The 110,673-nt window shown below is 62.2% G+C and carries 109 protein-coding genes, 1 tRNA gene, 1 rRNA gene and 1 pseudogene (2 of these 112 cut by a window edge); 77 read left to right on the top strand and 35 right to left on the bottom strand.

Annotated features, from left to right (window positions below):
• Positions 1 to 414: the end of a lipopolysaccharide biosynthesis protein gene (locus ACVJ5M_RS39770; protein WP_063985367.1), read on the top strand. The gene continues 1,023 nt to the left of window position 1, outside the view; only the last 414 of its 1,437 coding nucleotides appear in the window; its start codon lies beyond the left edge, outside the window; it ends in the stop codon at positions 412 to 414.
• 8 nt (positions 415 to 422) lie between these two features.
• Here ACVJ5M_RS39770 and ACVJ5M_RS39765 read toward each other — a convergent pair whose 3' ends face one another.
• Both ACVJ5M_RS39765 and ACVJ5M_RS39760 read right to left on the bottom strand, forming a co-directional pair.
• A complete protein-coding gene (locus ACVJ5M_RS39765; protein ID WP_063985366.1) occupies positions 423 to 1,157 on the bottom strand; it encodes an SDR family NAD(P)-dependent oxidoreductase in 735 nt (244 codons plus the stop codon).
• Between the two features lie 10 nt (positions 1,158 to 1,167).
• Positions 1,168 to 2,208 (bottom strand): LacI family DNA-binding transcriptional regulator, encoded by a 1,041-nt coding sequence (locus ACVJ5M_RS39760; RefSeq protein WP_063985365.1) that lies wholly within the window; start codon positions 2,206 to 2,208, stop codon positions 1,168 to 1,170.
• Positions 2,209 to 2,400: 192 nt separating this feature from the next.
• Here ACVJ5M_RS39760 and ACVJ5M_RS39755 point away from each other — a divergent pair, with 192 nt between their 5' ends.
• From ACVJ5M_RS39755 to ACVJ5M_RS39675, 17 genes are all read left to right on the top strand, one after another.
• Entirely contained in the window at positions 2,401 to 3,702 is a 1,302-nt protein-coding gene (locus tag ACVJ5M_RS39755) for an ABC transporter substrate-binding protein (RefSeq protein ID WP_063986669.1), read from the top strand.
• 61 nt (positions 3,703 to 3,763) lie between these two features.
• Positions 3,764 to 4,651, top strand: a complete 888-nt coding sequence (locus ACVJ5M_RS39750; protein WP_063986668.1) for a carbohydrate ABC transporter permease — start codon at positions 3,764 to 3,766, stop codon at positions 4,649 to 4,651.
• 4 nt (positions 4,652 to 4,655) lie between these two features.
• Positions 4,656 to 5,483 (top strand): carbohydrate ABC transporter permease, encoded by an 828-nt coding sequence (locus ACVJ5M_RS39745; protein ID WP_063985364.1) that lies wholly within the window; start codon positions 4,656 to 4,658, stop codon positions 5,481 to 5,483.
• Positions 5,484 to 5,491: 8 nt separating this feature from the next.
• A complete protein-coding gene (locus ACVJ5M_RS39740) occupies positions 5,492 to 6,496 on the top strand; it encodes a zinc-dependent alcohol dehydrogenase family protein (RefSeq protein WP_063985363.1) in 1,005 nt (334 codons plus the stop codon).
• A gap of 6 nt (positions 6,497 to 6,502) precedes the next feature.
• Positions 6,503 to 7,576 carry an ABC transporter ATP-binding protein gene (locus ACVJ5M_RS39735; protein ID WP_456679608.1) on the top strand — a complete coding sequence of 358 codons (1,074 nt, stop codon included), beginning with the start codon at positions 6,503 to 6,505 and terminating at the stop codon, positions 7,574 to 7,576.
• Positions 7,573 to 8,523, top strand: coding sequence for a sugar kinase (locus ACVJ5M_RS39730; protein ID WP_063985361.1), 951 nt, complete (start codon positions 7,573 to 7,575; stop codon positions 8,521 to 8,523). The genes ACVJ5M_RS39735 and ACVJ5M_RS39730 overlap by 4 nt, the downstream gene beginning before the upstream one ends.
• Entirely contained in the window at positions 8,520 to 9,557 is a 1,038-nt protein-coding gene (locus ACVJ5M_RS39725) for a tagatose 1,6-diphosphate aldolase (protein WP_063985360.1), read from the top strand. The genes ACVJ5M_RS39730 and ACVJ5M_RS39725 overlap by 4 nt, the downstream gene beginning before the upstream one ends.
• Before the next feature lie 48 nt (positions 9,558 to 9,605).
• Positions 9,606 to 10,733 (top strand): mandelate racemase/muconate lactonizing enzyme family protein, encoded by a 1,128-nt coding sequence (locus ACVJ5M_RS39720; protein WP_063985359.1) that lies wholly within the window; start codon positions 9,606 to 9,608, stop codon positions 10,731 to 10,733.
• Positions 10,734 to 10,978: 245 nt separating this feature from the next.
• Positions 10,979 to 12,211 carry a branched-chain amino acid ABC transporter substrate-binding protein gene (locus ACVJ5M_RS39715; RefSeq protein ID WP_063985358.1) on the top strand — a complete coding sequence of 411 codons (1,233 nt, stop codon included), beginning with the start codon at positions 10,979 to 10,981 and terminating at the stop codon, positions 12,209 to 12,211.
• Between the two features lie 119 nt (positions 12,212 to 12,330).
• A complete protein-coding gene (locus ACVJ5M_RS39710) occupies positions 12,331 to 13,278 on the top strand; it encodes a branched-chain amino acid ABC transporter permease (protein ID WP_028158956.1) in 948 nt (315 codons plus the stop codon).
• A complete protein-coding gene (locus tag ACVJ5M_RS39705) occupies positions 13,275 to 14,555 on the top strand; it encodes a branched-chain amino acid ABC transporter permease (protein ID WP_354099881.1) in 1,281 nt (426 codons plus the stop codon). The genes ACVJ5M_RS39710 and ACVJ5M_RS39705 overlap by 4 nt, the downstream gene beginning before the upstream one ends.
• A complete protein-coding gene (locus ACVJ5M_RS39700; protein ID WP_283018469.1) occupies positions 14,552 to 15,322 on the top strand; it encodes an ABC transporter ATP-binding protein in 771 nt (256 codons plus the stop codon). Before ACVJ5M_RS39705 ends, ACVJ5M_RS39700 begins: the two co-directional genes overlap by 4 nt.
• Entirely contained in the window at positions 15,322 to 16,017 is a 696-nt protein-coding gene (locus tag ACVJ5M_RS39695; RefSeq protein WP_063985355.1) for an ABC transporter ATP-binding protein, read from the top strand. The genes ACVJ5M_RS39700 and ACVJ5M_RS39695 overlap by 1 nt, the downstream gene beginning before the upstream one ends.
• 215 nt (positions 16,018 to 16,232) lie before the next feature.
• The gene (locus tag ACVJ5M_RS39690) at positions 16,233 to 17,447 is read left to right on the top strand and encodes an ABC transporter substrate-binding protein (protein WP_371496415.1); all 1,215 of its coding nucleotides are present in this window, start codon (positions 16,233 to 16,235) and stop codon (positions 17,445 to 17,447) included.
• 84 nt (positions 17,448 to 17,531) lie between these two features.
• Positions 17,532 to 18,725: a CaiB/BaiF CoA transferase family protein gene (locus tag ACVJ5M_RS39685; RefSeq protein WP_063985353.1), complete on the top strand. Its 1,194-nt coding sequence runs from the start codon at positions 17,532 to 17,534 to the stop codon at positions 18,723 to 18,725.
• A gap of 100 nt (positions 18,726 to 18,825) precedes the next feature.
• Complete coding sequence (locus ACVJ5M_RS39680) at positions 18,826 to 19,044, top strand: hypothetical protein (RefSeq protein WP_063985352.1); 219 nt, start codon at positions 18,826 to 18,828, stop codon at positions 19,042 to 19,044.
• A gap of 220 nt (positions 19,045 to 19,264) precedes the next feature.
• The gene (locus ACVJ5M_RS39675) at positions 19,265 to 20,827 is read left to right on the top strand and encodes a L,D-transpeptidase (RefSeq protein ID WP_063985351.1); all 1,563 of its coding nucleotides are present in this window, start codon (positions 19,265 to 19,267) and stop codon (positions 20,825 to 20,827) included.
• 93 nt (positions 20,828 to 20,920) lie between these two features.
• Here the strand turns inward: ACVJ5M_RS39675 and ACVJ5M_RS39670 are convergent, their stop codons facing one another.
• On the bottom strand, positions 20,921 to 21,325 hold the full coding sequence (locus ACVJ5M_RS39670; protein ID WP_063985350.1) for a hypothetical protein: 405 nt from the start codon (positions 21,323 to 21,325) through the stop codon (positions 20,921 to 20,923).
• A gap of 153 nt (positions 21,326 to 21,478) precedes the next feature.
• Positions 21,479 to 21,772, bottom strand: coding sequence for a hypothetical protein (locus ACVJ5M_RS39665; RefSeq protein WP_028158963.1), 294 nt, complete (start codon positions 21,770 to 21,772; stop codon positions 21,479 to 21,481).
• A 265-nt stretch (positions 21,773 to 22,037) separates the two neighbouring features.
• Between ACVJ5M_RS39665 and ACVJ5M_RS39660 the strand changes: the two genes are divergently transcribed.
• Positions 22,038 to 23,003 (top strand): GlxA family transcriptional regulator, encoded by a 966-nt coding sequence (locus tag ACVJ5M_RS39660; RefSeq protein ID WP_354099879.1) that lies wholly within the window; start codon positions 22,038 to 22,040, stop codon positions 23,001 to 23,003.
• A 10-nt stretch (positions 23,004 to 23,013) separates the two neighbouring features.
• Here the strand turns inward: ACVJ5M_RS39660 and ACVJ5M_RS39655 are convergent, their stop codons facing one another.
• The 5 genes from ACVJ5M_RS39655 to ACVJ5M_RS39635 all read right to left on the bottom strand — a co-directional run bounded on the left by ACVJ5M_RS39655 (position 23,014) and on the right by ACVJ5M_RS39635 (position 27,587).
• Positions 23,014 to 23,826, bottom strand: coding sequence for a class I SAM-dependent methyltransferase (locus ACVJ5M_RS39655; RefSeq protein ID WP_063985348.1), 813 nt, complete (start codon positions 23,824 to 23,826; stop codon positions 23,014 to 23,016).
• 100 nt (positions 23,827 to 23,926) lie between these two features.
• Positions 23,927 to 24,466, bottom strand: a complete 540-nt coding sequence (locus ACVJ5M_RS39650; RefSeq protein WP_063985347.1) for a VOC family protein — start codon at positions 24,464 to 24,466, stop codon at positions 23,927 to 23,929.
• A 31-nt stretch (positions 24,467 to 24,497) separates the two neighbouring features.
• Positions 24,498 to 25,466, bottom strand: coding sequence for a Bug family tripartite tricarboxylate transporter substrate binding protein (locus ACVJ5M_RS39645; RefSeq protein WP_063985346.1), 969 nt, complete (start codon positions 25,464 to 25,466; stop codon positions 24,498 to 24,500).
• A gap of 11 nt (positions 25,467 to 25,477) precedes the next feature.
• On the bottom strand, positions 25,478 to 26,371 hold the full coding sequence (locus ACVJ5M_RS39640; RefSeq protein WP_063985345.1) for an MBL fold metallo-hydrolase: 894 nt from the start codon (positions 26,369 to 26,371) through the stop codon (positions 25,478 to 25,480).
• Positions 26,372 to 26,375: 4 nt separating this feature from the next.
• Positions 26,376 to 27,587 carry an ABC transporter substrate-binding protein gene (locus ACVJ5M_RS39635; RefSeq protein ID WP_063985344.1) on the bottom strand — a complete coding sequence of 404 codons (1,212 nt, stop codon included), beginning with the start codon at positions 27,585 to 27,587 and terminating at the stop codon, positions 26,376 to 26,378.
• Between the two features lie 167 nt (positions 27,588 to 27,754).
• Between ACVJ5M_RS39635 and ACVJ5M_RS39630 the strand changes: the two genes are divergently transcribed.
• The 3 genes from ACVJ5M_RS39630 to ACVJ5M_RS39620 are packed head-to-tail and all read left to right on the top strand — an operon-like array spanning position 27,755 to position 29,838.
• Positions 27,755 to 28,453: a TetR/AcrR family transcriptional regulator gene (locus tag ACVJ5M_RS39630; RefSeq protein ID WP_063985343.1), complete on the top strand. Its 699-nt coding sequence runs from the start codon at positions 27,755 to 27,757 to the stop codon at positions 28,451 to 28,453.
• Entirely contained in the window at positions 28,431 to 28,982 is a 552-nt protein-coding gene (locus tag ACVJ5M_RS39625; protein WP_063985342.1) for a carboxymuconolactone decarboxylase family protein, read from the top strand. The genes ACVJ5M_RS39630 and ACVJ5M_RS39625 overlap by 23 nt, the downstream gene beginning before the upstream one ends.
• A 10-nt stretch (positions 28,983 to 28,992) precedes the next feature.
• Positions 28,993 to 29,838, top strand: coding sequence for an SDR family NAD(P)-dependent oxidoreductase (locus tag ACVJ5M_RS39620; protein WP_354099878.1), 846 nt, complete (start codon positions 28,993 to 28,995; stop codon positions 29,836 to 29,838).
• Positions 29,839 to 29,895: 57 nt separating this feature from the next.
• Here ACVJ5M_RS39620 and ACVJ5M_RS39615 read toward each other — a convergent pair whose 3' ends face one another.
• Complete coding sequence (locus ACVJ5M_RS39615) at positions 29,896 to 30,192, bottom strand: hypothetical protein (protein WP_028153826.1); 297 nt, start codon at positions 30,190 to 30,192, stop codon at positions 29,896 to 29,898.
• Between the two features lie 798 nt (positions 30,193 to 30,990).
• Between ACVJ5M_RS39615 and ACVJ5M_RS39610 the strand changes: the two genes are divergently transcribed.
• From ACVJ5M_RS39610 to ACVJ5M_RS39585, 6 genes are all read left to right on the top strand, one after another.
• The gene (locus tag ACVJ5M_RS39610) at positions 30,991 to 31,521 is read left to right on the top strand and encodes a hypothetical protein (protein WP_063985339.1); all 531 of its coding nucleotides are present in this window, start codon (positions 30,991 to 30,993) and stop codon (positions 31,519 to 31,521) included.
• A 101-nt stretch (positions 31,522 to 31,622) separates the two neighbouring features.
• Positions 31,623 to 32,207 carry a HutD/Ves family protein gene (locus ACVJ5M_RS39605; RefSeq protein WP_063985338.1) on the top strand — a complete coding sequence of 195 codons (585 nt, stop codon included), beginning with the start codon at positions 31,623 to 31,625 and terminating at the stop codon, positions 32,205 to 32,207.
• 126 nt (positions 32,208 to 32,333) lie between these two features.
• Complete coding sequence (locus ACVJ5M_RS39600) at positions 32,334 to 33,527, top strand: adenylate/guanylate cyclase domain-containing protein (RefSeq protein WP_063986667.1); 1,194 nt, start codon at positions 32,334 to 32,336, stop codon at positions 33,525 to 33,527.
• A 704-nt stretch (positions 33,528 to 34,231) separates the two neighbouring features.
• Entirely contained in the window at positions 34,232 to 34,444 is a 213-nt protein-coding gene (locus ACVJ5M_RS39595; protein WP_354099877.1) for a hypothetical protein, read from the top strand.
• A gap of 266 nt (positions 34,445 to 34,710) precedes the next feature.
• A complete protein-coding gene (locus tag ACVJ5M_RS39590) occupies positions 34,711 to 34,923 on the top strand; it encodes a hypothetical protein (protein ID WP_014497603.1) in 213 nt (70 codons plus the stop codon).
• Between the two features lie 87 nt (positions 34,924 to 35,010).
• Positions 35,011 to 35,808 carry an adenylate/guanylate cyclase domain-containing protein gene (locus ACVJ5M_RS39585; RefSeq protein WP_063985336.1) on the top strand — a complete coding sequence of 266 codons (798 nt, stop codon included), beginning with the start codon at positions 35,011 to 35,013 and terminating at the stop codon, positions 35,806 to 35,808.
• Positions 35,809 to 35,861: 53 nt separating this feature from the next.
• Here the strand turns inward: ACVJ5M_RS39585 and ACVJ5M_RS39580 are convergent, their stop codons facing one another.
• From ACVJ5M_RS39580 to ACVJ5M_RS39555, 6 genes are all read right to left on the bottom strand, one after another.
• Positions 35,862 to 36,620, bottom strand: coding sequence for an amino acid ABC transporter ATP-binding protein (locus ACVJ5M_RS39580; protein ID WP_063986666.1), 759 nt, complete (start codon positions 36,618 to 36,620; stop codon positions 35,862 to 35,864).
• A 26-nt stretch (positions 36,621 to 36,646) separates the two neighbouring features.
• Positions 36,647 to 37,489, bottom strand: a complete 843-nt coding sequence (locus tag ACVJ5M_RS39575) for a transporter substrate-binding domain-containing protein (protein ID WP_428841292.1) — start codon at positions 37,487 to 37,489, stop codon at positions 36,647 to 36,649.
• Between the two features lie 22 nt (positions 37,490 to 37,511).
• Positions 37,512 to 38,153, bottom strand: a complete 642-nt coding sequence (locus ACVJ5M_RS39570; RefSeq protein ID WP_063985335.1) for an amino acid ABC transporter permease — start codon at positions 38,151 to 38,153, stop codon at positions 37,512 to 37,514.
• A gap of 9 nt (positions 38,154 to 38,162) precedes the next feature.
• Positions 38,163 to 38,831, bottom strand: coding sequence for an amino acid ABC transporter permease (locus ACVJ5M_RS39565; protein WP_063985334.1), 669 nt, complete (start codon positions 38,829 to 38,831; stop codon positions 38,163 to 38,165).
• A gap of 100 nt (positions 38,832 to 38,931) precedes the next feature.
• Positions 38,932 to 40,011 (bottom strand): Gfo/Idh/MocA family protein, encoded by a 1,080-nt coding sequence (locus tag ACVJ5M_RS39560; protein WP_063986665.1) that lies wholly within the window; start codon positions 40,009 to 40,011, stop codon positions 38,932 to 38,934.
• Between the two features lie 19 nt (positions 40,012 to 40,030).
• Positions 40,031 to 40,864, bottom strand: a complete 834-nt coding sequence (locus ACVJ5M_RS39555; protein ID WP_063985333.1) for a sugar phosphate isomerase/epimerase family protein — start codon at positions 40,862 to 40,864, stop codon at positions 40,031 to 40,033.
• A gap of 213 nt (positions 40,865 to 41,077) precedes the next feature.
• Here ACVJ5M_RS39555 and ACVJ5M_RS39550 point away from each other — a divergent pair, with 213 nt between their 5' ends.
• Positions 41,078 to 41,746, top strand: a complete 669-nt coding sequence (locus ACVJ5M_RS39550) for a TetR/AcrR family transcriptional regulator (RefSeq protein WP_063985332.1) — start codon at positions 41,078 to 41,080, stop codon at positions 41,744 to 41,746.
• A 58-nt stretch (positions 41,747 to 41,804) separates the two neighbouring features.
• Here ACVJ5M_RS39550 and ACVJ5M_RS39545 read toward each other — a convergent pair whose 3' ends face one another.
• The 3 genes from ACVJ5M_RS39545 to ACVJ5M_RS39535 form a co-directional block, all read right to left on the bottom strand.
• Positions 41,805 to 42,302, bottom strand: a complete 498-nt coding sequence (locus ACVJ5M_RS39545) for a DoxX family protein (protein WP_063986664.1) — start codon at positions 42,300 to 42,302, stop codon at positions 41,805 to 41,807.
• 26 nt (positions 42,303 to 42,328) lie between these two features.
• Positions 42,329 to 43,066 (bottom strand): SDR family oxidoreductase, encoded by a 738-nt coding sequence (locus ACVJ5M_RS39540; protein WP_063985331.1) that lies wholly within the window; start codon positions 43,064 to 43,066, stop codon positions 42,329 to 42,331.
• Between the two features lie 126 nt (positions 43,067 to 43,192).
• Entirely contained in the window at positions 43,193 to 44,599 is a 1,407-nt protein-coding gene (locus tag ACVJ5M_RS39535; RefSeq protein WP_063985330.1) for a DHA2 family efflux MFS transporter permease subunit, read from the bottom strand.
• Positions 44,600 to 44,863: 264 nt separating this feature from the next.
• On the opposite strand from ACVJ5M_RS39535, the gene ACVJ5M_RS39530 reads away from it, so the two are divergent.
• The 6 genes from ACVJ5M_RS39530 (at position 44,864) to ACVJ5M_RS39505 (ending at position 48,681) form a co-directional block, all read left to right on the top strand.
• Complete coding sequence (locus ACVJ5M_RS39530) at positions 44,864 to 45,172, top strand: hypothetical protein (RefSeq protein ID WP_063986663.1); 309 nt, start codon at positions 44,864 to 44,866, stop codon at positions 45,170 to 45,172.
• 20 nt (positions 45,173 to 45,192) lie between these two features.
• On the top strand, positions 45,193 to 46,083 hold the full coding sequence (locus ACVJ5M_RS39525; protein ID WP_063985329.1) for a sigma-70 family RNA polymerase sigma factor: 891 nt from the start codon (positions 45,193 to 45,195) through the stop codon (positions 46,081 to 46,083).
• 320 nt (positions 46,084 to 46,403) lie between these two features.
• Entirely contained in the window at positions 46,404 to 46,913 is a 510-nt protein-coding gene (locus ACVJ5M_RS39520) for a DUF2867 domain-containing protein (protein ID WP_063985328.1), read from the top strand.
• 249 nt (positions 46,914 to 47,162) lie between these two features.
• Entirely contained in the window at positions 47,163 to 47,429 is a 267-nt protein-coding gene (locus ACVJ5M_RS39515; protein WP_063985327.1) for a DUF3551 domain-containing protein, read from the top strand.
• 242 nt (positions 47,430 to 47,671) lie between these two features.
• Positions 47,672 to 47,944 carry a hypothetical protein gene (locus ACVJ5M_RS39510; RefSeq protein ID WP_063986662.1) on the top strand — a complete coding sequence of 91 codons (273 nt, stop codon included), beginning with the start codon at positions 47,672 to 47,674 and terminating at the stop codon, positions 47,942 to 47,944.
• 170 nt (positions 47,945 to 48,114) lie between these two features.
• A complete protein-coding gene (locus tag ACVJ5M_RS39505) occupies positions 48,115 to 48,681 on the top strand; it encodes a DUF1697 domain-containing protein (protein WP_063985326.1) in 567 nt (188 codons plus the stop codon).
• 66 nt (positions 48,682 to 48,747) lie between these two features.
• Here ACVJ5M_RS39505 and ACVJ5M_RS39500 read toward each other — a convergent pair whose 3' ends face one another.
• The gene (locus tag ACVJ5M_RS39500; RefSeq protein WP_256376431.1) at positions 48,748 to 48,876 is read right to left on the bottom strand and encodes a hypothetical protein; all 129 of its coding nucleotides are present in this window, start codon (positions 48,874 to 48,876) and stop codon (positions 48,748 to 48,750) included.
• 95 nt (positions 48,877 to 48,971) lie between these two features.
• Complete coding sequence (locus ACVJ5M_RS39495) at positions 48,972 to 49,433, bottom strand: universal stress protein (protein ID WP_063985325.1); 462 nt, start codon at positions 49,431 to 49,433, stop codon at positions 48,972 to 48,974.
• Positions 49,434 to 49,772: 339 nt separating this feature from the next.
• Between ACVJ5M_RS39495 and ACVJ5M_RS39490 the strand changes: the two genes are divergently transcribed.
• Entirely contained in the window at positions 49,773 to 50,036 is a 264-nt protein-coding gene (locus tag ACVJ5M_RS39490; protein WP_063985324.1) for a hypothetical protein, read from the top strand.
• Positions 50,037 to 50,196: 160 nt separating this feature from the next.
• Here the strand turns inward: ACVJ5M_RS39490 and ACVJ5M_RS39485 are convergent, their stop codons facing one another.
• Positions 50,197 to 53,301, bottom strand: coding sequence for an ATP-binding protein (locus ACVJ5M_RS39485; RefSeq protein ID WP_063985323.1), 3,105 nt, complete (start codon positions 53,299 to 53,301; stop codon positions 50,197 to 50,199).
• Positions 53,302 to 53,765: 464 nt separating this feature from the next.
• Between ACVJ5M_RS39485 and ACVJ5M_RS39480 the strand changes: the two genes are divergently transcribed.
• The 7 genes from ACVJ5M_RS39480 (at position 53,766) to ACVJ5M_RS39450 (ending at position 60,425) form a co-directional block, all read left to right on the top strand.
• The gene (locus tag ACVJ5M_RS39480; RefSeq protein ID WP_187387810.1) at positions 53,766 to 53,954 is read left to right on the top strand and encodes a hypothetical protein; all 189 of its coding nucleotides are present in this window, start codon (positions 53,766 to 53,768) and stop codon (positions 53,952 to 53,954) included.
• Positions 53,955 to 54,001: 47 nt separating this feature from the next.
• On the top strand, positions 54,002 to 54,730 hold the full coding sequence (locus ACVJ5M_RS39475) for a sulfite exporter TauE/SafE family protein (RefSeq protein WP_063985321.1): 729 nt from the start codon (positions 54,002 to 54,004) through the stop codon (positions 54,728 to 54,730).
• Positions 54,731 to 55,121: 391 nt separating this feature from the next.
• Complete coding sequence (locus tag ACVJ5M_RS39470) at positions 55,122 to 56,237, top strand: DUF2336 domain-containing protein (protein WP_063985320.1); 1,116 nt, start codon at positions 55,122 to 55,124, stop codon at positions 56,235 to 56,237.
• Positions 56,238 to 56,806: 569 nt separating this feature from the next.
• On the top strand, positions 56,807 to 57,649 hold the full coding sequence (locus ACVJ5M_RS39465; RefSeq protein WP_231144269.1) for an enoyl-CoA hydratase-related protein: 843 nt from the start codon (positions 56,807 to 56,809) through the stop codon (positions 57,647 to 57,649).
• A gap of 582 nt (positions 57,650 to 58,231) precedes the next feature.
• Positions 58,232 to 58,642: a type 1 periplasmic-binding domain-containing protein gene (locus ACVJ5M_RS39460; RefSeq protein WP_231144270.1), complete on the top strand. Its 411-nt coding sequence runs from the start codon at positions 58,232 to 58,234 to the stop codon at positions 58,640 to 58,642.
• Positions 58,639 to 59,244 carry an ABC transporter substrate-binding protein gene (locus tag ACVJ5M_RS39455; protein WP_231144271.1) on the top strand — a complete coding sequence of 202 codons (606 nt, stop codon included), beginning with the start codon at positions 58,639 to 58,641 and terminating at the stop codon, positions 59,242 to 59,244. The genes ACVJ5M_RS39460 and ACVJ5M_RS39455 overlap by 4 nt, the downstream gene beginning before the upstream one ends.
• Positions 59,245 to 59,477: 233 nt before the next feature.
• Positions 59,478 to 60,425, top strand: coding sequence for an ABC transporter substrate-binding protein (locus ACVJ5M_RS39450; RefSeq protein WP_063985317.1), 948 nt, complete (start codon positions 59,478 to 59,480; stop codon positions 60,423 to 60,425).
• A gap of 154 nt (positions 60,426 to 60,579) precedes the next feature.
• On the opposite strand, the gene ACVJ5M_RS39445 is transcribed toward ACVJ5M_RS39450, so the two are convergent.
• Positions 60,580 to 62,349: an amidohydrolase gene (locus tag ACVJ5M_RS39445; RefSeq protein WP_231144272.1), complete on the bottom strand. Its 1,770-nt coding sequence runs from the start codon at positions 62,347 to 62,349 to the stop codon at positions 60,580 to 60,582.
• Positions 62,350 to 62,832: 483 nt separating this feature from the next.
• On the opposite strand from ACVJ5M_RS39445, the gene ACVJ5M_RS39440 reads away from it, so the two are divergent.
• The 3 genes from ACVJ5M_RS39440 to ACVJ5M_RS39430 all read left to right on the top strand — a co-directional run bounded on the left by ACVJ5M_RS39440 (position 62,833) and on the right by ACVJ5M_RS39430 (position 64,132).
• Positions 62,833 to 62,917 (top strand) — tRNA-Glu (locus ACVJ5M_RS39440).
• 212 nt (positions 62,918 to 63,129) lie between these two features.
• On the top strand, positions 63,130 to 63,600 hold the full coding sequence (locus tag ACVJ5M_RS39435) for a hypothetical protein (RefSeq protein WP_167768314.1): 471 nt from the start codon (positions 63,130 to 63,132) through the stop codon (positions 63,598 to 63,600).
• 160 nt (positions 63,601 to 63,760) lie between these two features.
• On the top strand, positions 63,761 to 64,132 hold the full coding sequence (locus tag ACVJ5M_RS39430; protein ID WP_084795292.1) for an ABC transporter substrate binding protein: 372 nt from the start codon (positions 63,761 to 63,763) through the stop codon (positions 64,130 to 64,132).
• A 790-nt stretch (positions 64,133 to 64,922) separates the two neighbouring features.
• Here ACVJ5M_RS39430 and ACVJ5M_RS39425 read toward each other — a convergent pair.
• The gene (locus tag ACVJ5M_RS39425; protein ID WP_231144273.1) at positions 64,923 to 66,200 is read right to left on the bottom strand and encodes a complex I NDUFA9 subunit family protein; all 1,278 of its coding nucleotides are present in this window, start codon (positions 66,198 to 66,200) and stop codon (positions 64,923 to 64,925) included.
• A gap of 805 nt (positions 66,201 to 67,005) precedes the next feature.
• Between ACVJ5M_RS39425 and ACVJ5M_RS39420 the strand changes: the two genes are divergently transcribed.
• The 3 genes from ACVJ5M_RS39420 (at position 67,006) to ACVJ5M_RS39410 (ending at position 69,835) form a co-directional block, all read left to right on the top strand.
• Positions 67,006 to 68,199, top strand: a complete 1,194-nt coding sequence (locus tag ACVJ5M_RS39420) for an aspartate kinase (protein ID WP_063985315.1) — start codon at positions 67,006 to 67,008, stop codon at positions 68,197 to 68,199.
• A gap of 162 nt (positions 68,200 to 68,361) precedes the next feature.
• Entirely contained in the window at positions 68,362 to 69,198 is an 837-nt protein-coding gene (locus tag ACVJ5M_RS39415; RefSeq protein ID WP_063986658.1) for a glycosyltransferase family 2 protein, read from the top strand.
• 421 nt (positions 69,199 to 69,619) lie between these two features.
• Positions 69,620 to 69,835, top strand: a complete 216-nt coding sequence (locus ACVJ5M_RS39410) for a hypothetical protein (protein ID WP_085403297.1) — start codon at positions 69,620 to 69,622, stop codon at positions 69,833 to 69,835.
• A gap of 195 nt (positions 69,836 to 70,030) precedes the next feature.
• On the opposite strand, the gene ACVJ5M_RS39405 is transcribed toward ACVJ5M_RS39410, so the two are convergent.
• Complete coding sequence (locus ACVJ5M_RS39405; protein ID WP_063985314.1) at positions 70,031 to 70,270, bottom strand: hypothetical protein; 240 nt, start codon at positions 70,268 to 70,270, stop codon at positions 70,031 to 70,033.
• Between the two features lie 213 nt (positions 70,271 to 70,483).
• Here ACVJ5M_RS39405 and ACVJ5M_RS39400 point away from each other — a divergent pair, with 213 nt between their 5' ends.
• Complete coding sequence (locus ACVJ5M_RS39400) at positions 70,484 to 71,782, top strand: c-type cytochrome (RefSeq protein WP_063985313.1); 1,299 nt, start codon at positions 70,484 to 70,486, stop codon at positions 71,780 to 71,782.
• Here ACVJ5M_RS39400 and ACVJ5M_RS39395 read toward each other — a convergent pair whose 3' ends face one another.
• The gene (locus tag ACVJ5M_RS39395; RefSeq protein WP_063986657.1) at positions 71,783 to 73,753 is read right to left on the bottom strand and encodes a 4Fe-4S binding protein; all 1,971 of its coding nucleotides are present in this window, start codon (positions 73,751 to 73,753) and stop codon (positions 71,783 to 71,785) included.
• Positions 73,754 to 73,964: 211 nt separating this feature from the next.
• On the opposite strand from ACVJ5M_RS39395, the gene ACVJ5M_RS39390 reads away from it, so the two are divergent.
• The 10 genes from ACVJ5M_RS39390 to ACVJ5M_RS39345 all read left to right on the top strand — a co-directional run bounded on the left by ACVJ5M_RS39390 (position 73,965) and on the right by ACVJ5M_RS39345 (position 83,128).
• The gene (locus ACVJ5M_RS39390) at positions 73,965 to 74,672 is read left to right on the top strand and encodes a biotin/lipoate--protein ligase family protein (RefSeq protein ID WP_063986656.1); all 708 of its coding nucleotides are present in this window, start codon (positions 73,965 to 73,967) and stop codon (positions 74,670 to 74,672) included.
• On the top strand, positions 74,669 to 75,208 hold the full coding sequence (locus ACVJ5M_RS39385; RefSeq protein WP_063985312.1) for a DUF6505 family protein: 540 nt from the start codon (positions 74,669 to 74,671) through the stop codon (positions 75,206 to 75,208). The genes ACVJ5M_RS39390 and ACVJ5M_RS39385 overlap by 4 nt, the downstream gene beginning before the upstream one ends.
• Positions 75,205 to 76,212, top strand: a complete 1,008-nt coding sequence (locus ACVJ5M_RS39380) for a DUF6352 family protein (protein WP_456679607.1) — start codon at positions 75,205 to 75,207, stop codon at positions 76,210 to 76,212. Before ACVJ5M_RS39385 ends, ACVJ5M_RS39380 begins: the two co-directional genes overlap by 4 nt.
• Entirely contained in the window at positions 76,209 to 76,724 is a 516-nt protein-coding gene (locus ACVJ5M_RS39375; protein WP_063985310.1) for a DUF3305 domain-containing protein, read from the top strand. The genes ACVJ5M_RS39380 and ACVJ5M_RS39375 overlap by 4 nt, the downstream gene beginning before the upstream one ends.
• Positions 76,721 to 77,374, top strand: coding sequence for a DUF3306 domain-containing protein (locus tag ACVJ5M_RS39370; protein WP_063985309.1), 654 nt, complete (start codon positions 76,721 to 76,723; stop codon positions 77,372 to 77,374). The genes ACVJ5M_RS39375 and ACVJ5M_RS39370 overlap by 4 nt, the downstream gene beginning before the upstream one ends.
• A 119-nt stretch (positions 77,375 to 77,493) precedes the next feature.
• Positions 77,494 to 78,273 (top strand): molecular chaperone TorD family protein, encoded by a 780-nt coding sequence (locus tag ACVJ5M_RS39365; protein WP_063985308.1) that lies wholly within the window; start codon positions 77,494 to 77,496, stop codon positions 78,271 to 78,273.
• A gap of 28 nt (positions 78,274 to 78,301) precedes the next feature.
• Entirely contained in the window at positions 78,302 to 78,511 is a 210-nt protein-coding gene (locus tag ACVJ5M_RS39360) for a twin-arginine translocation signal domain-containing protein (RefSeq protein ID WP_063985307.1), read from the top strand.
• Between the two features lie 12 nt (positions 78,512 to 78,523).
• Positions 78,524 to 81,472: a formate dehydrogenase subunit alpha gene (locus tag ACVJ5M_RS39355; protein ID WP_063985306.1), complete on the top strand. Its 2,949-nt coding sequence runs from the start codon at positions 78,524 to 78,526 to the stop codon at positions 81,470 to 81,472.
• 12 nt (positions 81,473 to 81,484) lie between these two features.
• Complete coding sequence (gene fdh3B, locus ACVJ5M_RS39350) at positions 81,485 to 82,081, top strand: formate dehydrogenase FDH3 subunit beta (protein WP_063985305.1); 597 nt, start codon at positions 81,485 to 81,487, stop codon at positions 82,079 to 82,081.
• Between the two features lie 42 nt (positions 82,082 to 82,123).
• On the top strand, positions 82,124 to 83,128 hold the full coding sequence (locus tag ACVJ5M_RS39345) for a formate dehydrogenase subunit gamma (protein WP_063985304.1): 1,005 nt from the start codon (positions 82,124 to 82,126) through the stop codon (positions 83,126 to 83,128).
• A gap of 35 nt (positions 83,129 to 83,163) precedes the next feature.
• On the opposite strand, the gene ACVJ5M_RS39340 is transcribed toward ACVJ5M_RS39345, so the two are convergent.
• The gene (locus tag ACVJ5M_RS39340) at positions 83,164 to 83,286 is read right to left on the bottom strand and encodes a hypothetical protein (protein WP_256376430.1); all 123 of its coding nucleotides are present in this window, start codon (positions 83,284 to 83,286) and stop codon (positions 83,164 to 83,166) included.
• A gap of 321 nt (positions 83,287 to 83,607) precedes the next feature.
• Here ACVJ5M_RS39340 and ACVJ5M_RS39335 point away from each other — a divergent pair.
• Both ACVJ5M_RS39335 and ACVJ5M_RS39330 read left to right on the top strand, forming a co-directional pair.
• A pseudogene (locus ACVJ5M_RS39335) lies at positions 83,608 to 83,736 on the top strand (formylglycine-generating enzyme family protein); the annotation flags it as partial.
• Positions 83,737 to 83,866: 130 nt separating this feature from the next.
• Positions 83,867 to 86,650 (top strand): UPF0182 family membrane protein, encoded by a 2,784-nt coding sequence (locus ACVJ5M_RS39330; RefSeq protein ID WP_063985302.1) that lies wholly within the window; start codon positions 83,867 to 83,869, stop codon positions 86,648 to 86,650.
• 203 nt (positions 86,651 to 86,853) lie between these two features.
• Here the strand turns inward: ACVJ5M_RS39330 and ACVJ5M_RS39325 are convergent, their stop codons facing one another.
• On the bottom strand, positions 86,854 to 87,066 hold the full coding sequence (locus ACVJ5M_RS39325) for a hypothetical protein (RefSeq protein ID WP_063985301.1): 213 nt from the start codon (positions 87,064 to 87,066) through the stop codon (positions 86,854 to 86,856).
• Between the two features lie 311 nt (positions 87,067 to 87,377).
• Between ACVJ5M_RS39325 and ACVJ5M_RS39320 the strand changes: the two genes are divergently transcribed.
• A complete protein-coding gene (locus ACVJ5M_RS39320) occupies positions 87,378 to 87,587 on the top strand; it encodes a cold-shock protein (RefSeq protein ID WP_038945713.1) in 210 nt (69 codons plus the stop codon).
• An 837-nt stretch (positions 87,588 to 88,424) separates the two neighbouring features.
• Here the strand turns inward: ACVJ5M_RS39320 and ACVJ5M_RS39315 are convergent.
• From ACVJ5M_RS39315 to ACVJ5M_RS39305, 3 genes are all read right to left on the bottom strand, one after another.
• Positions 88,425 to 89,156, bottom strand: a complete 732-nt coding sequence (locus ACVJ5M_RS39315; protein ID WP_084795290.1) for a protein-L-isoaspartate(D-aspartate) O-methyltransferase — start codon at positions 89,154 to 89,156, stop codon at positions 88,425 to 88,427.
• 96 nt (positions 89,157 to 89,252) lie between these two features.
• On the bottom strand, positions 89,253 to 90,440 hold the full coding sequence (locus tag ACVJ5M_RS39310; RefSeq protein WP_063985300.1) for a 6-phosphofructokinase: 1,188 nt from the start codon (positions 90,438 to 90,440) through the stop codon (positions 89,253 to 89,255).
• A gap of 50 nt (positions 90,441 to 90,490) precedes the next feature.
• Positions 90,491 to 91,636 (bottom strand): fructose-1,6-bisphosphatase, encoded by a 1,146-nt coding sequence (locus tag ACVJ5M_RS39305; protein ID WP_063985299.1) that lies wholly within the window; start codon positions 91,634 to 91,636, stop codon positions 90,491 to 90,493.
• Positions 91,637 to 92,349: 713 nt separating this feature from the next.
• Between ACVJ5M_RS39305 and ACVJ5M_RS39300 the strand changes: the two genes are divergently transcribed.
• Positions 92,350 to 92,823 (top strand): Arm DNA-binding domain-containing protein, encoded by a 474-nt coding sequence (locus ACVJ5M_RS39300; protein ID WP_346283416.1) that lies wholly within the window; start codon positions 92,350 to 92,352, stop codon positions 92,821 to 92,823.
• Positions 92,824 to 93,063: 240 nt separating this feature from the next.
• On the opposite strand, the gene ACVJ5M_RS39295 is transcribed toward ACVJ5M_RS39300, so the two are convergent.
• On the bottom strand, positions 93,064 to 93,567 hold the full coding sequence (locus ACVJ5M_RS39295) for a MarR family transcriptional regulator (protein ID WP_063985298.1): 504 nt from the start codon (positions 93,565 to 93,567) through the stop codon (positions 93,064 to 93,066).
• Between the two features lie 144 nt (positions 93,568 to 93,711).
• On the opposite strand from ACVJ5M_RS39295, the gene ACVJ5M_RS39290 reads away from it, so the two are divergent.
• From ACVJ5M_RS39290 to ACVJ5M_RS39265, 6 genes are read left to right on the top strand one after another with little or no spacing between them, the layout of a single operon-like run.
• The gene (locus ACVJ5M_RS39290; protein WP_063985297.1) at positions 93,712 to 94,842 is read left to right on the top strand and encodes an amidohydrolase family protein; all 1,131 of its coding nucleotides are present in this window, start codon (positions 93,712 to 93,714) and stop codon (positions 94,840 to 94,842) included.
• A complete protein-coding gene (locus tag ACVJ5M_RS39285; RefSeq protein WP_063985296.1) occupies positions 94,839 to 95,942 on the top strand; it encodes an amidohydrolase family protein in 1,104 nt (367 codons plus the stop codon). The genes ACVJ5M_RS39290 and ACVJ5M_RS39285 overlap by 4 nt, the downstream gene beginning before the upstream one ends.
• On the top strand, positions 95,942 to 96,355 hold the full coding sequence (locus tag ACVJ5M_RS39280) for a Rieske (2Fe-2S) protein (RefSeq protein ID WP_063985295.1): 414 nt from the start codon (positions 95,942 to 95,944) through the stop codon (positions 96,353 to 96,355). Before ACVJ5M_RS39285 ends, ACVJ5M_RS39280 begins: the two co-directional genes overlap by 1 nt.
• Positions 96,356 to 96,400: 45 nt before the next feature.
• Positions 96,401 to 97,417: an ABC transporter substrate-binding protein gene (locus ACVJ5M_RS39275; protein ID WP_231144277.1), complete on the top strand. Its 1,017-nt coding sequence runs from the start codon at positions 96,401 to 96,403 to the stop codon at positions 97,415 to 97,417.
• A 7-nt stretch (positions 97,418 to 97,424) separates the two neighbouring features.
• The gene (locus tag ACVJ5M_RS39270; RefSeq protein ID WP_231144278.1) at positions 97,425 to 99,188 is read left to right on the top strand and encodes an ABC transporter permease; all 1,764 of its coding nucleotides are present in this window, start codon (positions 97,425 to 97,427) and stop codon (positions 99,186 to 99,188) included.
• Positions 99,189 to 99,206: 18 nt separating this feature from the next.
• A complete protein-coding gene (locus tag ACVJ5M_RS39265) occupies positions 99,207 to 100,325 on the top strand; it encodes an ABC transporter ATP-binding protein (protein WP_063985292.1) in 1,119 nt (372 codons plus the stop codon).
• A gap of 14 nt (positions 100,326 to 100,339) precedes the next feature.
• Here the strand turns inward: ACVJ5M_RS39265 and ACVJ5M_RS39260 are convergent, their stop codons facing one another.
• A complete protein-coding gene (locus tag ACVJ5M_RS39260; RefSeq protein WP_231144279.1) occupies positions 100,340 to 101,392 on the bottom strand; it encodes an ABC transporter substrate-binding protein in 1,053 nt (350 codons plus the stop codon).
• 5 nt (positions 101,393 to 101,397) lie between these two features.
• Positions 101,398 to 102,726 (bottom strand): Rieske 2Fe-2S domain-containing protein, encoded by a 1,329-nt coding sequence (locus tag ACVJ5M_RS39255; protein WP_063985290.1) that lies wholly within the window; start codon positions 102,724 to 102,726, stop codon positions 101,398 to 101,400.
• Between the two features lie 156 nt (positions 102,727 to 102,882).
• Between ACVJ5M_RS39255 and ACVJ5M_RS39250 the strand changes: the two genes are divergently transcribed.
• A complete protein-coding gene (locus tag ACVJ5M_RS39250; protein WP_063985289.1) occupies positions 102,883 to 103,362 on the top strand; it encodes a MarR family winged helix-turn-helix transcriptional regulator in 480 nt (159 codons plus the stop codon).
• Between the two features lie 48 nt (positions 103,363 to 103,410).
• Entirely contained in the window at positions 103,411 to 103,788 is a 378-nt protein-coding gene (locus ACVJ5M_RS39245; protein ID WP_283018477.1) for a YybH family protein, read from the top strand.
• 287 nt (positions 103,789 to 104,075) lie between these two features.
• On the opposite strand, the gene ACVJ5M_RS39240 is transcribed toward ACVJ5M_RS39245, so the two are convergent.
• Complete coding sequence (locus ACVJ5M_RS39240; RefSeq protein ID WP_063985288.1) at positions 104,076 to 104,417, bottom strand: hypothetical protein; 342 nt, start codon at positions 104,415 to 104,417, stop codon at positions 104,076 to 104,078.
• Between the two features lie 432 nt (positions 104,418 to 104,849).
• Between ACVJ5M_RS39240 and ACVJ5M_RS39235 the strand changes: the two genes are divergently transcribed.
• From ACVJ5M_RS39235 to ACVJ5M_RS39215, 5 genes are all read left to right on the top strand, one after another.
• Positions 104,850 to 105,980 (top strand): ABC transporter substrate-binding protein, encoded by a 1,131-nt coding sequence (locus tag ACVJ5M_RS39235; RefSeq protein ID WP_081369351.1) that lies wholly within the window; start codon positions 104,850 to 104,852, stop codon positions 105,978 to 105,980.
• Between the two features lie 101 nt (positions 105,981 to 106,081).
• A complete protein-coding gene (locus ACVJ5M_RS39230; protein WP_224517721.1) occupies positions 106,082 to 107,020 on the top strand; it encodes an ABC transporter permease in 939 nt (312 codons plus the stop codon).
• On the top strand, positions 107,014 to 107,802 hold the full coding sequence (locus ACVJ5M_RS39225; RefSeq protein ID WP_063985287.1) for an ABC transporter ATP-binding protein: 789 nt from the start codon (positions 107,014 to 107,016) through the stop codon (positions 107,800 to 107,802). Before ACVJ5M_RS39230 ends, ACVJ5M_RS39225 begins: the two co-directional genes overlap by 7 nt.
• Positions 107,803 to 107,955: 153 nt before the next feature.
• Positions 107,956 to 108,756: a class I SAM-dependent methyltransferase gene (locus ACVJ5M_RS39220; protein ID WP_063985286.1), complete on the top strand. Its 801-nt coding sequence runs from the start codon at positions 107,956 to 107,958 to the stop codon at positions 108,754 to 108,756.
• A 617-nt stretch (positions 108,757 to 109,373) separates the two neighbouring features.
• Positions 109,374 to 110,673 (top strand): 16S ribosomal RNA (locus tag ACVJ5M_RS39215); it runs 189 nt beyond the window's last position.

Here is a 110,673-nt window from a genome sequence, read left to right as displayed (position 1 = left end):
CTCGCCGAGCGGCCGTTCATGCTGGCGGCGCAGTCGTTCCTCACGCTCGTTTTGAGCGTGGCACTGATGTTTGCGCTGGTCGCCGGCTACGGCCTTTACGGCGCAGCGCTCGCCACCCTCGCCACCGAAGCGCTCGGCTTCGTCGTCGCCGTCGCCCTGATGCACCGCGCCCATCCCGTGCCGTTCGACGTCAACCGCCTCGCCGGCGTTGCGGCTTCGGCTGCGGCGATGGCGGGCGCCATCCTCATTGCGCGGACACAGGTCGGCGGTACCGGTATCGTGGCGTTGATGGTCGTCAGCTCCGCGGGCGGGGTTGCTTACGCCGCTGCGGCCTGGCTGCTCAACGTCGCGAATGTGCGGACGTTGTCGCTGCGCTTCCTGCGGACGTTCAATCGCAAGGCGCTGGGCGTATAGAACCCGCGCTACCCCGCCAGAAAGCCGCCATCCACGGCAATGACGGTGCCGGTCGCATATTGCGAAGCCGGCATGCAGAGGAAGGCAACGGCGCCGGCAATGTCCTCCGGATGTCCCCAGCGCTTGAAGGCAGTGCGGTCGGCGATGCGCCGATAATGCGCAAGGTCGCTGCGGCCGGCGGCGTTGATCGCGGTTTCGATATAGCCGGGCGCGACCGCGTTGACGCGGATGCCTTCTTCGGCCCACTTCAAAGCCAGCGCCTTGGTCAGCATCACGACGCCGCCCTTGCTGGCGCAATAGGCGGGAATCCGCGGCAGCGCCAGCGTCGCGTTCATCGAAGCTATGTTGACGATCGATCCCGTCTGCTCCGCGAGCAGGGGATGAAAGGCCATGCAGGTCCGGAACGTGCCGGTGAGATTGACGTCGAGCACCTTTATGAAGGTCTCGATCTCGAATTCCTTGTCGCGCGCGAGAATACCGGCGCAGTTGATCAGCGCGTCGACGCGCTTGTGTTTCCGGGCGAAGGACGTGACGGCCTCGTCATCGGTGACATCGAGCGTCGCGAGCGTGAGACCCGCGCGCGGTTTGAGGAGGGTGCGGGCAAGATCGGCCTCGTTCGCACCCGTTGCTGTCACTGTCGCACCCAGATCGCAGAATTGATTGCTGATGGCGGCGCCAATGTCACCGGCGCCGCCGATCACGACGGCATGAAAGCCGGGGGCGAGAGAAAAATTCGGATTCATCGGGAATGTCTCACTTCAGGGATTTCGGAGGCGCAGCCGTCGACTCGCGGACGACCAGCGAGAAGTCGATCTCGCGATGCATGATGGTCTGCTCGCCGGCGAGGCTGCGCACCAGATATTCGCCGGCGCGCTGCCAGGTTTCTCCGGTCGGTACGTGGATCGTGGTCAGGCTCGGCCGCAAATGCCGGCTCCAGTCGAGGTCGTCGAAGCCGACCACCGATAGGTCACGCGGCACCGAAAAACCGCTGCGCTCGGCTTCGAGCAGCACGCCATAGGCGATGACGTCGTTGCCGCAGACAACGGCTGTCGGACGGTCCTCGAGGCCCAGGAGATAGCGCGCCGCCTCGCGCGCGTCGTCCAGCGTATAGGGCACCTCGACATGCCATTGCGAAGGCAATTCGAGCCCGTTCTCCGTCAGCGCGCGGCGAAAACCGGCGACGCGCGCGCTGGCGCGGTCGTTGTTGCGCTGGAGCGCCGAGACGATCCCGATGCGGCGATGGCCGAGCTCGATGACATGCGCGGCGGCGCGATGGGCGGCGGCTTCGTTGTCGGTGCCGACGCAAGGATAGGGCCGGTCGGGCTGGTAGATGCCGACATTGATGAACGGTACGGCATTGTCCGCCAGCAGCTTGCGCAATCCGTCGTGATGGCAATCGCCGCGCAGCACGAGGCCGTCGACACCGCGGCTGATCAGATTGCGCGCCTGCTGCAATTCGACGTCGAGATCGTAGCCGCTCGTGGTGAGAAACAGCATGTATCCGACCGACGACAGATATTGCTGCAGCGAGGCGATGCCGCGCGCGAACATCGTGTTGTCGATCGTTGGAACGATTGCGCCAAGCGTGCGCGAGCGGCGTGACGACAGGATGCGCGCCGGCGCATGCGGGATGTAGCCGAGCGCGTCGATGGCCTGCTCGATACGCGCCCGCAAGGAAGGGCTCACCGCGTCGGGGTTGTTGAGGGCGCGCGAGACCGATGCCGTCGAGACGCCGGCGCGGGCCGCCACGGCGCGGATGCCCTGTTTCACAGACTTGGCGTTGGTCAGTCTCATGAATGTAACGTTACATCGGGCGTAGCGAACCGCATGGTAGCGGCAATGTCGCAAATCTGCCGCAGATTGTGCGGCTTGTCCATCGCTTGACACGGCGAATGCGAGGTCTATTTTGTAACCGTTTTCAAGCGCTGCTCAAACGTTTTCAAAATGGTCCGCCAGCTTAAGGCGGCCAGCCGGGAGGAGAGTTCGATGAAGGCCAGGATGCTCGCGACCCACGTCGCGTTGCCCGTTCTCGCGATTGCTGCGGCGACCGCGCAGGCGCACGCCGCCGATTTCGACTGGATGAAGTTCAAGGGCAAGACCGTCACCTTTCTCGCCAACAACAATCCGGTGTCGCAGGCGCTGCTGACCTACAAGGCCGATTTCGAGAAGCTGACCGGCATGACCCTCAAGGTCGACGGCTATCAGGAGCAGCAGATGCGCCAGCGTCTGGTGACCGTCATGAATGCGAACAGCGACGAGGTGGACGTGTTCATGACGCTGCCCTCGCGCGAGGGCGAGCAGTTCGCCGCCGCCGGCTGGTACGGCGATCTCACCGCGATGGCCAAGAACGAGGTGGCCAAGGAATACGACCCCAACGGATTGAGCCAGGCCCTGCTGAAGGCCGCGACCTTCGGCGGCAAGCTGACCAGCATGCCTATGAACATCGAAGGCCCGATCTTCTATTACCGCACCGACATCTTCAAAAAGTGCGGCCTCGAGGCGCCGAAGACGATCAAGGACGTCGAGGCCGCTGCCGAGAAGATCAAGAGCTGCGACAGCACGGTGACGCCGTTCGTCTCGCGCGGCCTCAAGCCCGCGATCGCCTATACCTTCAGCAACATGCTGCACAATGTCGGCGGCAGCTATGTCGCAAACGGCAAGTCGAACCTCTGCTCAGCCAAGGGCAAGGAAGCGCTCGACACCTATAGCCGGCTGCTGCGCGATTTCGGACCGCCTGGCGTCGTCAACTACAGCTTCCAGCAGATTTCGGCGCTCTACCGCGGCGGCCGCGCCGCGATGGCGTTTGAGTCGTCGAATGAATTGCGCACGGTGATGGAAGGCGGCGCGCGCCTGAAGGACACCGGCCTGCTGCCGTTCCCGGCGGGCGATGCCGGCCAGGTGCCGACCACGATCGGCTGGGGCATGGCAGTGTCCTCGCACAGCAAGCAGCCGGATGCGGCCTGGTACTTCGTGCAGTGGGCGACCAGCCCCGAGGTGCAGAAGAAGATGGCGCTTCAGGGCATTGCCCCGCCGCGTCCGTCGGTCGCCAAGGATCCTGAATATCGCAAGTGGATCGACGAGGAGCCGGTGCGGAAGGAATGGCAGGCCGCGCTCGACGTGCTCGCCACCAAGGGCTCCTCCGAGGTCGGCTATCCCATCGTCGCCAATCCGCAATCGCGCGAGTTCATCGGGCAGGCGGTGCAAGATCTGATCCTGAAGCAGAAGACCGTCGATCAGGCTTGCGCGGATGCCGACAAGGCCCTGGATGCGCTAATCGCGCTGAACTAACGGCCTCATGCCGGCAGGCTTGCTGCCTGCCGGCACCCAACTCGATCGAGGATACGAACGCATGTCTGATACGGCTGCGACACTCACGCAGGACCGGCAGAAGCTGGAGATGGCGGCCCTATCGGCGCCGGCCGTGGTCTTCACGGTCGCGATGATCGCGTTTCCGGTCGTCTATACGATCTGGCTCGGCTTCCAGACCTTCTCCTCGACCGGCAAGCAGTCCTTCGCTGGCCTCGCCAATTATTCGAAGCTGATCTCCGATTACGAATTCTGGCACGGGCTGTGGATCACCATTGCGCTATTCGTGCTGTCCTTGGTGCTGCAGCTCGTCTTCGGCGTCTGGTTGGCGCTGGTGCTGTTCCACGCCAAGCGGCTGCCGGGGATCGTGCGCTCGTTGTTCATTTCGCCCTTCATGATGCCGCCGGTGGTGGCGGGCATGATGTGGCTGGTGATCCTCGATCCGTCGCTCGGTGCTGCCAACTATATCCTCCAGTCGTTCGGCCTGCCGCCGTCGGACTGGCTGGCCTCGCCGACCTGGGTCATTCCTACCGTGGCTCTGATCGACAGCTGGCAGTGGACGCCTTATGTCGCCCTGATCGTGCTGGGCGGCCTGCAATCCCTGCCGCCGAGCGTCTACGAGGCGGCGCAGATCGACGGCGCGTCTCCATTCAGGACTTTCCAGCGCATCACGCTGCCGCTGCTGCTGCCGACCATCGTCACCGCGGCGATCCTGCGCAGCGTCGATCTGCTGCGCTTCTTCGACATCATCTACATCACGACCCAGGGCGGCCCGGGCAACGCCTCGAACACGCTCAACATCTACGGCTTCCGGGTCGGCTTCGAATTCTTCAACATCGGCTATGCCAGTGCCCTGATGCTGACGCTGACGGCGATCGTGTTCGGCGCCGTGCTCGCCTTCAATCGCCTCCGCGGCGCGGTGGCCTGGTGATGTCATGAACGATGCCGCCAACACCGACCGCTGGATCCGCTGGCTCAACACGGTGCAGCTCCTGCTCGCCGGCGTGCTCATCATGGCGCCGACGGTCTGGATGGTGCTGTCCTCGTTCAAGCCGTCGTTCGAGGTCACCGCGTATCCGCCGACGCTGAGCTTCTCGCCGACGCTGGAAAACTATGTCGAGCTGACCAGGACCACGCCGTTCCTCAGCTACGCGCTCAACAGTCTCATCGTCACCGTTGGCTCGACCGCGCTCGGTCTGCTGTTTGGAATTCCTGCTGCCTTCGCCGTCTCCTGGACGCGGATTTCGTGGCCGGCCATCCTGACGCTCGCCGCGCGCATGGCGCCCGGCACGTTGTTCCTGCTGCCGTGGTACGTGATGTTCCGGCAGGTCGGCATGATCGGCTCCTACACCGCGCTGATCCTCAGCCACGCCGTCATCACGCTGCCGATCGTGATCTGGGTTTTGCTGCCGTCCTTCGACGGCATTCCGCGCAGCGTGTTCGAGGCGGCGCAGGTGGATGGGTGCAGCGCCACGCGCATCCTCTGGCGCATCGCGCTGCCGCTGGTGGCATCAGGCGTCGCCGTCTCGGCGATCCTGGCCTTCGTGTTTTCGTGGAACTACTTCCTGTTTGCGCTGGTGCTCTCCAACGGCGACACCAAGACGCTGATCGCGGCGGCCTTCAACTTCATCGGCGAAGGCTCGACGCAATGGGGCGCCCTCATGGCGGCTGCAACGCTGATCGCGTTGCCGCCGCTGGTGCTGGCGGCCCTGGTTCAGCGCTGGCTGGTGTCCGGACTGACGCTCGGTGCGGTGAAAGGCTAGGTATCGAAATGAACGTGTCGCCCCGTCCGAATTCGATCATGCAGGCCGCGGTCTTCCACGGCAATGACCGTATCACCATCGAGCGCGTCGCGATGCCCGATGTCGGCCCAGGTGAAGTGCTCGTCCGCGTCTCGCGCACTGCGCTGTGCGGCTCCGACTTCAAGCTCTGGCACAAGGGCGCCGAGTTCACCGCCGGCCACGAGATCTTTGGCGTGGTCGAGCAGCCCGGTCATCGCCTGCACGGCCGCCGCTGCGCCGTCTATATCCCTTTGCACTGCGGTCACTGCGCCGCTTGCAAGCGCGGCGACACCCAGATGTGCCTGGACGTCTCCAGTCTGATCGGCTGGAACAGGCCGGGCGGCTATGCCGAATATGTGCCGGTGCCGGAAAACTGCCTGCTGCCGGTGCCCGATGATATCGAGGACAGCCTTGCGCCGCTGCTGCTCGACACCATCGGCACGTCAGGCCACGCCGTGCGCTTCGTCAGCCGCGTCGTGCCGCCGAATGAGGCGGGGCCGGTCCTCGTGATGGGTGCGGGGCCCGTCGGCCTTGGCGTCGTGCTGGCGCTCCGCGCGCTCGGCTACGACGACATCTACGTCGCCGATCCCAACGCCACACGCCTGAAGATCGCCCAATCCTTCGGCGCGAAGGCGCATCCCGTCGGCGACACTTCGAAGCGCTTTGCCCTCATCATGGAATGCTCCGGCGCCCATGCGGCGCGCAACCTCGGCATCGAGCTGGTCCTGCCGCGCGGTGCGCTGGTGCTGGTCGGCGAGAACGCCGCGCCCTGGACCATCGAGGAAGGCAAGGTCTTCCGCCGCAAGGATTTTTACATGATCCGGACCTTCTACTTCCCGGTCTCGGATTTCGAGCCGAATGTCGAACTGCTGCGCAAGTACAAGGACGAATACCGCGTCCTGGTCGATGGCGAGTTCGGCCTGTCGGCTCTGCCAGAGAATTTCGCCCGCTTCGCCAAGGGCGAGCTGATCAAGCCCGTGCTGGCGCTGGACTGAGCGATCATGGCCTCGATCTCTATCCGCAACCTCACCAAGCGCTACGGCAACTTTACCGTGATCCCCGATCTCAATCTGGAGATCGCGGACCACGAATTCGTCGTCTTCGTCGGCCCGTCCGGCTGCGGCAAGTCGACCTTGTTGCGCATCATCGCCGGCCTCGAGCCGATTTCGTCCGGCGATCTCTACATCGGCGACAGGCGCGTCAACGGCGTCCAGGCTGCGCAACGCGATATCGCGATGGTGTTCCAGGATTACGCGCTCTACCCGCACATGCGGGTCTACGACAACATGTCGTTTGCGCTGGAGCTGCGAGGCACGCCGAAGGCCGAGATCGACGCCCGCGTGAAGCGTGCAGCCGCACTGCTGCACATCGAGCCTTATCTGGATCGCAAGCCGAAGGAGTTGTCCGGCGGCCAGCGCCAGCGCGTCGCCATGGGCCGCGCCATCGTGCGCAATCCCAAGGCCTTTTTGTTCGACGAGCCGCTCTCCAATCTCGATGCGAAGCTGCGCGGGCAGGTGCGGGCGGAGATCAAGGCGCTGTCGCAGGAGCTGAAGACCACCATGGTCTTCGTGACGCATGACCAGATCGAGGCCATGACCATGGCCGACCGGATCGTCGTGCTCCAGAGCGGCACGATCCAGCAATACGATACACCGGAGACGGTTTACGAGCGGCCCGTCAACCAGTTCGTCGCCGGCTTCATCGGCTCGCCCGCGATGAATTTCTTCCCGGTCGAATGGCGTCAGGAGCGCGCGATCCTGTCGCAAGGCGGAACGGTGGTGCCGCTGGACGGCGAGACCGCTGGCTGCCTGAGCAAAGCCGGCAACGCCGTGCTGGGCATTCGCCCCGAACACTTTGCCATCGCCACTGATGCCGCCGATGGCATCGCCATCAACGTCAAGCTGGTCGAGCCGCTCGGCTCGGACACGCTGATCCATTTCGATCTCGCCGGCGGCTCCGCCATCGCGCGGGTCGATCCGGCGCTGCGGCCGAAGGTTGGTGATCGCATCAATCTGCGCCCACAGTCGGGCAAGACGCATTTGTTTGCTGCATCCAACGGACAGGTCCTGCGGTGAGCGCGCCGGCCAATATAGTGGATCTCGCGGACGTTGCGTCCGGCACGAAGCCCGTGCACGTGATCTGCCTCGGGCTATCCGCGCTCGACCAGGTCTGGCGCGTCGATCGGCCATTCGCGGGTGGAAGCGAGAAGATCAAGGCCGTCGAGTACGGTACGCTTGGCGGCGGCATGGCCGCCAATGCGAGCGTCGCGGTAGCGAAGCTCGGCGCGTCCGTCGCGTTCTGGGGACGGGCAGGGAATGACGCCGCCGGCCACGAGATGAAATCGGCCTTCACCGCTGAAGGCGTCGATGTCGAGAATTTCCGGCTGTTCCCCGATGGCCGCTCGTCCGTGTCCGGGGTCATCGTCGACAACTCCGGCGAGCGGCAGATCGTGAATTTCCGTGGCCTTTACCCGGAGACCGCAGACTGGCTTTCGCTCGAAGCTGTCGCGCGCGCATCCTCCGTGCTGGCCGATCCGCGCTGGGTCGAGGGTGCCGCGACGCTGTTTCGGGAAGCGCGATCGCGCAACATCCCGACGGTGCTCGACGGCGACATGGCCGATGCCGAGGTATTCGAGCGGCTGCTGCCCTTGACCGATCACGCCATCTTCTCCGAGCCTGCACTCGCCGCCTTTGCCGGCTCGGCCGAAGATAAATCTCTCGCAGCCCTTGCGCGCTTCGGCTGCCGCGTCGTCGCCGTCACGCGCGGCGAGGGCGGCGTGAGCTGGCACGAGAACGGCCAACTGCACCGGCAGGCCGCCTACGCCGTCGACGTCGTCGACACCACGGGCGCGGGCGACGTCTTCCACGGCGCCTATGCGCTCGCAATCGGCGCCGGCCTCGACGTGCGCGCCGCCATGGCGTTTTCGGCGGCGACGGCCGCCATGAAATGCCGCCACGCCGGCGGCCGTAACGGAATCCCCGAGATCAACGAGTGTCTTGTATTCATGAGGACGAAGCCATGAGAACGATTGGAAAGAACCGCGGCCTGGCACGGCTTGCTGACGCGGATGGCCATTTTCGCATGGTCGCGCTGGATCAGCGGCCGCCATTGTTCGACGCCATTGCAAAGGCGAAGGGGATCACGCGGGATCAGGTCGAATATTCCGACGTCACGGCGGCCAAGCGTCTCCTGGTCGAGAACCTCGCACCGCATTGCAGTTCGATGCTGTTCGACCCGAACTTCGCAGTGCCTGCCGCTATCGACCTGCTGCCGCCGCGCTGCGGCCTGATCATGACGCTGGAAGAGCACCGCGTTGAGGAAACCGCGGGCGGCCGCAAGTCGCGCGCGATCACCAATTGGAGCGTGGAGAAGATCCGCGCGATGGGCGGCGACGCCGTCAAGGTGCTGGCCTGGTACCGGCCGGACGCCGATGCCGCGGTGAACGAGCACCAGAAGCGCTTCGTGCGCGAAATCGGCGAAGACTGCGCCCGTCACGATATCCCTTACGTGCTCGAGTTGCTGGTCTACCCGTTCCTCGGCAGCGCCAATCACACGGCCGATTACGTGGAATCGCCCGGCAAGCTCCCGGGCCTCGTCATCGACAGCGTGCGCGAATTTGCCAAGCCCGAATATGGCGTCGATCTCCTCAAGCTGGAGAGCCCGCTTGCAGCCAACAGCCTGCCGGCGCGTGACGGCAGCGCGGAAGCAAAGGCGTCGCAGAAGGAGTTCGATGCGATCGGCGAAATCTGCCGCGAACGCAGCATCCCCTGGGTGTTGCTGTCGGGCGGCGCTGCGCCTGAAAAGTTCGAGCGCGTGCTCGACTACTCCTATGCCGCAGGCGCAAGCGGTTTCCTGGCGGGCCGCACCATCTGGCTGGATGCCGTCCTGAAGAACTTTCCGGATCGCGCAGCGGTGTCGGCCAGCCTGCGCAAGGATGGCCTTGGGGTGCTGGAACGGCTCAATCAGCTGACCACGGCCAAGGGCACGGCGTGGAAGGCGCGCTTCCCGGTGTTCGCTGATATCAAGCAGGAAGGTGACTTCGCGCGCGCCTACTGAGATGGTAACGGTCCCGCGTGGTCTCACCTCGGTCGCAGGACCTGCAATATGACGACTGACAGCTTCACGATCCGCTCGATCGAGGCGTTCTGCTATCGCTATCCCTTGGCGACGCCGGTGGTGACGTCGTTCGGCAAGATGCTCAACCGACCGGCCGTCTTCGTTCGCGCAGTCGACGAGGACGGTGTCGAGGGATGGGGCGAAGCCTGGTCCAACTTTCCTGCACCGGGCGCCGAGCACCGTGCCCGGCTTGTCAACGAAGTGCTGGCTCCGGGCCTTGTCGGGCGCAGGTTCTACGGCCCCGCCCAGGCTTTCGAGGTCCTGACGAAGGGTACCGAAGTGCTGGCGCTTCAATGCGGCGAGCCCGGTCCGTTCGCGCAGGCGATTTCGGGCATCGATCTCGCGCTGTGGGATCTCTCCGCGCGCCGGCAGCGCTTGCCGCTGTGGCGGCTTCTCGGTGGGCAGTCGCGCAGGATCAAGGTCTATGCCAGCGGCATCAATCCGGGCGGCGCCGCGCAGGCGGCCGAAGCCGCGCTCGCGCGTGGCCATCGCGCGTTGAAGCTGAAGGTCGGCTTCGGTGCCGAGACCGACCTCGCCAATCTGGCCGCGCTGCGCGCGATCGTCGGTGCGGGCATGCTCGCTGCCGATGCCAATCAGGGCTGGTCGGTCGATCAGGCGCTGGAGATGGTGCCGCGGTTGGCCGCGTTCGATCTGCGATGGCTGGAGGAGCCCATCCGCGCCGACCGGCCGCGCGAGGAATGGCGCAGGCTGCGGGCAGCCGCGAAAATGCCGATTGCCGCGGGCGAGAACATTTCGAGCGTCGAGGGATTCAAGGACGTCCTGGCCGAAGACGTGCTCGGCGTCGTTCAGCCCGACATCGCGAAATGGGGCGGGCTGAGCGCATGCGCTGGCGTCGCGCGCGACATTCTGAAGGCGGGCAAGACGTTCTGCCCGCATTATCTCGGCGGCGGCATCGGACTGCTTGCCTCGGCGCATCTGCTTGCGGGCATCGGCGGCGACGGCTGGCTCGAGGTCGACGCCAACGATAATCCGCTGCGCGACCGGTTCTGCGGTGCCGTTGCCAATGTCACTGATGGTACGATCGTCCTCGGCGAGGAACCGGGGCTCGGATTCACGCCAGACCTGTCGGGAATCGCGAACTATCGCAGCCTGTAGACGGCTGCGACACCTGCGTCGTCAGGCGCCGCGCAGGCCAGTTTCCCCTTGCGTTCTATTCCTCGTCGCGGAAAGCTGCCGGCGAGACGGGCAGCCGCCTTCACATTTCATAACGATGGCCGGAGCCATGTCTCGCCGAGCTTGAAAATCAAAGTTCGTTCTGCTCATTAGGGATCTGCAATTGCGCTGCAACATGCGCAAAAAGCCCATCGACTAAAGTCGATAGCCAGCGAGGAAACGAAAAAATGCGCAAGCTCACTTTGGCCATTGCCGTGATCGCCCCGATGCTCGGTCATGCCGCGTCGGCTGAGGACACCCTCAAGATCGGCTACATCGATCCGCTCTCCGGCGGTGGTGCCAGCGTCGGCGAGGGTGGTCTGAAGACATTCCAGTATCTGGCCGACGAGCTCAACGCCAAGGGCGGCATTCTCGGCCACAAGATCGAGATCGTGCCGCTCGACAACAAGACCAATCCGCAGGAAAGCCTGGTGCAGGCCCAGAAGGCGATCGACGCCGGGGTCCACTACATCACGCAAGGCAACGGCTCGTCCGTCGGCGCGGCGCTGTCGGATTTCGTCACCAAGAACAACACGCGCAATCCCGGCAAGGAAGTGCTGTACTTCAACTACGCCGCCGTCGATCCCAGCCTGACCAACGAGAAGTGCAGCTACTGGCATTTCCGCTGGGATGCGAGCTCCGACATCAAGATGGAGGCGCTCACCAACTACATGAAGGACACCGCCTCGATCAAAAAGGTGTACCTGATCAACCAGGACTATTCGTTCGGTCAGTCCGTCCGCTCCGACGCGCGCAAGATGCTCGGCGCCAAGCGGCCCGACATCCAGATCGTCGGCGACGAGCTGCATCCGCTGCTGAAGGTCACCGATTTCTCGCCCTATATCGCCAAGATCAAGGCGTCCGGCGCCGACAGCGTCGTCACCGGCAATTGGGGCCAGGACTTCGCGCTGCTGCTCAAGGCTGCCGCTGACGCCGGCCTGAAGGTCAACTGGTACACCTATTATGCCGGCGGCGCCGGCGGCCCCACTGCCGTCAAGCAGACCGGTCTCGATCATCAGGTCTTCCAGATCACCGAAGGCTTTGCGAATTCCGGCAACAAGACCGCGATGGATTACGAGAAGGCGTTCCGCGCCAAGGTCAATCTGTCGCTCTGGTACCCGCGTGCGGTCAACGAGATGCGCATGTTCAAGGCGGCTGCTGAGAAGGCCAACTCGATCGATCCCGTGAAGGTGGCGGCGGCGCTCGAGGACCTGAAGTTCGAGGTCCTGGACGGCGGCAACGGCATCATGCGCAAGGACGACCACCAGTTCCTTCAGCCGATCTACATTTCCTCCTTCGGCAAGCTGACCGAGAATGAGCCCTTCGACGAGGAAAACACCGGCTGGGGCTGGCACCTCGTCTCCAAGGTCGACACGGCGCAGGCCATGGTCCCCACGACCTGCAAGATGGCGCGGCCGTAATCACGACATCCGTCGTTTTCCCGCGGCCGACATCGGTCGCGGGAAGGCGGTGGCCGGACTATTCTTGATTGGGCGATGTTCACCGGGGCCATCAGGCCCCGGACAGAGACGAGTGCGCTGTGCTTGAACTCATTGTCATTTCGACCCTGAACGGCGTGCTGTTCGGCATGCTGCTCTTCCTGCTGTCGAGCGGGCTGACCGTCATCTTCAGCATGATGGGCGTGCTCAATTTCGCGCATGCCAGCTTCTACATGCTCGGCGCCTTCTTCGGCTTCCAGCTCACCAAGTGGATCGGCTTCTGGCCGGCGCTGGTGCTGGCGCCGCTGCTGGTCGGCGCCATCGGCATGGCGGTGGAGCGCTACGGCCTGCGCAACACCCACAAGCACGGCCATGTCGCGGAACTGCTGCTGACCTTCGGTCTGGCTTTTGCGATCGAAGAGATCGTGTCGATGATCTGGGGCAAGAGCCCGGTCGACTACCGCGTGCCGTCGTTGCTCGACTTCCCGGCCTTCACGATCTTCTCGACCAACTATCCCGCCTACAAGATCTTCATGCTGGCCGTGTCGGTCGTGATCTTCGTGGCGCTGCTGGTCGTGCTCAAGCGCACCCGCGTCGGCCTGATCGTGCAGGCGGCGCTGACGCATCCGCACATGGTCGGGCATCTCGGCCACAATGTCGGGCGGGTGTTCATGGTGGTGTTCGGCGTCGGCAGCGCGCTCGCCGGCATTGCCGGCGTCATCGCCGGTCCGGCCCTGGTCACGCAGTCGGACATGGCCGCGGCGCTCGGGCCCATCCTGTTCGTCGTCATCGTGTTCGGTGGCCTCGGCTCCTTGCCCGGTGCTTTCATCGCCTCGCTCGTCATCGGACTGGTGCAGACCTTTGCGGTGGCGCTGAACGGCTCGCTGGCGAGTGCGTTCGGACCGCTCGATCCGTCGACGGGACCGTCGGTCCTCACCGACATCTGGAACGTCACAATCGCGCAGGTCGCGCCGATCGTTCCCTATATGCTGCTGGTGCTCATTCTGATCGTTCGCCCCATGGGCCTGATGGGGACGCGCGAGTCATGACCGCCAAACCGATTTCGACATCGAAGCCCGCCGGCGACGGCCTGCGCTTCTACGGCGTCTGGCTGATCGGCATTGCCGCGCTGATCGTCCTGCCGCTGATCTTCTCCTCCGGCGGCTCGCTGACGTCCTTCAGCCTGATCGGCATCGCGATCGTCTTCGCGCTCTCCTACAACATCCTGCTCGGCCAGACCGGACTGCTGTCGTTCGGTCACGCCGTTCACTATGGTCTTGGCGGTTTCGCGGCCTGCCACATGATGAATGCGGTGGTGTCGCACGGCTGGCCGATCCCGCTGCCGTTCATTCCGCTGTTCGGCGGGATCGGCGGTCTCGTCTTCGCGATCATCGTCGGCTGGGTCATGACCAAGCGCGCCGGCACCGTGTTCGCGATGATCTCACTCGGCATCGGCGAATTGGTGGCGTCGTCCTCGCTGATCCTGCGTTCGGTGTTCGGCGGCGAAGCCGGCATCACCACGGATCGCACGGCGCTGCCCAAGATGTTCGGCTGGTCGTTCGGGCCGCAGGTTCAGGTCTATTACCTCATCGCGTTCTGGCTGGTGCTGTCGGCGATTGCGATGTACGCGCTGACGCGGACGCCGCTGGGGCGGATCAGCAACGCGGTCCGCGACAATCCCGAGCGCGTCCAGTTCATCGGCTACGATCCTCACGTCGTCCGCTATCTCGCCTATTGCTTTGCCGGGTTCTTCGCGGGCGTCGCCGGCGGCCTGACCGCGATCAATTTCGAGATCGCGAACTCCGCGCTGCTCGGTGCGATCCAGTCTGGCCTCGTGCTGTTCTCCACCTTCATCGGCGGCATCGCCTATTTCTTCGGGCCGATCCTCGGCGCGATCCTGGTGACCTATCTCCAGCTCGGGCTGACAGGCCTCACCAGCGTCTGGCAGCTCTATTTCGGCATCATCTTCATCGGCATCGTGATGTTCGCGCCGGGCGGCATCGCCGGCCTGTTGATGATGCACCGGCCGCTGGTTCGCGCCGGAACGCTGTGGACGGTGATCCCGTCCTATCTCGTCGCTGTCGTGCCGACCCTGGCGCTCGCCTGCGGCGTCATCCTCACCATCGAGACGGTCGCGCGCTATTCCGGCGGCGACCCGATCAACCTGTTTGGCATTCCGTTCAATGCGAAATCCCCGGTGACGTGGATTTCCGCAGCAGTTCTCGTCGTCGGCGGTGCGTTCGTCGCGCGGCTGAGCTGGCGGAGGATCGCGGACGCGTGGGACAGGGCTGCGACGGTCGCCAGTGACCGGGGGTATCTGGCATGAGCGGAGCGGTACCCGGAAAAAGCGCAGCCATCGAAGTCCGCGACGTCGAAAAACGCTTCGGCAATGTCGGCATCATCCGCGACCTTAACCTCAGCGTCGCGAAAGGCGAGCGTCACGCCGTCATCGGTCCGAACGGCGCCGGAAAATCCACGACGTTCAATCTGATCAGCGGCCACATCAAGCCGACCTCGGGCGAGGTGAAGCTGAACGGCGATGTGATCTCCGGCCTGCGGCCGTTCGAGATCAACCGGCGCGGCCTGTCGCGCTCGTTCCAGGTCACCAACGTGTTCGCCCGCATGTCGGTCTGGGAGAACGTCCGCTGTGCCGTGCTGTGGGCGACGGGGCATCGCTACGCCTTCTGGAAGAACGTCGACAGCCTGCCGGAAGTGCGCGAGCGCACGGCCCAGATCCTGGACGACATCCATCTCACGCACCGGCGCGATGTTCCGGCGGGACTTCTGACCTACGCCGAGCAGCGCGAGCTCGAGATCGGCATCACCATCGCGAGCGGGGCCACGGTCGTCATGCTCGACGAGCCGACCGCCGGCATGAGCCACGCCGAAACCGACCGCGCGGTGTCGCTGATCCGGCGGCTGACCGAGGGCAAGACCCTGGTCATCGTCGAGCACGACATGAGCGTCGTGTTCGGCCTTGCCGACCGCATCTCCGTGCTGGTCTACGGCCACATCATCGCCTCGGGCACGCCGGAAGAGATCCGGCGCGATCCGAAGGTCAAGGAAGCCTATCTCGGCGAGGAAGCGCATTGATGCTCGAGGTCAGGGATCTCCACGCCTATTACGGCAAGAGCCACATCCTCCAGGGCGTCGACCTCGATGTCGCCGCAGGCGAGGTCGTGAGCCTGCTCGGCCGCAACGGTGTCGGCCGCTCCACCACGGTCAAGGCGATCATGGGCGAGGTCGCGCCGCAAGGCACGATCCGCTTCAAGGGCAAGGACATCGCCGGCCTTCCCAGCTACAAGATCGCGCACCTCGGCCTCGGTTATGTCCCTGAACATCGCGATATCTTCCCGAGCCTGACGGTTCGCCAGAACCTGCTGCTCGGCGTCAAGGACACGCGCCGCCCCGGCAAATGGCGGCTTGAGGACATGCTCGAGATGTTCCCCAATCTCGCCGCGCGTGCCGATACGGCCGCGGGCGTGCTGTCCGGCGGCGAGAAGCAGATGCTCACGACCTGCCGGACGCTGATGGGCGATCCGGACCTCATTATGATCGACGAGCCGACCGAAGGTCTGGCACCGCTGATCGTGCAGCAGGTCGGCGATCTCATCGCGCGCATCGCGCAGGCCGGTGTCGCCATCCTGCTCGTCGAGCAGAAGCTGTCAATCGCGATGCGGATCTCGAAGCGCGTCTACATCATGGGCCACGGCCGCGTCGTGTTCGAGGGGACGCCGGACGAGCTCAAGGCCAATGCCGCCGTGCGCCAGGAATGGCTTGAGGTCTGACGCTCACATTGTCGTGTGACGCGCGCGTAAAATAGAACGGCTGCAAGCCGCGCATACGCATCTGAATTCTTCGCTACATCTCACGCTTCATAATCAAGGTATCGTCGCACTCGCCGGCATCGCAATCGATGCGGACGATGATAACCAAGAAGAAAGTGGAGGGCGCCGGCGGCAGCTGTGAGCTCGCGCGTCGATGCGTCTTGCCTGGGAAGGAGATGCCGAGCATGCCGGGAAGACAACTGGTCCGCGGAGTCGTTGCTCTGCTTGCGGCGCTGGGCGCCACTTCGGCCGCGATGGCCGGAAACTACGACACCGGCGCGACCGACACGTCGATCAAGCTCGGGCAGACCATGCCCTACTCGGGACCGGCCTCCGCGTATTCCGCGATTGGCCGCGCCGAGATCGCCTATTTCAAGATGCTCAACGACAAGGGCGGCATCAACGGCCGCAAGGTCGAGCTGCTCAGCATGGACGACGGTTATTCCCCGTCGAAGACGGTCGAGCAGGTTCGCCGCCTCGCCGAGGGCGACGAGGTGCTGGCGATGTTCTCAATGCTCGGCACCGGTCCCAACATCGCCGCGCAGAAATACCTCAACGCCAAGAAGATCCCGCAGCTGTTCCCGTCGAGCGGCGCCAGCCGCTGGAACGATCCGCAGCATTTTCCCTGGACCACCGGTTCGCAGCCGACCTACCGGACCGAAGGCCGCATCTATGCCAAGTGGATTCTTGCGAACAAGCCGAATGCCAAAATCGCCGTCATCACGCCGAACGAAGATCCCGGGCGCGACTATCTCGCCGGCTTCAAAGAAGGGTTAGGGGAGCACGTCAACCAGATCGTGTCCGAGGCCACCTACGAGACATCGGATCCGACCGTCGACTCCCAGATCGTCAAGTTCAAGGCCGCCGGCGCCGACGTTGTTTTCAACGAGTGCACGCCGAAATTCGCGGCGCAAGCGATCAAGAAGATCGCCGAGCTCGGCTGGAAGCCGCAGATCATCCTTCCCGCCGTTTCCAACTCCGTCGGCTCCGTGCTGGTGCCGGCCGGGCTCGACAATTCCGTCGGCATCGTCACCGGTGCTTTCCAGAAGGATCCCGGTGATCCGCGCTGGGAGAATGATTCCGGCATGAAAGCCTGGCGCGAGTGGATGAAGACGTACAATTCGAGCGCCGATCCGGCCGACGTCTTCAACGTCACCGGCTACACCATGGCGCAGATCATGGAGCTGGTGCTGCAGCGCGCCGGCAACGACCTCACCCGCGCCAATTTGATGAAGCAGACGCAGTCGTTCAGGGATGTCGAATTGCCGATGCTGCTGCCGGGCATCAAGCTCAACACCTCGGCCGAGCAGGTGACGCCGATCCGGCAGTTGCAGATGGCGCGCTTCAACGGAAAATCCTGGGAGCTGTTCGGCGACGTGATCGGCGAATAGGATCGACGCAATGTGACGGGCGGGCTGGTACCAGCCCGCCCGTCTTGTCCCACAATTGCTTCCTCCAACGACAGTGAAACGACGATGACACCGACCGGCCCCCTCAGCGGTATCCGCGTTCTCGATCTGACGAGCGTGCTGTTCGGCCCCTACGCCGCGCAGATGCTCGGCGACTGGGGCGCCGATGTCATCAAGGTCGAGCCGCCCGCGGGCGACACCTGGCGCTACACCGGCGTGTTCCGGAACCGCGGCATGAGCGGCCAGTTCATGGCCGTCAACCGCAACAAGCGCAGCCTCGCGCTCGACCTGAAGCATCCGGACGGCAAGGCGGCGCTGGCAAAACTGATCCCGACGGTCGATGCGCTCGTCACCAATGTGCGACCCGCGGCGATGGCGCGGCTCGGCTTCGGTTACGCGGCCTGCGCAAAGCTCAATCCGCGGCTGATCTATGCCGCGGCGACCGGCTTCGGCCAGGACGGGCCGTGGGCGGCGCGCCCCGCATTCGACGAGATCATCCAGGCGGCTTCAGGCCTTGCGTCATCGATCGGATCGGACGAGGAGCCGGAATTCGTTCCGAGCCTGATCGGCGACAAGATCTGCGCGATGGCGATGGTCGGCGCGGTGTCCGCGGCCTTGTTCCGGCGCGAGCGCAGCGGGCAGGGCCAGATGGTCGAAGTCCCCATGCTGGAAACCATCGCCGGCTTCAACAGTATCGAGATGCTGGGCGGGCACGCGTTCGATCCGCCGATCGGCCCGACCGGCTACAAGCGGATGAAGAACCGGCGCCCGGTGCAGACCAAGGATGGCTGGCTGACGATGCTGCCTTACTCCGGAGACAATTGGTGCGCGTTCTTCGAGGCTGTCGGCCGCCCCGAGCTGATCGAGGAGCTCGGGGTGCGCGATCCCGTGCTTCGTTCCCAGAACATCGACAAGGTCTATGACCGCATGAGCGAGATCGGGCCGACCCGCACCACGGCGGAATGGGAGGAGCTATTGCTGCGGCTGGACGTGCCGCACACCGCCTTCGCCCGGCTCACCGAGATCGGCGAGCAGCCGCATCTCGCCGCCGTCGCACTGTTTGCGGATATCGATCATCCGACCGAAGGCCGGATCCGGCAGGCGCGGCCCGCGACGAAATTCTCGGAAAGCCCGGCCGGCATCCATCGCATGGCGCCGCGCCTCGGCGAGCATTCGCGCGAGGTGTTGCGCGAGGCGGGCCTGAGCGATGCGGAAATCCAGGCCGCGGTCGACAGCAAGGCGGTCGGGGTCGCGTCTTGAGCCGCGGCGTTCGGGAACCGCATCTCTGTGATGACGGTCACATCCTGCTGTCGCGGGCGGGTCTAGCGTAGGCCTGTTCATCTTCGCCCCGGATGCGGTCATGACCACCAGCGACTTTGCCTTCGTTCTGCGCAGGCTGGGCCTTGCTGCCGCCCTCATCTGCGTCCTCCTGAGCCTTACCGTGTTCGCGGTCCTGCTAATCGTGGAGCACGAACCGGTCGGGCAGGCTGCCGCGCACGCTCTGCCGCTCATGGTGTATGCGCTGTTCGGCCTGTTCGGCGCTGCAATGACCCGGCTGATCGGGCGCCGTACCCACTAACCGGACATTGTGCCGCAGCGATTCGTGACCAGCCCCGGGCCAGCTCCGGCCCCAGCCCACCTTCCGCCCGCGCGAGCCCTCGTATATGAGAGATTTGCCGCCTGATAGGTCCGAATATTGCCGGATACGGAACGCAAGGTGGCTGCGAATTCTTAATTCAAAGATCGCAATCTGATGTGATCGACGTAAGGCGCGGACTGGTACTGGACCGGGGAATGGCATGAAAGACCTGATGACGACGGCGCAATCCACCACGGCGATGCGGCGTTGGCGGCCCCCCGGACTTGTTGCGCTCGCAACGGCCGTTGCCCTGACGGCGCTGAGCGGAAGCGCCGAGGCGGCCAAGCAGGCCCGCCAGCCGGCCGAGGCGGTGGCGCCGCGCGAGGCCGGCGAGCCGATCATGGCGATCGTGTCGATCAAGAGCCAGCAGGTCACTTTCTACGATTCCGACGGCTGGATTCTGCGCGCGCCGGTGTCCACCGGCACCACCGGGCGAGAGACGCCGGCCGGCGTCTTCGCCATCGTCGAGAAGGACAAGGACCACCGTTCGACCATGTATGACGATGCCTGGATGCCCAACATGCAGCGCATCACCTGGAACGGCATCGCGCTGCATGGCGGGCCGCTGCCCGGCTATGCCGCTTCGCACGGCTGCGTGCGCATGCCCTTCAACTTCGCCGAGGGCCTGTTCGACAAGACCAACATCGGCATGCGCGTGATCATCTCGCCGAACGACGCGGCCCCGATCGATTTCACTCATCCCTCGCTGTTCGTGCCGAAGCGCGAGGCCATCGCGGCCGTGCCGAACCGGGCCGACAAGCTCTCCGCTGAAGCCGAGGAGGCGATCCAGGCTGCCGCCGAGGCCAAGAAGGCTGCGGCCGCGGCCGCGAAGGAGGCCGCGTCGCTTCCCGCGTCGCTGCGCAAGCTGGAACAGCAGAAGTCCAAGGCCGACGCCGAGCTCGCCTTCGCCGACAAGAAGATCGCGGCTGCCAAGACCGATCAGGCGCGGGCGCAGGCCGAGGAGCTGAAGCAGAAGGTTGCGACCAAGGCCGCCGACGCTGCGTCGGCGCTCGAGGCCGCCAAGGCCGCCGCGCAGCCGAAGCGCGACGCCGTTGCCGCCACCAAGGAGGCGGCAAAGGTCGCGGCAACCAGGAAGGCCGATGCGGTGACGGCTGCGACCGACGCCAAGCTCGCGCTTGAGCCGGTGTCCGTTTACATCAGCCGCGCGACGCAGAAGCTCTACGTGCGGCGGAACACGCACAAGCCGGCGCCGGACGGCGGCGGCGAGGTGTTCGACACCAGCATCGAGGTGCCCGTCACCATCCGCAATCCCGACCAGCCGCTCGGCACGCATATCTTCACCGCGATGGCGAAGGCCGATACCGGCCTGCGCTGGAGCGTGGTCACGATCGAGAACGGCGACGACGCCAAGGACGCGCTCGATCGCATCACCATTCCGCAGGACGTCTGGGATCGCATCGGGCCGACGGCATTGCCGCGTTCGTCGATCGTGATTTCGGACGAGCCGCTGAGCGCCGAGACCAATTACCGCACCGAGTTCGTCGCGGTGCTGAGCAATCATCCGCAGGGCGGCTTCATCACCCGCAAGCCGACCGCGCCGCCGCCGATGGAAATGGCAAGCGATGACAGCTGGGGCAATGGCGGCAACGGCTTCGGCTTCTTCTTCCAGCAGCAGCCGAACCCGCAGCCCGTCAATCCGCGCCGCCGCGGCCAGTATCAGTATTATCAGCCGGCGCAGCCGATGCAGCGGGGCTTCTGGTAGGACGGCGCGCCGCGCTGGGCCGCGTCATCGCCTGAGCTGAAGATATCTGTCGTCGGCGACCGCAGCGGCGCCGACGACGGGCATACCGGCTGTCTACTGTGGACCCGTCGACATGCCCTGCAACTGCCGAAGCGGATTGAGCGGGCCAAGCGGGATCAGCTCGAAGCTCATGAGATGAGCCTGCCCCAGGGGCAGCTTTTCGAGCATGTCATGAGCGGCCGCGATATCCGTGACGTTCAGGATGAACGCGACGCCGACACGATTTTGCAGCGAGTACCACTGGTCGATTTTGCCATCGAGATAGAGCTTCACCGTCTCGCGCACTTCCATCGGCAGGATGGCGCGCGCAGCGGCGACATCGGCGCCGGGGTTTACGGTGCCGATCGCGAGAATTCGGGTGGTCGGTGTCGGTGGCGTGGGTGACTGCGCGCGTCCGGGGACGGCGGAGGTCAGGCACAGGGCGAATGCCAGGAGACCGGCAGCGAGTGTAAGCTTCATTTGAAATCCTCCATGTTCCGAGGTTTACGCTCTTCATTTAGTCATGCTTCGCCGGCAGCGATTGCCGCACGTTGCATCGCCGCCGTGGAACGGCGGCGATGCGGGCCGGTTCGGAAGGTTGGTGGAAGCGTCGCGTGTCGGTCCGACGCGCGGTCACTTGCCCTGGATGAGCATGCCCAGCGGCGCGAGCGGACCGACTTGCATCAGCTCGTAAGTGGCGAAGCCGTCGGTGACGAGCGGCAGTGCTTCCACGGTCGCCTTGGCCTGTTCGAGGGATTCGACGTTCATCAGGAAGACCACGCCTGGCTTGTCCTGGCGAAACCAGAACTGCTCGATCTTCCCGTCGAGATACAGCTTGAGCGTGGCCGGCACTTCCCTCGGCATGATCTGCTGCCGCTGCTCGGGTGTCGGTGCCTTGCCGATGTTACCGATGGCGATGACTTTCATGTGGGCTCCTTTGGATTGCTGCTTGTCAGTGGACGGCATCGGATCAAGGACCTCCTGCAATGTTGGCAGAAGCGCCATTTTTAGATGCGTTCACGCCATCGATTCCTCGAGCGAACATCTGGAATAGCGTTGTTGGTTCAGATGATTGCCCTTATCTATCGATCGCGATGAAGGCCTTTGTTCCGGTTGCCGTTGCATCGCAAGCTAGGCTTGCTTCCGTCCGAACGGTATTGTCGTAAACGACAACTTTGAGAGCGTTTCCGCCATGCGCATTCAATTGCTCGCCCTAGAGGGATTTTGGGACACCGGGCTGACCGTGACGCTCGATGCGTTCACGATCACCAACAATTTCGCGGCCGCTCAAACGGGCGGAGCGCCCCATTTCGATGTCTCAATTGTCGGCGTGCGGAAGAAGGTCCGATCCGGGCAGGGCTTTGCGATCCCCGTCAAATCGGTAACATCCGATCTGAAGCCGGACTGGGTCATCGTGCCGGCGTTGAATACGAGCCGGCCGGAACAGCTGATTCCGGCGCTCGACCGGCGCGATGTCAGAGAGGCAGTGAAACAGCTCCAGTCCTGGTACGCCGAGGGCGCGCGCATCGCCGCGTCCTGCATCGGTACCTTCGTGCTGGCGGAGGCGGGGCTGCTCGATAGACGAGACGCGACCACCACGTGGTGGCTGTCACCCTTGTTTCGCCAACGCTACCCCAATGTTCGTCTCGATGAGACACGCATGCTGGTGACGTCAGACCGCGTCGTCACGGCGGGCGCTGCGATGGGGCATCTCGATCTTGCGCTGTGGTTCATACGCCAGGCGAGCCCCGAGCTCGCGGCCGTCGTGTCGCGCTATCTGCTCGCCGACCTGCGCTCCCTGCAGGCGCCCTTCATCATTCCCAATCACCTCGCGCAGGCCGATCCGCTCATCCAGCGTTTCGAGCACTGGGCGCGCGAACATCTCAAGCAAGGGTTTTCGCTGCAGGAGGCCGCCAGTGCGCTCGCGACGAGCGCACGCACCTTGCAGCGCCGGTGCGAGTCGGTGCTGGGTAAGTCTCCGCTCTCCTACTTTCAGGATCTGCGAGTCGAGCGCGCGCAGTCGCTGCTGCATGGCAGCGGTCTCGACGTCGATGCGATCGCCGCCGAGGTCGGCTATGAGGACGGCGCGACGCTCCGGACGCTCTTGCGGGAACGGCTCGGACGCGGCGTGCGCGAGCTTCGCGCAAACCTGCGCTGAGGGTCCGCACCTACGGCCGCGCCTCGATCACGATCGCCTGAATCTTGCCTTCGACCGCTCCGGACCCATGGCGCGATCGGAGCGCCTCGGCGACGAGGTCGGTCGCAGCCTGAAGCTTGCTGGCATCCCTGGCCTCGATCTCGCTGCGCAGCGGCGTGCCCTGGCAGAGCGCGATCGCAACATACTCGGCCGACGGCGCGCGGCTCACCGCAGCAAGCGTTTCGATCGAGATGTGGCGGAAGCCCGCTTGTTCCAGGTCGGCTCTGATAATGGCCTTGTCGTGATAGCCATGCGGCGTCCGCACCATGAAACGGGGCGGATCATCGGGAAACATTTTTCCGAGCGCCGCGGTGGCGTCATCGGCGAACACGTTTTCCTCGATGCGGTCCCAGACGTTGAATACGAACGTGCCTTCCGGCCGCAACACCCGCTTTGCCTCGGCGTAGCCTTTGACGCGGTCGGGAAAGAACATGACGCCGAACTGGCAGCAGACCGCGTCGAACGCGGCTTCGTCAAAGGGCAGGGCGGTGGCATCCGCCTGACGCCATGTCATGCGCGGGTCCTCACCCTGGCGCTGCGCCGCGATCTCGAGCATCGGCTCGTTGAGATCGGTTGCGACGTAACGGATGCCGGGAGGCAGCGCCGCGGTCACGGCCCGCGTAACGGCGCCGGTACCTGCCGCGGTTTCCAGTATCGTCGACGGGGAAAGAGCCGCGATACGCTTCGCGATGTCGGCGGCGTAGTGGGCAAAGATCAGCGGGACGAGATACTCGTCGTAGATTTTCGGAATCGAGCCGGCGAAAACCTTGTCAGTGTTGGACATGCTTGCCTCGCTGAAGGTTCGGACACGAGGTTCATGCTACCATGGATCGCAGTCGTACCGCATCTGCGGCCTCTTCCGGTCGCAATCCGGCGGTCGGATTTTAAGGTTTCGCTCCGCCGACTTCGCGGATCGGCCGCGTCCCGTCCCAGGTCATCGCCGCCTGCTGGACCTTCTCGAAGAACGGCCCCTTGGTGCCGCTGATGTCGGAGATTTCGATGATGGTTCCTGGATGGGCCTGCGTGTCGAAATAGGCAAAGCGTCCCTTGTCTCCGCCGATCTGGCCTTCATGGCCTATCCTGTAGCCGAGCCCGAGTGCCTTGTCGTAGAGCGCCTGATAGTCGTGGCTCCAGTAGGACATGTGCTGGAGGCCCTCGTGGCCGGCGTCGAGGAATTCCTTGTACAGCGAGGGCGCATCGTTGCGCTGCTGGATCAGCTCGATCTGGAGATCGCCGGAATTGGCCAGCGCAATGCTCATCTCGACCGCGGAGTCCTGGCCGCGATGGCGGAACCAGTCGGTCTTGACGCGGTCCATGTAGTACCAGGGGCCGACGCCCATCACCTCGATCCAGTGCTTGATCGCGGCGTGGATGTCCCGCACGACGTATCCGTTCTGGCGCACCGCGCCGAAAATGCGGCTCATGCCCGCGCTCCCTTCTGATCGCTTGCGATCGTCACTTGACCTCGATGCCTGCGTCCCTGGCAACCTGCTTCCAGGCTGCGATGTCGCGGGCGTTGATGTCGCGCTGCTCGTCGCCCGGCACGTATTGCGGCGTGATGCCGAGCCCCAAAAGCTTCTCCTTCACCTCGGCATCGCCCAGCGCGTCCTTCAACGCCGCCGACAATTTCTGTGCGATCGGGGGAGCGAGGCCGGCGGGACCATACATCGCCCAGGACAGGCTGCGGTCGAACGGCACGCCCTGTTCCTTGTAGGTTGCGACGTCAGGCAGGCTCGGCGAGCGCTCGCCGCAGGCGGCCAGCGCCTTGATAGAGCCGTCCTTCACCAGTGGCGTTGCGGTTGCCATGTCCAGCGTTGCAAGCGAGATGTGGCCGCCAAGCAGGTCGCCCGCGAGTTTGGCGATGCCGTTGAACGGCACGTGATCCATCTTGATGCCGGTCTGCTGCATCAGGATTTCCGCGCAGAATTGTCCGGTCGAGCCGACGCCCCAGCTTCCGTACTGGATCGGCTCGCCCTTCTTGGAAAGCGCGATCAGGCCCTTGATGTCATTGGCGGGAAAATCCCTGGTCGCCACCAGCATGATCGAGGACGTCCCGATGCGTCCGATCGTCGTAAAATCCTTGATCGAATCGTAGGGCAGTTTTGGATAGATCGCCGGCGCCAGCACATGCGTGGTCATGCCGCCGACGGTGATGGTGTAGCCGTCGTTCGGCGACGCCGCGACCATCTGCGTGCCGAGTGTGCCGGCAGCACCCGTGTGGTTCTCGATATAGACGCTCTGTCCAAGCGTTTTGCCCATCTTGTCGGCGAGCAAGCGGCCGATCACGTCGCCGCCGCCGCCGGCCGCATAGGGCAGAAGCATTTTGATCTTGTGGGTGGGGTAGGTGGCAGGATCCTCGGCGTGTGCCGGCAGTGCCGCCGACAGCAATGCGAGCAATGACAGGGTGACAGTGCGCAGCTTCATGATAGTTCCCCCTAATCCTCGAAACGAAATCTGTAGGCCTCGCCATGCCGGATCACGTGGCCCGCAGTCGGCGCCGGAAAATGGCCGGTGAGCAGATAGCTCGGCGTGTCCGCAAGTTCTTCCAGCAGCGCCATCCGTGTTGCGACCGCGGCGGCCGGATCGACGTCGGCGGCGTTCGACAGCCACGGCGCCGCGCACTGGATGGGATGGTGGATGACGTCGCCGGACATCACCGCGTGATCGTGGCCGCCATTGAGGTGGATCTGCATGTTGCCGGCGGTATGGCCCGGTGCCGGCGCGAAGCGTAAGCCTGCGTCGCGATCGTTGAACACGCGATGATCGGTCTCGACCAGCTCGGCGAGGCCGGCTGCGACGACCGGCAGCACGGAGTCCTCGAAAGAGCCGTGGTTGACCGGGCGTTTCGGCGCGGCATTGTGCGCGGCCTCGAAGTGGCGGTACTCCTCGCGTCCCATCAGATAACGCGCGTTGGGGAAGGTCGGCACCCAGCGGCCGTCCACGAGGCGCGTGTTCCAGCCGACGTGGTCGACATGCAGATGCGTGCACATCACGAAGTCGACCTCTTCAGGGGCAACGCCCAGCGCCTGCATGTTGTCGAGATAAGGTCGGTTGAGGTTGTCCCACATCGGCACGCGCGGCCGCGGCTTGTGGTTGCCGCAGCAGGTGTCGACGATGGCGGTCCAGCGCGGCGTGCGCACCAGATAGGAGTGGTGGCTGAGGATGAAGCGACCGGTCTCCGGCTCGATATAGCGATGATCGAGCCAGCTCCGGTTCTCCGCGATCACCGCGTCGGTGACGTTGGCGAACAGCCAGGTCTTTTCGAAGGCAAGCGAAGGGATCTCGCTGACGAGATCGATCCGCATGCTGCCGATCCTGACCTGCCGCATGGGCTCAGTTCTTCAGGAGGTCGCCGAACGGCACCCAGCGCGTGCCGTCGAAGCGGATGAGCTGGAGGCTCGTCATCGGCGTGTAGTGCTCGGGCGAATTGTTCACCGCGGTGCCGTTGATCAGCATCGGCAGCTTCACGTCCTTGAGCGTCGTGGCCTGCTTCAGCACATTGGCACGGGTGAGGTCGTTTCCGGACGCCTTCAGCACCGTCACCAGCGTCTGCGCGATGGTGTAGCCGTAGACATTGAGCCAGTCGCTCTTGTTGGCGTCCGGCAGGTACTTGTCCATGAACGCCAGCCATTCCTTATAGCCGGCGTCGTCCCTCGAGGCCGGGTCGGTCGCGTCCTTCAAATACTGGCTGGAGATGACGCCGGTGGAATTGTCCTTGCCGGCCGGCTCCAGCACGCCGCTGATCGAGGCCGAGACATTGGAGATGATGGTGACAGGCTTCCACCCGATCTCGCCGATCTTGCGGATCGCCTGCGCCGCGAATTTTGGCGTTGCCGCCACCAGCACGATTTCTGCGCCTGCGGTCTTGAGCTGCAGGATTTGCGTATCGACCGTCGGCGCCGAGGTCTCGTAAGCCGCGCGCGCAACGATCGCCTCGCCGCTGCCGAGCCCTTCCTCCAACGCCTTCAGATAGTCCTTGCCGAGGTCGTCGTTCTGGTAGAGCACGCCGATCTTCGCATTGGCGTGGCTCGCCTTGATGTACTTCGCGTAGGTGATCGCCTCGTCGCGATAGGTCGGCTGCCAGCCAACGGTCCACGGAAAGTTCTTGGGATCGTCCCACTTCGCGGCGCCAGAGCCGAGGAAGAGCTGCGGCACCTTGCGGTCGTTGAGATATTTGTGCACGGCGCTGTTGGTCGGCGTGCCGACGCCGCCGAAGATCAGCAGCACCTCCTCGCTCTCGACCAGCCGCCGCGTCTGCTCCACCGTCTTGGGCGGGCTGTAGGCATCATCGGCGATGATCATCTGGATGCGCCGGCCGTTGACGCCGCCGTCGTCGTTCACCTTGCGGAAATAGGCCTCCGCCGATTTGGCGATCTGCGCGAAGGCGGACACTGGCCCGCTCAGCGGCGCGGTGGTGCCGATCTTGATGGTCTTGTCGTCGGCGCCGGGATCGTATTTCGCGCTTTGGGCCTGAACGGCACTGGCTGCGAGCAGCGGCAACAGGATGCAGGCCGCACGAAGGCGAAGGCGGGCAAAGCGCGCCATGAGGTCGTCTCCCCAAAATTGCTCTCCGCCTCTCATTGGAGCGGAGTTGAAACGCGAGAACAGCGCCCGAAGCGGACTTGCGGGCCGCGACCGCTGCCGCCAGACTGGCGAAACGAACGATCGTTCGTACGCTTGACTAGCGAACGTTCGTTCGTTAGTCAAGCCACATGGCTGTCCACACCTCCAGCGCGGCGGAAGCGGCTGCGCCCACGACCCGCGAGCGCATCCTCAGCGAAGCGCTCAATCTGTTCGCGCAGAGCGGCTATGGCGGCGCCTCGATGCGCGAGCTTGCGCGCCGCGTCGGCATCCGCGAGAGCAGCCTCTACAACCATTTCTCCGGCAAGGCCGCGATCCTAGAAGCGATCGTGGCCGAGCACGGCCCCGCCAGTTCGGCGAGCCGGTTGGAAGAGCCGCGCTACAAGCAGCTGGCGCGCCAGCCGGCCGCGTTCTGCCGTCAGTTCGCGCTTGATCTCGTCGAGCAATGGTCCGACCCGCGCGAGCACCAATTCCAGAAAGTAATCACCGCCGAACGTAACCGCGTGCCCGGCATCCGCGCCAAATTCGCCGACCATTTTTATGCGCGCGAGCAGAGCATGATGACGGATTACTTTCGCGGTTTTGCGCTCGCCGGCCTGGTCTCGACACCCGATCCGCGCGAGGCCGCGCGGCTGTTCGCGGCCGGCCTGATCTACATCCGCCTCGAGCATTACGTGATGGGCGCGGCACCTTCGCCGCGGCCGAAGGTGATCGAGGCGATCGACCGCTATCTCGCCTTTTTCCTGTCGCTGATCGCGGCAGGCAATGGCGAAGACAACAAGAAACGAAAACCCAAGGGAGAAACGCGTGGCAAGGCTGCCCCTGATTGATCCGGAGACGACGAGCGGCGATATCCGCGCCTCGTTCGACCGCATGCCGGTCAAGCTCAACATCTTCCGCATGATGGCCCATGCCGAGGCCAACATGATCCCGGCGATGCGGCTCGGCAATTCGATCCTGCACAAGCAGAAGCTCTCAGCCGTCAACCGCGAGCTTTTGATCTTGCAGGCCGCCCAGCTCGAGGGCGGCGCCTATGAATGGCGCCAGCACGTGCCGATCGCGATCGGGGTCAGCTGCACGCAAGGACAGATCGATGCGGTGGAGCGGGCTGACTACGATGCCGCCAGCTTCAGCGATGCTGAGCGCGCGTTGCTGAAGTTCGGCCGCGAGGTGGTCGAGAATGTTCGCGTGCCCGAGGCGACCTTCGCTGCCGCGCGAAAACACTTCAGCGATCAGGAGATCGTCGAAGCCATCGTCGCGCTCGGCTTCTATATGATGATGGCGCGCCTGACCGAGGCAACCGAAACCGATCTCGATCCCGCGGCCGGCATGAAGGTCTATGACGGCGGCAAGAAGTAGGGCGGCTGAGATGGCGGAAATCGATAGCAAACCGGAGCGTTACGTCCGTCCACCAAGCGCGGAGTCATTGGGCGAAGCGCCGGGCAGGGGACGCCTGAAGGGACGTCGTATCCTGATCGTCGGCGGCGGCCAGCGCGTGTTCGACGCTGCCACCGATCCGATCGGCAACGGCCGCGCCATGAGCATTTTGTGCGCACGCGAGGGCGCGAAGGTCGCGGTGGCAGATCTCAACCGGACGTCCGCACAGCAGACCGTCAAGCACATCACCGACGAAGGCGGCGAGGGTTTTGCCATCACTGCCGACGTCACGTCGGAGCCTGACGTCCAGCGCATGATCGAGGAGGCGCATCGCGCGATGGGCGGCCTTGACGGCATGGTGCTGAACATCGGCACCTTCGGCAAGACCGGCCTCGATGCCGTCAGCCCCGAGGAATGGAACAGGATCTACGACGTCAACGTCCGCGGTCCCATGCTGTGCTGCCGCGCCGCGATGCCGAAATTGGACAATGGCGGCGCCATCGTCTTCATCTCCTCGATCGCCGCGCTGAAAGCGGGATCGCAGATGGCGGTGTATGACTCGTCGAAAGCCGCGCTCGGCGGCCTGATGCGCAACATCGCCTATCTCGGATCACGCCGCGGCATCCGCGCCAATCTCGTCTATCCCGGCCTCGTCGACACCCCCAACGGCCGCGAAGCCGGCGCCGGCCGCCCCAGCCGCGGCAAGGGCCACGTCCCCTTCGGCCGGCAGGCCACCGCCTGGGAGATCGCCTATGCCGTGCTGTTCTTTCTGTCGGATGAGAGCGTCTACGTCACCGCACAGTCGCTCGCGGTGGATAGCGGCCTGAGCGGAATGTAAGACGCCAGCACAATCCGGCGGCGCGGAATTCGATGCCCCGGCGAGCAGAGTCTCTCTTCATTGCGGCGAGGACGTCGTCGGAGTTTGCGATTCGCTCATCTGCTCAAGTGCTTCCAATACGGCTTCGCAGGCCTTCTCGGCTTCGGCGAAGGTACTGAAGGGGGAGCCGCCAAGCTTGATCGCGGACTTGTTTTCTTCGACCGGTCGCCATGAGGCAACCAGGCCGGGCTTTCCGTGAAGGCCAGGACCGGTGCGGCTTTCGTTACTGATCACGAACGAAAATCCGCCGCTGCACGCCATCCAGATTTCAAGTTCATGCACCGGAGTCTCGACGCGCGTAAAGTGCAGGGTCATGTCTCTCTCCAGAGTTTGCTCCGCAGAATGGGCCACGGGCACAAGCCGTCAGTTGTGCGAATCCCGGATAGCCGCAAGGTCCGAGGTCTCTGATCCCTCGGCTTTCCATGCCGTCAAATCGCCCGGGAGCAGAATGGGATCGCTCTCAACCCGCCTGTTGCGGCTGACCCCTAAGCCAATGAGCCCGCCCAATACCAACGCGGAGCCTGCAATGATCAACCAGTACGGCAAGTCCAACACGGGCATTGCAATTCTCCCACTGAGAGGAGCGCGTTACGCAATTGCCTGGCCGAAGCGCGAGCGGATTACCTTTGGATAAGTGTCTGTATTATGCGGCGCTTCAAGCTTCGTGCAAGGTACCCAAAAGGGGTAGATTTCTGACCTAAATTGCCGCCGGCGGGGGCAAGGGGAAGCGATCCGTCCCCCCAAATCTCGTCAAATCCGTCACCGAGAAGATCGGCAAGTTCGACAGCAAGGCTTTTGGTGCGGCCATGAAGGCTGACGGCCAACAATGCTCCCGACAAAGAGTGGAGGGCGCGCAGCCTGATGAAGCGAAGCGTCATCCGGGAGCACAGCCTCATCGCGCGAGTTGCCCCGGCACTGCGTTGCGCTTCATCCGGGCTACGAACTCAGGCGCAAGCTCCGCACAATCGCGCGACGGGATGAAACTGCCGGGCAATTTTTGCAGCGTCGTGCGAATTCCACGCGCTACGGCAAGGAAAGCCGGTAGGAATCAACGGCGCTGTCGCTGGCACATATCTTGCTGAACATTCTCCGCGCTTTGGAATGCACACAGGAATGCGCGTCGTGACCAACGTCAGCTACACCGTCCCGCCGAACTGGACCGCAGGCTCCGACAAGACAGGCGCGAGCAAGAACAGGAATCCGAACGATCCGAACATGCTGACGACGGGCGCCTATGGCAACGCGTTCGAACTGTTGCTCGACAATCGAACCAACAGTGACGGCACCACCACGGAGACGCTGACCTACAAGAGCTACAGCGGCAAGACCAACGGCAGCTTCTCGGCGACGGCCGAGACGGGGACGGGAGCCGATCTCGGCAGTGCCTACCAGGCCTTGCTCGCCACGCTTCAGGCCAATGGCGAGATGGACGACAAGACCGCCGCGCAGCTCAACGACGCCATGGGCAAGCTCGATACCCAATCCGAGAGCGGTGCCAAGGATGCCGAAATGTCCGGCGGCGGCCTGCTGGTGCAGTCCGGCGGCCCGGTCTATTTCAACGGCATCTCGGCCTATCAGAACCAGTTCGTGGATTCGCTCGTCAACGAGCTGAGCACCAGGCTGAACCTCGACGCCAAAGCGTGACGGCAGTTCATCGCCGGTGAAACCGGTTGGCAAAGCCGGCCCAACCCGCGCATGATGCGCGGACGATCTCGGCCACATGCCTTCCCGGATAAATTCAAGACATGAAAACCACGCTGCTGAAGTCCGAAGACTACACCCGCTCGCCCTGGAAGAACGGTGGCGGCATCTTCACCGATATCGCGGATGCCCATCGCGCCGACGCGCCGGCGAAGGATTGGGACAGCCTGCTCTGGCGCTTTGCCTCGACGCCGATCGTGGCGCCCGGGCCCTTCTCCTACATGCCCGGCATCGACCGCCTGCAAATGGTCGTCGGTGGGCGCGGGCTGGTGCTGAAGTCGCCCAGCCAGGACTTCGACGAGCGCGAACCTTTTACGGCGGTGCGCTTCACCGGCGAGATGGAGGTCGTGACCGCGCTCGAGGCGGGTCCCGTCGAGGTCGTCAACCTGATGGCCCGGCGCGGCGCGGCGGAGATCGAGCTGCTGGCACTCAGGGAACCCGGCGAGCGGCCCTTGTCCGCCGGCACGCACCTGGTTTACGCGGTTTCCGGCGATTGCAGCATTCGTCTCAATGGCGAGGATATTGTCATCCCCGACGGCAGCACGCTGAAGGTCGAGCAGACCCAGGCGTCCAGATTGGGACTCGTCTCAGGGCTGGCGGTACTGGGCTCGATTCAGCTCGTCGGCTAGATGGCAATCGCCCGGCGGATGCGCACAATCCATGCACATGGCTAGGTTGACGCCGCGGCGCCGGAACACGATATCTGCCGTGATCATGCGGACCGCCGCGCAAGCCACGATATGAACGGGCAGGATATGACCGCGCCAGACCAAAATCGCCCCACCACGCTATCCGACGGCGTCGTCGACTGGCTGACCAACGGCACGAGCGGCGAGCGCTTCGTCGACAACATCTTTGCCGAGATGTGCATCCGCCTCCAGCAGGCGGGCATTCCGCTCAAGCGGTCGACGATGCACGTCCGGATCCAGCATCCGCAATGGCTCGGCGCCGCCTTCATGTGGTTGGATGGCATGCGCGAGGCGAAGATCTCGCGGGTCGACTTCGATGTGCTCGAGCGATCCGAGTTCATCGGCAGCCCTGTCAGCGAAATGCTGGACGGTGCGAGCGAACTCCGCGAGAACCTCGAAGGCGATCCGTCGCTCGGCCGCAGGCACGCGGTCTATGACGAGATGCGCGCGAAAGGTCTGACCGACTACGTCGCCTGGCCGCTCCACCACACACTCGGCAAGCGCCATCTCGTCACCTTCGCGACCGATCGCCCCGGCGGCTTCGACGACGCGCATCTGGTTGCGCTCAAGAACGTGCTGCCGGTGCTGGCGCTGGTCAGCGAGATCCGCGTCAAGAACCGCCTGGCGCGAACGCTGCTCGAGACCTATGTCGGCTCCCATGCCGGCGAGCTCATCCTGGCCGGGGCCACGCGGCGCGGCACCGGCACGACGGTGCGTGCCGCGATCATGATCTGCGACCTCCGTGACTTCACGAAGATCTCGGACAACTGGCCGCGCGACGACGTCATCGATCTCCTCAACGACTATTTCGACGCGATGTCGGAGCCGATCGCGCGGCACGGCGGCGAAATCCTGAAATTCATCGGCGACGGCCTGCTCGCCATTTTCCCGCTCAGCGGGCCCGGCGCCTGCGCAAACCTGTTGCGCGCCGTGACTGAAGCCCGGCAGGCTATGGCCGCGCTGAACGAACGGAACAACGGGACCGGCCGCGCGCCGCTGAATTACGGCATCGGCGTCCACGTCGGCGACGTCATGTACGGCAATATCGGATCGTCCAGCCGGCTCGACTTCACCGTCATCGGTCCCGCCGTCAACATGGCCTCCCGTCTCGAAGCCCTGACCAAGCAGCTGGGACGACCGGTGCTGCTCTCGCGCGCCTTCGCCGAGCTGGTCGAGCGGGAGTTCGAGCTCGAGCATGTCGGCAAATACGAGGTGCGCGGCTTCAGCGATCCGATCGAGCTGTTTGCGTTTCACGGCTGAGGCGTGATGCTCGCCGCAGCCGTCCGGTTGAAATCTCGCTGACGCAAGATTGCCGATGACCCGCGCGCCGCCGATTGCGCGGCATGGCGGAGAAATCCAGCTCCTCATCGGCAACGCCAGCTTGCCATCGTCCTGCACACCCCGGCATCTCCGAACGACGGTCGCCATCTCCGCTCGTCATGGCCTCGACGCGCTGTGATTGACGGTGCATGCGTGCGTCGCCGTGACGTCGACCCAGTTCCGGAATCGGGCGATCGCGCAAACGCGCAGTTGTCGGGGGTACGTCCCCTGCGCGCGACGGAAGTCGTGCTTATGGGCAATATCGGACGCGTTGTTGAAAGATATGTTCGCGCAGGACGCCTAGGTTGGCTTCACTGGCGGCGTTGCGATTGGTGCCGCAAGATTTGGTCGAGGACAGTCGGTGCGGCTGCCTCGATGCAACAGAAAAGGTGATCGACACATCGGACGCGACCACAAGAGGAGACGACAATGCCAAACTGTTCCCAAGTTTCTGGAAGTCGAACCGCTCGCTGTGCCGCGTGCGACGGCAAGTTTGGCCTGGTCCGCTACTACTCTTGGCGAAAGCCCCTTTGCTCGAAAAAGTGCGTCGAACGTTTGGCGACGCGCCGGCAGGGTGAGCGCGACTGGTTCGGTCGATTTCCGTCGGTTGTCGACATGTTTTCAGAAAACCGCGCGAGGCGCCTATGACCATGCAGATGTCACGACGAGGAAAGGAATATCTCGAGACGGCGCAGAGCCTGCTGCGCGCGGCCCGGACCATGACGGACATCGTGGTCGCGACCCGTCTCGAGATGCTGGCCAATGACTATCAGCGGCGCGCCGAAAAGGCATCAAGCGTCGATGCGGCGAGGTCATCGGCGCGTTCGGCCGGCACGCGATACGAATCGTACTCGTGATTGCGGGTTGCGCGGTGAGCCGGTCGCCCAATCAGGGCCGTCTGGTCAGTTTCCTCTCTTGCCACCCCGTGGAGCCGATATGGGCGAAGTTGTTCGACTGGTCACAAGAGCTGAGCGCGAGCGTGCGCGGCTGATCCGCGAAGCGCGCGCTAACTATGACGCCGTGTTTCCGCGGGCAGATCCCGACGGCGAGCGGCCCGTCGAGCCGCGGTCGACCCCTCGGGCGGCGACGCAGAGCCCGAGTACGTCGAAGGAGCTCTCGTGACATGATCAAGATCATTGCCGTGCTCTGCAGCCTCTCGTCGCCGACAGATTGCCACGAGCAGATCGTCACGACCTCGGATTTCGCTGACGTGACGATGCAGTCCTGTCTGATGGGAGCGCCGCAGCTCGCCGAATGGATGGCGCAGCATCCAGCCGAACGTCTCGCGGCGTGGCGCTGCTCGATCGGCAAGCAGGAGGCTCGCAGGGGAGCATAGGGTGCGAGGAGCCCTGTTGCCAATGCAGGCATGTGCGAATACGTTGGTCCGAGGTCCGCCCACGTTCCTTCGACTGGCCGCGCGTTCATGCCAAAATTCCTTCGCATCGGAGTCCATCAGTCGAACGTATCGGGATACACGTCGAAGGCGTGGTGTGTCAGGCGCGTCGGCTCGGCGGTTTTCCTGAAGTGGGGCGGCGTCGAGGTCCAAGGCACCGGCGCCGGGCGCAAGGTCTACTGGACGCGCTCGCCGCAGGAGAAGACAGTTCGGTGCGGCACGGCGCAGCGTGCCCAGGATTACGCAAAGGCCGCGATCGCGCGGCGCCGTAGCCATCGCTATGAGCCGCTGGTCGGAGCTATCGCGCTCCGGCGCCGCCCCGCCGAGCGCGGCACCGATCTCAAGCGGGCGCTCGCCACCATCCTGATCGTCGATATCGTCGGCTCCACCGCCAAGGCGGCGAAGCTCGGCGATGCGCGCTGGACCAAGGTGATGGGCCATTATTACGCAGCCGTCCGCAAGGAGCTGAAGAGCTCGCGCGGAAAGGAAGTCGTGACGACGGGCGACGGCGTGCTGGCGACGTTCAAGGCGCCGGCGGCCGGGATCAGTTGCGCGACCGCGATCCAGAAGGCGGTGCGCACGCTGGGGCTAGAGATCAGGGTCGGCCTGCATGCGGGCGAGTATACGATCAGCGGCGACGAAATGGTCGGTCTCGCCTTCCACATCGGCACCCGCGTCGCCGCGAAAGCGCGGGCCGGCGAAGTCTTGGTCTCGAGCGCGGTCAAGGATTTGCTGAAGGCACAATCAACCATCAGCTTCAGGGATCACGGCATGCACCAGCTCAAGGGTGTGCCGGAGCGGTGGAGGCTGTATCGGGTGGAGGCGTGAGGCGTCCGGCAAGGGTGGACACCGGACCGCCGTCGCGCCGCGCCGGCACGGCTTCAATGATGCGGCAGAATTTCGCCGAGGAATTTTTTGGTGCGCTCGTGCTGCGGGGCCCTGAAGAAGAGTTCCGGCTCCGCCTCCTCGACGATCCGTCCCTCCGCCATGAAGATCACGCGGTCGGCGACCTGCCGGGCGAAGCCCATTTCATGGGTGACGCAGATCATGGTCATGCCGTCGGTCGCAAGCCCGATCATGGTGTCGAGCACCTCCTTGACCATTTCCGGGTCGAGCGCCGAGGTCGGCTCGTCGAACAGCATCACCTTGGGCTCCATGCACAGCGCCCGCGCGATCGCCGCGCGCTGCTGCTGACCGCCGGACAATTGCGCCGGGTATTTGTCCGCCTGGTTGAGGATTTTGACACGGTCGAGCAGCCGCCGCGCGGTCTCTTCGGCCGCCGGGCGCGGAATGCCGCGAGAGCGGATCGGCGCCAGCGTGCAGTTCTCCAGCACCGTCATGTGCGGGAACAGGTTGAATTGCTGGAACACCATGCCGACCTCGCGGCGCACCGCGTCGATGGCCTTGCCTTGGCTGCCGAGATGGACGCCGTCGACGACGATCTCGCCCTTCTGGTAGTTCTCCAGCGCATTGATGCAGCGGATCAGGGTGGATTTGCCCGATCCGGACGGCCCGCACAGGACGATCTTCTCGCTCGCACGGACCGCCAGGTTGATGTCGGTGAGCACCTGGTAGGTGCCGTACCATTTGTTGACACCGCGCATCGCGATCATCGTGTCCGCCGTGGCTGCGACCGACATGGCTGTGACCGACATGGCACTCTCCCTCAGCTGACGGTGAAGGGGATGCCGGGAATGCTGTCGGGGAAAGCCGGCAGCGGGTTGTTCATCCACTTCGGATAGATCCTGGCCCATTCGCCGCTGGCGATGATCTTGTCGATGAAGCCGTTGACGAAGGCGTTGATCTCCTTCTCGCCGAGCCGCGTGCAGGCGCCGTTATAGAGTTTGGTGAATTCGAGCTTGTTCTCGTAAGTGCCGGGTTTGGATTCGTTGAGGCGCGGAACGTAGAAGATGTTGCCGCCCACCGCCTGCACCTGCCCGGACAGCAGCGCCTGCATGGTCGGCGCATCGCCGTCGAAGCGGCGGATGGTGGTGCCGGGAGGCGCCGCCTTGGTCACGTCGGTGTCCTGCACACTGCCGCGCGCGACACCGATGACATATTTGCCCATGTCGGCCGGCGATTTGATCTCCATCTCCTTCGGCGCGATGAAGGTGATGATGTTGGCACCATAGGGCTTTGAGAATTGCACCGCCTTGGCGCGCTCCGGCAGCATCGCCATGGTCGCGAACAGGATGTCGACGCGTCCCGACGTCAGTGCCGGGATGCGATTGGCGACGGCCAGCGGCGTGAATTCGGCGGCTACGCCGAGCTCTTTTGCAAACAGCTCGGAGAGATCGGCATCGAGGCCCTCCTGCTTGCCCGTGGAATTGACGAACCCCCAGGGCGGATTGTCGCCCTGGATCCCGATCGACACCTTGCCGCGCGCCTTGATCTCCGAAGGCGTCACCGCGTAGGCGGCGCGCGACAGCACGAACGGCGAGGCGATCGCGCCGGCGCCGAGCGCCAGCATGTGGCGGCGATTGAACCGGATTGTCTTTTTGGTCATCATTCCCTCCTCTGTGTTGAATTCATCATCGTGCGGCGGTGACGAGCCGCCGCTCCAGCCAGGCGCCATAGAGCGAAAGCGGCCAGCACAGCGCGAAATAGAGCGCGCAGACCAGGCCGAGCACGAGCAGCGGCTTGAAGTTCTGGTTGGACACGATGGTCCCGGCGCGCATCAGCTCGGTGAAGCCGATGATGGCGGCAAGCGAGGTGCCTTTGATCAGCTGCACCAGGAACCCGATCGTCGCGGGCAGCGAGATGCGGATCGCCTGCGGCAGCACGACATCCTTCATCCGGTCGAGATAGCCGAGGCTGAGCGCCTTGGCGGCCTCGACCTGGCCGCGCGGCACGGCTTCGATCGAGCCGCGCCAGATTTCGCCGAGGAAGGCGCCGGCATGCAGGGTGAAGCCGATCGAGACGGAGACCCAGGGATCGAGCTTCAGCCCGGCGAGCGCGAGGCCGTAATAGACGACGAACAGCTGCATCAGCAGCGGCGTGCCCTGGAACAGCGCGATGTAGGCGGCCGCGCCGCGTTCGAGCCAGCGCCGGCCCGAGGTGCGCGCCAGCGCGACGCCGAGGCCGGCGACCGAGCCGAGCGCGAAGCCGATCGCGGACAGCGCCAGCGTCCATTTCAGGCCGCCGAGCAGGAACAGGAACTGGTTCTTGTCCATGCGCCGTCCTCACTTCACGGGATAGAGCAGGAAGCGCGCGTTGATCCGCGCGAACATCTGCATCAGCATCCACGACATCGCGAGATAGAGCAGCGTGACGACGCCATAGACCTCGAAGCTGCGGAACGTATTGGTCTCGATCGCCTGTCCGACCGAGGTCAGCTCATAGGCCGAGATCGCCGATGCGATGCTCGTCGTCAGCGTCAGCATGATGAACTGGCTGGTCAGCGACGGGAAAATCGCGCGCAGCGCCGGCTTCAGCACGATCAGGCGGAAGATCAGGGTCCGGCTCAGGCCGAGCGCCAGTCCGGCCTCGACCTGCCCCTTGTTGATCGACTGCACGCCGCCGCGGATAATCTCGATCGCATAGGCGCCGCCGTTGACGCCGAGCGCGATGATCGCGGTCAGCGTGGGATCGAGGCGGATGCCCACCATCGGCAACGCGAAGAAGACGAAGTAGATCTGGCCGAGAAATGGCGTGTTGCGGATCGTCTCGACGAACGCGATGACGAGCCAGCGCAGCGGCGCGAGCCGGGAATCGCGCAGCAGCACGCCGCCGATCCCGATGATCAGCGCCAGCACCATGCCCGACAGCGCCAGGCCGAGCGTGCCGGCACAGCCCCAGAGCAGCTCCGGCAGGCCCTCGATCACGGGTCCGAAATCGAACTTGTAGTTCACCTCGCTCCTCCCTCCGGGCCGCTCTCTTGGCGTGGCCGGGCCGCCCCCTTGGCGTGGCTTGGCCCGTTCGCGTCTGTCCGACGGCGGTGAAAGCCGTGCTCTAGGTCGTTGCCTGCTCACCTTGCCCGAGCGCCGCGTAGCGCTCGCGCAGGTCGATGCGCCGTCGCGCCGTCGCGGCCTCTGCGATCGCGAGCGTCACCAGCAGGCTTCGCGCGCCGTCCTCGACCGGTTGCAGCGACGGCGTCACACCCCGGACCACGTCGCGGAAATGATCGAGCTGGGCGACGTAAGGATCGATCGACGCCGCATGATTGGCCTGCGCCTGGATCGGCCTGTTCCAGTCCTGCGCGCCGCCTTCCTGCGTCCATTGATCGAGACTTGGAAATTCGATCGCGCCGCGGCGGCCCATCAGGCGGTAGCTGCTCTGGCCGCTGAACGGAAACTCCGGCGCCTCGCCGAGACCCTGTTCCATCGTCCAGGGCGTCACCGCGCAGTCGCTGAGGAAGAACGTGCCGAGCGCGCCGTTCTCGAACTCGAGCAGCGCGGCGGCGGTATCCTCGACCGCGAAGCCGCGCTGCCGGTTCGCGGCGATGGCCTCCACGGCGACGATCTCGCCGACCGCAAAGCGCAGGAAGTCGATCTCGTGGATCAGATTGATCAGGATCGGCCCGCCACCGGCCTGCGACCGCCAGGGCGCCGCCTTGAAATAGTCGGCCGGCTTGTGCGTGGCCCAGATCGCCGAAACGCCGACGACATCGCCGATGCGGCCCTCGCCAAGCAGCGCCTTGAGCGCCTTCACCTGCCTATGATGGCGGCGGTGATGCCCGACCAGCGACCGGATGCCCGCCTTGCGGACCTCCGCGATCAGGCCGGCGGCGGTCTCGAGCGTATCGGTGACCGGCTTTTCGATCAGGATATGGATGCCGGCCCGCGCGCATGCGATGCCGTTCTCGGCGTGGAGCTGATTGGGCGATGCGATGATCACGGCCTCGGGCCGCGCCTCGTCGAGCAGCCTCCGGTAATCCGCGAAGACGCGTGCGCCGGGCTGCTCGGCCGCGACCTGCTCGGCGTTGACGTCGGCGATGCCGGCGAGCTCGTAGTCGCCGTGCTCGGCCAGCTTGCGCAGATGCTTGCGCCCGATCAATCCTGCGCCGATCACGCCAATCCTGATTTTTGTCATCTCGTGCATTCCGTTGGGTTTAGGCCCAGCCGTGGCAGTCGCGGCGTCTGGCGCCGCGGGCCTGGCCTTCGAGCAAGTTCCTGGTCGCGTTGAACGCCGTGGCGATCCGCTCTCTCGCGTCGAGCGCCGGCAACGGCATCTCGACGCTGAGGGCGGTGTCAGCGGGCAGGGCCTCCAGCAGTGCGCCGAGGGGCAGAGCGCCGTCGCCGGGCGGCAGCCGTCCCGCGCGCGCCTCGGCAATGATGGCCGCGTCCGTTGCTGGCGCTTCGGCGACGGCATCACAGAGTTGCGCGGCGCGAAGCCAATGATCGGGAAGCGGGATCAGGTCGCCGGCCCGGCCGCCGGAGCGCGCCAGGTGCAACGCGTCGACCAGGATGGAGCCGTTGGTCTGGCCTGCGTCGCGGATGACCGCCGCGGCCTGCGCCAAATTGCCGATCGCGCGCCAGCGCATGAATTCGAGGTCGACGCGCAGTCCGAACGACGCGGCGAGTTGGCAGAGCTCGGCGAAACGCGCGGTGAGCCGGGACCGATCCGGATCGTCGCCCGAAGCGATGATCGCGGTGGCGCCGAGATCAGCGCCGGCTTCGAGACAGCCTGCGAGCGAGGAGATGTCGATGGCGGGCTTGAGCTGGACCAGCTCGATGTCGCTGACCCGCACGCCCTCGCCGTCAAGCACGCGCTTCAGCGCTCGGTGGGCCTCGGTGCCGACCTGCGTCGGATAGGCCGGCCCGTCGCTGGTTGCCGGGATGAAGCGTAGCGCGACGGCTGCAAACCCGGCTCGCGCCGCCTCGGCAACCAGCGCCGTGGGCGCAAGCTCCAACGCTGTGAGATGGGCGAGGCCGAGCGCGATCATGGCCTGCTCGCCTGCACAGGCAATCCCGGCAGTCGCAGTGGTCGGGAGCTGGCGCGGCGGTGGCCGATCAGGCGCATGTGTCTCCTCTCTCTTAATTAATCTATAGGTTAATTACTAATTACCCAATGGGATAATTGATGTCAAGGGCCCGCGATTGCGCTATGGAGGGAGGGCGATGCCGCGACCGGCCGCCGTGAAGGACCGAAGGGCCAGATGCCAGGTGTGACGAAGCAGCCCCTGCGGGCGGCGAAGCCGGTGCCGATCAAGCGGCGCGACCGCGAGCGGACGCGGCAGGAGATCCTCGACATCGCCTTCGAGGAGTTCGCCGAGAACGGCTTGTCCGGCGGCAACACCGACGCCATCGCCGCCCGCGCCAACATCACCAAGCGGCTGATCTTTTACTACTTCAACTCCAAGGAAGAGCTGTTCACCGCGGTGCTGGAGATGGCCTATGCGGAGATGCGCGCCGCCGAGGAGGATCTTCATCTCGAGGCGCTGGAGCCGGAGGCCGCGATCCGCCGGCTTGCCGAATTCACCTTCGATTTCCATCAGGCCCATCCGCAATTCGTCCGCCTCGTCAGCATCGAGAACATCCATCGCGGACGGCACATGGCCATCAGCCGCAGGCTCAAGGAGATGACGCAGCCGAGCATCAGCCAGATTGCCAAGGTGCTGGAGCGCGGCGCGGCCTGCGGCGCGATCCGGCCCGGCATCGATCCGGTCGAACTGCATATGACGCTGAATGCGCTGAGCTTCTTCGCGGTCGCCAACCGTCACACGTTCGAGGCGCAATTCGCCTTCGACATGTCCTCGTCAAAGGCGAGGGCGCAGCGCCGCGCCGAGATCGCCGATCTGCTGTGGCGTTGTGTGCGGGGGGATTGAACGGCGGCGGTGTGAAGACCTCGCGCGGCCGGAGCGGGCAGGGCCGCCCGGCGCGCCTTCAAAGCTCCCGTCCAATCAAGCCGTCCGCCGAAAATCGCCCGCCGCCCCGAAACGACATGTGCAGGGCAACGAGGCCCATCAGGAACGGGTACTCCATGCCGCGATCGATCCAGGCCCATTTGGGATAATGGATCAGGCAGATCATCGCCATCTGCACGGCGACCATCGGCGCGACGAGGCGGGTGAACAGCCCTGCGGCGAGCATGATGGCCCCGATGGTTTCCAGCAGCATCACGAAATAGCCGAACGCCACCGGGGCCGGAAAATGCAATGAATTGGTGATGAAATTGATGGAGCTCGCGAACGGATTGGCCATGGCGCCGTGGGACTCGCCGAGCAATTTCGGCAAGCCGTGCGTGAACAGGATCAATCCGAAGGCAACGCGCAGAAACGCATAGGAAACGGGATTGGCGATCTCGTAGAAATTTCGCAAGCCAGGCAACAGCAGGGACGCGGGGCTGTGCCGTGGGGCCCCGCCCGTGATCGCATCGCTCATGGTCATGATCTCCAGACGATGCGGCTTCAGATGATGCCGCCATTGGCGCGCAGGATCTGGCCGTTGATCCAGCCGCCGTCGGGCCCGACCAGGAACGAGATCGCGCGCGCGATGTCGTCGGGTTCGCCGAGTCGATGGAGCGGCGTCCGGTCGATGATCGGCGAGATGTCGTGCTGGTTGGCGTTGTGGAACAGCTCGGTGTTGACTGGGCCCGGCGCGATCGCGTTGACCGTGATCCGCCTCACGCCCAGCTCCTTCGAGAGGATGTGGGTGATCGCCTCGATGCCGGCCTTGGTCGCGGCGTAAGCCGCATAGGTCGGCTGATAAAGCCCGACCACGCTGGTCGAGAAATTGACGATCCGGCCGCCCTCGCGCAGCCGCTTCGCCGCTTCACGCAGCGCATAGAAGGTGCCGGTGAGGTTGATCGCGATGGTCTGGTCCCACACCTCGTCGGTGGTCTGGGCCAATGGGGCGACCTTCATGATCCCGGCATTGTTGACGAGCACGTCGATGCCGCCGAACGCCGTCTCGGCCGCGTCGAACAGCGCGCGGACGTCGGCCAACTTGCTGATGTCGGCCTTGACCGCAATCGCCGCTCCGCCGGCGGCCTTGATCTTCGCCACCAGCGCCTCGGCCGGCGCAGCGCCGCTCGCATAGTTGACGACGACGGCGAGGCCGTCCCGCGCCAGCCGCTCGGCGACCGCCGCGCCAATGCCCTTCGAGCTGCCGGTGACGATGGCTGTGCGTGGGTGCTGGGTGGTCATGGTGGGGTCTCCCTGTTTGATGGGGAGATAATAGGCGGGGAGGTTGGCTGGATAATCCCGCTGGAATTGGCTTCACTGTTCGGGTGGGACGAACAGTGAATGGTGCGGTATCCGCCGCTGTCAGCGTCACGCATCCTGTGGCGCGACTGCACTGGCGGTCCGTCGCCGTGCCGGCAGGGAAAGCCCCGCAATCGCGCCGGCCAACGACAGCATTGCGGCGAGGCGCATCGCCGCAGCAAATCCGCTCTCGAAATGCGCGGCCGAGTCGGCCCCGCCGTTGGCCGAGAAGCTCGCCACCAGCGCAGCGATGCCGAACATGCCGCCCAGGAAGCGGCCCATGTTGAAGACGCCGGACGCCTTGCCCATTTCGGCCACCGCGACTGAACTCAGGATCGCGTTCTGCGCCGCTGGCATCGCCATCGAGACGCCGACGCCGGCCAGCACCAGCGGCGCGACCAGAGCGGAGTAGGCAATCGCGGGGCTCACGATCGCCGCGATCCAGCCAAGGCCGATCGCCTGCATCAGCAATCCCGTCACCACCAGCGGCCGCTCGCCGAACCTGTTGACGACCGCGCCGGCGATCGGGGCGGTGACGAACAGCGTCGCGGTCCAGGGCAGCAGGCGAAGTCCGGCGCCGAAGGCGTCGAAGCCCAGCGCGGTCTGCAGGAACTGCGGCAGCAGGAACAAGACGCCATACATCGCGGCGTAGAACAGGACGCTTGCGGACATGCCGGAGGCGAGGGCGCGTGATGCAAACAGCCGCATCGGCACCATCGGCGCGGCCGCGCGCAATTCCCAGAGCACGAAGCCGGCTGTGAACACCAGGCCTGACATCAGCGTGCCCATGACCTCAGCGCTCGCCCATCCCACTGCGTTGCCGCGTAACAGGCTCCAGACCAGCGCGAGCGCCGCGAGGGCGACGAGCGACAGTCCGGGGATGTCCAATGCGGCAGCCGGTCCGAAGCTTTCGCGCAAGCGTGCCAGCACCAGGGTGATCACGATCAGGCCGATCGGCAGGTTGATCCAGAACACCCAGCGCCAGCCGAAATGTTCGGTGATGAAGCCGCCGATGGCCGGGCCGATGATCAGCGCGCAGCCGGTGATGCTGGCGAAAATGCCGAGCGCGCGGGCGCGTTCCTCGCGGCCGAACGTGCCGCTCAGGATCGCCATCGCCAGCGGCATCACCAATGCGGCGCCGGCGCCCTGTAGCGCGCGGGCGGCGATCAGCGCGGTGGCATTGCCTGCGAGCGCACAGGCCGCCGACGCAACGACGAACAGGGCGATCCCGGTCGCGAACATGCGGCGGCGACCGAAGCGGTCGCCGAGCGCGGCGCCGGTCAGGAGCAGCACGGCGAAGGTCAGGTTGAAGGCGTTGACGGTCCATTGCAGCGTCTCGACCGGGCTGCCGAATTCGGCGCGGATGGTCGCGAATGCCGTCGTAATGATCATGGCGTCCAGCGCCATCATGAAGGATGCCAGCGCGGTGACGCCAAGCACCCAGTTCTTCTCGGCGCGATTGGTCGGGGTCTGCATCGCCCTCTCTCCGTGTGTTGCGCCACCCTGTCGCGGCGCGTTCTGCTGGCTAGACGAGGTCGGAGGGGCAAAGGATGCGCCCGGAAATAATTTTTTTCCCGGCCGCATCCTTCGCCGGCCGCCAAACGTCCTTGGGGATGACGCGGCCATTGACGCGAGCTTGATCCGGAAAGCGGGGCACCGGTTTTCCGGGAAGGTCATGCCGAAATGGAAAGATGGCGCGCGATGGGCGAGCCAGGTCGCGAGATGAGCAAGGAGAGCGCGATGAAAAGGACGTTGATCAGGTACAAGGCCAAGCCCGAGCTGGCCGACAGGAACGCCGAGCTGGTTTCGGCCGTATTTGCCGAATTGAAGGCGGCCGGGCCGGACGGCGTGCGCTATCTGACGCTGCGGCTGGAGGACGACACCTTCATCCATCTGGTCGAGGCCGCGGCCGAGGACGGCTCGAGCCCGATCCCGAAACTCAGGGCGTTTCAGGCGTTCCAGGACGGCATCCGCGACCGCTGCGCCGAGCCGCCGCTGGTTCGTGATGTGAGGATCGTCGGCAACTACCGTATGCTGGACGAGTCCTGACGAGGCGAGGCGGAGGAGCAATGGCGCCGGAGCCACTGGCCACCATCGATATCGAGGCGCTGCTGGCGCGGTTGCGGCCGAAGCTGCATCGCTACTGCGCGCGCATGGTCGGCTCGGTCATCGACGGTGAGGACGTGCTGCAGGATGCGCTGATCAAGGCAATGGGAGCGCTGCAATCGGTCACGCCCGTCGTCAATACGGAGGGCTGGCTGTTCCGCATCGCGCACAACACCGCGCTGGATTTCCTGCGTCGCCGCAACCGGCAGGAGGCGCTGCATTCGGCTGAGGAGGTGGAGATGATTGCCGACCAGCTCGATGATGTGGAAAGCCGCCAGATCGCTGCGACCAGCTTGCGCACCTTCATGCGGCTGCCGGTGGCGCAGCGGTCCAGCGTGATCCTGATGGACGTGCTCGGCTGCTCGCTTGCCGAGGTCTGCGACATCATGGATTTCAGCCTGCCGGCGGTGAAGGCCGCGCTGCATCGTGGGCGCACGCAGCTGCGCGAGTTTGCCGGGGAGCCTGACGATGTGCCGCAGCCGGGCCTGTCGGAGGCCGACCGCACGCGGCTCAACGCCTATGTCGGCCATTTCAATGCCCGCGACTTCGACGCGATCCGCGCCATGATCGCCGATGACGTCAGGCTCGAGCTCGTCAACCGCACCAGGCTGAACGGCAAGGCCGAGGTGTCGCGCTATTTCGGCAATTATTCGAAGATCAGCGACTGGCACCTGGTGACGGGGCAGGTCGACGGACGTCCCGCGATCCTGGTGTTCGATCCGAACGAGCCGAGCGGGCGGGCGAAATATTTCATGCTGTTGAACTGGTCCGCCGACAAGCTCGCCACCATCAGGGATTTTCGTCACGCAGCCTACGTTATCGATGGTGCGGAGTGCGTGGTGGATGGAGGGTGAGTGTACGTAGCGACCCCTCCGCCGCACCTGAACGAAACAAGGTTGAGCGCCATTCACCCTCCCGGCTATTGCCGGTGGACTTTAATGCACAAGCCTTCGAGCCCATGAAAGCGGCCGGAGGCATCGAGTGCACTGTCACTGTAATTCGCTTGGCACCTATTCGCGTGGCCGGCAGCGTGGTCTGAGCTTCAGTTTCAATGACCGCTGAGCGGGAAGGGGGCACCGACCTGCCTAGTGGCCTCGCCGCTTGTTGGAGAGCCCCACGGGTGCTATTTGTCTCCACCACCTCTTCGCTTCCATTCAGTCCGGGCGGAACATCTATGGCGCGCGTTGCTCGAGTGGATTTACCGCAACGTTCGGTGCTCAAGCCGCTCTACGCCAAGGCGGGCTTCGCTGACGCATTCGCCATCGATCTGCCGAGCCATGCGACGGGCGACGCCGAGCGCCTCGCCACCCATATGCTTATGGGTCAGGCGCGGTGGGTTGGCTGGCTGGTGGCTCTAAGGGACACCTTGGTTGCGGGGTTTGGTCTTAAGACATCGTCTGACTTGCGCGATGACGTTGCGACCGACAGGATCGATTTCTTTCGGGTCTACGATCGGCGTCGTCATGAGATTATTCTTGGCGAGGACGATCGCCATCTCGACTTCCGTTTGTCCGTTTTGGTTGAAGAGTCCGCTTTGTGCCGCCGACTTGTCGCCACAACGGTCGTGACCTTCAATCATTTGGGAGGGCGGGCCTATATCGCGGGAATCGCGCCCTTCCATCGCCTGATCGTAAAGTCGTCTTTGCGTCGAGCCGAGCGATCGGGCTGGCCAGCTGAACTGTAAGGTCGCGCGCCGACGGCTGGACCAAATTCGGTACGTGCTGGGTCGGCGACAAGCCCGCCACCATCAGGGATTTTCGTCACCACCCTACGTTATCGATGGTGCGGAGTGCGTGGTGGAGCGGAGCACGGGCGTGCCGCCCCTGTGGCACATAACAGCTATTTAATCTCTCCACCTGCAAAGTATTCGAGATCTGAAACGTTAGCTCACGAGAGTTCTCGCATCCAGCGAGCGCTACACAGGAGTTCCCTCATGCATCGTCATCTCGCTATCGCCGTCCTTGCGGCGGTTTCCACCCTGACCGTCGCGGCATCCTCTACCGCCGCGTCCGCAACCGAGGTGCAGGACACTTATTGCCTGCAGGGCCGCCAATCGGGCTACCCCGGCAATTGCGAGTTTTCCACCTATGAGCAGTGCCGCGCCACCGCGAGCGGCACCAACGAGAGCTGCGGTATCAACCCGATGCGGGCCTACGCGCCGCAGCAGCAACGGCACGTGCTGCATCGCAGCCGGGATTGAGCGGCAAGCGATGAAGGGCGCCGGCGACGGCGCCCCTGTTCGATGTGGCTGCTCCACCGAACAAGCAGCAATGCGTCGGGACGCACGGCCGGCCCGTCGATGGCATACAATCCAGCGCTGTCGTCGTCATCTCCCGAATCGCGAAAGACCTGATGCGGTCCTCGATGGCAGACATCGGGACGGCGCAATCGCGGCGACCGGAATATTCGAGTATCTTCACGATCGGAGAGGCAAGCGCGATCATGTCCAGGTTCCTGCAATGGTTCTTTCGGAATCGCGAAACCGGTGACATCACGATCGCCCAGGTCCCCAACCTCGTTCTCTGGGTCGTCATTGTGGCCGGTGTCCTGCGCTGGGTCTGGCAGCCGCCGGGCACTGCCGCTATTGCCCTGGACATCGTGTTCAAAGGCGGCCTCATCGTTTGGGCCCTCGACGAGATTTTCCGCGGGGTGAACCCATGGCGGCGCTGTCTTGGCGGAGCCGTGCTGGCTTATGAGCTCACGACCTTTCTGTGATGGATCGCCCAGAATACTGCACGAAGCTTGATGTTGCCGGCCGGAATACCAGTGGCTTCATGGTGCGGGCTATTACAGTGACAGTGCTTGACTGCACCCCGTAAGATATTTGACCTTGTGAAAGATAAAGCTGGTCAGGATAGCCGACCGAGAACGAGAGCCATCCAACGATGACGACCTACGTGGCCCTGCTTTACAGTGTGGTTCTCCCGCTCGGCCGGCGATTGGCGATGGCCGAGCTGCGTGCCATGGCGCAAGGCCTCGGCCTCCACGACCCTAGAACCATCGGCGCGACGGGAAATCTGACGTTTGACAGCGACAAGGCGTCGATTTCCGAGTTGGAAGAAAATCTCGAAGCGGCCTTCAACGTGCGGTTCGGCAAGCATGTCGCAATCATCGTTCGCAACGCTGACGCGTGGCGACGCCTGCTACGCGCAAACCCGTTTCGTGCCGAAGCGACCGCTGATCCGCAAAGGGTCGCTGTTCGCGTGATGCGCAGTCCAATCCCGAAAGGCAGCGAAAACGCCCTGGCACGCTATATCAGCGATGAACGAATTGCCGTCGCCGGTGGCGATCTCTGGATCCATTTTACGGGAGATCCAGCGCGATCGCGTTTGCTTTCGGCGTTAGGCGCGGGGCGCCTGAAGGGCGTCGGCACGTTGCGCAACACGAATACGCTAAGGCGAATCGGTGACGCCGTGACTTCGGCCCGATCCAGCCGGGCTGATCAAAAATAAAATCGATTGCTGGGAAGTGCACTGTCATCGCAATCCCCCGGGAATAGAGCGGTCATCAACTCAACATCACCGCACCCCCGTGCCCTTGCAGCGCTGGCACTTCACCACCTTCTCGCCCTTCTTGAGCAAGCCTTTGCCCTCGCAATTTTTGCATTTCTGCTTCTTTTTGATGTTCGGGCCTTTTTCACTGACCATAAAATTCTCCTGCCGCGTGAGAGCGGTCGATTGGCGCCTTGTTTTGGTTGGGCTCGCCCAGCAGAACAGCCGAGTGGCGTGGGGTAAGCCCTGCACTATGCCGGTTTCGGCACGACCAGCACCGGCACGCTTCCGTACACCAGGACCTCGGATGTCTGGCTGCCCAGAAACAGCTTCCTGAGGCCGCGACGCCCGTGAGAGGCCATGACGATCAAGTCGCAGCCTCTCGACTCTGCTGTTGCAATGATCGCTGTCGCCGGGTGCGCATTCGGAACGTGCAGGAGTTCCGCAGGCGTGCCGATCTGCTCCGACATGGCGCGCGCTTCATCGAGCACTTTGCCTGCACGGGCTTTGCAGGCTGCGTCATAGCTGTCAACCTCCTCCTGCGTCGGAATCCATCCCGAGGCGTGTCCGCTCCCATAGTCGACCGGCAGCGCTTCCGTCACCGTGATGATCGTCAGCCTGGCGTTCAACGCCTTCGCCAGGGCAATGCCATGCTCAACGCCTTTTCGCGCAACGTCCGATCCGTCCGTGCTCAAGAGAATGTTGGCGTACATTCGATCAATCCTCTGCTCTTCGAACAAAGTGATGCCTGGGTAATATGATCTTATACGCGCCGTGGGTCCATGTGCGTTTTCGGTCTCGCCGTTACAGCCTCGAAAAGCTCGCCGCGCGCCGCGTGGACACGTCCGGTTCTCGGCTGACTAAACTTTTATTCACGTTCGATGCAGGCAACCGAATCCGGCGTAGAGCTCTGTCTCGTGTCCGAGAAGATTGTACGCGCCTCGGAAACTACTTTGTGACTTGGGAATAAGCGCGCGACAACGCACGTCTAAGGGTGGTGGACCGGATCTCTTGCCTCGCGGGAGATCCCCCAAACGAAAGGAACCACCACGATGACACCATTCAAAAATCCCATTGCGTCAGTCCTGTCCAAGGCCCTGTTGACCGGACTGGTCGTCACCGCAATCTTCAGCACGCCGCTCCAGGCGCGTGAGCACCGCACCGGCGATCGGCGCACCGAGCAGGGCGTGGGGGCGAGCTCTCGCTTCGAGGGCGAGCGATCGATCGCTACGCCGGCCTACCACGCATTTGCGCCAGTACCCTCGGATCAACCGGGTGGAGTTTGCGACCACGGGGATAACCCGATGATATGCTGAGCATCCGACCTTGCCGGCGTTCGCAAGGATTGGCGCGCGGTGCGAAGCTCAAAGTAGCTTGGCCATTTTCATCGCAACTTGCCGCACAGTTTAACGCCATTTCGGCCGACTGAGCGGCAGATTGCAGACCTGGCCGCCATGCGTGTCGAGGCGGATCGGGTCAATGGCGTGCACTGTCGGGCCGCGAAGGCAGAGAGGTCATTGCTTCCAGTTGCGCTGTTCGCGTCGCCAACATGGCGAGCAAGCTCTTGTGCAGCCGATCCGCGGGTTCGAAATTTTGCGCGAGCCTTCGGACGGTCTCGACAAATCGCATGCGATACGTCGCCGCCCTGTCGACGTCGCCGTACTTCGCGAAGATCTCGGCGGCCGTGCGGTACACCCGCCAGGAAGCAATCGGGAAGTCGGCACTGTCGACGATCTCCAGCGCGCGAGACAGCTGTAACTGGGCCTCCGCTGAATTGCCCATGGCAAGCGCAGTACGGGCGAGCAGTCCGTGGGCCTGGGCCAGGTGATTGAGATCCGGAGCCGTGGCCACATAGTCGTGGAGCTGGCGCGCACAGCTCTGGGCCTGCGTAAAGTCGTCAACCTGCAAGTAATATTCGCCGAGACAATGATACACCTGCGTCGCGGCGGTAAATTCGATGTCGATGCCTTCTTCATGCCTGCGGCGCTCGATGTCATCAAATTGCCTGCGAGCTCCCGACGGGTCGTTCAGCCCGACATAGGCCTTGGCAAGGACGGCCCGCTTGTGGAAGTACGTCGACTGATCTCCGACCAGCAGACTATCGTCGACGCTTTCGCAGAGCTCACGGGCTCCATCAAAGTCCATCGCTTCGACGTGCAACCACGCAAGCGTCAGCCGGCACAATGCGCTGCTGGGGCCGTTCGCGTTCCTGACGGCCAGTTCGAGGCCGGCCGTGATTTCAAGTCGCAATTCGCGCCACTCGCCCAGATGAATAAGCGCGATCGACTCAAGAACGTTGAACAGAACAAAAGTGTAGACGTCGCCGGCCAGACGGGCCAACCGCTTGCCTTCCGTGCCGGCGCGGCGGCACTCCTGGTACCGCGACCTCCAGCAATCGACGATACCCGATATTCCATTGCGCCTGATCAGGATGCCATAATTCGTGGCATTCGCGCTCAGCTCGATCGCCCTGTCGCAGAGCGTGGCGTCCTGTTTGCGCCAGCCGTTGAGGAACAGGTTGACGCTCGCGCTGCTGCCCTGGACCAGAGCCTTGAATGTGTCGTCCGCCAGCGCCTGGCTTCGCGACAGCACATCTTCAGCGGCCTCAAGGCAGGCGTGGCGATCCACGCGCAAGCAGAGGCTGCTCACCGCCGTGAGGCCGTTGAGCTGTTGCTTGATCTCGCCCGCTTGTTCGGCGCAGGCAATCATGTCTCGCAGATCGCGGATGGAGCCGGCGAGGTCGCCGCACGAACGAAGAGCCCAGCTTCGCTCCCGCAAAAGAGCGACGCGGGTTGAGAATTTGTCGGCAGCATCGAAACGATCGAGTATGCCAAGCGCGCGGGTGAGATAGCTTGCGGCCTCCGCATGGCCGAGGCGTTTCGTCGAGTTCTTTGCCGCTTCCCGGAGGTAACGCAACGCGCTCGGAAAGTCGCGACCCTGCTCAAAGTGAAGTGCGAGCGCGGGCGCTATTTCAGGGGTGCGGCCGGCATAGGCCTCCTCCAGCCTCTTGCCCAGGCGCTTGTGCGTTTGTGCGCGGCGCCCGGGCGGCAGATTCTGGTAAATGATGTTCTGATAGAGAATGTGACGGAAAGCGTAGCAGCCCGAGTATGTGCCGTCGGGCCACTCGGCAACCCCCGAACGAACGAGGATCTGATCCTTCCGGATCGACGCTTCGATGTCCCTTTCAACGTCGATCGCATCGCCGCTCAGGCCGGCCGCAACGAGGGCCGCAGAAAATTCTTCGCCGGCAACGCTGGCGACGTCGAGCAGACGCCGCTCGTTGTCGGTGAGGCGATCGAGCTCGTGGCCGATCATGTTCACGAGGCTGTCTGGAATGCGATCTTGCGCAAATGCCGCTTGTGAGGACAAGCGCCATCCGTCGTCCATTTCGATGATCGACTCCTGGTCGATCAAGTGTTTGAGCAGCGTGGCAACAAACAGGGGATGTCCCAGCGTTCGCTCGAATACCGGCTTTGACAGGCCGGAGGCAAGCTGCTCGTCGCCGAAGCGCAATGCCAGGTAACGCTCGACCTCCGGACGCGACAACCGATCGAGGCGCAATTCGCTGCAATATCCGTGAATCTCGAGATCGCGGTGCAGGCGAGGGATGGGATGCCCGCCGACGGAACTGTCGGCCGGACGATAGGAGCAGAGGACCAGCACGCGTGCTTTGCCGTTCCCGCGCGCGAAGCGAGACAGTACGTCGAGTGTCGCGAAGTCGCTCCAGTGCAGATCTTCGAGAACAAGAACCCAGGGGCGGTCGATGCTCAGCGCTTCCAGAAGATCGCAGAATTCGCGCAGCATCCGCTCGCGCGTCGCGCCGAACACTTCGTCCTGGAAAGCCGCGCGTTCCGATGCGTCGATGACGCCTGGCAATTGCAGGATCCAGGTGGGGGCGTGGGCGCGAACGGCCGAAATCAATTCCGGACCGTTTGCGCGATAACGGCTCACCAGCGCATCGATGAGTGGAAGAAAGACTTCGTCTGTTCCGAACCGTTCGGTGCAGCGCCCATAGAGCTGATCGAAGCCCTGTTCCGTCAGCTGCTCGAGCGCCTTGGCGATGAAGGCCGTCTTGCCGATCCCGGCTTCTCCGGTGACAAAAGCCATCTGCCGTTTGCCAGACAGGACGTGCCGCGTCATCTGGTCGATCGTCTCGAAGGACGGGGTCCGGCCGACCACCAGAGCGGAGATTTCGGTTTTCAGAGGTACGACCGCGTTCTCGACCTCCCTGGCCGCTTCCCGAACCGTGCCGATAAAGCGGACGCCTTTGCGCGGCAAAGTCTTGATCAGCCGCTGCGCCTCGCCGGAATCGCCTATTCCGGTACGGGCCGCGTTGATGCGGGTGGTGAGCGCTGACTCCGAGACGATGCGCCCGCCCCAAATTGCACCGATCAGATCGTCCTTGGTCACCACCCGGGTGCGGTAGCGGATCAGATATTCGAGGATGTCAAAAACCTGGGGCTGCAACGGGATCGTACGTCCGTCACGGCGCAATTCCCGCCGGTCGGTGTCGAGGACAAACTCGTCAAATAGGTACAGCAAAACAATGCCTTCGGAGGTGTGCGCAAGGCGGATATTCAACCGGTACGCGGGCCCGAAAGCAAGCACACCCTTCAGAATCAAGGAAACGATAAGAACAAATTAAGCTCGCCTTAAAGCGTGGCCCCGCGTCCCGCTCGATACTTCCAGCCGTATCCGGTCACTCACACAAGGTGTTCGTGTCATGCGCTTGGAAGATAAGGCACGGCGTCTCACCCGCGTGTTCTATGGGTTGTTGCTTCACAAGATGTTTCAGTCGCTCGTGGCATCCTCCGTACCATTGTTTAACGGCAGAGCTTCACCCAGAGGCGATGCGTCAATTTCAGCGAGTTCGTTTGTCGCCTCCACGGGGTCTTCCCGAAAGGAAGGCTGGTTTGGGCGCCTCCTTCAAGCGCTCCACCATTCGCGACGGCTGCAGGCAGAGCGCACCCTTCGACAGAATCGTCACCTGACCGACAATGGGTGGCCCCAGTTTGCCTCTCGGTCAGATGTTGGAGGGCGAGACAATGCCGGTCAGTGAAAAGTCCCCCGAACGCAAGCTTCGGATTTCGGCGCCGGGCGAGAATACGCTGCTCGCAACGATCGCCATCTGCGTTATCATTTTTCACATCCTTGCAGCCACGACGTTGACGTCGACCCGCCAGAGCGATGCCGGGGCACCGCCCGAGCCGCCCGGACTGTCGTCCGGGGACTGATCGCCAGCTCGCTATTCCAGGATTTGACAGACAAGAAGGGTTAGCTCATGGGCGACGTGGCGTCGTTTTGCCTGCTCAGCATCGCCGTGTTTTGCGGCGCTTTCGTCTCGGGCCTCGCGGGCTTTGCCTTTTCGGCGGTGGCCGGCGCGATTCTCCTTCACGTTCTCCCACCACGGGAGGCGGTCCCGCTGATGATGGCCTGCAGCATCACCGTGCAAGCCGCGGGTCTTTGGGCCTTGAGAAAAAGCATTCGCTGGAAGCAGAGCTCGGGACTGGTCGTCGGCGGATTGCTCGGCGTTCCGATCGCCGTGTGGTTGCTGCAAGCTGCAGACGCCCGGATCTTCAGGGAGAGCTTTGGTCTCGCCGTCGCCTGCTACGCGGCCTACACGTTATTCCGGCCGGTGCTCTCTCATCGCTTGCAGATGAATGCGGGACGTAATGCATTGATCGGCTTCGGTGGAGGCTTTGTCGGCGGGTTGACGGCAATGCCGGGTGCAATACCGACCATATGGTGTGACATCCACGGCGTGCCAAAAACCGAACAGCGCGGAATGGTTCAACCCTTCATCGCCGCCATGCAGATATTCGCACTTGTTCTCATGCTGATCCGAGGAGATCTGTCGACAAAGGTCCTGGTTGACTTCGCCGTCGGCATCCCGGCGCTCGTTGCAGGAACGGCGCTCGGGATTTTTGTCTTTCGCTGCGTCGATGACGCGCTGTTCCGGCGAATTATCCTCAGCATCTTGCTGGTTTCGGGACTGTTGCTGGTATTGTAGTTACGCCGGTCGCGCCTCCAGTTACAATGGCAGCCATTCGAGTACGGCGCGCAGTAGCGCTGTCGCCGTAATCCCTTAAGCGTGAGCCGAACCATTCGGTGGGCCGTGCTGCTGCCCCGGTCGAGGGTCATCCTTCGCTTGCCAGAGGCTGCTGCTGGTCAAAACGCGCGACCTCGCGGGTGCAGCTCCGTTGGGCGGGTTGTCGACGGCGTCCGCCTCCTCCAAGTCAGGCAATACCTAAAATTCGATCGATCTGATTAGGCCGACCTTATGCCCGTTCGGAGGCGGCGGGAATGATTTTACCGCGTGTTCAGGTCTGGGTGGTGTCATCGCCCATTGCTTTGAAATCCCGCTTTTGTCGTTCGATCATTTTCAAACTGCGAGCGCATCAATGGCTGCTATCACGTCATTCCTGGCCGAGTTGGACGAAGCAGTTGCGAGAGGAAATCCCGAGAGTTGTCTGCGGGCGCTCTGGCATGCGGCGGACATCCTGATCGCCGGCACGTATTCCGAGGAGCAGATCTGGACGTTCGGTGAGGTCATCGGTCGTCTCGCGCAGGAGATTGAAACGAGCGCGCGGGCGAAGCTCGCAGGAAAGCTCGCATGCAGCTCAAACGCGCCCTATGCGTTGACCCGGCAGATGGCAAGCGACGACTGCATCGATGTCGCATGGCCGGTTCTCAGTCAGTCGGAGCGCCTTGACACCGAGACATTGATTGCGTGTGCCAAGAACAAGAGCCAGCAACATTTGCTTGCAATCTCCAAGCGACAAACGGTCCCCGAAGCGGTCACCGATGTCCTGGTGGTGCGGGGATCTCCCGAGGTCGTAACCTCGGTCGCTTCAAATGCCGGGGCGAACCTCTCCAAATCCGGATTTCTGCACCTGGTGCGGCGGTCGGAAGGGGATTCGATCCTCGCTGAATCGGTAGGACTTCGAAAGGATATTCCTCGACATCTCTTCCACCAGTTGATCGCCAAAGCCTCCGAAGAGGTGCGGCAAAAGTTGAAGAGGGAACGTCCGGATATCGAACATCAGGTCCATCGCGTCGTCGTCGATGTCACCGGGGCCATTCACGCCAGGTTTGGCCCGGCGTCGAAGGATTACTTCACGGCGAAACGCACGGTGGCCAAACTGCACGAGAGAGGCGAATTGACGGAAGACAAGGTCTTCGAACTTGCTCACTCTCTCAAGTTCAACGAGACCACCGTTGCCCTGTCGTTGCTCTGTGGGCTTCCAATAGACGTCGCGGAACGGGCATTGATCGAGAAGGATCGTGAGCCGGTGTTGATCCTGGCCAAGTCTCTCGATTTCTCATGGCCCACCACGATGGCGCTGCTGTTCCTGGGCGCGGCCAACTACCGGATAACCGTTGGCGAGCTGGATCAATTGAAGATCGATTTCCACCGGTTGAATGTCAAAGCGTGCCGGGAGGTCGTCACCATCTACCGAACGCGAAAGGAAGAGGTTTTCGGCGGCTCCTTTCAACAGCCTCGACGCATGATCTAGGACCGCAATCCCGACCTCAGACATCCGTGGATGCGGGGGCGGCTCACGCAATGGTGAGCGTGCCGATGTGCCGTTCGCGCAGCTGTGATTTTCCACTGCGTGTCTTTTCCCAAGCGCATACCTAGCTAATCCTTGTCAAAAAAATTCGCAGGAAACGCTTTCAACAGAGCAGCCGATTCTAGCCAGCGCGAACGCTCCGCACGAAAACAACAACCGTTCGGAGTACGATTATGATTGGATTCAGGACTTCCATTATTGCAGCGATGATGTCGATTGGCGCGATAAGCTCTGCAAGTGCCCAGTGCCCGACGTGGGCGACTCAAAATCCAGCTTCGTTTCAGGCGCAATATCCCAATAGGGATATATTGAACGACTGCGAGTTAACGCCAGCAGGCAGAATGGGCCTCGAACTCCCTGGCGGCGCGGCTCCCTGGTATGGGGCCAACAGGACTTATGGGGCAATGCCTGGCGTTGCTCAACACCACAGCTTTCAGCACCGATCGCGGTGAGTAGTGGCCGTTCTTTTCGGGACGGTTGCGTTGCAGGCCCAGAAATCGGGAGACAAGTCGATGACATCACGAACCGACGAGGCCGCGCAGTCCAGGCTTATGGCGGACATCCCGTACGATCAGCAGACGAAGATCACCATCGAGCGCAGAGGCCAAATTGTACTGATTGGCATCAATCGACCCTACATCGACAACCGGCTGGATCCGGATGCGACAGAAAGCTTGGCGAGAGCATACTACGAGTACGATCGGGATCCCTCGCTCCGTGCGGCGGTTCTGTTCGGCTATGGCGACCGCTTCTCCAGAGGTGTCGATGTCGATGCCTACAAGGCATTCGCTCAGTCTGGAAAAAAGATGATGGATGGGCCCGGCTTCATCGACCCTCTAGGGCGGACCAGGCCAGCGCTCACGAAGCCTCTGGTTGTCGCGGTGCATGGCGACACCTGGAATATGGCGCACGAGCTTTTCCTTGTAGCGGACATACGCGTAGCGTCGGAAGACACGGAGTTCGGTCAGGATGAGAACACGCACGGCCGTTTTCCCGGAGGCGGTGCAACGGTTCGTTTCCCCAGAGAAGCCGGATGGGGAAATGCCATGCGGTTCATTCTAACAGGCGATCATTGGGGTGCGAAGGAAGCCCTCCGGATGGGAACGGTTCAGGAAGTGGCCCCAAATCGAAATGCGGCTCTCGCGAAGGCTGTCGAGATCGCCAACAAGATCGCCGCATGCGGCCCTCTCGGCATTAAGACGTCCCTGGCCTCCTCCCATATGGCGCTCGAAGACTCTCAGACGGCGCTCGCTAAGCTCGGCGTCCAATATAGTGCGCTGCTCACGACCAGGGATTTCCAGGAAGGCCGTGATGCCGAGGCACAAAAGCGTCCACCCGTTTACGAGGGACGGTGACAACAAGCTCGCGAACGGTCGTGTTGCGTTCGCGTATCGCCAGCGTATTTCGTTCTACCAAGTCTCGCCGAAGGGCAGGCGCTCTTCGACTGTTTGGCGACGTGCCACGCCTCATTGGGATGGCGGCGGGCTGGATAAAGAAATCGTTGGGTGCATCGGGACGGCGAGCGCGCGTCCATTGGAGGTCAATCACCGCGTCGATCAGGACATAGGCGACGTGGACCCCTTTTGGCCCCAGATTCCCTGCGATCGACTCGGCACGATTACGGTGACAGTTTCATGAGCCATCGAACCCGCGAAAGCGGCCGGAGTCATTGAGTGCACTGTCACCGTAATCTCAGAATTGGTTGTTTCGCTGGTTGACGAAAGGGCGAAGCGGAAAGGGCGGGGCCAAGCGTCGCACGGTCCACTTCAGAGGGCTAAGCGGAATAGCGCCATAGAGCCGCCGAGGGCAGCCTTTGACCCATCTCGACCATCCCCCGGCGAATGCCGGTTGGGCAACGGGCTCGCTAAATTGCCGCACAGACCGCTGCAAGGTGCTAACCTCACCAGCCAATAGCGTGGCCCGTACAGGGGGGACGCATGCGACGGCGGGAGTTCATCGAATATCTCGGCGTTTTTGGCGCTGCAGCAGGATCGACATTGTTTGGTCAAGGCTCAAGAGCGCAGCCCGCGCGAAAACGTCCGCTCATCGCATGGGCAGGAGCTGCACCTCCGGAGGTGACGTTGCCCCAATTCATGGTGGACTTGGCGTTCGGCAATTTCGTTAAGGGGCTCTCGGAGTTCGGCTACGAGCAACGCCGTAACATCGATATCATTCGGCGAACGGACATCTTCCGGGACCGGGTACCATCGATTGAGGAGATGGTGGCTCTGCTCAAACCCGATATCATCGCTGTGCCAGCAACACTGGAAGCCGTCGCTGCCCGAAAGGCAACATCGACAATACCGATTGTCTGTCCCCGCTTGCCGATGCGGTCCATCTCGGCTTGATTGCCAGCGAAGCTCGCCCAGGAGGAAATGTAACGGGCATTGAGGCCTACATCGCGGGTTTGCCGACCAAGCAAATTGAACTCGCGCGAGAAATCGTGCCGAAGGCAAGGCGCGTCGGACTGCTCATCAACATGAACGATCCCAAGGGTCCGCCTCAAGTCGGGGATTTGAGGGCAGCTTGTGGGGCTTTGAGCCTCAGCGTGGTCGAAGCCGATGCCAGTACGGCGCAGGACATTCCGAATGCGCTCGCTGCGCTGGCGAACGAAGGGGTCGATGTCACCGTTGTCCTTCAGACGAACCTGCTGCTCAACATGAGCGAGCAGATCGGTGCTATCGCCCTTGAAAAGCTGCTGCCGACCGTCTTCGGATATCGCGAGCACGTTGTCCACGGCGGCCTTGTGAGCTATGGCGTTGACTTGCGCTGGTGCTATCGTCGCGCCGGCTATTTCGTGGACAAGATCCTTAGGGGGGCACACCCGGGCGATCTTCCCATCGAATTTCCAAGCAAGCTTTGGTTGGCAGTCAACCTCAAAACGGCAAAGGCTCTCGACGTGGCTGTACCGCCAGGGCTCCTCGCCCGCACCGACGAAGTGATCGAGTGAGGACGGCTTACTTCTACTGATGGCCCCAATGCGAAGTGCAAGCGAACGGCGAAGTGGTCCGCTTATCGGGGCGGACCGGAAGTGACCGGCCGACTTCCCAAGCGCCGTTTTTGACCCGTTGCGGACATTGCGTCGCACGGTTAGGGCGGGCTGCCAGCCCTTTTCTCGCTCGGCTCCCGGTTGAAAAATGCTAGGCTGTATGCCTCAGTCGGGCGCTTCAAACGAGTAACTCAATGAGGCGGCGCGAGTTCATCACGCTCGTCGGCGTTGCCGCGGTTATGGGCCCGAGCCCGGCGCGGGCGGAGCAGACGAGAAAGCTACCCATCATCGGATTCTTGGGCCCGGCCTGGTCGGCCCAGGATTTCGAGGATCGGTTGCGCGAACTCGGTTGGATCGCGGGGCGGACCGTTGCGATCGAGTATCGCTCTGCGGAGGGACATACCGAACGCTCCAAGGAAATTGCGACGGAGTTTGTCCGGCTCAAGGTGAATGTCATCGTCACGGTGGGGGGATCTCCGACTCTCGCGGTAAAACGCGCGACATCGCTCATCCCAATTGTCTCCATTTCTGGCGACCCTGTTGGCAGCGACCTCGTCGCAAGTTTGGCCCGACCGGACGGCAATGCGACCGGCCTGGCGCTCAACCCCATCAGTCTTGCCGGCAAGCGCCTCGAGCTGTTGCGCGAGGTTGTCCCAGGTTTCCGCCGCTTGTCCGTTATGGTCAATGCCAATAGCCCCGGTTTCAAAAACAGGATGGATGAGGTGCAAGCGGCGGCCTCCGCCCTCGGCCTCGAGGCGACGATATTGGAAATCCGGCGCGCAGAGGACGTTGCATCGGCTTTCGAGGCCCTCAGGGACCGTGCGGACGCACTCTATGCCGTCGGCGTCCCACTCACCTTCGCCATTGCGACCCGAGCGCTGACCGCGCGAATTCCAACGATGTTTGAATACCGAGAGTTCGTCGAGGCGGGCGGGCTGATGTCCTACGGCGTGGACGCAACCCACCTATGGCGGCTTGCCGCGACCTTTGTCGACAGGATTTTGCGCGGGGCGAAGCCCGCCGACTTGCCAGTCCAACAGCCGACCAAGTTCGACCTCGTCATCAATCTGAAGACCGCCAGGGCACTCGGTCTGAAAGTACCGGAGTCATTCCTGTTACGCGCCGACGAGGTGGTTGAATGAGCGCGGCTGCCGGGCAGCCAGCAAGGGACCGCGGCCCAGGAACTGGCTGGAACGTATGTCGGCCCGAGCTGCATGGTTTGAGACGAGAGCAAATATCGCTGCATTGGACAATAGGCCGAGATTTCGCGAGAGCGGCACGGCGGGCCTCCAGCTCTTATTTTGCGTTTGCGAATACATCCGCTGCGTAGATGAGCTTGCCACCCACGACCGTCAGCAGAGACGCCGTGGCGCCAATTTGCTCGACGGGGACGGACATGAAATCCCGGTCGAGAATCGCGAAGTCGGCGAGCTTGCCGTTTTCGAGCGTGCCGCGCCGCGTCTCGTCGAAGCTGAACCAGGCGCTTCCCACGGTGTAGAGGCGCAAGGCCTCTTCGCGGCTGGGTGTTTCGTCCGGGCCGCGCGTCGAGTGTCCACCGACGGTCTTGCCGTCGAGCATCCATTGCAGCGCCACGAACGGATTGTAGGATGCGACCCGATGCGCATCCGTGCCGGCCCCGACATGGACGCCCGTGCGCAATGCCGTGACGATGGGCGGCATCTGGCGCGCGGCTTCGCCGGCCTGCGCCACGATACGGTCGCCTCCGAGGTACATCGCGTCCTGCATGGTCCAGCCCACACCAAGGGCCTTCATCCGCGCCAGCGTTTCGGGCGAGGTGTTGTCGAGATGGGCGATGGACCAGCGCAGCGGCGCGATCGGCGTCTCCTTGTTGACCTCTTCATAGAGGTCGAGGAGCTGATGGACGGATTTGTCTTCCTGCCAATGGATGGTGACCGTCAGCCCTTGTTTTGCCGCCCAGCGAATGATCTCGAGGAACTTTTCCTTGGTGGCCGCGTCGGGCGCGTTGTTGTTGTACATGGCGCCGGTGATCCGCTCGCCGATTCCGTTGAATCGCAGCATGTCGTCGCCGAATCCCATCGGCAGGAACGGCGTGAGAGTCTTGTACTCCTCGAACTCAGCGCCGACATTCTGGGCGAACAGGCTGAAGGCGACCCGCACCGAAAGTGATTTTTCACGCCAGAGCTTCTGCAAGGCGGCGTAGTGGCTGGGATAAATGCTGAAGCCGCCGGGATCCACGATCCCGGTAATTCCGAGACGATTGAGCTCCGTGAAGAACTGCCGGGTTCCGGCGACATTCTCTTCGAAATTGGGCCTCGGCAGGCGATCGAACAGCGCGGAGATACTGACGATGGAGCCGTTGAACCAGCCCGTGGTTTCGCCCGATGTGGCACGCTCGGCCGTGATCCCGGCCGGCAACTGATCCGCGGAGATCCCGAGGGCTTGCTGCGCCTTCGGCGTCATCAGCAGCGCCGAATAGAACAGCTGGATGTAGGCCGGATTGTCGGGCACGGCCGACATCACCTCGGCGAGCGTCGGCCGCCGCTTCTCCGCAAATTGCAAGTCGCTCCAGCCACCGGCCACGATGATCCAGGACGCCGGGCGCGCTTTGGCCGCCTGGCGCAAGCGTTCCATGGCTTCGCCAATGGTCTTTGCGCCGATCCAGTTGACCTCGGTGGCGTAGGTGAGGCCGGCGCGCACGGCGTGAATATGGGAATCGATCAATCCCGGAATGATCGTGCGTCCGCCGGCGTCGACGCGGCGCGTCGCGGGCCCGATCAGGCCTTCCATGGCATCGTTGCCGCCAACTGCAACGATCTTGCCGTCGCGGACGGCGAGCGCCTGCGCGATCGTCGATGCAGGATCCAGCGTCACGATCTTTGCGTTCGTGACAATGAGGTCGGCCGTTTGTGCGTAAGCCGAAGTGGCCCAGCACGAGATCACCAAAATCGCCAGAAGCTTGCGCATGTTCAGTCCCGGAATGAGAGAGGCAGGAATGAGAGAGGCAGGAACGGCGCCACACATCCGCCGCTGGATGCGCTCGCGGGCATCGCGTGTCGCAACGGGGAGTGTCGCGATCTTGATCATGTCTGGCTCCAACAAAATCAGCCGGTCCACCGGAAAATTCGGTCAAGGCCCAAATCATTGATTTCGCAGCCCGCCTTCGCCCGTCGGGCTTCGGCGCGGCAGCCTTCGCCGCTTCGCTTGCCATTTGCGGCACCGGTTTGCCTAGCCGAAGCTCGCGAAGCGTGTCGGGACCAATCAAAAGCGAGTCGCTTAACCCATTGATTTATCGTGGCCTGCCAAAAATTCGCGAGTCGAGAAACCCAAGAATCATGAGTCGATTTTCACCAAAAGCCAAAACTCGTGAGTCGATAGGGGAAGCGCGCTCGATATTGAGTTCTGAGTTCGCGTTGCCCGCTAAATGTCGTAGGTCGAAGTCTCGTCAAAGGCAGCCTAGCGGGTCGCGACTCGTGAACTAGGCCGCGAATTCTGACAAAAGCTCGAGCCAACCACCTAGTCCTTGATGGATGGAACTCCGCCTGAACCAGGGGCTCGGCTCTTGATCCTAGCCACAACTCCGGCGGCGAACTCACTCTTGCTGCTCAGCCCTCTCAAGGCTGAAACAGGGGATCGATTCCCCTAGGGAGCGCCAGCAAGTGTTTTTCAGTCACTTACATCAACAAATAGCGGCGCTAGCGGCATTCGATAGCGGCAATTCGCGGGGCCGCCACGCTCGCCGGGCGAGTGCTTCGTGAAGTTGAATTTGGTTGGATATGGAAATCGACGAAAACCTGATCCGCCGCGACCTGACGTCGGCGCAACGGGCGAAGCTGATCTCCAAGCGAAAGGCGGCTTGACGGCCTTATGGACAGTTTCGCTAAGGACACGGCGGCAAAATCTGGCAAGTCCGAGCGATCGATTGAGCGCGACGTAACCCGCGCCAAAGCGCTAGGCTCCGACCTTGATCGCGTGGCCGGGACGTCGCTGGAGAAGGAGCGCTTAACTGGACGCGCGGGCGTGCTGCAGACCACAGTAGCGCTTGTTCCAGATTTAACCTTCCGCGACGACATCAAGCTTAATCCGCGTCTTCGATTGCACCCGAGCTGCGGAGCGCTAACCTCTCTGCACCGGACATTGCCCCGTCCGGGTTCACCATGGCGAGGTCGTCGCGCCAAGATACTCGGCGCGGCGGCTTCGTTTATCTACCGCAACGGTATGAGCTTCATTTGGCGAATAAGCCCGACGATGACCGGTTCGATCTCGTTGAGATGCGACGACAGATCACGAACTTACGCTCGCAACACTCTGACAATCTTCTCGTCACATCGCGATTGAACCGCTTCTTCGTGAAGATTGCATTTTTATCTGAGCCGAAGGATGCAGCACACGCGCAGCACCTGCGGTCCGAATTCGCGCGGACGCTGCAAGGTATTGAAACGATCGTCACCCGGAGGCCATCTGCGAAGCGATCTGGTATCGTTAAGCGGCCCAAGTAATGCTAACGCGGGTGCGCTCTTGCGCTCGCCGGGTCCGGGGCCGATGGTCGATGGAGTCGCGAAGTCGTCCTCGTTTCGCGTATCGAAGCCGCATCGCCGCGTTGGCGTTGATGCACCGCATTCCGAGCTTCGCAACATCGCCGGATTTCGTCGGGGAAGGTGGTCTACTCGCTTACGGTGCGTCGAGACGGCGTCTTTTTATTCGATCAGCTTACCACGTCAAAGGAATCCTTGAGGGTGCACGAGCCAGCGACTTGCCCGTCGAACAGCCGACACGGGTCGAGTTATGGATCAACGTTAGAACTGCAAAAGCGCTCAAGCTCGTAGTTCCGACGACACTACTCGCACAAGCTGACCAAATAATTGAGTAGACGCAAAGACGTCTATTGGCACGAGCCCGACCAGTCGCGTTGGTCTGGCAAATTCCGTTCACGCGAGTAGACCGGAAGTCACCGGCTCAAAGGTGGACCGGTGCGTACGACCCGGACCTTGGCACGGGACCTCTGTCCTGGGCTTTTCATTAGGACCACGGCGGCTCTTCGCTCGCCCCGATTGCCTCGTGGTGGATTGTGAAGCCCGCCGAACGTCAGTAACACAGTTCTTACAGAGGCAGGATCGAAACCAATATCCTTGGCGTTTGGTGGATGTGCCTCGCTGCCCTTCAATCGGAGCGTCAAGTGCAACTGCTCGCAAAGGTGCCGAACCACGAGATTGACCTGATCGTCAGTCATGATCTGCTTTTCCCGCTACCATCTTGCGGCCCAACTGGTAGCACATCTGATAGCCCTACACGCAACGACCCCGCCTCGCGAGTCGCGTGGTAGGGCCGCCTGCCGTCCGGACTTGGGCTGGATGAGTCGAGCCGGCCAACTCAATTTATTCCCGGTCAAAGTGAAGAGGTGACTGCGCAAAAGGAGCACTCCGTTGGGTATCCTAATGTGACAGATCGATTGTCCTAATTCGGACAGCTCCAGGCGGCTGGCCGCACGCTAAGGGTTCACTCGGGAGGGTCATTCCCCTTCGGCTCTTGTAAAAACTTTGGCGGATGAACTGACCCCTGAGCTGCGACCATCGATCTATCGGGCCTAGTGCGCGACCTCGGAGGTAAGCCGCTTCCCGACATCAGTAGTCACATCGTGACACGGTAACGAAGTCTCAACCCTACCTGGCTCGACCCTCATTTGTGTTTTGAGTTTCCTCGTTTGTATGCTTGAGCATCGCTTTGAGTTCTTCTTCGAGCGATCGCGGCGAAATTCCGAGTGAACCGAATCCCGGCCGGCTGCCCGAGACCATCGTGTCGATCTGCATAAGCTCAACCTGATTGCGCGTGAGCGGCGGGTGCGGCAGGATCTCAGCGAGGCCGGCGGCGGCATTCCAGAAAGCAAAGGGTACTCGCACCAGCATTGGCCGCAATCCGGCGGTGCGCGCAATGGTCCGCAACAGGTCGCCGTATGAGTAAACGCGCGGGCCGGCCAGTTCGTAGATTGGAAACGGTCTTTGTGTTTGCCGCAGGACCTGTGCGATCGCCGCGGCGACGTCGTCCACGTACACCGGCTGAAGCCTCGTCCTGCCGTCGCCGAATAGCGGATAAGCCGGCAGGGTCCGAAGCAGCCCAAGAATTGTCGTGAGAAAGGCGTCGTCCGGCGCGAACATTACCGCCGGGCGGATAACGACTGCGCCAGGGAATGCCGCTTGCACAGCCACCTCGCCCTCGCCGCGATTGCGAATATAGGGCGACGGCGATGTGGGGTCAGCGCCTATGCCTGATAGGTGCACAAACCGTTTGACCCCGGCCCGCCGTGCCACTCCAGCGATCCTGGCGGCAGCTTCGACGTGCACCGAATGAAATGTGTCGCCTCCATGCTCGGTGTAAAGGCTGATCGCGTTGACGACGCCGTCGGCACCCATAACGGCGGCCTCTACAGAGCGCTCGTCATGGGCATCAGCGATGACCTGTTCCGCGTTGTCGCCCTCGGCCCGCGCAGGATGCCGTGAGGCTATACGCACCGTAACGGTGGAGACGCTCAAATGGCGTACAACGCGACAACCAACGAAGCCGGTCCCCCCAAACACGGTCACGCGGTTCATTCCCCGGTCCATCCCACGATCCTGCGCAACGTTCTGTATTGACCCGCCGAGCGCCGCGCGCACTGCCTCAGTGGCCTCCGCCGGCGAACTGCCTTTGTTGAGATGATGTGAGATCACATCAATCAAAATGTGCGCTGCAGGGCCGACCGTTTGCCACTCTTTCCTAGCTTGATCGATTAGCGGCTGCGCCTCATTATAGAGCGTTTCCGCCTGTTCGATGATCGGATGTGCCTTACTGAGAAGATCGATCAGCGCCTTGGTCGCGGGCAATGACCGCTCAATTTGTTCAAGCTGCGCGTCGCTGAGACCGGAAACGTGACCAATGACTTCAATGAGCAAGTGTTTCAGCATAGCGCAACCTTGCTGGTAGCGACGCACTAACTCAGGGCAACCAAGCGAAAGTAGGCACGGGCTCGGGGGGCGTCAGTTGTTGTCTCAGCCGACAAGGGCCCGGCCGCCAAGCTCTCGGAGCTTGGAACAATCGCGCGCAATGGTGGATGATATTTGATCCACATCGATTATGTCCAGCATCTGGACCCAAATTTTCGTTAGCTGCCTTGGGCAAGGCCTTTGGGGAGTGCAAGGCTGACAAGTCTTGGAACGTCCTAGAAAACACGACGTCGGGCCACTCTGTTAGGACACATCCGGCGGGGCCGCCTTGCCGAAAGAGGCGCGGTATTGAGAACTGTCCTGATGGACGGTGATGGGCCTCAGTGCCCAAGTCGAACGGCTTGAAGCGGTGGAGACGGGTCGGCGGCACCGCTGGTCCGAGGACGTGCGTGTGGCCATTTCCCGGCGAAACCGGTACGACACTTTCATTCAGGGATTATTTTTCGGGTCGGCAGAACCTTTAGCGTTACCCAGCCGATCTTGTCGTGACCGCCAATCTTCCGCCAAGAAAAACGATTCTTGTATCGAATACTTGGAGAGCTGTGAAAGGCGATGAGCGGAGAGGTACGTGGGCAACCGCGTGCACTGGCCTATTCTCTGAACCTCAGAGACGCGCTGGCGCGCGGAAAAAAACGTCGCGAAACCCGATAGGGGGTGGTCAAATCTCTGCGCGGAGCGCAGCAATCTTGGAGCTAGATGCATGAGATTATCCGGCGGAGCGAAGCGAACATCAAGCCACCGCTCATACAGCTGCCGTCGCACGTAAATGCGCAACAATCCGACCATCGTGCAAAAATACGGCGGCGTCTGTCTAGAAACCCCGGAAAAAATTCGCGCGGTTGCGAGGAGCCTCGCCGATTTGCACAGCCGTGGTCATCGCGTCGTGGCGATCGTTTCAGCGATGGGTAAGACGACCGACGAATTAATTAAGGCGGCTTATCAAGTAAGCCCGCATCCCAACCGCCGCGAACTGGATATGTTGCTAACGACCGGTGAGCGCATCAGCATGTCGTTGATGAGCATGGCCCTGTCTGATCTCGGTGCGCCAGCCATTAGTTTTACCGGGAGTCAGGCCGGTGTAATGACAGACGAATCTCATTCTTCCGCGCGAATTTTAGATGTGCGGCCTGCGCGCGTGCTCGAAGAACTCGGTCGCGGACGCATCGTGGTTTTAGCGGGCTTTCAAGGCGTGAATCCGCGAACCAAAGAGATCACCACACTAGGCAGGGGCGGCAGCGACACCACTGCAGTCGCCATGGCTGCGGCGCTAAAGGCCGAGCGCTGTGAAATTATCAAAGAGGTCGACGGAATTTGCTCGGCCGATCCGCGCGTCGTGGCGAACGCAAAGCCATTGCGCCGGCTGGATTTTGCATCCTTATCCGAAATGTGTTTTTGGGGCGCCAAGGTTTTGCATTTTCGCAGCGTGGAGCTGGCACAAAGCCAAAATATCCCTTTGTTCTTACGAAAATGGGGCAATTCCGAACACAGCACGCGAGTGATGAAAGAGGTTATCGGAATGGAAAGCGGAAAAGTCTTGGCCGTCAACTCGATGGCTCGTATTGAGCATGTGGAGATCGCTTCGACGAATCTCAGTCACGGTTTTGAGAAATTTGCGCAGCATCTCAAGCAAAACGGCCTATCTTGGCCGCAAGTCCTCGTCTCGGCTTTCACGGCCGGAAAAACGCGCATCATGATGACTTGCGAGTCGGAAACGCTCGACACTCTGCTGCGCACGCTGGAAAGGAGCAAGGACTTGCGCAAAGGGCGTGAGACTTTGAGTTCGGTGAGCCTCACTTGCTTCGGCGGCGTTTCTTCAGACTTGCCATTTCAGGCGATGCAAATTCTGCAATCCCGTGGGATTGTCGTTGAAAAGTACGTTCTATCACCACATTCGATAAATTTGTTCGTTCCTGTGGCGACCCGCGAGGCCGCGGTCACGGCCTTGCATTCGCTGATCTAACAACCTCTTCGAGAAGATATCACGAAATCGCGTATGGGGAGGGATGGTCAAGAGGGGCGGCTCGCCGGCTCGATGCGGCGACAACGAGAGTTCTTAATCTTGCTGATACGCGCCCGTCCGCCATCGTTGGTGTCAATTTTTTATAGTCGGGAGGCGTCGATCATGCCGGGCACCATTGGTTGGCTACTTCGCGAGGGCGAACGAATCATTGCTTGCAACACAGGTCTATTGGGTGACAAGCACCTTCTAATCGGCGCTACCCGCGTTCGTAACGAAGCGCTTATTCTCAGAGACACACTGGATTACGTGGGCAAGCAGGTCGATGCGATTGTCGCTTATGATGACGCGAGCACGGATCGTACGCTGGAGATTCTATGCGAACATCCGAAAGTCGCTCTGATTGTGACAAATCGGTCGTGGGAAGCTGACATCGAGGCGCGCCGGATTGCTGAGGGTCGGCATCGCGGCCTCTTGTTGCAGACGGCGCGCGAGCATTTGCAGTTCGACTGGATGTTTTGCTTCGATGCGGATGAGCGCGTTACCGGGGATTTACGCGGATTCATAGAAGGAACGCATTCTAGAGAATGCGACGGCGTGCGGGTTCAACTGTTCGACGCCTATATGACTCCTGGGGATCATGCACCCTATCAGGCCGATTGCGAACTGTTGGACTTTCGTCGTTTCTTCGGTCCGGAACGGCGAGACATTCTGATGTTGTGGCGAAACCGGTTGGAGGTCACCTTCGCAGAGCACCATGCGCGCGAGCCGGGTGGCGTTGAACGCGTGGCGACTGGCCTCTATTGCCAACACTACGGCAAATCGTTGTCGGTCGACCATTGGGAAGAGACCTGCGACTACTACATGCGACACTTTCCGTTCGATACCTACGGACGAAAATGGCGCGAGCGCAAAGGTCGAGCAATCCACACCCAATCGGACTTCATGCGGCCGTTGTACGAGTGGGGTGACAGGCTCTTTGCGAATGCGATCAAGATGTGATTGTCCGAAAACTGAGCCGCCCCCGTGCCAATGCGGCCGCTTCGAAGTCGGCTTCGTTGATCTGGACGCGTTTTGGTCTGCGTTCGGTCGTGTTCGTTGTGTTCCGGTGAGATCGTTTCTGGTGCGAAACTGGTGCGATAGATGGTCTGAGATTTTCGTGCCTGACGTGCTGTTTCGCAACGCCTCCCGAAGATTGTTCGTGACCAGCGCGCCAAACAAATCGCGCCCAACAAGCCTTGCCGCGCCGCGCGGTCGACGAACCTCGCTCCGGGGATGAAGCCGACTCTGACGGTTCCAAACTAGGAACCTGACAGGCGCTGAGCGCAAGAATCCCGGGAGGTGTGAGGCGGCTCACACCCCCACGTCAGGCTTCGCGCTAATCAGATCGCTGCGGGGATTTCTGGCGGACAGGAGATTTCGCATGAAGCCTTTGATCATTTGTTCTATCGCCGCTGTTGGTCTGCTTGCTGCTGTGACCGGCATCCCGCGATCACACTCGAACGCAACGGTCGGGCGCGCCGGAACATCAAGCACGTCGACATTGCAGGGCATGCAAAGCGGTCGAAGCGCAGACAAACTGCCGGTCGACGATTTTGACGATCGGTCATTGGTCTTTCCGCGGGATTCCAAGCGCTAAAGCATGATCCGGAAAAGTGCGCAGCGGTTTTCCGAAAAGATCATGCTCAAACAACAACCTAAAGCGCGATGACGATTCATCCCAATCTCATCGCGCTTTAGGCAGAAGGCCGCGCAGCAGACCGTTCAGCCAGGGCTCGCAAATAGATGCGCTTGAGCCTGCGAGGTCGAACGAAATCGTGGTCGAGAGGCGGGGCTACGGGCCCAGGAAAGCGGGCGGAATCGGGTAGTCGTTCCCCAAAAGGCCGAGCAATTCCAGTTCGCCTCGATGAGCGTCCAGTTCCAGAATGGCCAAGAGAAGCATCAGCACGGCCGCGGTATAGATGAGGAACGGTGACGTTTCAGCGGGCACATCGTCATGGTGTGGCGGTATCGCATTGCGAAGTGATCGCCACAACGAAATGAAATGCAGATACGTTTTAGGTCGTATTTGCATGACGTCGTCCTCGACGTGTCAGATCAAGCATAGGTTCAGGCTATGCCCGGTTCAAGCCGACAACAGCCGTTGCGGCATTGAGTAGCGGAGCCATGCCCGTCCTGCGGTGCAGCATGGAAACCGGATAACGGCTTCAATCATTGACGAGACCGAGCGAGTGCACGTACGCCGTGTCAACACCGACGACATGCCCGAACGACCTGTAAGCCGCAGATGAATTGGGTCCCACGTCTCAGCACCAGTCTCTGCATCGTTGCCGCTCTGCTGGCGATGCATTCAGCGCCGGCGCCAGCGCAATTGACAGGTCACGGTGGGCCCGTGCGGGCGATTGCGATTTCCAGTGATGGCAACAATGTTCTGTCGGGCAGCTTCGACACCGCCGCCATCCGATGGTCGCTCAAGACCGAAGCCGCCGAGCAGGTCCTTCGCTTTCACTCCGATGCGGTGAACGCGGTGGCCTTCCTGAAGGATGGGCGGATGGTGACTGCCGGAGCGGATGCGAAGGTAGCGATCTGGACGCCTGGCCGGCAGCAGCCGGATCAGGTTTTCGAGGGCCATGGTGCGCCGATCGCTTCACTTGCAGTCTCGCCGGATGGCGCAAGAGTGGCTTCTGCCTCCTGGGACCATACAGTTCGTATCTGGTCGCTCGGCGATGGCGCGCAGCAGGTGCTGGAGGGGCATGCGCAGAACGTCAACGGCGTCGCATTCACGTCGGATGGACGATCGCTGGTGAGCGTGGGTTACGATCGTGAACTGAGGATCTGGCCATTGGCGGGTGGCACCCCAAACGTCATCACGCTGGGCTCACCCCTTAATGCCGTGGCAGTCGCGCCTGACGGCGAGATCGTAACGGGTGGTGCTGATGGCAAGCTACGCTTTCTGATGTCGGAGGGCCGGGAAAGCGGCGAGGTGCAAGCTGGCCAGACGCCGATTGTCGCGTTGTCGATCTCTCCAGACGGCACGTCGGTCGCTGCTGCAGGAATTGGCGGTGTCGTGGCGGTCATCGACCGAAAGGCGCGAAGCATCGCGCGAAGCCTGGTCGATACAGGTTCGCCCGTGTGGTCGGTCGCTTTCCTGCCGGACAACGCAACATTGCTGACGGGCGGCGTCGACGGCAGGATCCGGCGCTGGAACGCGCTGACCGGCGCCCCCATCGGCTCATCGTTGCAAGCCACGCCGCGCGATCCGCTTGCAGCCTATACGGGAGATCACGGGGCCGAGGTGTTCAGGGCGTGCGTTGCCTGTCATACCCTGTCCGAGCAAGACGCGCAGCGCGCCGGCCCCACGCTTGCGGGCTTGTACGGCCGCAGGATCGCGTCGCTGCCTGGTTATCGCTTCTCCGACGCGCTCAAAGCGATGGACATCGTGTGGACGCCCGAGACCGTGTCAAAATTGTTCGAACTCGGTCCGAACGCCTATACGCCTGGCACAAAAATGCCGGAGCAGCGGATTGGATCCGCGAAGGATCGCAAGGCGCTTACGGATTTCCTGGCGCGCGCCACCGCCAAGTAGCTAACGCTTGGTCTCACGCTCACGGAGATAATCATCGGTCGTGCGAGGCGAAGCGCGTTCGGGCACGCCGGCGAACGGGTCGAACTGTTGTTCACTCATGGCGGTGACGCGGCAGTCCGCGCACATTCTGACCACGTCCAGCCGCTTGTCGCCCGCGGGATACATCCAGTGTCGGCCCTCGAGTTTCGCAGCGATCTTCTCGATCGTGCTCTTTACCCCAAAGGGTTTATTGCAGCGGATGCAAAGCGCCGGCTCTTCCTCCTTGATGATCCGTGCCGGAGCCCTTGAGGCCCGGAAATCGATCTGCGGCTTCAGAGTGATCACCTTTTCCGGGCAGGTGCTCTGGCATAATCCGCACTGCACGCACGCATCTTCGACGAATTTAAGCACGGGACGTTCGGGATCGTCGCGGAGAGCCCCGGTGGGACAGGCCGACACGCAGGCCAGGCACAAAGTGCATCCGTCCGTATTGACGGTAACCGTACCAAGCGGCGCGCCCTGGGACAGCGCAATGACGTCGGTCGGCACAGGCGCAACGCGGTGCAGTTCGTGAAGAGCGAAGCGAAGCAGGTCGCGCCGCTTGCCTACCGTCTTGAAGGTTGCGGGACGCTCCACGGCCGGCGCGGGTTCAATCGACCGCAGCACTTCGCCCAGCACGTCCGGGTCGTCCGTTTCGATAGTCGCAACCCGGCGCCCCGAAAAACCTAATCCGGAAACAATGGCATCAGCCATCGTTATGGTTTGAGAAAGCCCGGAGATGTCGTGCAGAGGTCTCGCGCGGAGGAGAAAGCGTATCCCCGCTGCGCCATAGGCGAAGGATGCCACGACCGCTTCCAATCCAACCTGTGTCACCTCGTTGACGGGGAACGGCAGCACATTGGCGGGAAGCCCGTCGCCGTGGCGGGCGAGCGCATCGATCAGCGTGCTGCCATGTTGGGTGTCGTGCAGCAGCACGACCGCACCGGAGCCGCCGGCTTCGCGGTAGGTCAAAAGCATTGCGCGCAATTTGTGCAGCAGCGCATCGGGCGGCGGAAGGGCATAGGTTGCTGCACCCGTCGGACAGGCCGCGGCGCACTGGCCGCATCCGGCGCAGACCTCAGCGTTGATCTTGACGTGATCGCCATGTGGCGTGATCGCTCCGGTCGGGCAGAGATCGAGACAGCGATGGCAACCCGTCAGCCTCGAGCGCGAATGGACGCAGATCTCTGCGGTGAAATTGACGTATTTCGGCTTGTCGAAGTTGCCGACGAGGTCGCGTGCCCTGAGCACCGCACGCAGCATCGCGGCCGGGTCCCGCGGATCCGCGCGGAGATAGCCGTCGCGCAAGTCATGCGCAGGAAAAAGCGGTTTCCCGCCGGAGAGATCAAGGACGATGTCGCAGCGCGAAGTCAGGCCGTCGCACGGAGCCTCGAAGACGAGCTTATCGCGCGAGGAGGGGCGGGGGGCCGCATAGTCGTCGACCGTCAACTCGAAGGCCCCCAAATGGCCCTTGGCGTTACGGATCGTTCCTTGGACGATCGGAAAGGATGTCGTCGCCGGCGGCATAATCTGTGACGGCTTTGTGATCATGATCGTCACGTCGAGATGATCGGCAAGCAATCGACCAGCTTCGACCGCAAGTTCGTCGCGGCCATAGATCAGGATCACCCCTTCGCTCGATAGGGTGACAAACGGAAAAGCAGGCGCAGCCTCGGACACAGCGGCGAGCAGTGCTGCCATTTTTGGGCCTGCCTTGGTTCCCTCCACCGACCAGCCGGCCGTCTCGCGAAGGTTGATGAAATCCAGTTTCCCCGAACGCCCCTTCGCCTCGTCGCCAAACAGTGGGGCCTCCTGGGTGCAGCCGACGATGAGCGGTCCTTCCGCCTTCGCCGCGTTGCGAAAATGATCGAGCTCGGCCCTGCAGAGCTGGCGGAACTCGGCGATTTCGCTTTTGCGGCATCCGCGCTTCACGGCGGCCGTATCGAGGCGCATCGTGTCTTCGCACGAGCAGATCAGGATCGTGTTCGGCGGATCAGGCATGCGCAGCCCTTCACCTCCTGAAGAGGTCCGGGAACGACGGCGAGCGGACTCGCGTCGCCCCTCCTGGTCGATTAAGTTATTCTCACAAGAGAAGAAAAGAAAGCTGGAGGTCCGCCTGACACCGACAGCCCCTGGGCACTCATCGGTCACGGAGCCAATCAATCTGCCTCCGCCATTCACGCTGGTGAGGCTGCGCGAAAGTCGTGACTCTTTCGCCCATGCCATGCATATCGCCGAAGAGAGTGGGGCAGGTACGCTGACCTACGTGGGGCGGTTCGATCTTGCCGAGTTCGCAGTCGTCCTTGAACCTGGCGAGCCGTTGCGTACCGCGCGCCGCGCTTTCTATGCGGGGATGGTGGCGCTGACCGACGCCTTGCGCGCGTATGCGCCGCCGAACAAGGAGATCGCGATCGACTGGCCGGACGCGATCCGTGTTGACGGCGGCCTCGTTGGTGGCGGGCGGCTCGGCTGGCCTTCGTCCGCAAAGGAGGACGAGCCGCCGCGCTGGCTGGTGTTCGGTGCCATGATCCGGACGGTTGCGATGAGCGACAGGGAAGCCGGCGTTTATCCGCTCGCTTCCGCCCTGGATCAGGAGGGTTTTGGTGAGGCCGGCGCGATTCAGGTGACGGAGAGCTTTGTGCGGCATCTGATGCGCGCTCTCGACGCCTGGCAAGCCGATGGATTCGACGGCATCGCACGCGAGTTTCTAAGTCGGTTGCCGTGTGCGCGGCAAACCACATATGTGATCGCTGACAACGGTGACCTTATTGCCCGCCGGATTGGGACAAACAGGACCGATCGGCACGACCTGAAGAAGGGCTTGCTATCGCCGTCATGGTTCGATTCAATACTCGGAGGACCGCGTCTGTGAAGCTCTTGCGCACCATCGCGCTCGATCCATCCGACACGTTCGTGTTCGACGTGCCGGCGCAGCCTGGCGATTGGGCGGTGTCGGGCGCCTTCCGCTTTTGTAATCGGGATGCAGCGAAGCTGAGCGGCAAGGACCGTTCGGCATTTCGAAGCGGTTTCCTCGGCGTGCAATCCTGGGGCTGGTCGACACTGGTGCAAATCGTCCCCGCGACTGAAGGCGATCGCCGGACGTTGGTGGAGCTCCTTGCGAAACAACTGGTCGAACGGTTCGGGGCGCCGGACCTTGCAACCGCGCGCCTTGCCGCTGAAGAGGAAGTCGCCTTTGCGCAATCACTCTGCACGCATCCCATCAGCGCGCTGATCGCGGTCCACCGCTCGGCGAGCAATGGCGAGGTCCGCGAGTCATTCCGCAGATTGCAACTGCGCGAGGGCCAGCGTCACGGCAAGGCGTTCTCGTTCATGGAAGTGGAGGATGACACCGAGCCCGACAAGGATCTCAATCTTGCGAATATGAGCGAGGAGCCGTCGCGCCGATGAGGGATTTCTGGATCGCCTGCGGCCACCATCTGCTCGATCACAATGCGAGCGGCGGGCTCGTGGTCACGGATGAGTTCCTGAAGGCCTACTTCGTGCGCCCCGAACTGATGCCGCCGGACGACGCCTGCGCGGTCGAACGCAGGTTGCACCAGGAGCTGCTCGCTGACCCGGGCCGGGCAGTCGCTGCGGAGGAGGTAGCTGCGATCGCCGATGCAGATGCGCGGGAGAACTGGCAATTCGTACTGGCATTTCGGAAGCTTCTGCTGCGCGAACCCACGTTGGAAGCGGCCTACCTTGCATTGGTTCGCTCACGTCACGTCAACCTGCCGCCGCTGTTTGTGAACCACCTTGTTCACGTGATCCTGCGAAATGCGCTTGACGGCTGCGAGGACCCGTTCGTGCTGCGCGCGGCCGAACTGTTCTTCCGGCCGCAGCGTATCGTGCCGCACGAACACTTGCTGCTGTTGGGCGACGAGGAAATCATTGGCGGGCCAAGCCAAACGCCCGTGTTGTCGCTGATGTCCATGTTGGGGGCAACAACCGGCGCGGAGGTCGACGTCCTCAGCGAGGGGAATGCCGACAGCTACTGGCAGCGCAGCGATCAGTTCGATCTTGCGCTCGATTTCACCGGCGGAACGCGGGGCCCCGCTGCGCTGGCAGAGGCCATGGGGCGCTGGATTACTCATTTGCTTGGATTTGCCGTCGGAATTGAGCCGCTCACCGCCCTGCGCGATGCGAAGCTCACCTGGTATGTTGGGCTCGATGCTGAAGCCACCCGGATGGGCGACCAGCTTTGGCATGGAGAGGCGCTGGACGACCGCACCGCAAGCCGTGTGGTGGCGCTGTTCCGGCTCGCTTTTCCAGATTCCAGCCTGGTCGTTGATGCGGTCGGGCGCGAGCCGGTCTACCTGATCCTTGCAACGACCTCCGATCAGCTGGTGCAGATGAAGCCGCAGAATCTGTTGACGGGGTTGCCGATCAAGCACCTGGAGGCTGCAACGTGAGCCCCGGCGCGCTGCCATTGTTGCGCATTCCGGTCGGCGTTGTCGTCGAGCGCCGCGAGGCGGATTCCCCATGGATTGATTTTGTCTGGCGCGGCATCGGCGTCTTGCCGGATGAGTCGGAGATGATGCCGTGGACTGTCCTACGGGCGCAGGAGGGATTGACGCTCTTTTATGCCGGGAACGCCATGGTCGATCTCTATCGCTCGGAAACCGAGCGCTACCGCGACAATCTTGCCACGGGCGCTCCCCGCATCTGGATCGTATTGACTCCCTCCGAGGGCGCCTGGCCCTATGCCGTTTCGGCCGTCACCGCAGATCCAGCGGAAGGCGAGGCATTCACGGAAGCAGGTGCCAATCTGGTCGAAGCGGTGCCAATGCCTGAGATACTGCATAAGGCGATTGAAAATTTCATCGCCGAGCACCACGTCGAGAGGGAATTCGTCAAGCGCGAGCGACGCCGCGCCGATCCTGAGGCGCTTGCGCGGCGTCACCACGACGGTGAGCACGAATGAGCGACGAGCAATTCCTGGCGCGCTGGGCGCGCCGCAAGCAAGAGGCGAAGGCCGGTCACGCTGAACCAGCCCCTGAAGAAGCCGCTGAGGCGCATGGGCCGGCGCTGTCCAACCGGGCCGCGGCAGAGCCGGCTCCCCCGGAGACGGAGCTGTCGAACTTGCCCCCGATTGAATCGATCGATGCTGCCACCGACATCACGGCTTTCCTGCGCAAAGGCATTCCGCAGGAGTTGAGCCGGGCGGCGCTCCGTCGCGCCTGGAGCGCCGATCCCACCATCCGCGATTTCGTGGGGTTGGCGGAAAACGCCTGGGACTTCAACGACCCGAACGCCATGGCTGGCTTCGGTCCGCTGGACTATTCGGCCGAGCAAATTGACGCTCTCGTCCGCCGCGTCGTCGGGGGCGTGGTAGAGGCCGCCGAGGGCCTCCCCGATCCGCGCGAGGCTGCCGAAAACGCCGCGCGATCGGCTCCCGCGGAGGCCGGTTTCGAGCAATCATCAAATCCGGTGAAGGCGATCAAGGAACCTCGACCGCTCGGCGAGTTCGCAGCCGCGGAATTGCCGTCGAATTCTACTGCATCGCAACCCGTAGCTGCGAGTGAAGAGACTCCCCTTCGGCACCGCACACATGGCGGGGCGTTGCCCCGGTAGACTGCGACTAAATGCGATAGCCTCAGGCTATGGCTATCAATTGACCGCTCCCGGACACGCGGCTAGTCTTTGTTACGCAAACGCAATCAAGCGCTTGGCCCCCTGGATGGGAGGTCGGCATGCGCGATGCGGGCCTTGAACGAGCCATCGATGCGGCGGGCGGCGTTGCCGAGCTTGCCCGAAAAATCGGTATTGCCCAGCCCTCGGTGTCGAACTGGAACAGGGTGCCCGCGCAACGTGTGATTGCGGTCGAAGGCGCGACGGGTGTGTCGCGCAAAGTGCTTCGTCCCGATCTCTATAGTGAGCCGGCCGCGCCGGACGACGCGGTTGATCCGACCGATGCCGCGCGCGCGCAGGAATACGCGCTGCTTGCAACCTTGCTCTCGTCCGCGCCGTCGGCCGCATTGCTCGAGCAGATCGCGCAACTGCATGGCGATGCGACGCCGCTTGGACGCGCCCACGCAACCCTTGCAGAAGCTGCATCGGTAGCGGCCGTATCCGAGGTCGAGCGCGAATATTTTGACCTCTTCGTCGGTCTGGGTCGCGGCGAGTTGCTGCCTTACGCATCCTATTACTTGACGGGCTTTCTCCACGAACGTCCGCTGTCGCGCCTGCGCGACGATCTCGCCGCGCTCGGCATTGAGCGGGTCGAGAGCAATTTTGAGCCCGAGGATCACGCGGCGACGCTGTGCGAGATCATGGCGGGCCTTGCGGTGGCACGCTTCCCGGTGCCAACGGAAGCACAGCGCACATTCTTCGAGAAGCATGTGTCCCGCTGGATGGGACGTTTGTTTGCCGACATGGAGAAGGCGGAAAACGCCAAATTCTACCGGTCGGTCGGAACACTTGGACGAAATTTTCTGGAAATCGAATCCGAGGCTTTCACGTTTGTCAACTGACCAGCGCCGCTGGTCCAGGAGAGATGCGATGAGGGACGAGCAGAGAACGACAGTCGGACGCCGCGATTTCCTTCGCAAGGTCGGCATCGGCACGGTCGGTGCGGGCGCGACGCTGGCAACGCCCTTGATCACGCCTGCTCAGGCGGACAGCGAGACCGACGATGAGAAACGCAAGGCGCGCTACAAGGAGACCGATCATGTGAAGGCGTACTACCGTGTCAATCGCTATCCGGGTTGAGAGGAGGCGGCCGTGCTGATCAGGAGAACACAACAGCGTTCCGAATCCGCTTCACGCGGATCAATCGCGGGAGGTTTGTCCGGGCAAACCAATGGTCTCGACCGCCGCACCTTCCTGCTCCGGTCTGGCCTTGGTGGCGGCGCTCTCGCTGCAGTGAGCACGCTGCCGGTCGGCGGCGTCCGCAAGGCGAAAGCAGCAGTGGCAGGTCCCCTCACATCGGGAGCAACCGTTCGCAAGAGCGTCTGCACGCATTGTTCGGTTGGATGCACCGTGACGGCGGAGGTGCTGAATGGGGTGTGGATCGGCCAGGAGCCGAGCTGGGAGTCCCCGATCAATCGCGGATCACATTGTGCCAAGGGCGCTTCTGTGCGCGAGCTCGTGCACAGCGAGCGGCGGCTGCGCTATCCGATGAAGCTCGTGGGCGGGCAGTGGACGCGTGTCTCCTGGGATACGGCGATCAACGAGATCGGCGACAAGCTCCTGGAAGTCCGCGAGAAATCTGGGCCCGATTCCATCTATTGGCTCGGCTCGGCCAAAATGACGAACGAAGGCGCCTATCTGTTCCGCAAGCTCGGCGCGTTCTGGGGAACCAACAACACGGATCATCAGGCGCGCATCTGCCATTCAACGACCGTTACCGGCGTGGCCAACACCTGGGGCTACGGCGCGATGACCAACAGCTTCAACGATATCCGCAATGCCAAGACCCAGGTCATCATGGGCGGCAATCCAGCCGAGGCGCACCCTGTATCGTTGCAGCATCTGCTCGAGGGCAAGGAGCTTCAAAAGGCCAACTTTGTCGTCATCGACCCGCGCCTGACGCGAACCGCGGCACACGCGACCGAATATGTTCGGATGCGGCCGGGCACCGACATCCCGGTGCTGTACGGCATGATGTGGCACATCCTCCAGAACGGGTGGGAAGACAAGGAGTTCATCCGACAGCGGGTCTATGGATTCGATGATCTCCGGAAAGAAGTGGAGAAGTGGAATCCGGCAGAAGTCGAGCGTGTCACCGGCATTCCCGGCGAGCAGCTCAAGCGCGTCGCCAAGATGTTTGCTACCGAGAAGCCGGCAACGCTGATCTGGGCCATGGGCCAGACCCAGAAGACCGTTGGCACCGCCAACGTGCGGGCCAGTTGCATCGCACTGCTGATGACCGGCAATGTCGGCGGAGCGGGCATGGGCGCCAACATCTTCCGTGGCCATGACAACGTGCAAGGCGCGACCGATGTCGGGCTCGATATCGTCACGCTGCCGTTCTACTACGGGCTCGCCGAAGGCGCGTGGAAGCACTGGTCGCGGGTTTGGGAAGTCGACCATGAGTTCCTGAAGTCGCGCTTCGACTCCAAGCAGATCATGGAAACGCCCGGCATCCCGCTGACCCGCTGGTTCGAAGCGGTCACGCTGCCGAAAGATCGGATCGCGCAGAGGGACAATGTGCGGGCCGTGTTCGTGCAGGGGCACGCCAGCAACAGCATCACCCGCATTCCTGAATCCCTTAATGGCCTGAAGGCGCTCGAGCTGCTCGTCATCGCCGACCCGCATCCGACGACCTGGGCCTCGCTCTCGGTCGAGGCGGGACGCAAGGATGGAGTCTACATTCTCCCGGTTGCCACGCAATTCGAGTGCAAGGGTTCGCGCGTTGCCTCGAACCGCTCGTTGCAATGGGGCGAGCAGGTCGTGAAGCCGATCTTCGAATCGAAGGACGACCTCGAGATCATCTATCTCCTGGCGAAGAAGTTCGGCTTCGCCGACAAGATGTTCAAGAACATCAAGGTCGAGAACAATCTGCCCGAGGCGGAGGATGTCCTGCGTGAGATGAACCGCGGCAGCTGGTCGACCGGCTATTGCGGGCAATCGCCCGAGCGCCTCAAGGCGCATATGAAGAACCAGGCGAAGTTCGACATGCTGACGATGCGGGCGCCCAAGGACGATCCCGAGGTCGGCGGCGACTATTACGGTCTGCCTTGGCCGTGCTGGGGATCACCTGAAGTCAAGCATCCGGGCACGCCGCTGCTCTACAACACCAATCTGCACGTGATGGACGGTGGCGGCACGTTCCGTCCGCGCTTTGGCGTCGAGCGCGAAGAGAAGCTGCCCGACGGCACCACGCGCAAGGTCAGCCTGCTCGCGGACGGCTCGTACTCGAAGGGTTCGGCGATCGAGGACGGCTATCCGGAATTCACGCTGGCGAGCCTGAAGAAGCTCGGCTGGGACACGGAGCTCACGGAAGCCGAAATGGCTGTGATCAACAAGATCAACCCGGCCAAGCCAGACGTGGTGTCGTGGTCGCTCGACCTGTCGGGCGGAATCCAGCGTGTCGCGCTCATGCATGGTTGCGTGCCCTATGGCAACGGCAAGGCGCGGATGAATGCGTTCGGCTTGCCCGACCCCATTCCGGTACACCGGGAGCCGATCTACACGCCGCGCGTCGACCTGGTCGCGAAATATCCGACGTTGCCCGACGCCGAGCAGTTCCGGGTGCCCAATATCGGCTTCTCGGTGCAAAAGGCGGCGGTCGAGAAGGGGATCGCGAAGCAATTTCCGCTCATCCTGTCGTCCGGCCGTCTGGTCGAATATGAGGGCGGCGGCGAGGAGACGCGCACCAACCCCTGGCTCGCCGAATTGCAGCAGGACATGTTCATCGAGATCAATCCAGCCGATGCCGCCGAGCGCGGCGTCACGGACGGTGGCTGGGTCTGGGTCACGGGCGCAGAGAACAATTCGAGGGCCAGGATGAAGGCGCTCGTCACCGAGCGTGTCGGCAAGGGCGTTGCCTGGATGCCTTTCCACTTCGGCGGTTGGCTCGCAGGCAAGGATCTTCGCAGCAACTACCCCAAGGGCACCGATCCGATCGTGCTCGGCGAAAGCGCGAACACGATCACCACCTACGGGTATGATCCCGCGACGAACATGCAGGAGACGAAAGTCACTCTCTGCCAGATCGCGGCGGCATAAGGAGCAACGACGATGGCACGTATGAAATTTCTCTGCGACGCCGACCGTTGCATCGAGTGCAACGCCTGCGTGACGGCCTGCAAGAACGAGCACGAGGTCCCCTGGGGCATCAACCGGCGTCGTGTCGTCACCATCAATGACGGCAAGCCGGGCGAACGCTCGGTCTCGATGGCCTGCATGCACTGCACCGATGCGCCCTGCGCTGCGGTGTGTCCGGTGAACTGCTTCTACACCACGGCCGACGGCGTGGTGCTGCACTCCAAGGACCTCTGCATCGGCTGCGGCTATTGCTTCTACGCCTGTCCGTTCGGCGCGCCGCAATATCCGAAGGTCGGCAATTTCGGCTCCCGCGGCAAGATGGACAAATGCACCTATTGCGCCGGCGGTCCCGAAGCCGACGGCAGCAAGGAGGAATACGAGAAATACGGCGCGAACCGGCTTGCCGAAGGCAAGCTGCCGCTCTGCGCCGAGATGTGCTCGACAAAATCGCTGCTCGCCGGCGATGGCGAGATCATCGCCCAGATCTACAGAGAGCGCGTACTGAAGCGCGGCTACGGCTCGGGCGCATGGGGCTGGAAAACCGCCTATCGCGAGACGATCGAGTCCTGAAGCAGGCCGCGGCCACGCGGCGCAGATGCCGAGGAGGAGTTCATGTCGTCATCCGGAAGGTTCATTCCAGTCACCATCGGCGCGTGGGCATTGCTTCTGTTGATCATTGCGGCGCCGGCACCGTCACTGGCCCAGCAGGTCAATCCGACAGCGAGCTCGGTTAACGAGCGGCAGCTGCTCCAGGAAATGGACCGGATCCAGGGGCGCGTCAGCATTCCCGACCAGCGCTCCAGCGTGCTCATGCAGCCGGCTGGCCGCGAGTGGCGTGAATTCCGCAACGTGGCGCTGCGCTGGATTGGCGGGGTTGCCATCCTCGGCATGCTGGCGGTTCTCGTGATCTTCTATTTGACGCGCGGCATGGTCCGTCTGGAAAGCGGACGATCCGGCCGCACAATCGTGCGCTTTTCCTTATTCGAGCGTTTCGTGCATTGGATGACTGCGACCTGCTTTGTCGTTCTGGCGATTTCCGGATTGAACATCACCTTCGGCCGTCCGTTGCTCCTGCCGCTGATTGGCCACGAGGCGTTTTCCGAATGGTCGCAGTGGGCGAAGTACGCGCACAACTACCTCAGCTTTCCGTTCACCATCGGAGTCGTGCTGATCTTCCTGATGTGGATCGCTGGCAACGTCCCGAACAAGGCGGATGTCGATTGGATCAAGCGCCGTGGCGGTATTGTGGGTCACGATCATCCACCGGCCTATCGTTTCAACGCCGGCCAGAAGGCAATCTATTGGATCGTGGTCATTGGCGGAGGCCTGGTGGCGGCCACCGGATATGTGCTGATGTTCCCGTTCTATCTGTCAGGTATCGAAGGGATGCAGTTCGCGCAGATCGTTCACTCCATCGTGGCGATGCTCTTCATCGCGGCGATGCTGGCGCACATCTATATCGGGACGATCGGTATGGAAGGCGCGTTCGAGGCAATGGGCAGCGGCACTGTCGATGTCAACTGGGCCAAGGAGCACCATGGGCTCTGGCTTGAAGAGCAGAATGCGCGCGCCGAAGCGAATGCACGGCCCCGGCCGGCGGCCACCGCGGCGGAGTAGGGATCGCGCGGCCCATAAATGTGCCAGGCGCTTGGTCAGAGCCGCACGCCCGTCGTCGCAAACGCTTGTTGGACGGGTTCCTGGATCTGGTCAAGGACGACAAAACCGGCCGCCGCGATCACAATTGCGGCTGCGCAGGCGAGCAAGAAGGCTTTCATGGCAAGGCTCCGCCGGAGATCGGGGGGTAGTTTATATGAGCGAGCAACCTGCGGACAACTGAATCAGCACGTGCCGAAATCCGATCGTTGGTTGGCCGGTTGGCACGATAGCGCCGCCGAATCTACCACAAGAACGGAGAGACCATAGTCAGCTGTCGAGCAGTAGTTTGACGAAACAACATAGGCAATCATCGCGACTCGTTGGCGCAATCGCAGAGCCGTCAGGAAGAAACTGTCCGCAGATCATTTAGGTCGCGCCGATGAACGGCACATCGCGTGCCTTTGAATTATGACAAATTTTCTGCTGGCGGCGGCCTTAACGGACCGGGCAGCTCGATCCGCGGGCTGGACGAGCACCCGGTCGTGCATGTGGCGTTCAACGACGCCGAGGCCTTTGCCAAGTGGGCAGGCAAGGAACTTCCGACCGAGGCCGAATGGGAATTCGCGGCGGACCTCGCCACTTTGCGCTGTTTCGCGATCCTGGCGACCCAGGTTCGAGCACCCGTGCCCCCGCCTTGAAGCGCTATTCCGACCGCGAAATCGAGCGGTGGGCGTCCCTCATTTCCGCTATGATCAAGCCATGACGATCGGGATCACCGGACCCGAACGGAAGGTACCAAGGCAGAGTGCCGTGGTCGGGCTCACTATTGCGGCCGCTGTCATTGGGGTTTGCCTGATCCTGCTTTGGCTCGCGAGCGACCTCCTCGTCGACTGGCTGTGGTTTTCCTCGATCAATTATCCGCAGGTTTTTTGGACGACAATCGGTGCGAAAACCGTCATCTTTCTTGCGGTCTGGACCGGAACCGCCATCATCCTTTGGCTGAACGGATGGTTCGCCCTGCGCTTTGCCCGACGGCGGTCGACACAGCTTGTCACCGCTTCGGTGTGGAACTTCGCGGTCAACGCGCCGCCAGATTTGCTTGCGCTTTTACGCGGTCGACTGCCGTGGTCCCGGTTGACCGTAGGTGGGGCAGCTTTGATCGCTCTGCTCGTCGCCGCCGCAGAAGTCGGCAACTGGGGTGTCTTCCTGCGGTTTGTCTATCAGGTGCCATATGGCGCAGACGATCCGCTCTACAACAAGGACATCGGCTTCTATCTCTTCTCGCTGCCCGCCTATATCCTCATCAAAAACTGGATCATGCTCGTGCTCGTTCTCAGCGCGCTTTTCGCCGCGGCGATCTACTGGGTGCACGGCGATATCGAATACGACCTTCATCGCCGATCAATGTCGTCGATGGCGATTGCCCACGGCTCGGTGCTGCTCGGTCTTTTCTTTGCAGTGAAGGCCTGGTCCTATGGTCTTGATCGCTATCTGCTGCTCTACGGCGACAACGGTGTGGTCGTCGGCGCAAGCTACACCGATGTCCACGTGAGGCTCCCGGCCTTGTGGTTGGTGATCGGACTTTCGGTCATCGCGGCGTTCGCCACGTGGGCAAATTTGCGGGTGCGCACCTACCGGCTTCCTGCCGCCGCGTTCCTGCTTGTCGTGATCGGGTCTTTCGTGCTGTCTAGCGTGATTCCCGTGCTGTTCCGGGAGTTCTTCGTCAAACCAAGCGAATTGGAGCTGGAAAGGCCCTATATCGAACGCAACATTGCGCTCACCCGGCAGGCATACAATCTCGATCAGATCGCAGCCAAGCCGTTTGCGGCGGAACAGAAGCTTAGCTTCAAGACGCTCGACGCCAACAAGGCGACAATCGACAATATCAGGCTGTGGGACTGGCTGCCCTTGTCGGACACCTACGCGCAGCTGCAAGAGATCCGCACTTACTACAAATTCCATGATCTTGATGTTGATCGCTACTGGCTCGATGGCTCCTACCAAAGCGTAATGCTCTCGGCTCGCGAATTGCGGCCCTCCCTGCTGCCGCCGAATGCCCAGACATGGGTCAACCGCCACGTGCTGTTTACTCACGGCAATGGCGCGGTGATGAGCCCGGTCACGCGCAAAAGCACCGAGGGGCTACCGCTGCTCTATTTGCGGGATATCCCTCCGGTTGCGGATGGAGGCCCCAATATCCACGAGCCGCGCCTCTACTACGGCGAACGGAGCGACAACTACGTCATCGTCAAGGGGAGCACGCCGGAGTTCGACTATCCGAAGGGAAAGGATAATGTCTACGCGGCTTATGACGGTACGGGCGGCGTTCCGATAGGGGCGATGGTGTGGAGAGGCCTGTTCGCTTACTACTTCAACGACCCGAACCTACTGCTCTCAAGCTACATCACGACCGACAGCCGTATCATGATCCGGCGCAATATCGGGGAAAGAGTACGAACGATCGCCCCGTTCCTCAGGCTCGATCACGATCCTTATCTGGTCATCAGCAATGGGCGGATGTTCTGGATGCAGGACGCCTACACGGTGAGTTCCTACTTCCCCTCCGCGCAGCCGGCGCAAGACGAGGATATCAACTACATTCGCAATTCAGTGAAGGTCATCGTCGATGCCTATAACGGGACCGTCGACTTTTACCTGATGGAGACCGGCGATCCGATTGCAGCGACCTATCGGCGTATCTTTCCGAGCCTGTTCAAGCCATTCTCGGCCATGCCGGCGGATATGCAGAGGCACATTCGCTATCCGGAGGACCTGTTCCTGATTCAGGCGCAGCTCTATCAGAGCTATCACATGGAGGCCGCTGACGTTTTCTATAACCGCGAGGATCTCTGGCAGTTCCCGCGCCAGCCGGGCGGCGGCGGCATTGCGACGATGGCCCCATATTACATCATCATGCGACTGCCCGGCGAGCCGCAGGCCGAGTTTTTCCTCATGCTTCCCATGGTGCCAAGCCGCCGCGACAATATGATCGCGTGGCTCGCCGCGCGTTGCGACGCACCCGACTACGGCAAGCTGATTGTCTACGAGTTTCCCAAGGAGAAGCTCGTCTACGGGCCGTTCCAGATCGAAGCGCGGATCAATCAGAGCACCGATATATCGCAGCAGATCACGCTGTGGAATCAGATGGGCTCGCGGGTGATACGCGGTGCGAACCTGCTTGTGATCCCAATCGAGAACTCGATCCTCTATGTAACGCCGCTCTATTTGCGAGCGGAGCACGGACACCTGCCGGAGCTGAAACGCGTGATCGCAGCCTATGGTGAACATGTGGTGATGAAGGAGACGCTCGACGAGGCCTTGTCAGCACTGTTTATCGAGCCTGGCGCGGTGCGGCCGGTCTCGAGCACGAAGGAGGAAATGCCTGTCGCACGCCCGTCGGCAAGTCAGGCACGGGAGGCGCTCGACCGCTACAATCATGCCGTTGAACGATTGAAGTCCGGCGACTGGAAAGGCTTTGGCACGCAGTTCGACGCAATGCGCGAGCTTCTGGAGGAAATGAACCGGCACGCCACGGGCCACTAGCGTCGCGGCTCCTTTGGCGCTCATTGGGGAACACAGGGGCTGCATAGTTCGGGCTGAACACGCAACGAAGAGAGGCCTTGAGCTTGATCCGATACAGGCGGTGTTTGCACTCGCGGTACGAATGCCGCTGAGAAGCGAGGTGGACCGCAAGCAGGTCGAGCTGGATCTCCCCTGTGAACCAACCGACAGGCCCACTGTCGCGCCTACTGCTGTAGCCACTGACTGAGTTCATCTTCAGTTACAACACGCTCGAAATTCTCGGTTTTGCTTTTGATGCGGTATCGAATGCGTCCGTCCGCCTCAATCGGGAGGCATGCAACAATAGTGTAGACGGTCCGTTCGCCATTGTCGGCGCGGCCCTGCGGTCGCTGGGCTTGATGATGAACGTCGTCGTTGATCGAGAAGATGTAGGGCATTGTGTTCCTTACAGCATTTGGGGCGCGTGCGCCTCACAGAGAAGCCCGCCGGCCCGCTGATTGCAATCAAGGTTTTGCGGGCCGTGAACAGTCCCTTCGAGAAGGCCGCGGAACCCGAGGCCAGCCGCGGCGCCCTCTCATCTCATTCCCGTGGCAACCCATGCCACCGGTGGTATGGTGAAGGGGTTCGACCTATTGAATGACTTGATGGCCGCGCCCCGAGGGGGCCTTTCCAAGACATCGCTGGATCGAATTTGCTCACACGGATTGTGGGTAGCGAACTCTTTCGTGGGTACTGTTGGAGACGGATAATGGCAACGGGTGTCGTGAAGTGGTTCAACGGCCAGAAGGGCTTTGGCTTTATTCAGCCGGACAATGGTGGGCCGGATGTATTTGTTCACATTAGCGCCGTCGAGCGTGCGGGCCTTCATGGACTAGCCGAAGGGCAGAAGGTCTCCTTCGAGGAGAAGACCGATCCGAGGCGCGGAAAGACGAGCGCTGAAAATCTGAAGACCCTATAACATCGGTCGACGCTTCGGTTTCACGGATGTACTGAGAAGCAGGCTACAGGGGTGATATCATCGCCGACCTGCGGCGGAGATGCCGCACGATTGTTCGTTAAGTTTTATCGTTCATCCGCTAGGTCGTGGAACTTAGCACCAGCGGCACCGTCCCCAGCGTGCGCAGCAGCCGCCGCAACCCCCGCAGCCACCGCAACCACGCACAGCTCGGCAACCACGGCAGCCACGGCAACCACCGCAACCTCGGCGAACAACAACGGCGGCTAGCTGCACGTCGCTTCCAGCATTTTCCTTATCGAAGAGATAGAACGTGGCGAGACTGACGTCGGCCATTTCCTCTTCGCCAAGAACGAAGCGCTGATTGGGCGAGATGTTGTCAGAATGCGGGATATGAGCAGTGGGTATCGTGTGCGCGGATGCGCTCCCCGCCAGCGAGAGACCCAGTCCGGCCGTACCGAGTGCCGTGACGGCGGCGGCTTTGGTTGCGCGTACGTGCTTCGCAGCTTGCTTCACCCGTGGCATGGTCGCCATCCTTTCGGAAGTTGTCGTGAAAGGGTCAGCTTGACGTAGCAAGTGTGCCTGTACGTCTAGAAATGCGACCTAGCGCATTCGGTTCCCCTTCGCGCGCGGGTCTTTTTGAGTTGCAACTGGTGGCGGACCCGACTGACCGTCTGACGATGTCCGTTAACAGGGGCAGAGCGGAAGTTGGATTTCGCGGCGGTCAATGCGGATTTTGACCCGAAGCCGACAGGTTCGAACAGCTGGCGCTTTCCGCAAGGCTCCAGCCAGCGAGGCGACTGCGCAAGTGCTGCTCAAGAATTAAACGTCGATTGGTTTCTAATCTGGTGAGCGCGTAAAGGGTACAAACCGCACGAGGCTGGCGGCGCGCGTTGTTGTCTTGCCCGGGCCGGTTTTTTCCACCACCGTGAGCTGCTGAGTGGTGTAGGCAGGTCCCACCGGCATCACCAGCCGGCCACCCAATTTGAGCTGCTCAATCAGCGGCGCCGGTACGTGCCCGAGCGCTGCGGTGACGATGATTGCTTCAAAAGGACCGCAATCGGGCCAGCCGGCATAGCCGTCGCCAAGCCGAACGCTCACATTGTCATACGCGAGGTCCTTGAGCGTTTTGGCTGCGGCTGCGGCCAACTGCGGGATGATCTCGATGGTGCAGACCTTTCGCGCCAGGTGCGCAAGGATGGCAGCCTGATAGCCCGAACCCGTACCGACTTCGAGCACAACATCATCGGGCGCGACGTAAGCCAGCTGAGTCATCAAGGCCACGATGAATGGCTGCGATATGGTCTGGCCGGCGCCGATCGGAAGCGGCATGTCTGCGTATGCGATGGAGCAAGATCGCTCAGGGATGAACAGATGGCGTTGTGTTTGCCCCATGGCCTCAAGGACTCTCCCCGACAGCCCCTGCTGTCCCAAAACACTGACGTGGGACCGGGCGTAGGACCGGATGGTTTCGACCATGGCGGCGCGTTCGAGGACGCATTGAGCGTCCTGTGCGGTCACTTCGCGCACGACGGTCACCATAGAAAGCACGAGCAGCAGCAAGGTCCTCATGAGCCGTCTCCCCGATCTCGGTGGCGCGGCGGCGACAAGGCCGGTTGCGACGCACCCGCAGCAACCAGTCATGCCGGCGCTTGGGTCACCATCTATCTATGACGCGCGGTTGAGAAAGATCGGCAACCCCTGCTTGTTGCCGTAGATGGGGCGATAGCGCTCCGTGTTGTAGCTGCTGGCGACGTCCAATTTGCGCGGGCCGAGCTTGGCGTCAGGGATGGGCACGAGGTCGTAGCAGCCCTCTACCAGCGCCGACATGAGGCCGGTCTTGCCTTCCAGGATGGCATCGTAGGCCATGTTGCCGAAAGTCAGGGCCACAAGCTTGTCGATGAAGTCCGGATCGCCCGATCGCAGGTCGTAGGTGAGGTCGGAGGTGATCGTCTCCTCGCCGGCGCGCCGCTTGATCTCGTCGGCAAGCGATTCCGCCACGTTGGCCTTCTTGCGGTGACCGTAGGCGTCAGGCTCGCCGTATTCCTGCAGGTTGAAGCCCTCCCACTCGGCACCCTCGCTGAGCACGATCAGCGCGTAGTTGCTTGGGTTCGCTCGCTTCTCCTCGAGGAGCAGCTGGATCAGTTTGTCGAGGTTGACCTTGTACTCCGGTATGACGCATCGTATCGAGGTCGCATACGCGGCGTAGAGCGCTGTGAATCCAGCATCGCGGCCAAAGACGCGGAAAATGCCAATTCGCTCATGCGAGCCGACAGTGGTGCGCTGTCGCTGGATGGCATCGCTGGCGCGGGTGATCGCGGTCGAGAAGCCGATGCAGTACTCGGTGTTGCGGACGTCGTTGTCCATCGTCTTCGGGATGGCGATGATCTTGACGCCGAGTTCGTTGAGCTTGGCCGCATAGCTGAGCGTGTCGTCGCCGCCGATGGCGATCAGGTGTTCGATTCCGAGCCCCGAAAGGTTCGCCAGCACCTGGCCGGTGAGGTCCCAGGTCTTGGTTACGATGCCGTCCTTGGTACTCAGGGAGACTGGAACGTCCCTGCCGACGAGATGATCGGGCAGCTTTTGTATTTTGGACGGATTGATGCGGCTCGAGTGCAGCACGGTGCCGCCGCGCCGGTCGATAGTGCGAGTGTTTTCACGGTTGAGCGGGATGACATAGTGAGACCTGCTGGTCGGGTCCTCGAGGTTCAAGTGCGTGAGGGCCTCCCAACCACGGCGGAGACCGACGACCTCGATGTCGTTCTCACTGCCGCGATAAGTCACGCTCTTGATGACTGCGTTGAGGCCGGCGACGTCGCCGCCGCCCGTGAGAATGCCGATGCGTCTTTTCGCCAAGCCAAACCTCCCAGCATTGGCAGGTCGTAATAATGCACAGCGCAGCTTCGCTACTCGGCCGCTTCCGGCTTGCGCTCCTCACGCAGCCGAAATCGCTTCACGAGTGCGGATACGGTGTCGCGGAAGCCGCCATATTCCAGCTCAGAATAGGGCAGCATCGCAGCGCCGGACCAGCCCTGGCTGCGCATCTCGATTGCCTTGCGTTGCGCGCGCCGGCGCACCTCGTCCCACGCCGGGTTGTCGAAGAAATCGGTATAGGACTCGGAAAAGCGGCCGTCCTTGTCGACCGAAAAGCCAGCGCAAGAAACGATCGGCAGGCAGTACATGCCAGTGACCGGTGTATTGAGCGGCACGGGCATCAGCGGCATCACATGCGAGCCGCGCGCATCGCCGCCCACGAAGTGTGCCTTGGCGAAGGGCGAGATAATTTCCTCGGGCGCCGGGAAAATTCCCTGGTTTCTGATGATTGCGACCGGATCGTCCTTGCCGGTGTACTTGCCTGCGATTGCGTGAAGACGTTGCGCCGACACGGCGGCGGCAACCTCGCCATATGTTTGAGAAACGATGCGATCAATGCCAAAGCGCTCGTTGTCGCGGAGCAGCGCGGCAATGTGGTAGTTGTCCTCGGGCGCGTCGAGTTCGATCACGCTGTCGCCCGCCGTGTGGTCCATGTCGATGACATGGAAACGGAATCCCTTGATCATCGGGGGTAGCATCAGCCCGGCGCAATACATGGGATCAGCGAAGGCGAGGTAGAGCGGCAGGTTATAGGCGCCGGGGCCGCATTTGTCGGCGGCAAACACCATGAATGATTCCGCGGGTCTCGGCCCCGAGAGGCTGTGGTCGAAGCTGAGCTCGGCGACGCCCGGGCCGGCACCGCGAATGTTTCCGGAAGGTGCGTCTGCGAGAAGATCCTGGCCGGCGCCGTAGAGACCGGAAGTCCTTGCAACCGAAGTGGCCGCAAGAAACGCCTTCCAGGCGAGTTGATGGATCTCGGAGCTCCCCTCGCCCCGAGTGTGCGTCATGATGATCGCAATGTCGTCGCCGGTGTGGCAGACAAAACCGTCGATCAACAGACCATTGCAGATCGCCTTCGCGACCTCGCCCTCGACAGCTGCCATCATGCGTGAAGATGGTTTCGTATGCCCGCCGACTGAGCCAACGTCAGCCTTGATGACCGAAAGAGTGAGTCTCATGAGCTTTCTCTCCGACCAGCACAGCGCGACGCCTCTGCGCAGGCTGCGCCGGGGCGACGGCGCTGCTCATACGCCGGAAGAACGTCTGATGTTACGTTAGGTTCCGCAGATGCCCTTCCTGCTCGAAAAATCCGCTTCCCGAGATATTCAACCACCTTAAGGATCATACCAGAACCGATAGGATAAGTAGATCATGCGCCATCATTTTCTACGGTGCACGAGTCCGGTTTTGGCCCGCGTGATACATGCCGGTGCAGTCTGACGATTTCCGTTCACAGGGGTAGACCGGAAGAGAGCGGCATTGTCCGCCGCTTGTGCCCGCACTGTAGGTAAGAAGGTGTCGAAACCACTGGAGAAGCGGCAGCCCAAAGAGCTCAGCAAGCGCCAGCTTTACGCCATACTAGCTGAGGCGGTCAGGAATACGGACTAAGAGCTAGCCCGCGAAGCGCGCCCGCCCTCCATAGTCCTGAAACGGGAAATGATATTGCCCGTCAGAATGCGGCGTCTATTGCAGATCGTGCCAAGACCGGGAAAGTTCGGCAATCTATGACGGCGTGTTCCGCCCGTGAATACACCGTATGGTTGGCCCAGAACAAAACGGGCCACGTTGTCATTTCAAACTAGGCCACTGTCGCCGGAAACAGGCCAGTGCCAAGACTTTGACAGTGGTCCGACCAGATCGACTTGCTTGAGGATGGGAGACCGCTTGGCCTATCACACAGCCCCTCAAAAGTGACCAACGGAAATTATTCGCATTTTCGCAGTGCCGTCATCATCTTCTCAGCCAGCAACAACAACGGCGACGGTCTCTACCTCGTCATCGCGATTGCAAGAACTGGTGCTACCGGTACTGGAAAGAAGGTAAGCCGCGCTGGCTCGGTCTAGGATCGCTCAAGGACGTGTCGCTAAAGGACGCGCGGCTTGTCCGCGACGCAGCGCGTCTTCGTGTCAAAGGCGATCGCAGCGCACCCGGCGTCGACATCGTGTGGAGAAGCGAGCGGCGCCTGAGGAAGCGAAAGCCGGAGAGACCAAGGTCACCCTGCCTACTTTCGAGCTGTGCGCCGAAATCTACATGCGCAAGCACTGGTCGATCTGGAGCACGAAGCATCGCGTTCAATGGCCGTCGTCGCTCAAACGGTACGCTTACCCGGCAATTGGAAACTCACGATCCCAGAGATCAAGCCTAGCCACGTCTACGAATTGTTGCGGGCGATCCGGGTTGAAAAGCGAGAGACGGCTACAACTTTCAGAACAATGCACCACCTAGCAGGACTTTGGGGCGATCCGAAACCGCCGGCCGTCTCCCTAAGGAGGGCAAGAGCGTCGCGCGTGCCGTGAGTGAGACGGGGGCATCCTATCGAGAAACATTCTGCGGGGTGGACTTGAGCATCGTAGCTCATTTGATCCTGCCGCTGCTGTGGGATCCGTTAGTGCTCCCAATCAGCATGATCCAAGGCATTAGAAAGCTGATGTAAAAGTTGCGACAATTGTTGTTTGTCGGCGGTTGGGAAATCTTTGAATAGCCGAGCCTCGCGCTTACGCGAAGCTTCGGCCATTCTCGTGGCGAAATCTCTACCTTCGCGGGTAAGCTTGGCGATGGCGGCTCTGCCACGGGAGCGAGTTTGCTCGATCGAGATCAGCCCTCGATCCGCCAGGACGGCGAGACTGCGACTTGCTGCAGCCTTGTCGATGTCGGCGGCGTCGGAAAGCTCACTGACATTGAGGGATTCGATGCTCTTGAGCGTCATGAGAAGACGCCATTCCACGATGCCGATGTTCCAGGCCGCGCGGTAATACGCGGTCGCACCTCTGTTGAGGCGCATGCCGAGGGTCGACACCAGCACGGCCACATGCTCACGAGCCAGCATTCCGGCACTCCGAGAACGTTCGTCCGAAGCTTTCTCCCTCTCGAATTTCTTGGTCGCCGGCATTTTCGAAGATCTCCAATGGACTTCGTTCCAAGTCCCGCATTTTGCAGCGCATTGATCCAGGTCAAATTTCTTGACAAAACATTTATTGACATATCAACATAGAGCCCAATCTCCCAATTCCAAGAAAAAAGTGGCGAGAGTGACATGGAAGGAAACGGCTTGGTCGCCGGTCTTGATGAGGCGAGGACGTATGCCGGCGCAATCGATTGCGACCTTCACCCGGCGGTGCCCGGGATGGGCGTCCTCCTGCCCTATCTGGACGACTATTGGCGCGAGATGGTCTCCGTCCGCGCGCTCGATCGTCTCAATCTGAGCCTGACCAGCTATCCGCAGAATTCGCCGCTGTCCTGTCGTCCAGACTGGCTTCTCCCGGGCGGTGCGAAGGCTGGCTCCTCGCTCGAAGCGATGCAAGACCATGTGCTCGATCGGTTTCGACCACGCTATGGAATTCTGAACTGCCTCTACGGCGCGCAGGTCCTTCACAGTGAGGATATGGCGGCAGCGTTCTGCCGGGCGACCAACGACTGGATCAGAGATCACTGGCTCAACCGGGATCCGCGGCTCCGCGCCTCGATCGTGATCCCGTCGCACAACGCGGAACTCGCCGTGGCGGAAATCGACCGCCGCGCCGACGACTTCCGGTTCGTGCAGGTGCTTATGCTGGTGTCCGGTGAAACGACGCTAGGCCGGCGACATCTCTGGCCCATCTACGAACGCGCCGAGCGCCTCGGCCTGACGATCGGAATTCACGCAGGAAGCGCCTATCGATATGCGCCTACCGCGGTCGGGTGGCCGTCATACTATGTCGAGGACTATGTGGCGCAGTCCGCAGCATTCGAGAGCCAGCTTCAAAGCCTGATATCGGAGGGCGTGTTCGCGAAATTCCCCCGGCTCAAGATCGTTGCAATCGAATCCGGATTGACGTGGCTGAGCGGATTCATCTGGCGCGCCGACAAGACATGGAAAGGTGTGCGAGCCGAAGTTCCGTGGGTCACGCGCACGCCGTCGGAGATCATCCGCAACAATGTGCGTTTCACCGTCCAGCCGGTCGATGCGGCGGACGACGGCGAGGCCATCATGCGGCTCGCCGATCACATCAAGTCGGACGAGCTGTTCCTGTTCTCGACCGACTATCCGCATTGGCATTTCGACGGGGAGGCGGTCCTCTCCGGCCGGCTCCCTGATGCGCTTTTCCGCAAGATCGCCAGTGAAAATGCGCTCGCCACTTACTCGCGATTGGCCACGGCCGATCAGATCATGGAGGTTGTGCCATGAGCACCGTTGAGCTGGAGCGGCCACGGGCCTCGAACTACAAGCTGAAAGTCATCGATTGCGACATCCATCCGGCGATGACGTCCTGGACCGAGGTGCATCCTTATCTGGAAAGGCAATGGATCGAGCATCTCACGGTCTATGGCAGCCACCTGCGCCACGCCTTCTCCGAGGCACTGTCGCATCCGCGCATGTCGCCCGACGCTGCGCGGATCGATGCCTATCCGGAGGAGGGCGGGCCGCCGGGATCGAGCCTTGACCTGATGAAGAAGCAGCACCTCGATCCGAACGGGATCGAGGTGGGCATGTTGATACCCCTGCGCTGGAATCCGGGCAGTCAGAGAAATCTCGACCTTGGCGTCGCATTGACCCGCGCGATGAATACCTGGCAGGTCGAACGCTGGGTGAAGCAGGAGCCGCGTTTGAGGGCCTCGGTGCTGATCGCCCAGGAGGACACGGTTGCCTCCGTCGCCGAGATCGATGCCAGGGGAGGGGATCCCAACTTTACCCAAATCCTGATCCTGCCCAAAACGGACGAGCCGCTCGGACGCCGGCGCTACTGGCCGATCTATGAGGCGGCCGTGCGCAACAACCTGCCGATCACGATTCATGTCGGTGGCACCAACGGCCATCCGTCGACCGGCGGCGGATGGACATCCTATTACATGGAGGAACATCACTCGGTCGCCCAGACCATGCAGGCGGTCGTGGCCAGTCTCGTGTTTGAAGGCGTCCTGGAGCGCTTTCCCGAGTTGCGCGTCGTGATCATGGAGGGCGGGTTGGGCTGGGTGCCGTCGCTCAATGCGCGCATGGACAAGCACTGGGCACGCCTTCGGAGCGAGGTTCCTCACGTGAAGAAGCCGCCGTCGGAATACGTGTGCGAGCAGGTGTGGTTCAGCACGCAGCCGATGGAAGAGCCGGCGACGTCAGCCGAATTGATCGATCTGTTCGACAGGATCGGATGGGACCGGCTGCTGTTTTCCACCGACTACCCGCATTGGGATTTCGACGATCCGCGCTACGCGTTTCGCGCCAATCTCACGCAGGCCCAGCGCGAGCAGCTTCTCTACGAGAATGCGCGCAAGTTCTACAGGCTGGACTGATGGCGCGGCATGTGGTTGCGACCGTGGATCAGATCCCGCCGGGCCAGCGCCTGCTGGTCCAGGTCAATGGACGCGAGATCGGCATCTTCAATGTCGAGGGCGAGTATTTCGCCGTCGGCAATCGTTGCCCGCATGAGGGGGCGTCCCTGTGCAAGGGGCGCATCGTCGGGCTCGTCGAGGCGACGGGGCCCGGTGACTATCAATACAGCCGTCGCGGTGAGTTGTTGCGCTGCCCGTGGCATGGCTGGGAATTCGATCTGCGAACCGGGCGGTCATGGTGCGAGCCAGATCGCACCAAGGTCCGAAGCTATGAATTGAAAGTCGAGCCCGGAGGCGCGCTGATCGAAGGTGAGCTGCGCGCCGAAACGTTTCAGGTCACGATCGACAAGCAATATGTTGTCCTGGAAGTCTGAAGACCAGCGGATTGCCAAAGCAAAAAAGAGCATTGGGAGGAGTAAGTGTTGTTCAAGCTAGGGATGTCGGCGGCTGTCGCCTGTTTCGTGGGTCTGTTGAGCTCCGCGCACGCCGAGGACGGTTCTTGGGACAAGGTCGTCGAGGCCGCCAAGAAGGAAGGCAAGGTCGTGGTCTACAACATGGCCTTGGGCGCTCCCTACTTCACGGCTGTCCTCAAGTCGTTCGAAGCGAAGTACGGAATTCCGGTCGAGAGTCTCGACCTCCGTGCCAGTGAGCTCTCCGAGCGCATCCGCACCGAGCAGGCGGCCGGCCGCTTCCTGGGCGACGCGGAAATGGTCACGACGACCATGATCGAGGAGCAACTCAAGAACGGCGATTTCGTGCAGAAACTGCCGCCGATCCCGAATGCCGCCCATTTGCGACCGCCGTTCAAAGCCAATGAATACAGCGTGCCGGCCTTCATGCAGCCGATGGGCATCCTCATCAACACGCGGCTGGTCAAGGAGCAGGACATCCCGACGAGCTGGAACGATCTCAACGATCCCAAATGGAAGGGCAAGATCCTCTCGGACGACATGCGGCCGCTCGGCAGCGGGAATACCATGTTCGCCATCCTGGAAAAGACCATGGGCATCGACTTCAATCAGAAGCTCGCCGAGCAAAAGCCCGTGTTCAGCCGCGATATGCGAAACGACGCGCGGCGCGTCGCTCGCGGCGAGTACGCCATCTATATCCCGCAGATCTTTGCCTTCACGTCCGATCTGAAGGGGCTGCCGGTGAAAGTCGTGATTCCAAAGGAGGGTGCACCTTTCGCGGAGATGGATCTCGCGGTGCTCAAGAACGCGCCGCATCCCAACGCTGCGCGTTTGTTCATCGACCACTTCCTCAGCGTCGAGTCGCAATTGCTCTACGCGAACGCCTGGATGCTTCCGGTGAACGCCGCGGCCGCCGAGCGCGCCAATCCGGACGCGCAGCAGTTCGTGAATGCCAAGATCATTGGTCCCGCCAAGCTGGCTGAGCGCTCCTCGATGATGGATCTCGCCAAGAAGCTCTATCCCTGAGAGACCCATGAGCGTTTCAGCCGGAGAGGGAGTGAACAACCTCGTCGAGAGGCGTACGACCGGCCTGAGCGGGATCGGGCGGTGGCTGCAGGCGACTGCGGCAGGCCGCCTTGCGGCGCTCGCTCTGCTCGTCGTCGTTCTCGCCTTCCTTTCCGTCTATCCGCTGTCGATGCTGCTCTATGGAAGCCTGCATTCGACGCCGCCGGGAATGGCCGGCACTTTCAATCTAGACGGATATCGCGACGTCATCACGCTGCAAAGCGCGGTGACACTCCTCAACACCGTCGGCATATCCCTGGCCAAGACCATCCCTTCGGTAATCCTGGCCGTCCTGCTCGCCTGGATACTGGCGCGAACCGACACGCCATTCCGGGCGGCTCTGGAAGTCCTGATCACGCTGCCATTCTTCATTCCCCCCATCCTGACCGCAATGGCGTGGGGCATGCTCGGCAATCCGCAGGTCGGATTGCTCAATCAGCTCTATCAGTGGGTCACGGGATCGGAGACAGCGCCGATCAACGTCTATTCATATGGCGGCGTAGTCTGGCACATGATGCAGTATTCCGTGCCGTTCCTGTTTCTTCTTATCGTGGACGCCTTCCGAGCGATGGATCCGAGTCTCGAGGAGGCGGCGACCATGTGCGGCGCATCACGCCTGCGAACTTTTCGCTCTGTCACGCTGCAGCTTATGCTGCCCGCGCTGACCGGTGCGGCCATCCTGAGCTTCATTCGCGGCATCGAGAATTTCGAGTCGCCGCTCTTCTTCGGCTCACCGGCGGGAATTCGGGTCATCACGACGGACATCTACGACTCGATCAACCAGCGGTCGCCGCCGCAATATCAGTATGCAACCGCGATCAGCTTCGTCATCATGGCGCTATTGTTCCTGATCGTTCTTCTGCAGCGGCGGATGCTGCGCGGCCGAAGTTTTCAGACCATCACTGGCAAGGGCTATTCGCCTTCGGTGATGAAACTCGGTGCATGGCGATGGGCAACCTTTGCCTTTTGCGTTCTGTTCTTTGTGGTGACGGTGGTTCTCCCGGTCGGACAACTCGTCATCGGCTCGTTCTTCAAGTTCTTCGGGTTCTACCAGTGGGACATGCTGACCCTCGAGCACTATCAGGCGGTATTCGGCAGCAGCGAGTTCTGGCGCGGGTTCAGCAACACGATGTTCCTGGGCCTCGTCGGCGCCACGCTGACGATGTTGCTCGGCGCAACCGTCGCCTATGTCTCGGTCCGAACGAAGTGGCGAGGCCGGTTGCTGATCGATTCGATGGCTTGGCTGCCGTGGATGATGCCCGGTATCGTCCTTGGTGTCGGGTTTCTCTGGGGGTTTGCTCTGCTGCCTCACGCGATTCCGATCTACGGCACGATCTGGGCGCTGCTGCTGGCCTATATTTCGCTTGGGACGCCGCTTTCGGTGCGCGCCATGTCGAGCGCATATGCGCAGCTTTCGTTCGACCTCGAGGAGTGCTCCCGGGTGCATGGCGCAAGCTGGCTGCAAACCATGAGGCGCATCGTCCTTGCCCTGGCCTGGCCTTCCTTCGCCGTCGGATGGGTGCTGGTGTTCTTCGGCATCATGCGCGAGCTGAGCGCATCCGTTCTGCTCTATTCTGTCGGCTCCGAGGTGTTGTCTGTCGTGCTGCTGAAGCTGTGGGCGAACGGCAATGCGGAGCAGGTCAGCGTGATCGGGCTCATCATGATGGTTCTCGTGATCGTCTTCCGGTGGGTTCAACTCAAGTTCATCAGCAGCCGTATCGGTGGAATGTGACCAGGCTTGGATCGTGCCATGTCGAATGTCGTTCTTGAGAAAGTAAGCCGGAGCTTCGGTAATTTCGTCGCGGTCGACGGCGTCGACCTGCGGGTCAGCGAGGGTGAATTCGTCACCCTGCTGGGGCCGTCGGGGTGCGGCAAGACCACGACGTTGCGGATGGTCGCGGGCCTCGAGCAAAATTCCGGCGGCCGCATCAGCATCGGCAACGAGGTCGTCAGCGATGCGGCTCGCGGCGTCTTTGTTCCGTCGGAGCGCCGGCGGCTCGGCATGGTCTTCCAGTCATACGCGATCTGGCCGCACATGACCGTCTTCGAGAACGTCGCCTATCCGCTGCGGGTGCGCCGCAAATCCGCGGCCGAGATACGCGATCTCGTCGCCAGGGCACTTCGCCTCGTCGAGATGCAGGATTTTGCCGAGCGGCCGGCACCGGCGCTGTCCGGCGGCCAGCAGCAGCGGGTCGCGATCGCGCGGGCCCTCGTCTTCGAACCCAAGGTGCTGCTGCTCGACGAGCCGCTCAGCAATCTCGACGCAAAGCTCCGTCTGCAGATGGGCGACGAGTTCCGTTCGATCCAGAGACGGCTTGGGATGACGAGCCTGTACGTGACACATGATCAGGCCGAAGCGATGGCGTTGTCCGACCGTGTGGTCGTGATGGATCGCGGTCGAATCCAGCAGATCGGAGCGCCCGAGGAGATTTATCGCTATCCCGCAAACCGGATCGTGGCAGCCTTCTTCGGAACACCGAACCTGCTGGAGGCCAGTGTGGAGGCCTGCACGCGGATCGACGATCGCCGGGTGCGGCTCAACGTCGTCGGCAAGGGCTGGCGTGGAGCGTGCCAGTCGGCAAGCGAGATCCGGCCCGGGCGGCCCGTGACCGTCATGGTTCGTCCCGAGGACGCCCGTATCGCGGCCCCAGATGCGGCTCACAGTGACCACGAACTTCGATGGTCCGGACAGATTGCGCATACGATCTTCCGCGGTCCGATCCGGTCCGTCGTGGTGCAGACGGACGATAGCCGCCTCAATGTCGATGCGCCGCCGTTCGGTGGCTTCTCCGTCGGAGACAATGTGACCGTCGTCGTTCCGCAGCAGTCGGCTTGGGCTGTGCCGGAGCAGGCCGGCGCAGCCCCTTAAGCCGGGAATGCCTCTCAGCGATAGATCTGCTGAGCCAAAGACAGCATCTCGTTCATGCGTTCTGGATCCGTGGTGCCGAGAAGCTTCGTTGTTTCGATTTGTGCCACCGCGGGATCGACACCGGTCAGCGCGTCCGCCGTGGTCGGCAGCAGCCCGAGCCTCGCAAGGTTCTGCTGCATCGTCTTGCCCAGATAGTATTCCATCAGCAGCCGCGCCGCGTTGGGGTGGGGTGCATTCTTCAGCAGCGCGAGATCGTAGCCGACATAGGGCAGCCCCTCCTTCGGCGCGATGAACTTGACCGGGAGGCCCTTAAGTTCGAGCAGCGACGTCAGGCTGTCGGGGATGTAGAGCGGGTATTCGCCGCGCGCTACGCGGCGCTCATTTGCGGGTATCTCCCGGCTGAACTTCAGGTCCTGCTGGGCAAGCTTCTCGTGGAAGGCGCGCCCGTAGAGGTCCTGCAGGACCGAGAAGAGCACGCCGCCGCCGCCGAGCGTCCGCGGATCGTCGCTGAGGATTTTTCCTTTCCAGCGCGGATCCGTCAGGTCGAGCCAGCTTTTCGGCTCGTCCGCCGGCTTGACCAGCATGGTGTTCGCCAGGATGCCGTATACGATGGCAAAGACAGGGAGCCGCATGCCGTCGCTTGGGAAGTCCGTCTTGAGACGGCCGAGGCTGGGGAGGGGGCCGTGCGGTTCGAAGACACGCTCCTCCTTGATCTGCAGCGTGGTCGTGGTCCGCCCGTTCTCGGAGACGTCGGCTGCGTTGCGGCCCGCAGCCTGCTCGATGCGGATGCGCTCCCGGACTTCGCTCGCGCGTGCTTCGAGAATGTCCACGGTGATTCCGTAGGCGGACTCGAAGTCCTTCTTGAGCTCCTTGTGCGCGGCAAGGCCGACGAACGCGCTGTAGAGCACCACGCGGCCTTCCTTCTTTGCGGCGGCGACCAGCGAGGACCATTCACCCTCCGCTCTCGACGGAGCCATGATCGACGGCAGGATCGAAGAGGCCGTCAGTCCAAACACCGTAGCGCGGCGCGTGATGCGCGCGCGCGTTTCCCGGTCCGGCGTGGCCATTGTCGCTACTCCGCGGCTTGCGGGCTCGGGGCACGCCAGCGAATGGCGGTCTTCAACTTGTCCTGATAGGCCTCGAGCCAGTCGATCTTCGCGTCAGCGTAGTAGGAGCCTGCGCGCGCGTTCCAGAACACCTCGGCATCGTCGACGCCGGGCGGCACGGTGCCGCTGTTGGCGAATGCCCGTGCAGCGTTGAGCAGGCGCCGCCTCGTCCGCGCGATCATCACGTCGCTCGGTGCGAGATGTTCCTTGGTGTGATCGACGATCGGCCCCATGCTTTCCGTGACGGCTTGGTCCTGCATCACGATGTTGCGGATGCCGGTGTAGATCTTGTTGGTGCGCTGAGCTTCGCGATCGATCTGCCAGTCGTTGCCGATGTTCTGGACCGCACGCCAGCGCCCATACCAGTCCGTGGTGTTGGGTAGATAATCGAGACCGTCGGCCCCGGGGATGCCACCACCGGATTTCAGCTTGGAACTCGAGTAAGTCGCCCCTTTGGCGCGGCCGCCATAGATCGAGATCAGCATCGTGTGAGTGTCGTCCATGGGCACCCACGCCTTGGCGACCACGTGGTCGGCAAAGTCGGCGTTCGGGGTCTGGGTCCAGAACGGCAGTGAGAAATGCGCCATGCGCCAGTGCATTCGATCGTCCGCTTCCGGCCGAAACGCGCCGTACATCGTGCCCCAGTCGGTCTCGGTGACCTTGTACTCCGGCGCTCGGTTGGAAACCGTGTGACGGGCCGGGTGGCCTTCCTCGAAATCATCAGGGTTGATGTGTCCGGCATGCAGGAAGCCGAAATGCGACGTGTCGATATCGCCTTCGAGGCCCTGGAGCCAGTTGGCTTCGCGTTGGAGGATGGTGACGGTCAGATCCTGCTCCGGAACGAACAGCGCTTCGTGCATCGGCATCGGCGGCGCCTCGGCCCGCGCGCCCATGTAAACCCATATGAGGCCCGCGCACTCGCGAACCCTGTAGCTTTTTGCGCGGACCTTTTCCTTGAAATCCTGCGGAGGGGGGACGTTCGGCATTTCGAGGCAGCGGCCGTCAACGTCGAACTTCCAGCCGTGATAGACGCAACGGATACCGTCCTGCTCGTTACGGCCGAGGAACAGCGAGGCACAACGGTGCGGACATTGATGATCCAGCACGCCAACCCGGCCCGAGCTGTCACGGAAGGCAATGAGCTGCTCACCGAGCAGCATCAGGCGCATTGGATCGCCGTCGACTGATAGTTCCGAAGAGAGAGCGGCGGGTATCCAGTATTGCCGCATCATCTCGCCCATGACCGTACCCGGGCCAACCAGCGTCAGATCCTGGCCGTCAGTCGATTTCGACATGGTGATCCTCCTTGGTTCTTTTGAATGCTCATTATTTGCATTATGCAAGTAATTCGCCCCTGCGTCAATGACGCGATCGTCCGGAAAGCGAGCGGTTGAGCGGTGCAGTGCAACTCGTTATGGTTCTGCTCCCTTCACCGCGAGCAAATTGTCTTGATGAACAAGGTCAGCACGATCCTCCCGCTCGAGAACTGGACCGGGTACCGGTTCGGTCTCATCGCTTCGCGGCTGGGCAGCTTCATCTCCCCCATGTACGAAGATCGTTACGAGCTGACGATGCCGGCCTGGCGAAGCCTTGCGGTCATTGCCAGGCATCAGCCGCTGACGGCCACGCAACTTGCGACATTGACCTCGTCCGACGCGTTCAAGGTCGCGCGCTCCATCGAATTGCTGGTGCGTCGAGGGCTGATTCATCGTGACGTGGATAAGGCAGACCGCCGCCGCGCCAGCCTGAGCCTCACGACCGATGGCCGCAAGGTCTACAAGGATATCGAGAAATTCGTGGTTCGGGTCGAGCGCAAGCTCATGGCCGCGCTCGATCCGCACGAAGTCGAGGTTTTGAGGCGAAGCCTAGACAAGCTCGATCAGCAACTGGAGACCGAGATCAAAGCGCAGGGCCGCGAGAAATTCCTGTAACGGTCTTCAACACTACTCATTTGTCTGCTCGGCGCGCCGGGAATTTCGTTGGCCGCGGACGCCAAGGGGGACGTGGAGAAGGCTTACGCCGCTTGGGATGCCGCATTTAATAAGCACGACGAGAAAGTCATCGGCGCCTCCTATGTCGCGACGGCAAAATTGATGCCGCCCACACATCAGGTCGCGTCGGCGCCGGCCGAGATCGAGAAGTTCTTTGCCGGACTCTTCGCGAGCGGTGTGACGGATCACAAGTTGGAGATGATCGATGCCGGCGGAGACGACAAGGTAGTCTTCGGCGCAGCCAAGTGGAGCGCTACGGGTAAGGACAAGGAGGGCAAGCCGTCTCCCTTCAGTGGTTTGGCGACGCACGTCTTCGAACGCCAAGCCGACGGATCGCTCAAATTGAGGCTGCAAACATTCAACTAAAGCGGTCGAACCTTAATCGGTCCGGCGAGGCGGCGGCCTTACCGGACGCCCAAAGGGCTACTTGTCTCCGGTGCAAGATATGTCTGGGTTGGGTCAAACTGCGACTTAACGGGGAGGGCAGTTCTTGGCGAAACGTGGACATTTGCCCTGATCGGCACGTCTCCGAAGAGCCAAGATCAGAGTGATCGTCGCATTCGGTCGCGGCGTGGACTTGCTACGATGACGTGAGGATTCCGCAGCTATCCTCTCATACAACGCCACCTCTACGCGCTAGTGCGGCAGAAGAGCTATCTGCTGGGGTCATTTGGAGCAACGGCCTCCTCGAACAGCTCAACCTTACCGCGCGTGTTGTCTGTTAGCGCAAAAACCTCGTAAAAATCGATCTGCGGCTTCATGCCGTAGCGCTGGATGATGCCCTCGAGCCACGGCCCGGTGTAGAACGCCGTAGCGTCCTCGATACGCTCCCACTGGTACACGCCGCCCGCCCAGCCGCTTTCGGACCAGATGAAGTGCTTGCTGATCAGCCCCGTCACCCCGCGGAAGTTGGGGGCGATCATGTGAAAGTGCTCGCGACACGCGGCGTGGTCGATCTGCGGCGGCAGTGTGTATCGTACAACGGCGGTAATCATGCGACCTCCTTGTAAGTATGCCCCGGCGCAACATTGATGCCATTCCCGGGATCAAGCTAGCGAAGCGGGAAGCCGACCATTCCAAAGCATGCTGAACTTAGCGTCGAAGTTCAGCCTATCCTGCATGATCTCGGTCCGGGCGTTGCTCAATTCGCGCAACGCAGGCTCCATGCATGCTGGTACTCAGATATTGACCATCTACTCGCGCCGATCGCGATCAAATGCGACAGACGCCGCCGTGAGTAGGTCAACACGATTGACAAGAGCCTTAATCGCCGCGCGGCTATCTCCTTCCAATTTTTTGCGTTAATGTGAAGCTCTTCACACCTGTGTAGCAGACGGGCTCGGATGATGCCCAAAGAGAGGTGAGCTAAGGCCCCGCAAAGCGCCGCCCAGTTCTATTCCATTCACACGCGAGTTTGGGAGTGACACATGGAAAAGCGCGAAATTGGCAACAGCTTGACGAAAGGTCTGTCCGAAGCGAAGCGGGGCGCCTTCTCCCGCCGCTCGGTGTTGACGTTGGTTTGCACCCTCGGCGCCACGGCGCCGCTTGGAATGTTTGGAGCGGCTCGCGCGCTGACGGCATCCGGGACTGGATCGCTGTCTTATATTCCCGGCGAGCCTCTTATTTGTCGCGCCGCAGCGAGCAGTGAAGAGCTGCAGGGCCCACCCCGCCAACTCAAACTCGCCTGGAATGCGAACGCGGCGTGCACCGTCGCTGCGGCAGTCGCAAAGGAGCGGGGTATCTTCGCCAAGCACAACCTCGATGTCGAATTCGTCAATTTCGGCGGTTCGACCGACCAGTTGTTGGAGGCGATTGCAACTGGCAAGGCGGATGCCGGTTTGGGATTGGCCCTGCGCTGGCTCAAACCGCTGGAGCAAGGTTTCGACGTTCGGATCACCGCCGGTGTGCACGGCGGCTGCATCCGGCTCCTCGGCTCCAAGGCTGCGAATATTGACAGCCTGGAATCCCTGCGCGGCAAGGCCATCGGGATTAGCGATCAATCGAGCCCAGCGAAGAACTTCTTTTCGATCTACCTCGCCAAAAAGGGCATCGATCCGGCCCAAGAGGTAGAGTGGCGCCAGTACCCGGCCAATCTGCTCGCGCTTGCCGTCGACAAGGGCGAAGTGCAGGCGCTGGCCGAGATAGATCCGCTGCCCTACCTCTGGCTCAAGGAAGGCAAACTCAACGAGATCGCGACGAACTTGACGGGTGAATTCGCCGACCGCACCTGCTGCGTTCTCGCGATACGTGGCAGCCTCACCCGAAGCGAAATGCCGGTGGCGGCCGCTCTGACCCGATCGATACTGGAGGGGGCAGACCTAGTTGCCAGCGATCCCGCCGATGCCGCAGCAATCTATTCGGGCTACGGCGGGAGAGGATCCGTAGAGGATCTCGCCACCATGTATCGTAGCCATACTCACCACAATCACCCGGTCGGGGCCACGCTCAAGAAGCAGCTTCTACTCTACACCGACGAACTCAAGGCAGTGAACGTCATGAAGCGAAGCACTGACCCGGCCAAGTTCGCCGAGCGGATTTATCTTGACGTTCTAAGCTGAGCCGATTGGGAAGATCCGCAGTGAGCTCGGTCATCGATGACGTGCCGAGGCCATCAGAGAAATCGGGTTTCGGCTTTTTTGAAAGTTCGACCACTCGGTCGTTGATCGGCGGACTGTCTGTTGCCGCCGCATGGTCTATGGTCGCCGTGCTCACTGCGCTCTGGCCGGATAAGCCCGAGAGCGATTGGGCCTACACGGGCGGCTTCGCGATTGCCTGCGGCGCGTTGGCCCTTGCGCTCGCCCTGGCAGCCTTTGCCGGCGTTCGTTTTGTTGCTTTTCAGCGTCTCCAGCGGCTCTCCCCGTGGCTGTTTGCGCTCGCGCTGTTTTTTGCTGCCTGGGAGGCCGTCACAGCAAAGCTTGGATTGCTGCCGTTGCCGTTCTTTCCGCCGCCGCAGGCCATTGTCGAAGTCGTAATCGATGATTGGGGGCGGCTGGCTGAAGGCATCTTCGCCTCAGCGCGTCTGCTCGCGACCGGTTACTTTCTCGGTGCGGCGGTGGGGTTCGTAACCGGCGTGGCGATCGGCTGGTCGCGGCTCGCCGGTTATTGGATCCACCCAGTTTTGCGGTTCATCGGGCCGCTGCCCGCGACAGCTTGGCTGCCGCTCGCATTTTTCGTTTTCCCGTCGAGCTTCAGCGCCAGCATTTTCCTGATTGCGCTCGCCACCGGGTTTCCGGTCACCGTGCTGACCTGGTCGGGCGTCGCCTGCGTGAAGAGCGCCTATTACGATATTGCGCGGACATTGGGAGCAACCCAGCGCTTCCTCGTGCTCAAGGTTGCCATTCCGGCGGCAATGCCACATGTCTTTGTTGGCCTGTTCATGGGTCTCGGCAACTCGTTTGCGGTTCTTGTCGTAGCCGAGATGCTGGGCGTGAAGGCGGGGCTCGGCTGGTACCTGCAATGGGCGCAAGGTTGGGCGGCCTATGCCAATATGTACGCCGCGCTGCTGCTCATGGCGTTCTTGTGCTCAGGGCTGATCACGCTGCTGTTCCGCTTGCGGGACCGCCTGCTATCCTGGCAGAAAGGTCTGGTGCGATGGTAGCGGCGATCGCAAGCGATCACGCGGTCCGTGGATCGACGCTAACGCTCCGCGAAGTGAGCCACAGCTTCGATCTCGAAGGGCAGCCCCTGCCGGTATTGGACCGCATCAGCCTTCAGGTCGGCCGCGGCGAATTTGTCGCTCTCCTGGGGCCGAGTGGGTGCGGAAAATCGACCCTGCTGCGGCTGGTCGCGGGGCTCGACACTCCAACAGCCGGCTCCCTGCTAGCGGAGGGAAGAGAGATCGAAGCACCCGATCCGTCGCGTGTCGTCGTTTTTCAAGACCCAACGCTCTATCCATGGCGGACGGTACGGAGCAACGTTGCGCTCGGTCTGGAAGCCCGCGGGTTGCTACGCACTCATGGCGGGCGTATCGAAGACGCCTTGCGCCTGGTGGGGCTCACGGGCTTCGCCAATGCCTACCCGCACCAGCTTTCCGGTGGCATGGCGCAACGCGCGGCTCTGGCGCGTGCGCTTGTCAACGACCCAAAGCTGCTCATTCTCGACGAACCTTTGGGCCAGCTCGACTCGCTGACTCGCATCGCGATGCAGGCGGAACTCGTATCACTTTGGCAGCGCTCGCGCTTCACGGCGCTGATGGTCACGCACGATGTCGAGGAGGCGCTATTGCTTGCTGGCCGTGTCATCGTGCTGAGCGACCGGCCTGCACGGGTCAAGGCTGAAGTCGTCAACAGCCAGCCCTATCCTCGCCACCGGGGCGATCCGCACTTCGTTGAGCTTCGTCGCGAGGTGTTTGGGCAACTCGGCCTCGATGAGGCATGGTAGCCCTCAAAAGGAGCTCGCCGTGACGGATCTTCTCATACGCATCCACAGAGCAAGCAGCACGGCGTTCTCGCTGCGATCGCAATGCGATTGCGTTAGCGGCTGTGCAGCCACCTCCTGGAGATCTAAAAATCTGGGAAGCGCACGGAGACTTCGATGACCTCAGAATTCAACGTCCACAGCGCCGCGGGCTATGAGCAGCTCATGGGCCGCTGGAGCCGAAGACTCGCGCGGAAATTCATCGACTTCACAGGGATTTCCGACGGCGAAAGGATTCTCGAGATCGGCTGCGGCACCGGTAGCTTGACCTTCACGCTCGCCAAAGCTGCCGACCTCGCCGAGATTACCGCGGTCGACTATTCGCCAATCTTTGTCGAGGAGGTAATCCGGCGCAACACAAACCCGCGAATAAAAGTCCGACAGGCGGATGCCTGCGCCCTGCCCTTCGAGGGCGGCACGTTCGATCGCGCTTTGGCGCTTCTCGTGCTCCAGTTCGTTCCCGAAGCCGGTAAGGCAGTAGCCGAGATGCGCCGCGTCGTTCGGCCGGGCGGCGTGGTCGCGGCAGCGGTGTGGGATCATCTCGGCGGGATGCCCGGCATGCGCATGATGGTCGACACGGTGGCGGCACTCGGTGAAAGCGGGCGCCAGCTGCGCAGTCGCTATTGCTTTCAACCAATGATGCAGCCGGGCGAACTGAGACGGACTTTTGCCGAACAGGGTCTCGTGAGCATTGCGGAAGTAGAGCTGATGATCCGCATGGACTACAAAAGCTTTGCCGACTATTGGACGCCGATTGCCGCTGGCGAAGGGCCGCTCGGCAAGTATGTGGCAGCGCTCGATGCTGCGGAGCGAGCGCGCACCGACGCCGCCGTGCGCGATGCCTACGAGGCCGGCCGGCCCGATGGCCCGAGGTCCTTTGCAAACGTCGCGTGGGCGTGCCGAGGCATCGTTCCCTAACTCGACGGCCAGAGCGGTCTCTTCCGAGGTCCTGGCTATCTGAGTGCCCGGGTGGAAAGTCGATGAACGTCTGGGCTTAACCAGGACGAGCAGGCTTGCTGCTCTGCTACGCGGACACGAGAAGATTGGCGAAGTGGAAACTTTTCATTTTCTGCTTGAAGTCAGGTGAGTGAGCGTCTATGCGTTTGCCAGCGTTGCCCGTCTGTCGGGCGCTCTCTTTGGCCTAGATGCCAAGGGAAGCATGCACGCTCTTGATGCTCCTCACCTTGTTGAGTGACACAACAGTCGACATAAGTCGATTGGAGTTCATTCATCGTCGGTGAGGGTGTCGGGAACCCTTCCACTCTGGAAGGTTGGGGCCACCTGGTCCCGGGCTGTTTGACAAGTGAAGATGAAGAAAGAGAAACGTGGACGGCGGAGTCCTTGCGCCTCTCGGACACTGAAGAGCTTCGGCTTTTGAGTTCTGAGAGGGGACGAAAGACTTCGGCGGTACACGTTTTAAAGGAAACACCATCGCTGCCAGCGATGTGAATCGCGGGCAGCTCGACGACTTCGGTTGTCGAAATAATGGTGGGACCTCGTCAAACGTTGTGATCAGCCGGTTCAAAGTTCAAGTCCAACTTGAGAGTTTGATCCTGGCTCAGAGCGAACGCTGGCGGCAGGCTTAACACATGCAAGTCGAGCGGGCGTAGCAATACGTCAGCGGCAGACGGGTGAGTAACGCGTGGGAACGTACCTTTTGGTTCGGAACAACACAGGGAAACTTGTGCTAATACCGGATAAGCCCTTACGGGGAAAGATTTATCGCCGAAAGATCGGCCCGCGTCTGATTAGCTAGTTGGTGAGGTAATGGCTCACCAAGGCGACGATCAGTAGCTGGTCTGAGAGGATGATCAGCCACATTGGGACTGAGACACGGCCCAAACTCCTACGGGAGGCAGCAGTGGGGAATATTGGACAATGGGGGCAACCCTGATCCAGCCATGCCGCGTGAGTGATGAAGGCCCTAGGGTTGTAAAGCTCTTTTGTGCGGGAAGATAATGACGGTACCGCAAGAATAAGCCCCGGCTAACTTCGTGCCAGCAGCCGCGGTAATACGAAGGGGGCTAGCGTTGCTCGGAATCACTGGGCGTAAAGGGTGCGTAGGCGGGTCTTTAAGTCAGGGGTGAAATCCTGGAGCTCAACTCCAGAACTGCCTTTGATACTGAAGATCTTGAGTTCGGGAGAGGTGAGTGGAACTGCGAGTGTAGAGGTGAAATTCGTAGATATTCGCAAGAACACCAGTGGCGAAGGCGGCTCACTGGCCCGATACTGACGCTGAGGCACGAAAGCGTGGGGAGCAAACAGGATTAGATACCCTGGTAGTCCACGCCGTAAACGATGAATGCCAGCCGTTAGTGGGTTTACTCACTAGTGGCGCAGCTAACGCTTTAAGCATTCCGCCTGGGGAGTACGGTCGCAAGATTAAAACTCAAAGGAATTGACGGGGGCCCGCACAAGCGGTGGAGCATGTGGTTTAATTCGACGCAACGCGCAGAACCTTACCAGCCCTTGACATGTCCAGGACCGGTCGCAGAGATGTGACCTTCTCTTCGGAGCCTGGAACACAGGTGCTGCATGGCTGTCGTCAGCTCGTGTCGTGAGATGTTGGGTTAAGTCCCGCAACGAGCGCAACCCCCGTCCTTAGTTGCTACCATTTAGTTGAGCACTCTAAGGAGACTGCCGGTGATAAGCCGCGAGGAAGGTGGGGATGACGTCAAGTCCTCATGGCCCTTACGGGCTGGGCTACACACGTGCTACAATGGCGGTGACAATGGGACGCTAAGGGGCAACCCTTCGCAAATCTCAAAAAGCCGTCTCAGTTCGGATTGGGCTCTGCAACTCGAGCCCATGAAGTTGGAATCGCTAGTAATCGTG

Source organism: Bradyrhizobium sp. S3.7.6 (genome assembly GCF_054061875.1).
This window is presented reverse-complemented; position numbering and strand designations above follow the sequence as displayed.

What these genes read in the sequence shown, in the direction of transcription:
- ACVJ5M_RS39360 (WP_063985307.1), top strand. Translation starts at nt 78,302, where the DNA reads ATGAGGGACGAGCAGAGAACGACAGTCGGACGCCGCGATTTCCTTCGC.
- ACVJ5M_RS39605 (WP_063985338.1), top strand. Translation starts at nt 31,623, where the DNA reads ATGAAAACCACGCTGCTGAAGTCCGAAGACTACACCCGCTCGCCCTGG.
- ACVJ5M_RS39490 (WP_063985324.1), top strand. Translation starts at nt 49,773, where the DNA reads ATGACACCATTCAAAAATCCCATTGCGTCAGTCCTGTCCAAGGCCCTG.
- ACVJ5M_RS39380 (WP_456679607.1), top strand. Translation starts at nt 75,205, where the DNA reads ATGAGGGATTTCTGGATCGCCTGCGGCCACCATCTGCTCGATCACAAT.
- ACVJ5M_RS39295 (WP_063985298.1), bottom strand. Translation starts at nt 93,567, where the DNA reads ATGCCGGCGACCAAGAAATTCGAGAGGGAGAAAGCTTCGGACGAACGT.
- ACVJ5M_RS39345 (WP_063985304.1), top strand. Translation starts at nt 82,124, where the DNA reads ATGTCGTCATCCGGAAGGTTCATTCCAGTCACCATCGGCGCGTGGGCA.
- ACVJ5M_RS39550 (WP_063985332.1), top strand. Translation starts at nt 41,078, where the DNA reads ATGCCAGGTGTGACGAAGCAGCCCCTGCGGGCGGCGAAGCCGGTGCCG.
- ACVJ5M_RS39600 (WP_063986667.1), top strand. Translation starts at nt 32,334, where the DNA reads ATGACCGCGCCAGACCAAAATCGCCCCACCACGCTATCCGACGGCGTC.
- ACVJ5M_RS39470 (WP_063985320.1), top strand. Translation starts at nt 55,122, where the DNA reads ATGGCTGCTATCACGTCATTCCTGGCCGAGTTGGACGAAGCAGTTGCG.
- ACVJ5M_RS39370 (WP_063985309.1), top strand. Translation starts at nt 76,721, where the DNA reads ATGAGCGACGAGCAATTCCTGGCGCGCTGGGCGCGCCGCAAGCAAGAG.
- ACVJ5M_RS39590 (WP_014497603.1), top strand. Translation starts at nt 34,711, where the DNA reads ATGATCAAGATCATTGCCGTGCTCTGCAGCCTCTCGTCGCCGACAGAT.
- ACVJ5M_RS39585 (WP_063985336.1), top strand. Translation starts at nt 35,011, where the DNA reads ATGCCAAAATTCCTTCGCATCGGAGTCCATCAGTCGAACGTATCGGGA.
- ACVJ5M_RS39740 (WP_063985363.1), top strand. Translation starts at nt 5,492, where the DNA reads ATGAACGTGTCGCCCCGTCCGAATTCGATCATGCAGGCCGCGGTCTTC.
- ACVJ5M_RS39725 (WP_063985360.1), top strand. Translation starts at nt 8,520, where the DNA reads ATGAGAACGATTGGAAAGAACCGCGGCCTGGCACGGCTTGCTGACGCG.
- ACVJ5M_RS39735 (WP_456679608.1), top strand. Translation starts at nt 6,503, where the DNA reads ATGGCCTCGATCTCTATCCGCAACCTCACCAAGCGCTACGGCAACTTT.
- ACVJ5M_RS39530 (WP_063986663.1), top strand. Translation starts at nt 44,864, where the DNA reads ATGAAAAGGACGTTGATCAGGTACAAGGCCAAGCCCGAGCTGGCCGAC.
- ACVJ5M_RS39365 (WP_063985308.1), top strand. Translation starts at nt 77,494, where the DNA reads ATGCGCGATGCGGGCCTTGAACGAGCCATCGATGCGGCGGGCGGCGTT.
- ACVJ5M_RS39250 (WP_063985289.1), top strand. Translation starts at nt 102,883, where the DNA reads ATGAACAAGGTCAGCACGATCCTCCCGCTCGAGAACTGGACCGGGTAC.
- ACVJ5M_RS39405 (WP_063985314.1), bottom strand. Translation starts at nt 70,270, where the DNA reads ATGCAAATACGACCTAAAACGTATCTGCATTTCATTTCGTTGTGGCGA.
- ACVJ5M_RS39695 (WP_063985355.1), top strand. Translation starts at nt 15,322, where the DNA reads ATGCTCGAGGTCAGGGATCTCCACGCCTATTACGGCAAGAGCCACATC.
- ACVJ5M_RS39510 (WP_063986662.1), top strand. Translation starts at nt 47,672, where the DNA reads ATGTCCAGGTTCCTGCAATGGTTCTTTCGGAATCGCGAAACCGGTGAC.
- ACVJ5M_RS39765 (WP_063985366.1), bottom strand. Translation starts at nt 1,157, where the DNA reads ATGAATCCGAATTTTTCTCTCGCCCCCGGCTTTCATGCCGTCGTGATC.
- ACVJ5M_RS39325 (WP_063985301.1), bottom strand. Translation starts at nt 87,066, where the DNA reads ATGCCCTACATCTTCTCGATCAACGACGACGTTCATCATCAAGCCCAG.
- ACVJ5M_RS39520 (WP_063985328.1), top strand. Translation starts at nt 46,404, where the DNA reads ATGGCGCGCGTTGCTCGAGTGGATTTACCGCAACGTTCGGTGCTCAAG.
- ACVJ5M_RS39620 (WP_354099878.1), top strand. Translation starts at nt 28,993, where the DNA reads ATGGCGGAAATCGATAGCAAACCGGAGCGTTACGTCCGTCCACCAAGC.
- ACVJ5M_RS39745 (WP_063985364.1), top strand. Translation starts at nt 4,656, where the DNA reads ATGAACGATGCCGCCAACACCGACCGCTGGATCCGCTGGCTCAACACG.
- ACVJ5M_RS39690 (WP_371496415.1), top strand. Translation starts at nt 16,233, where the DNA reads ATGCCGAGCATGCCGGGAAGACAACTGGTCCGCGGAGTCGTTGCTCTG.
- ACVJ5M_RS39315 (WP_084795290.1), bottom strand. Translation starts at nt 89,156, where the DNA reads ATGAGGACCTTGCTGCTGCTCGTGCTTTCTATGGTGACCGTCGTGCGC.
- ACVJ5M_RS39595 (WP_354099877.1), top strand. Translation starts at nt 34,232, where the DNA reads ATGACCATGCAGATGTCACGACGAGGAAAGGAATATCTCGAGACGGCG.
- ACVJ5M_RS39760 (WP_063985365.1), bottom strand. Translation starts at nt 2,208, where the DNA reads ATGAGACTGACCAACGCCAAGTCTGTGAAACAGGGCATCCGCGCCGTG.
- ACVJ5M_RS39715 (WP_063985358.1), top strand. Translation starts at nt 10,979, where the DNA reads ATGCGCAAGCTCACTTTGGCCATTGCCGTGATCGCCCCGATGCTCGGT.
- ACVJ5M_RS39540 (WP_063985331.1), bottom strand. Translation starts at nt 43,066, where the DNA reads ATGACCACCCAGCACCCACGCACAGCCATCGTCACCGGCAGCTCGAAG.
- ACVJ5M_RS39670 (WP_063985350.1), bottom strand. Translation starts at nt 21,325, where the DNA reads ATGAAGCTTACACTCGCTGCCGGTCTCCTGGCATTCGCCCTGTGCCTG.
- ACVJ5M_RS39225 (WP_063985287.1), top strand. Translation starts at nt 107,014, where the DNA reads ATGGTAGCGGCGATCGCAAGCGATCACGCGGTCCGTGGATCGACGCTA.
- ACVJ5M_RS39650 (WP_063985347.1), bottom strand. Translation starts at nt 24,466, where the DNA reads ATGAGCCGCATTTTCGGCGCGGTGCGCCAGAACGGATACGTCGTGCGG.
- ACVJ5M_RS39450 (WP_063985317.1), top strand. Translation starts at nt 59,478, where the DNA reads ATGAGGCGGCGCGAGTTCATCACGCTCGTCGGCGTTGCCGCGGTTATG.
- ACVJ5M_RS39340 (WP_256376430.1), bottom strand. Translation starts at nt 83,286, where the DNA reads ATGAAAGCCTTCTTGCTCGCCTGCGCAGCCGCAATTGTGATCGCGGCG.
- ACVJ5M_RS39285 (WP_063985296.1), top strand. Translation starts at nt 94,839, where the DNA reads ATGAGCACCGTTGAGCTGGAGCGGCCACGGGCCTCGAACTACAAGCTG.
- ACVJ5M_RS39415 (WP_063986658.1), top strand. Translation starts at nt 68,362, where the DNA reads ATGCCGGGCACCATTGGTTGGCTACTTCGCGAGGGCGAACGAATCATT.
- ACVJ5M_RS39290 (WP_063985297.1), top strand. Translation starts at nt 93,712, where the DNA reads ATGGAAGGAAACGGCTTGGTCGCCGGTCTTGATGAGGCGAGGACGTAT.
- ACVJ5M_RS39640 (WP_063985345.1), bottom strand. Translation starts at nt 26,371, where the DNA reads ATGCGGCAGGTCAGGATCGGCAGCATGCGGATCGATCTCGTCAGCGAG.
- ACVJ5M_RS39645 (WP_063985346.1), bottom strand. Translation starts at nt 25,466, where the DNA reads ATGAAGCTGCGCACTGTCACCCTGTCATTGCTCGCATTGCTGTCGGCG.
- ACVJ5M_RS39570 (WP_063985335.1), bottom strand. Translation starts at nt 38,153, where the DNA reads ATGGACAAGAACCAGTTCCTGTTCCTGCTCGGCGGCCTGAAATGGACG.
- ACVJ5M_RS39430 (WP_084795292.1), top strand. Translation starts at nt 63,761, where the DNA reads ATGCTAACGCGGGTGCGCTCTTGCGCTCGCCGGGTCCGGGGCCGATGG.
- ACVJ5M_RS39280 (WP_063985295.1), top strand. Translation starts at nt 95,942, where the DNA reads ATGGCGCGGCATGTGGTTGCGACCGTGGATCAGATCCCGCCGGGCCAG.
- ACVJ5M_RS39330 (WP_063985302.1), top strand. Translation starts at nt 83,867, where the DNA reads ATGACGATCGGGATCACCGGACCCGAACGGAAGGTACCAAGGCAGAGT.
- ACVJ5M_RS39475 (WP_063985321.1), top strand. Translation starts at nt 54,002, where the DNA reads ATGGGCGACGTGGCGTCGTTTTGCCTGCTCAGCATCGCCGTGTTTTGC.
- ACVJ5M_RS39700 (WP_283018469.1), top strand. Translation starts at nt 14,552, where the DNA reads ATGAGCGGAGCGGTACCCGGAAAAAGCGCAGCCATCGAAGTCCGCGAC.
- ACVJ5M_RS39320 (WP_038945713.1), top strand. Translation starts at nt 87,378, where the DNA reads ATGGCAACGGGTGTCGTGAAGTGGTTCAACGGCCAGAAGGGCTTTGGC.
- ACVJ5M_RS39750 (WP_063986668.1), top strand. Translation starts at nt 3,764, where the DNA reads ATGTCTGATACGGCTGCGACACTCACGCAGGACCGGCAGAAGCTGGAG.
- ACVJ5M_RS39255 (WP_063985290.1), bottom strand. Translation starts at nt 102,726, where the DNA reads ATGTCGAAATCGACTGACGGCCAGGATCTGACGCTGGTTGGCCCGGGT.
- ACVJ5M_RS39580 (WP_063986666.1), bottom strand. Translation starts at nt 36,620, where the DNA reads ATGTCGGTCGCAGCCACGGCGGACACGATGATCGCGATGCGCGGTGTC.
- ACVJ5M_RS39665 (WP_028158963.1), bottom strand. Translation starts at nt 21,772, where the DNA reads ATGAAAGTCATCGCCATCGGTAACATCGGCAAGGCACCGACACCCGAG.
- ACVJ5M_RS39675 (WP_063985351.1), top strand. Translation starts at nt 19,265, where the DNA reads ATGAAAGACCTGATGACGACGGCGCAATCCACCACGGCGATGCGGCGT.
- fdh3B (WP_063985305.1), top strand. Translation starts at nt 81,485, where the DNA reads ATGGCACGTATGAAATTTCTCTGCGACGCCGACCGTTGCATCGAGTGC.
- ACVJ5M_RS39495 (WP_063985325.1), bottom strand. Translation starts at nt 49,433, where the DNA reads ATGTACGCCAACATTCTCTTGAGCACGGACGGATCGGACGTTGCGCGA.
- ACVJ5M_RS39305 (WP_063985299.1), bottom strand. Translation starts at nt 91,636, where the DNA reads ATGAGACTCACTCTTTCGGTCATCAAGGCTGACGTTGGCTCAGTCGGC.
- ACVJ5M_RS39560 (WP_063986665.1), bottom strand. Translation starts at nt 40,011, where the DNA reads ATGACAAAAATCAGGATTGGCGTGATCGGCGCAGGATTGATCGGGCGC.
- ACVJ5M_RS39465 (WP_231144269.1), top strand. Translation starts at nt 56,807, where the DNA reads ATGACATCACGAACCGACGAGGCCGCGCAGTCCAGGCTTATGGCGGAC.
- ACVJ5M_RS39260 (WP_231144279.1), bottom strand. Translation starts at nt 101,392, where the DNA reads ATGGCCACGCCGGACCGGGAAACGCGCGCGCGCATCACGCGCCGCGCT.
- ACVJ5M_RS39515 (WP_063985327.1), top strand. Translation starts at nt 47,163, where the DNA reads ATGCATCGTCATCTCGCTATCGCCGTCCTTGCGGCGGTTTCCACCCTG.
- ACVJ5M_RS39240 (WP_063985288.1), bottom strand. Translation starts at nt 104,417, where the DNA reads ATGATTACCGCCGTTGTACGATACACACTGCCGCCGCAGATCGACCAC.
- ACVJ5M_RS39425 (WP_231144273.1), bottom strand. Translation starts at nt 66,200, where the DNA reads ATGCTGAAACACTTGCTCATTGAAGTCATTGGTCACGTTTCCGGTCTC.
- ACVJ5M_RS39420 (WP_063985315.1), top strand. Translation starts at nt 67,006, where the DNA reads ATGCGCAACAATCCGACCATCGTGCAAAAATACGGCGGCGTCTGTCTA.
- ACVJ5M_RS39685 (WP_063985353.1), top strand. Translation starts at nt 17,532, where the DNA reads ATGACACCGACCGGCCCCCTCAGCGGTATCCGCGTTCTCGATCTGACG.
- ACVJ5M_RS39655 (WP_063985348.1), bottom strand. Translation starts at nt 23,826, where the DNA reads ATGTCCAACACTGACAAGGTTTTCGCCGGCTCGATTCCGAAAATCTAC.
- ACVJ5M_RS39270 (WP_231144278.1), top strand. Translation starts at nt 97,425, where the DNA reads ATGAGCGTTTCAGCCGGAGAGGGAGTGAACAACCTCGTCGAGAGGCGT.
- ACVJ5M_RS39705 (WP_354099881.1), top strand. Translation starts at nt 13,275, where the DNA reads ATGACCGCCAAACCGATTTCGACATCGAAGCCCGCCGGCGACGGCCTG.
- ACVJ5M_RS39610 (WP_063985339.1), top strand. Translation starts at nt 30,991, where the DNA reads ATGCGCGTCGTGACCAACGTCAGCTACACCGTCCCGCCGAACTGGACC.
- ACVJ5M_RS39630 (WP_063985343.1), top strand. Translation starts at nt 27,755, where the DNA reads ATGGCTGTCCACACCTCCAGCGCGGCGGAAGCGGCTGCGCCCACGACC.
- ACVJ5M_RS39445 (WP_231144272.1), bottom strand. Translation starts at nt 62,349, where the DNA reads ATGATCAAGATCGCGACACTCCCCGTTGCGACACGCGATGCCCGCGAG.
- ACVJ5M_RS39460 (WP_231144270.1), top strand. Translation starts at nt 58,232, where the DNA reads ATGCGACGGCGGGAGTTCATCGAATATCTCGGCGTTTTTGGCGCTGCA.
- ACVJ5M_RS39575 (WP_428841292.1), bottom strand. Translation starts at nt 37,489, where the DNA reads ATGATGACCAAAAAGACAATCCGGTTCAATCGCCGCCACATGCTGGCG.
- ACVJ5M_RS39435 (WP_167768314.1), top strand. Translation starts at nt 63,130, where the DNA reads ATGGACAGTTTCGCTAAGGACACGGCGGCAAAATCTGGCAAGTCCGAG.
- ACVJ5M_RS39505 (WP_063985326.1), top strand. Translation starts at nt 48,115, where the DNA reads ATGACGACCTACGTGGCCCTGCTTTACAGTGTGGTTCTCCCGCTCGGC.
- ACVJ5M_RS39660 (WP_354099879.1), top strand. Translation starts at nt 22,038, where the DNA reads ATGCGCATTCAATTGCTCGCCCTAGAGGGATTTTGGGACACCGGGCTG.
- ACVJ5M_RS39720 (WP_063985359.1), top strand. Translation starts at nt 9,606, where the DNA reads ATGACGACTGACAGCTTCACGATCCGCTCGATCGAGGCGTTCTGCTAT.
- ACVJ5M_RS39265 (WP_063985292.1), top strand. Translation starts at nt 99,207, where the DNA reads ATGTCGAATGTCGTTCTTGAGAAAGTAAGCCGGAGCTTCGGTAATTTC.
- ACVJ5M_RS39220 (WP_063985286.1), top strand. Translation starts at nt 107,956, where the DNA reads ATGACCTCAGAATTCAACGTCCACAGCGCCGCGGGCTATGAGCAGCTC.
- ACVJ5M_RS39535 (WP_063985330.1), bottom strand. Translation starts at nt 44,599, where the DNA reads ATGCAGACCCCGACCAATCGCGCCGAGAAGAACTGGGTGCTTGGCGTC.
- ACVJ5M_RS39480 (WP_187387810.1), top strand. Translation starts at nt 53,766, where the DNA reads ATGCCGGTCAGTGAAAAGTCCCCCGAACGCAAGCTTCGGATTTCGGCG.
- ACVJ5M_RS39525 (WP_063985329.1), top strand. Translation starts at nt 45,193, where the DNA reads ATGGCGCCGGAGCCACTGGCCACCATCGATATCGAGGCGCTGCTGGCG.
- ACVJ5M_RS39545 (WP_063986664.1), bottom strand. Translation starts at nt 42,302, where the DNA reads ATGAGCGATGCGATCACGGGCGGGGCCCCACGGCACAGCCCCGCGTCC.
- ACVJ5M_RS39500 (WP_256376431.1), bottom strand. Translation starts at nt 48,876, where the DNA reads ATGGTCAGTGAAAAAGGCCCGAACATCAAAAAGAAGCAGAAATGCAAA.
- ACVJ5M_RS39410 (WP_085403297.1), top strand. Translation starts at nt 69,620, where the DNA reads ATGAAGCCTTTGATCATTTGTTCTATCGCCGCTGTTGGTCTGCTTGCT.
- ACVJ5M_RS39395 (WP_063986657.1), bottom strand. Translation starts at nt 73,753, where the DNA reads ATGCGCCTCGATACGGCCGCCGTGAAGCGCGGATGCCGCAAAAGCGAA.
- ACVJ5M_RS39235 (WP_081369351.1), top strand. Translation starts at nt 104,850, where the DNA reads ATGGAAAAGCGCGAAATTGGCAACAGCTTGACGAAAGGTCTGTCCGAA.
- ACVJ5M_RS39680 (WP_063985352.1), top strand. Translation starts at nt 18,826, where the DNA reads ATGACCACCAGCGACTTTGCCTTCGTTCTGCGCAGGCTGGGCCTTGCT.
- ACVJ5M_RS39755 (WP_063986669.1), top strand. Translation starts at nt 2,401, where the DNA reads ATGAAGGCCAGGATGCTCGCGACCCACGTCGCGTTGCCCGTTCTCGCG.
- ACVJ5M_RS39635 (WP_063985344.1), bottom strand. Translation starts at nt 27,587, where the DNA reads ATGGCGCGCTTTGCCCGCCTTCGCCTTCGTGCGGCCTGCATCCTGTTG.
- ACVJ5M_RS39615 (WP_028153826.1), bottom strand. Translation starts at nt 30,192, where the DNA reads ATGACCCTGCACTTTACGCGCGTCGAGACTCCGGTGCATGAACTTGAA.
- ACVJ5M_RS39555 (WP_063985333.1), bottom strand. Translation starts at nt 40,864, where the DNA reads ATGATCGCGCTCGGCCTCGCCCATCTCACAGCGTTGGAGCTTGCGCCC.
- ACVJ5M_RS39400 (WP_063985313.1), top strand. Translation starts at nt 70,484, where the DNA reads ATGAATTGGGTCCCACGTCTCAGCACCAGTCTCTGCATCGTTGCCGCT.